The 113,775-nt window shown below is 72.8% G+C and carries 103 protein-coding genes and 2 pseudogenes (1 of these 105 cut by a window edge); 44 read left to right on the top strand and 61 right to left on the bottom strand.

Annotation, left to right across the window (positions count from 1 at the left end; translation table 11 throughout):
* The first annotated feature begins 104 nt into the window (after positions 1–104).
* The 3 genes from AB0F58_RS09410 to AB0F58_RS09400 are packed head-to-tail and all read left to right on the top strand — an operon-like array spanning position 105 to position 3,914.
* Positions 105–911 carry a hypothetical protein gene (locus tag AB0F58_RS09410; protein WP_357140244.1) on the top strand — a complete coding sequence of 269 codons (807 nt, stop codon included), beginning with the start codon at positions 105–107 and terminating at the stop codon, positions 909–911.
* Between the two features lie 15 nt (positions 912–926).
* Complete coding sequence (locus tag AB0F58_RS09405) at positions 927–2,849, top strand: fumarate reductase/succinate dehydrogenase flavoprotein subunit (RefSeq protein WP_357140242.1); 1,923 nt, start codon at positions 927–929, stop codon at positions 2,847–2,849.
* On the top strand, positions 2,850–3,914 hold the full coding sequence (locus AB0F58_RS09400) for a succinate dehydrogenase/fumarate reductase iron-sulfur subunit (protein ID WP_357140239.1): 1,065 nt from the start codon (positions 2,850–2,852) through the stop codon (positions 3,912–3,914). It abuts the gene before it with no gap.
* 99 nt (positions 3,915–4,013) lie between these two features.
* Here AB0F58_RS09400 and AB0F58_RS09395 read toward each other — a convergent pair whose 3' ends face one another.
* Positions 4,014–4,487: a (deoxy)nucleoside triphosphate pyrophosphohydrolase gene (locus AB0F58_RS09395; RefSeq protein ID WP_357140236.1), complete on the bottom strand. Its 474-nt coding sequence runs from the start codon at positions 4,485–4,487 to the stop codon at positions 4,014–4,016.
* A 182-nt stretch (positions 4,488–4,669) separates the two neighbouring features.
* Between AB0F58_RS09395 and AB0F58_RS09390 the strand changes: the two genes are divergently transcribed.
* The gene (locus tag AB0F58_RS09390) at positions 4,670–4,978 is read left to right on the top strand and encodes a 4a-hydroxytetrahydrobiopterin dehydratase (protein ID WP_357140233.1); all 309 of its coding nucleotides are present in this window, start codon (positions 4,670–4,672) and stop codon (positions 4,976–4,978) included.
* Here the strand turns inward: AB0F58_RS09390 and AB0F58_RS09385 are convergent.
* A complete protein-coding gene (locus tag AB0F58_RS09385; RefSeq protein ID WP_357140231.1) occupies positions 4,965–5,300 on the bottom strand; it encodes a hypothetical protein in 336 nt (111 codons plus the stop codon). The genes AB0F58_RS09390 and AB0F58_RS09385 overlap by 14 nt on opposite strands.
* Before the next feature lie 377 nt (positions 5,301–5,677).
* Here AB0F58_RS09385 and AB0F58_RS09380 point away from each other — a divergent pair, with 377 nt between their 5' ends.
* Together AB0F58_RS09380 and AB0F58_RS09375 are read left to right on the top strand one after the other, a co-directional pair.
* Positions 5,678–6,040 (top strand): PH domain-containing protein, encoded by a 363-nt coding sequence (locus AB0F58_RS09380; RefSeq protein ID WP_357140229.1) that lies wholly within the window; start codon positions 5,678–5,680, stop codon positions 6,038–6,040.
* Positions 6,041–6,103: 63 nt separating this feature from the next.
* Positions 6,104–6,823: an ElyC/SanA/YdcF family protein gene (locus AB0F58_RS09375; RefSeq protein ID WP_357140226.1), complete on the top strand. Its 720-nt coding sequence runs from the start codon at positions 6,104–6,106 to the stop codon at positions 6,821–6,823.
* A gap of 120 nt (positions 6,824–6,943) precedes the next feature.
* Here AB0F58_RS09375 and AB0F58_RS09370 read toward each other — a convergent pair whose 3' ends face one another.
* Positions 6,944–7,204: a hypothetical protein gene (locus AB0F58_RS09370; protein WP_357140224.1), complete on the bottom strand. Its 261-nt coding sequence runs from the start codon at positions 7,202–7,204 to the stop codon at positions 6,944–6,946.
* Complete coding sequence (locus AB0F58_RS09365; protein ID WP_357140221.1) at positions 7,201–7,584, bottom strand: DivIVA domain-containing protein; 384 nt, start codon at positions 7,582–7,584, stop codon at positions 7,201–7,203. Before AB0F58_RS09365 ends, AB0F58_RS09370 begins: the two co-directional genes overlap by 4 nt.
* A 313-nt stretch (positions 7,585–7,897) precedes the next feature.
* Between AB0F58_RS09365 and AB0F58_RS09360 the strand changes: the two genes are divergently transcribed.
* Together AB0F58_RS09360 and AB0F58_RS09355 are read left to right on the top strand one after the other, a co-directional pair.
* Positions 7,898–8,305, top strand: coding sequence for a GntR family transcriptional regulator (locus AB0F58_RS09360; protein WP_357140219.1), 408 nt, complete (start codon positions 7,898–7,900; stop codon positions 8,303–8,305).
* A 127-nt stretch (positions 8,306–8,432) separates the two neighbouring features.
* Complete coding sequence (locus AB0F58_RS09355; protein ID WP_357140217.1) at positions 8,433–8,939, top strand: hypothetical protein; 507 nt, start codon at positions 8,433–8,435, stop codon at positions 8,937–8,939.
* A gap of 49 nt (positions 8,940–8,988) precedes the next feature.
* Here the strand turns inward: AB0F58_RS09355 and AB0F58_RS09350 are convergent, their stop codons facing one another.
* From AB0F58_RS09350 to ychF, 7 genes are all read right to left on the bottom strand, one after another.
* Positions 8,989–9,642 carry a D-Ala-D-Ala carboxypeptidase family metallohydrolase gene (locus AB0F58_RS09350; protein WP_357140215.1) on the bottom strand — a complete coding sequence of 218 codons (654 nt, stop codon included), beginning with the start codon at positions 9,640–9,642 and terminating at the stop codon, positions 8,989–8,991.
* 298 nt (positions 9,643–9,940) lie between these two features.
* Complete coding sequence (locus AB0F58_RS09345; RefSeq protein ID WP_357140212.1) at positions 9,941–10,714, bottom strand: DUF4253 domain-containing protein; 774 nt, start codon at positions 10,712–10,714, stop codon at positions 9,941–9,943.
* A gap of 86 nt (positions 10,715–10,800) precedes the next feature.
* On the bottom strand, positions 10,801–11,463 hold the full coding sequence (locus AB0F58_RS09340; RefSeq protein WP_357140209.1) for a response regulator transcription factor: 663 nt from the start codon (positions 11,461–11,463) through the stop codon (positions 10,801–10,803).
* Positions 11,451–12,764 (bottom strand): sensor domain-containing protein, encoded by a 1,314-nt coding sequence (locus AB0F58_RS09335; RefSeq protein WP_357140206.1) that lies wholly within the window; start codon positions 12,762–12,764, stop codon positions 11,451–11,453. The genes AB0F58_RS09340 and AB0F58_RS09335 overlap by 13 nt, the downstream gene beginning before the upstream one ends.
* Before the next feature lie 132 nt (positions 12,765–12,896).
* On the bottom strand, positions 12,897–13,286 hold the full coding sequence (locus tag AB0F58_RS09330) for a VOC family protein (RefSeq protein WP_357140465.1): 390 nt from the start codon (positions 13,284–13,286) through the stop codon (positions 12,897–12,899).
* Positions 13,286–13,582 carry a metalloregulator ArsR/SmtB family transcription factor gene (locus tag AB0F58_RS09325; protein ID WP_357140204.1) on the bottom strand — a complete coding sequence of 99 codons (297 nt, stop codon included), beginning with the start codon at positions 13,580–13,582 and terminating at the stop codon, positions 13,286–13,288. The genes AB0F58_RS09330 and AB0F58_RS09325 overlap by 1 nt, the downstream gene beginning before the upstream one ends.
* 370 nt (positions 13,583–13,952) lie before the next feature.
* Positions 13,953–15,038 carry a redox-regulated ATPase YchF gene (gene ychF / locus AB0F58_RS09320; protein WP_357140201.1) on the bottom strand — a complete coding sequence of 362 codons (1,086 nt, stop codon included), beginning with the start codon at positions 15,036–15,038 and terminating at the stop codon, positions 13,953–13,955.
* A gap of 129 nt (positions 15,039–15,167) precedes the next feature.
* On the opposite strand from ychF, the gene AB0F58_RS09315 reads away from it, so the two are divergent.
* The gene (locus AB0F58_RS09315) at positions 15,168–15,764 is read left to right on the top strand and encodes an exonuclease (RefSeq protein ID WP_357140199.1); all 597 of its coding nucleotides are present in this window, start codon (positions 15,168–15,170) and stop codon (positions 15,762–15,764) included.
* Here the strand turns inward: AB0F58_RS09315 and AB0F58_RS09310 are convergent.
* Positions 15,742–16,476, bottom strand: a complete 735-nt coding sequence (locus AB0F58_RS09310) for a peptidase E (RefSeq protein WP_357140197.1) — start codon at positions 16,474–16,476, stop codon at positions 15,742–15,744. The genes AB0F58_RS09315 and AB0F58_RS09310 overlap by 23 nt on opposite strands.
* Positions 16,477–16,511: 35 nt before the next feature.
* A complete protein-coding gene (locus tag AB0F58_RS09305) occupies positions 16,512–17,039 on the bottom strand; it encodes a hypothetical protein (protein ID WP_357140194.1) in 528 nt (175 codons plus the stop codon).
* A 194-nt stretch (positions 17,040–17,233) separates the two neighbouring features.
* Here AB0F58_RS09305 and AB0F58_RS09300 point away from each other — a divergent pair, with 194 nt between their 5' ends.
* The 4 genes from AB0F58_RS09300 (at position 17,234) to AB0F58_RS09285 (ending at position 23,091) form a co-directional block, all read left to right on the top strand.
* Positions 17,234–18,739, top strand: coding sequence for an AlkA N-terminal domain-containing protein (locus AB0F58_RS09300; RefSeq protein ID WP_357140191.1), 1,506 nt, complete (start codon positions 17,234–17,236; stop codon positions 18,737–18,739).
* Complete coding sequence (locus AB0F58_RS09295) at positions 18,736–19,257, top strand: methylated-DNA--[protein]-cysteine S-methyltransferase (RefSeq protein ID WP_357140188.1); 522 nt, start codon at positions 18,736–18,738, stop codon at positions 19,255–19,257. Before AB0F58_RS09300 ends, AB0F58_RS09295 begins: the two co-directional genes overlap by 4 nt.
* 79 nt (positions 19,258–19,336) lie before the next feature.
* Positions 19,337–21,151, top strand: a complete 1,815-nt coding sequence (locus tag AB0F58_RS09290; RefSeq protein WP_357140463.1) for an ABC transporter ATP-binding protein — start codon at positions 19,337–19,339, stop codon at positions 21,149–21,151.
* Positions 21,152–21,252: 101 nt separating this feature from the next.
* Complete coding sequence (locus tag AB0F58_RS09285; protein ID WP_357140461.1) at positions 21,253–23,091, top strand: ABC transporter ATP-binding protein; 1,839 nt, start codon at positions 21,253–21,255, stop codon at positions 23,089–23,091.
* A 5-nt stretch (positions 23,092–23,096) separates the two neighbouring features.
* Here the strand turns inward: AB0F58_RS09285 and AB0F58_RS09280 are convergent, their stop codons facing one another.
* Positions 23,097–24,476 carry a hypothetical protein gene (locus AB0F58_RS09280; RefSeq protein WP_357140185.1) on the bottom strand — a complete coding sequence of 460 codons (1,380 nt, stop codon included), beginning with the start codon at positions 24,474–24,476 and terminating at the stop codon, positions 23,097–23,099.
* A 252-nt stretch (positions 24,477–24,728) separates the two neighbouring features.
* Between AB0F58_RS09280 and valS the strand changes: the two genes are divergently transcribed.
* Positions 24,729–27,293 carry a valine--tRNA ligase gene (gene valS, locus AB0F58_RS09275; protein WP_357140182.1) on the top strand — a complete coding sequence of 855 codons (2,565 nt, stop codon included), beginning with the start codon at positions 24,729–24,731 and terminating at the stop codon, positions 27,291–27,293.
* A 112-nt stretch (positions 27,294–27,405) separates the two neighbouring features.
* On the opposite strand, the gene AB0F58_RS09270 is transcribed toward valS, so the two are convergent.
* From AB0F58_RS09270 to AB0F58_RS09255, 4 genes are all read right to left on the bottom strand, one after another.
* Positions 27,406–28,116: an ABC transporter permease subunit gene (locus AB0F58_RS09270; protein WP_357140179.1), complete on the bottom strand. Its 711-nt coding sequence runs from the start codon at positions 28,114–28,116 to the stop codon at positions 27,406–27,408.
* A gap of 108 nt (positions 28,117–28,224) precedes the next feature.
* Positions 28,225–29,136 (bottom strand): ABC transporter ATP-binding protein, encoded by a 912-nt coding sequence (locus AB0F58_RS09265; protein ID WP_357140178.1) that lies wholly within the window; start codon positions 29,134–29,136, stop codon positions 28,225–28,227.
* The gene (locus AB0F58_RS09260; RefSeq protein WP_357140176.1) at positions 29,133–30,017 is read right to left on the bottom strand and encodes an ABC transporter permease; all 885 of its coding nucleotides are present in this window, start codon (positions 30,015–30,017) and stop codon (positions 29,133–29,135) included. The genes AB0F58_RS09265 and AB0F58_RS09260 overlap by 4 nt, the downstream gene beginning before the upstream one ends.
* The gene (locus AB0F58_RS09255) at positions 30,010–30,924 is read right to left on the bottom strand and encodes an ABC transporter ATP-binding protein (protein WP_357140173.1); all 915 of its coding nucleotides are present in this window, start codon (positions 30,922–30,924) and stop codon (positions 30,010–30,012) included. Before AB0F58_RS09255 ends, AB0F58_RS09260 begins: the two co-directional genes overlap by 8 nt.
* Before the next feature lie 479 nt (positions 30,925–31,403).
* On the opposite strand from AB0F58_RS09255, the gene cysC reads away from it, so the two are divergent.
* From cysC to galT, 3 genes are all read left to right on the top strand, one after another.
* Positions 31,404–32,933, top strand: coding sequence for an adenylyl-sulfate kinase (cysC, locus tag AB0F58_RS09250; protein WP_357140170.1), 1,530 nt, complete (start codon positions 31,404–31,406; stop codon positions 32,931–32,933).
* A 202-nt stretch (positions 32,934–33,135) separates the two neighbouring features.
* Complete coding sequence (locus AB0F58_RS09245) at positions 33,136–33,951, top strand: DeoR/GlpR family DNA-binding transcription regulator (RefSeq protein ID WP_357140167.1); 816 nt, start codon at positions 33,136–33,138, stop codon at positions 33,949–33,951.
* The gene (galT, locus tag AB0F58_RS09240) at positions 33,948–35,021 is read left to right on the top strand and encodes a galactose-1-phosphate uridylyltransferase (RefSeq protein WP_357140165.1); all 1,074 of its coding nucleotides are present in this window, start codon (positions 33,948–33,950) and stop codon (positions 35,019–35,021) included. The genes AB0F58_RS09245 and galT overlap by 4 nt, the downstream gene beginning before the upstream one ends.
* 294 nt (positions 35,022–35,315) lie before the next feature.
* On the opposite strand, the gene AB0F58_RS09235 is transcribed toward galT, so the two are convergent.
* The 5 genes and pseudogenes from AB0F58_RS09235 to purN all read right to left on the bottom strand — a co-directional run.
* Positions 35,316–36,530 (bottom strand): NADP-dependent isocitrate dehydrogenase, encoded by a 1,215-nt coding sequence (locus AB0F58_RS09235; protein WP_357140162.1) that lies wholly within the window; start codon positions 36,528–36,530, stop codon positions 35,316–35,318.
* A gap of 186 nt (positions 36,531–36,716) precedes the next feature.
* Positions 36,717–37,667, bottom strand: a complete 951-nt coding sequence (gene mdh, locus AB0F58_RS09230; RefSeq protein ID WP_357140159.1) for a malate dehydrogenase — start codon at positions 37,665–37,667, stop codon at positions 36,717–36,719.
* A gap of 80 nt (positions 37,668–37,747) precedes the next feature.
* A complete protein-coding gene (locus tag AB0F58_RS09225) occupies positions 37,748–38,623 on the bottom strand; it encodes a bifunctional methylenetetrahydrofolate dehydrogenase/methenyltetrahydrofolate cyclohydrolase (protein WP_357140157.1) in 876 nt (291 codons plus the stop codon).
* Positions 38,624–38,834: 211 nt separating this feature from the next.
* The gene (gene purH, locus AB0F58_RS09220) at positions 38,835–40,406 is read right to left on the bottom strand and encodes a bifunctional phosphoribosylaminoimidazolecarboxamide formyltransferase/IMP cyclohydrolase (protein WP_357140458.1); all 1,572 of its coding nucleotides are present in this window, start codon (positions 40,404–40,406) and stop codon (positions 38,835–38,837) included.
* Between the two features lie 6 nt (positions 40,407–40,412).
* A pseudogene (gene purN, locus AB0F58_RS09215) lies at positions 40,413–41,024 on the bottom strand (phosphoribosylglycinamide formyltransferase); the annotation flags it as partial.
* 206 nt (positions 41,025–41,230) lie between these two features.
* On the opposite strand from purN, the gene AB0F58_RS09210 reads away from it, so the two are divergent.
* Both AB0F58_RS09210 and AB0F58_RS09205 read left to right on the top strand, forming a co-directional pair.
* A complete protein-coding gene (locus tag AB0F58_RS09210) occupies positions 41,231–41,524 on the top strand; it encodes a CD225/dispanin family protein (RefSeq protein ID WP_357140154.1) in 294 nt (97 codons plus the stop codon).
* Between the two features lie 35 nt (positions 41,525–41,559).
* A complete protein-coding gene (locus tag AB0F58_RS09205; protein WP_357140152.1) occupies positions 41,560–42,225 on the top strand; it encodes a hypothetical protein in 666 nt (221 codons plus the stop codon).
* Positions 42,226–42,334: 109 nt separating this feature from the next.
* On the opposite strand, the gene AB0F58_RS09200 is transcribed toward AB0F58_RS09205, so the two are convergent.
* Positions 42,335–43,645 carry a DUF6350 family protein gene (locus AB0F58_RS09200; protein WP_357140149.1) on the bottom strand — a complete coding sequence of 437 codons (1,311 nt, stop codon included), beginning with the start codon at positions 43,643–43,645 and terminating at the stop codon, positions 42,335–42,337.
* Positions 43,646–43,804: 159 nt separating this feature from the next.
* Here AB0F58_RS09200 and AB0F58_RS09195 point away from each other — a divergent pair, with 159 nt between their 5' ends.
* Entirely contained in the window at positions 43,805–44,065 is a 261-nt protein-coding gene (locus AB0F58_RS09195) for a hypothetical protein (RefSeq protein WP_357140146.1), read from the top strand.
* Between the two features lie 143 nt (positions 44,066–44,208).
* On the opposite strand, the gene sucD is transcribed toward AB0F58_RS09195, so the two are convergent.
* The 3 genes from sucD to AB0F58_RS09180 form a co-directional block, all read right to left on the bottom strand.
* The gene (gene sucD, locus AB0F58_RS09190; RefSeq protein WP_357140145.1) at positions 44,209–45,096 is read right to left on the bottom strand and encodes a succinate--CoA ligase subunit alpha; all 888 of its coding nucleotides are present in this window, start codon (positions 45,094–45,096) and stop codon (positions 44,209–44,211) included.
* Between the two features lie 2 nt (positions 45,097–45,098).
* Positions 45,099–46,277: an ADP-forming succinate--CoA ligase subunit beta gene (sucC, locus tag AB0F58_RS09185; RefSeq protein ID WP_357140142.1), complete on the bottom strand. Its 1,179-nt coding sequence runs from the start codon at positions 46,275–46,277 to the stop codon at positions 45,099–45,101.
* Between the two features lie 519 nt (positions 46,278–46,796).
* Positions 46,797–47,201, bottom strand: coding sequence for a cobalamin B12-binding domain-containing protein (locus tag AB0F58_RS09180; protein ID WP_357140139.1), 405 nt, complete (start codon positions 47,199–47,201; stop codon positions 46,797–46,799).
* A gap of 405 nt (positions 47,202–47,606) precedes the next feature.
* On the opposite strand from AB0F58_RS09180, the gene AB0F58_RS09175 reads away from it, so the two are divergent.
* Together AB0F58_RS09175 and AB0F58_RS09170 are read left to right on the top strand one after the other, a co-directional pair.
* On the top strand, positions 47,607–48,323 hold the full coding sequence (locus AB0F58_RS09175; protein WP_357140137.1) for a M23 family metallopeptidase: 717 nt from the start codon (positions 47,607–47,609) through the stop codon (positions 48,321–48,323).
* A 261-nt stretch (positions 48,324–48,584) separates the two neighbouring features.
* On the top strand, positions 48,585–49,400 hold the full coding sequence (locus tag AB0F58_RS09170) for a M23 family metallopeptidase (RefSeq protein ID WP_357140134.1): 816 nt from the start codon (positions 48,585–48,587) through the stop codon (positions 49,398–49,400).
* Positions 49,401–49,446: 46 nt separating this feature from the next.
* Here AB0F58_RS09170 and pcrA read toward each other — a convergent pair whose 3' ends face one another.
* Entirely contained in the window at positions 49,447–51,864 is a 2,418-nt protein-coding gene (gene pcrA, locus AB0F58_RS09165; RefSeq protein ID WP_357140132.1) for a DNA helicase PcrA, read from the bottom strand.
* Positions 51,865–52,255: 391 nt separating this feature from the next.
* On the opposite strand from pcrA, the gene AB0F58_RS09160 reads away from it, so the two are divergent.
* Complete coding sequence (locus AB0F58_RS09160; RefSeq protein ID WP_357140129.1) at positions 52,256–52,603, top strand: chorismate mutase; 348 nt, start codon at positions 52,256–52,258, stop codon at positions 52,601–52,603.
* Between the two features lie 245 nt (positions 52,604–52,848).
* Here the strand turns inward: AB0F58_RS09160 and AB0F58_RS09155 are convergent, their stop codons facing one another.
* The 7 genes from AB0F58_RS09155 to AB0F58_RS09125 form a co-directional block, all read right to left on the bottom strand.
* On the bottom strand, positions 52,849–53,859 hold the full coding sequence (locus AB0F58_RS09155) for a dipeptide ABC transporter ATP-binding protein (RefSeq protein WP_357140126.1): 1,011 nt from the start codon (positions 53,857–53,859) through the stop codon (positions 52,849–52,851).
* On the bottom strand, positions 53,852–54,889 hold the full coding sequence (locus AB0F58_RS09150; protein ID WP_357140123.1) for an ABC transporter ATP-binding protein: 1,038 nt from the start codon (positions 54,887–54,889) through the stop codon (positions 53,852–53,854). Before AB0F58_RS09150 ends, AB0F58_RS09155 begins: the two co-directional genes overlap by 8 nt.
* 5 nt (positions 54,890–54,894) lie before the next feature.
* Positions 54,895–55,839 carry an ABC transporter permease gene (locus tag AB0F58_RS09145; protein WP_357140121.1) on the bottom strand — a complete coding sequence of 315 codons (945 nt, stop codon included), beginning with the start codon at positions 55,837–55,839 and terminating at the stop codon, positions 54,895–54,897.
* Between the two features lie 72 nt (positions 55,840–55,911).
* A complete protein-coding gene (locus AB0F58_RS09140; RefSeq protein ID WP_357140118.1) occupies positions 55,912–56,922 on the bottom strand; it encodes an ABC transporter permease in 1,011 nt (336 codons plus the stop codon).
* A gap of 102 nt (positions 56,923–57,024) precedes the next feature.
* Positions 57,025–58,659, bottom strand: a complete 1,635-nt coding sequence (locus AB0F58_RS09135) for an ABC transporter substrate-binding protein (RefSeq protein WP_357140115.1) — start codon at positions 58,657–58,659, stop codon at positions 57,025–57,027.
* Positions 58,660–59,115: 456 nt separating this feature from the next.
* Complete coding sequence (locus AB0F58_RS09130) at positions 59,116–59,790, bottom strand: response regulator transcription factor (RefSeq protein ID WP_357140112.1); 675 nt, start codon at positions 59,788–59,790, stop codon at positions 59,116–59,118.
* Positions 59,791–59,792: 2 nt separating this feature from the next.
* Positions 59,793–61,028, bottom strand: coding sequence for a PspC domain-containing protein (locus AB0F58_RS09125; RefSeq protein ID WP_357140109.1), 1,236 nt, complete (start codon positions 61,026–61,028; stop codon positions 59,793–59,795).
* A gap of 195 nt (positions 61,029–61,223) precedes the next feature.
* Here AB0F58_RS09125 and AB0F58_RS09120 point away from each other — a divergent pair, with 195 nt between their 5' ends.
* The 3 genes and pseudogenes from AB0F58_RS09120 (at position 61,224) to AB0F58_RS09110 (ending at position 64,555) form a co-directional block, all read left to right on the top strand.
* Complete coding sequence (locus AB0F58_RS09120; RefSeq protein WP_357140106.1) at positions 61,224–62,750, top strand: PspC domain-containing protein; 1,527 nt, start codon at positions 61,224–61,226, stop codon at positions 62,748–62,750.
* A pseudogene (locus tag AB0F58_RS09115) lies at positions 62,747–62,932 on the top strand (hypothetical protein); the annotation flags it as partial. The gene AB0F58_RS09120 and the pseudogene AB0F58_RS09115, both read left to right, overlap by 4 nt.
* A 369-nt stretch (positions 62,933–63,301) precedes the next feature.
* Entirely contained in the window at positions 63,302–64,555 is a 1,254-nt protein-coding gene (locus tag AB0F58_RS09110) for a phosphatidylserine decarboxylase (protein ID WP_357140103.1), read from the top strand.
* 84 nt (positions 64,556–64,639) lie between these two features.
* Here the strand turns inward: AB0F58_RS09110 and pssA are convergent, their stop codons facing one another.
* The 3 genes from pssA to AB0F58_RS09095 form a co-directional block, all read right to left on the bottom strand.
* Positions 64,640–65,560 carry a CDP-diacylglycerol--serine O-phosphatidyltransferase gene (gene pssA / locus AB0F58_RS09105; protein WP_357140455.1) on the bottom strand — a complete coding sequence of 307 codons (921 nt, stop codon included), beginning with the start codon at positions 65,558–65,560 and terminating at the stop codon, positions 64,640–64,642.
* Between the two features lie 345 nt (positions 65,561–65,905).
* A complete protein-coding gene (locus AB0F58_RS09100) occupies positions 65,906–66,817 on the bottom strand; it encodes an NUDIX domain-containing protein (RefSeq protein WP_357140452.1) in 912 nt (303 codons plus the stop codon).
* Between the two features lie 151 nt (positions 66,818–66,968).
* Positions 66,969–67,913 carry an NUDIX hydrolase gene (locus AB0F58_RS09095; protein ID WP_357140101.1) on the bottom strand — a complete coding sequence of 315 codons (945 nt, stop codon included), beginning with the start codon at positions 67,911–67,913 and terminating at the stop codon, positions 66,969–66,971.
* A gap of 144 nt (positions 67,914–68,057) precedes the next feature.
* Here AB0F58_RS09095 and AB0F58_RS09090 point away from each other — a divergent pair, with 144 nt between their 5' ends.
* Entirely contained in the window at positions 68,058–68,324 is a 267-nt protein-coding gene (locus tag AB0F58_RS09090) for a PspC domain-containing protein (protein ID WP_357140099.1), read from the top strand.
* 48 nt (positions 68,325–68,372) lie between these two features.
* On the opposite strand, the gene guaA is transcribed toward AB0F58_RS09090, so the two are convergent.
* Complete coding sequence (gene guaA, locus AB0F58_RS09085) at positions 68,373–69,926, bottom strand: glutamine-hydrolyzing GMP synthase (RefSeq protein WP_357140096.1); 1,554 nt, start codon at positions 69,924–69,926, stop codon at positions 68,373–68,375.
* A gap of 284 nt (positions 69,927–70,210) precedes the next feature.
* Here guaA and AB0F58_RS09080 point away from each other — a divergent pair, with 284 nt between their 5' ends.
* Both AB0F58_RS09080 and AB0F58_RS09075 read left to right on the top strand, forming a co-directional pair.
* A complete protein-coding gene (locus AB0F58_RS09080) occupies positions 70,211–70,909 on the top strand; it encodes a bacteriorhodopsin (RefSeq protein ID WP_357140092.1) in 699 nt (232 codons plus the stop codon).
* Positions 70,887–71,966: a Brp/Blh family beta-carotene 15,15'-dioxygenase gene (locus tag AB0F58_RS09075; RefSeq protein WP_357140089.1), complete on the top strand. Its 1,080-nt coding sequence runs from the start codon at positions 70,887–70,889 to the stop codon at positions 71,964–71,966. Before AB0F58_RS09080 ends, AB0F58_RS09075 begins: the two co-directional genes overlap by 23 nt.
* A gap of 18 nt (positions 71,967–71,984) precedes the next feature.
* Here AB0F58_RS09075 and AB0F58_RS09070 read toward each other — a convergent pair whose 3' ends face one another.
* From AB0F58_RS09070 to guaB, 5 genes are all read right to left on the bottom strand, one after another.
* On the bottom strand, positions 71,985–73,682 hold the full coding sequence (locus tag AB0F58_RS09070; protein ID WP_357140086.1) for a GMC family oxidoreductase: 1,698 nt from the start codon (positions 73,680–73,682) through the stop codon (positions 71,985–71,987).
* Between the two features lie 106 nt (positions 73,683–73,788).
* The gene (locus tag AB0F58_RS09065; protein ID WP_357140083.1) at positions 73,789–75,246 is read right to left on the bottom strand and encodes a M1 family metallopeptidase; all 1,458 of its coding nucleotides are present in this window, start codon (positions 75,244–75,246) and stop codon (positions 73,789–73,791) included.
* A 121-nt stretch (positions 75,247–75,367) separates the two neighbouring features.
* Positions 75,368–76,774: a M1 family metallopeptidase gene (locus tag AB0F58_RS09060; RefSeq protein ID WP_357140450.1), complete on the bottom strand. Its 1,407-nt coding sequence runs from the start codon at positions 76,772–76,774 to the stop codon at positions 75,368–75,370.
* Positions 76,775–76,815: 41 nt separating this feature from the next.
* Positions 76,816–77,934 (bottom strand): GuaB3 family IMP dehydrogenase-related protein, encoded by a 1,119-nt coding sequence (locus AB0F58_RS09055; protein WP_357140080.1) that lies wholly within the window; start codon positions 77,932–77,934, stop codon positions 76,816–76,818.
* A gap of 28 nt (positions 77,935–77,962) precedes the next feature.
* Entirely contained in the window at positions 77,963–79,525 is a 1,563-nt protein-coding gene (gene guaB, locus AB0F58_RS09050; protein WP_357140078.1) for an IMP dehydrogenase, read from the bottom strand.
* A gap of 184 nt (positions 79,526–79,709) precedes the next feature.
* Between guaB and AB0F58_RS09045 the strand changes: the two genes are divergently transcribed.
* Positions 79,710–80,123, top strand: a complete 414-nt coding sequence (locus AB0F58_RS09045) for a DUF5319 domain-containing protein (protein WP_357140077.1) — start codon at positions 79,710–79,712, stop codon at positions 80,121–80,123.
* Positions 80,124–80,152: 29 nt separating this feature from the next.
* On the opposite strand, the gene AB0F58_RS09040 is transcribed toward AB0F58_RS09045, so the two are convergent.
* Positions 80,153–80,968, bottom strand: coding sequence for a response regulator transcription factor (locus AB0F58_RS09040; protein WP_357140075.1), 816 nt, complete (start codon positions 80,966–80,968; stop codon positions 80,153–80,155).
* Positions 80,969–81,223: 255 nt separating this feature from the next.
* Here AB0F58_RS09040 and AB0F58_RS09035 point away from each other — a divergent pair, with 255 nt between their 5' ends.
* The gene (locus tag AB0F58_RS09035; protein ID WP_357140073.1) at positions 81,224–81,607 is read left to right on the top strand and encodes a WhiB family transcriptional regulator; all 384 of its coding nucleotides are present in this window, start codon (positions 81,224–81,226) and stop codon (positions 81,605–81,607) included.
* 124 nt (positions 81,608–81,731) lie between these two features.
* Entirely contained in the window at positions 81,732–82,955 is a 1,224-nt protein-coding gene (locus tag AB0F58_RS09030; protein WP_357140070.1) for a hypothetical protein, read from the top strand.
* Between the two features lie 154 nt (positions 82,956–83,109).
* On the opposite strand, the gene groL is transcribed toward AB0F58_RS09030, so the two are convergent.
* Positions 83,110–84,759, bottom strand: a complete 1,650-nt coding sequence (gene groL, locus AB0F58_RS09025; RefSeq protein WP_357140067.1) for a chaperonin GroEL — start codon at positions 84,757–84,759, stop codon at positions 83,110–83,112.
* A gap of 70 nt (positions 84,760–84,829) precedes the next feature.
* Positions 84,830–85,144, bottom strand: coding sequence for a co-chaperone GroES (gene groES, locus AB0F58_RS09020; RefSeq protein WP_357140064.1), 315 nt, complete (start codon positions 85,142–85,144; stop codon positions 84,830–84,832).
* 393 nt (positions 85,145–85,537) lie between these two features.
* Here groES and AB0F58_RS09015 point away from each other — a divergent pair, with 393 nt between their 5' ends.
* The 7 genes from AB0F58_RS09015 to AB0F58_RS08985 all read left to right on the top strand — a co-directional run bounded on the left by AB0F58_RS09015 (position 85,538) and on the right by AB0F58_RS08985 (position 93,629).
* Entirely contained in the window at positions 85,538–87,085 is a 1,548-nt protein-coding gene (locus AB0F58_RS09015; protein ID WP_357140061.1) for a cellulose binding domain-containing protein, read from the top strand.
* Between the two features lie 122 nt (positions 87,086–87,207).
* Positions 87,208–88,392, top strand: a complete 1,185-nt coding sequence (locus tag AB0F58_RS09010) for a methyltransferase domain-containing protein (protein ID WP_357140058.1) — start codon at positions 87,208–87,210, stop codon at positions 88,390–88,392.
* Between the two features lie 9 nt (positions 88,393–88,401).
* A complete protein-coding gene (gene ybaK / locus AB0F58_RS09005; RefSeq protein WP_357140055.1) occupies positions 88,402–88,881 on the top strand; it encodes a Cys-tRNA(Pro) deacylase in 480 nt (159 codons plus the stop codon).
* A gap of 257 nt (positions 88,882–89,138) precedes the next feature.
* Positions 89,139–90,236, top strand: coding sequence for a substrate-binding domain-containing protein (locus AB0F58_RS09000; RefSeq protein WP_357140052.1), 1,098 nt, complete (start codon positions 89,139–89,141; stop codon positions 90,234–90,236).
* A gap of 107 nt (positions 90,237–90,343) precedes the next feature.
* A complete protein-coding gene (locus AB0F58_RS08995; protein WP_357140049.1) occupies positions 90,344–91,165 on the top strand; it encodes an ATP-binding cassette domain-containing protein in 822 nt (273 codons plus the stop codon).
* Positions 91,162–92,421 (top strand): ABC transporter permease, encoded by a 1,260-nt coding sequence (locus AB0F58_RS08990; RefSeq protein WP_357140046.1) that lies wholly within the window; start codon positions 91,162–91,164, stop codon positions 92,419–92,421. The genes AB0F58_RS08995 and AB0F58_RS08990 overlap by 4 nt, the downstream gene beginning before the upstream one ends.
* Positions 92,422–92,450: 29 nt before the next feature.
* The gene (locus AB0F58_RS08985) at positions 92,451–93,629 is read left to right on the top strand and encodes an ROK family transcriptional regulator (protein WP_357140043.1); all 1,179 of its coding nucleotides are present in this window, start codon (positions 92,451–92,453) and stop codon (positions 93,627–93,629) included.
* A 12-nt stretch (positions 93,630–93,641) separates the two neighbouring features.
* On the opposite strand, the gene AB0F58_RS08980 is transcribed toward AB0F58_RS08985, so the two are convergent.
* Positions 93,642–94,256, bottom strand: a complete 615-nt coding sequence (locus tag AB0F58_RS08980) for a CGNR zinc finger domain-containing protein (RefSeq protein WP_357140040.1) — start codon at positions 94,254–94,256, stop codon at positions 93,642–93,644.
* 88 nt (positions 94,257–94,344) lie between these two features.
* Between AB0F58_RS08980 and AB0F58_RS08975 the strand changes: the two genes are divergently transcribed.
* Positions 94,345–94,890, top strand: a complete 546-nt coding sequence (locus AB0F58_RS08975) for a hypothetical protein (RefSeq protein WP_357140037.1) — start codon at positions 94,345–94,347, stop codon at positions 94,888–94,890.
* Between the two features lie 98 nt (positions 94,891–94,988).
* Here AB0F58_RS08975 and AB0F58_RS08970 read toward each other — a convergent pair whose 3' ends face one another.
* From AB0F58_RS08970 to ung, 7 genes are all read right to left on the bottom strand, one after another.
* The gene (locus tag AB0F58_RS08970; RefSeq protein WP_357140034.1) at positions 94,989–96,914 is read right to left on the bottom strand and encodes an ABC transporter ATP-binding protein; all 1,926 of its coding nucleotides are present in this window, start codon (positions 96,912–96,914) and stop codon (positions 94,989–94,991) included.
* Positions 96,914–98,617: an ABC transporter ATP-binding protein gene (locus tag AB0F58_RS08965; protein ID WP_357140031.1), complete on the bottom strand. Its 1,704-nt coding sequence runs from the start codon at positions 98,615–98,617 to the stop codon at positions 96,914–96,916. The genes AB0F58_RS08970 and AB0F58_RS08965 overlap by 1 nt, the downstream gene beginning before the upstream one ends.
* A 67-nt stretch (positions 98,618–98,684) precedes the next feature.
* Entirely contained in the window at positions 98,685–98,939 is a 255-nt protein-coding gene (locus AB0F58_RS08960; RefSeq protein ID WP_357140029.1) for a hypothetical protein, read from the bottom strand.
* A 68-nt stretch (positions 98,940–99,007) separates the two neighbouring features.
* On the bottom strand, positions 99,008–100,054 hold the full coding sequence (tsaD, locus tag AB0F58_RS08955; protein ID WP_357140026.1) for a tRNA (adenosine(37)-N6)-threonylcarbamoyltransferase complex transferase subunit TsaD: 1,047 nt from the start codon (positions 100,052–100,054) through the stop codon (positions 99,008–99,010).
* 9 nt (positions 100,055–100,063) lie between these two features.
* Positions 100,064–100,543, bottom strand: a complete 480-nt coding sequence (gene rimI / locus AB0F58_RS08950; RefSeq protein ID WP_357140023.1) for a ribosomal protein S18-alanine N-acetyltransferase — start codon at positions 100,541–100,543, stop codon at positions 100,064–100,066.
* The gene (gene tsaB, locus AB0F58_RS08945; protein WP_357140020.1) at positions 100,540–101,217 is read right to left on the bottom strand and encodes a tRNA (adenosine(37)-N6)-threonylcarbamoyltransferase complex dimerization subunit type 1 TsaB; all 678 of its coding nucleotides are present in this window, start codon (positions 101,215–101,217) and stop codon (positions 100,540–100,542) included. The genes rimI and tsaB overlap by 4 nt, the downstream gene beginning before the upstream one ends.
* A gap of 121 nt (positions 101,218–101,338) precedes the next feature.
* Entirely contained in the window at positions 101,339–102,040 is a 702-nt protein-coding gene (gene ung / locus AB0F58_RS08940) for a uracil-DNA glycosylase (protein WP_357140017.1), read from the bottom strand.
* A 167-nt stretch (positions 102,041–102,207) separates the two neighbouring features.
* On the opposite strand from ung, the gene AB0F58_RS08935 reads away from it, so the two are divergent.
* Positions 102,208–102,855, top strand: a complete 648-nt coding sequence (locus tag AB0F58_RS08935) for a hypothetical protein (RefSeq protein ID WP_357140015.1) — start codon at positions 102,208–102,210, stop codon at positions 102,853–102,855.
* Between the two features lie 99 nt (positions 102,856–102,954).
* On the opposite strand, the gene tsaE is transcribed toward AB0F58_RS08935, so the two are convergent.
* From tsaE to AB0F58_RS08915, 4 genes are all read right to left on the bottom strand, one after another.
* Positions 102,955–103,443: a tRNA (adenosine(37)-N6)-threonylcarbamoyltransferase complex ATPase subunit type 1 TsaE gene (gene tsaE / locus AB0F58_RS08930; RefSeq protein ID WP_357140012.1), complete on the bottom strand. Its 489-nt coding sequence runs from the start codon at positions 103,441–103,443 to the stop codon at positions 102,955–102,957.
* A gap of 23 nt (positions 103,444–103,466) precedes the next feature.
* The gene (locus AB0F58_RS08925; protein ID WP_357140009.1) at positions 103,467–104,561 is read right to left on the bottom strand and encodes an alpha/beta hydrolase; all 1,095 of its coding nucleotides are present in this window, start codon (positions 104,559–104,561) and stop codon (positions 103,467–103,469) included.
* Positions 104,558–105,676 carry an alanine racemase gene (gene alr / locus AB0F58_RS08920; RefSeq protein ID WP_357140006.1) on the bottom strand — a complete coding sequence of 373 codons (1,119 nt, stop codon included), beginning with the start codon at positions 105,674–105,676 and terminating at the stop codon, positions 104,558–104,560. The genes AB0F58_RS08925 and alr overlap by 4 nt, the downstream gene beginning before the upstream one ends.
* A gap of 94 nt (positions 105,677–105,770) precedes the next feature.
* Positions 105,771–107,240 (bottom strand): NAD(P)H-hydrate dehydratase, encoded by a 1,470-nt coding sequence (locus AB0F58_RS08915; RefSeq protein ID WP_357140003.1) that lies wholly within the window; start codon positions 107,238–107,240, stop codon positions 105,771–105,773.
* Between the two features lie 234 nt (positions 107,241–107,474).
* On the opposite strand from AB0F58_RS08915, the gene AB0F58_RS08910 reads away from it, so the two are divergent.
* Positions 107,475–107,789 carry a hypothetical protein gene (locus AB0F58_RS08910; protein ID WP_357140000.1) on the top strand — a complete coding sequence of 105 codons (315 nt, stop codon included), beginning with the start codon at positions 107,475–107,477 and terminating at the stop codon, positions 107,787–107,789.
* A complete protein-coding gene (locus tag AB0F58_RS08905; protein ID WP_357139996.1) occupies positions 107,786–109,435 on the top strand; it encodes an alpha/beta hydrolase in 1,650 nt (549 codons plus the stop codon). Before AB0F58_RS08910 ends, AB0F58_RS08905 begins: the two co-directional genes overlap by 4 nt.
* Positions 109,436–109,483: 48 nt before the next feature.
* Here the strand turns inward: AB0F58_RS08905 and glmS are convergent, their stop codons facing one another.
* Positions 109,484–111,391, bottom strand: a complete 1,908-nt coding sequence (gene glmS, locus AB0F58_RS08900; RefSeq protein WP_357139994.1) for a glutamine--fructose-6-phosphate transaminase (isomerizing) — start codon at positions 111,389–111,391, stop codon at positions 109,484–109,486.
* 173 nt (positions 111,392–111,564) lie between these two features.
* Between glmS and AB0F58_RS08895 the strand changes: the two genes are divergently transcribed.
* Positions 111,565–112,761, top strand: a complete 1,197-nt coding sequence (locus tag AB0F58_RS08895; protein ID WP_357139992.1) for a pyridoxal phosphate-dependent aminotransferase — start codon at positions 111,565–111,567, stop codon at positions 112,759–112,761.
* Between the two features lie 104 nt (positions 112,762–112,865).
* Here AB0F58_RS08895 and glmM read toward each other — a convergent pair whose 3' ends face one another.
* Positions 112,866–113,775 carry the 3' portion of a phosphoglucosamine mutase gene (gene glmM, locus AB0F58_RS08890; RefSeq protein WP_357139989.1) on the bottom strand. Its footprint extends 446 nt past the window's final position, so the window shows 910 of its 1,356 coding nt (coding positions 447–1,356); the start codon falls outside the window, past its right edge; it ends in the stop codon at positions 112,866–112,868.

Genomic DNA, 113,775 nt, shown 5'->3' with positions numbered 1-113,775 from the left:
TGGGTGTGCGCAGGGGGACGTGGCTGCGAGGGCGGTGCGCCGGCTCGCGTGCCCGGCCGGAACCGATCCGTGCCCGCGAGGGCCCCGTCAGGGAGACGACTGGAATGACTTCAACGGCAACGAAGCCGCGGGGTGCGCGAGCGCGCGCCGCCATCGCGGCGAAGACGTTGCGTACCGACCGCTGGTGGTTGGCGCCGCTGATCACGGTCATCGGCCTCGGCGCGTGGGTCACGTACGCGACGGTCCGGGTCTTCATGCACAAGTGGTACTGGGTCGACGACTACCACTACCTGACCCCGTTCTACTCGCCGTGCGTGACCGATCGGTGCGTGACCGAGGCCTCCCACTTCGGGCAGTTCCTGCCCGGCTGGTGGATCATCCCGGACGCCGCGATGACCCTGCCGTTCCTGCTGTTGTTCCGGCTGACCTGCTACTACTACCGCAAGGCGTACTACCGGTCGTTCTGGCTGTCGCCGCCGGCCTGCGCCGTGCCGGACGGGCACAAGACCTACTCGGGTGAGACCCGCTTCCCGCTGCTCGGGCAGAACCTGCACCGGTACGCCTTCTACGCCGCCGCGATCATCTCCCTGATCAACACCTGGGACGCGGTTCTCGCCTTCCACTCGCCGAAGGGCTTCGGCTTCGGGCTGGGCAACGTCATCCTGCTGGTCAACGTGATCATGCTGTGGGCGTACACGATCTCCTGCCACTCCTGCCGGCACATCATCGGCGGGCGGCTGAAGCACTTCTCGAAGAACCCGCTTCGCTACCGCGCCTGGACGGGCGTGTCGTGGCTGAACGTCCGCCACATGCAGCTCGCCTGGATCACCCTCGGCACCCTGGCGCTCACCGACTTCTACGTGATGGCGCTGGCCGCCGGCTGGTTCAGCGACCTGCGGTTCATCAACTAAAGGGCCCGGACACTGATGACTACGCGAATCGAACGACACCACTACGACGTCGTCGTGATCGGGGCCGGTGGCGCCGGTCTCCGGGCGGCGATCGAGGCTCGCCTGGCCGGCAAGAAGACCGCGATCATCTCGAAGTCGCTCTTCGGCAAGGCGCACACGGTCATGGCCGAGGGCGGCGCCGCCGCCGCCATGGGGAACGTGAACAGCCGGGACAACTGGCAGGTGCACTTCCGCGACACCATGCGCGGTGGCAAGTTCCTCAACAACTTCCGGATGGCCGAGCTGCACGCGAAGGAGTCGCCGCAGCGGATCTGGGAGCTGGAGACCTACGGTGCGCTCTTCGACCGCACCAAGGACGGCAGGATCTCGCAGCGCAACTTCGGCGGGCACGAGTACCCCCGACTGGCGCACGTCGGGGACCGGACCGGCCTGGAGATGATCCGGACCCTCCAGCAGAAGATCGTCTCCCTCCAGCAGGAGGACAAGAAGGAGTTCGGCAGCTACGACGCGCGGATCAGGGTCTTCGCGGAGACCACGATCACCGAGCTGCTGCTCGACGGTGACCGGATCGCCGGTGCCTTCGGGTACTACCGGGAGTCCGGCGAGTTCGTCCTCTTCGAGGCCCCGGCCGTGGTGCTCGCCACCGGCGGCGTCGGCCGGTCCTACAAGGTCACCTCGAACTCCTGGGAGTACACCGGGGACGGGCACGCGCTGGCGCTGCGCTCCGGGGCGAGCCTGATCAACATGGAGTTCCTCCAGTTCCACCCGACCGGCATGGTCTGGCCGGTCTCGGTCAAGGGCATCCTGGTCACCGAGTCGGTCCGGGGTGACGGCGGCGTCCTCAAGAACTCCGAGGGCAAGCGCTTCATGTTCGACTACGTGCCGGACGTGTTCCGCAAGCAGTACGCGGACAACGAGGCCGAGGCGGACCGCTGGTACAAGGACCCGGACAACAACCGGCGGCCCCCGGAGCTGCTCCCCCGCGACGAGGTCGCCCGCGCGATCAACAGCGAGGTCAAGGCCGGTCGCGGTACGCCCGCCGGTGGCGTCTACCTGGACATCGCCTCCCGGCTGCCGGCCGAGGAGATCCGCCGTCGCCTCCCGTCGATGTACCACCAGTTCAAGGAGCTGGCCGACGTCGACATCACCAAGGAGCCGATGGAGGTCGGGCCGACCTGTCACTACGTGATGGGTGGCGTCGAGGTCGACCCGGACAGCGGGGCCGCCGCCGGCAACGTGCGGGGGCTGTTCGCCGCGGGTGAGGTCTCCGGCGGCATGCACGGCTCGAACCGGCTCGGCGGCAACTCCCTCTCCGACCTGCTGGTCTTCGGCAAGCGGGCCGGCGGGCACGCGGCCACCTACGCCGACCAGCTCTCCTCCCGCCCCAAGGTGTCGGTGGACGCGGTCGAGGCCGCGGTGGAGACCGCACTCGCCCCGCTCCAGCGGGACACCGGCGAGAACCCGTACACCCTCCAGCAGGACCTCCAGGCGGTGATGGGCGACCTGGTCGGCATCATCCGGCGTGAGGGTGAGCTGGCCGACGCGCTGGTCCGCCTCGCCGAGCTGCGCGAGCGGGTGGCGAAGGTCAGCGCGGCGGGGGGCCGGCGCTACAACCCGGGCTGGCACCTGGCCCTGGACCTGCGCAACATGCTGGTCGTCTCGGAGTGCACCGCGAAGGCCGCGCTGGAGCGGCAGGAGTCGCGCGGTGGCCACACCCGGGAGGACTTCCCGGGGATGGACCCGACGTGGCGCCGGGTGAACCTGGTCTGCTCGCTCGACGGCGACACCGTACGCCTGGAGCACAAGCCGCTGCCGAAGATGCGCGCCGAGCTGATCAGCCTCTTCGACCGGGCCGAGCTGGCGAAGTACCTGACCGACGAGGAGCTGGCCGATTTCGACGCCCTCGTCGCCGACGCGCACGCCGAGGAGGCGAAGTAAGTGGGCTCGAAGCGCCAATTCCGCATCTGGCGGGGTGACGAGGACGGTGGCGACCTCCAGGACTACACCATCGAGGTCAACGAGGGCGAGGTCGTCCTCGACGTGATCCACCGCCTCCAGGCCACCGACGCGCCGGACCTGGCCTGCCGGTGGAACTGCAAGGCCGGCAAGTGCGGGTCCTGCTCGATGGAGATCAACGGCAAGCCGCGGCTGGGCTGCATGACCCGGATGTCGACCTTCGAGGAGAACGAGACGGTCACGGTCACCCCGCTGCGCACCTTCCCGGTGATCCGGGACCTGGTCACCGACGTCTCGTTCAACTACGAGAAGGCGCGGGAGACCCCGGCCTTCGCGCCGCCGGAGGACGTGGCACCGGGCGACTACCGGATGCAGCAGGTCGACGTGGAGCGCTCGCAGGAGTTCCGCAAGTGCATCGAGTGCTTCCTGTGCCAGACGGTCTGCCACGTGATCCGCGACCACGAGGAGAACAAGCAGGCCTTCGCCGGTCCGCGCTACTTCATCCGGGCCGCCGAGCTGGACATGCACCCGCTCGACACCAAGACCGACCGCAAGGAGTACGCGCAGGCCGAGCAGGGTCTGGGCTTCTGCAACATCACCAAGTGCTGCACCGAGGTGTGCCCCGAGCACATCAAGATCACCGACAACGGGATCATTCCGATGAAGGAACGGGTCGTCGATCGGAAGTATGATCCCCTGGTGTGGCTTGGTAGCAAGATCTTCCGTCGGGGTCAGAACGAGTCTGTCGAGGCCAGCGCCAAGAACCAGCCGGGCGTGCACCACGGTCTCGGTGGCGTCCACTCGCACCGGGGCGGATCGCACGACCCGGCCGCCGAGACGCAGGCGCAGCGCGGGCTCAACTGGAACCGCGAGGTGCCGCACCCGACCGCCCCGGCCGTCGACCAGCGCGGCCGACTGCCGCTGAGCGAGCTCACCTTCGACCGGCCGGCCGCGCCGTCGCCCTTCGGTGACGACGTGACGTTCCCGCTCCCCGCCGAGCACCTGAACTACGCCCACCCGGAGCAGGACGACAAGAAACAGCACTGAGCGAACGGCAACGGGGGGTCTGCGGCTTGCGCCGCACGACCCCCCGCTTCCGTTTCGCCCCGCACCTGGTCGGACGGCGGTTCCGGCAAGAAGGGTGGATCAGTCGCCGGGTGACGCCGCCGGACCGGCGGAACGGAGTGGATCGAGGAGGGGACGGAGCGCGGCCACGATGGGGACGTCGGCGGGAAGCCAGTCGACCGTGTCGAGTTCGTCGACCGAGAGCCACCGCAGCTCGGCGTGCTCCAGCGCCCGCGGCTGGTCGTCGCCGAGCAGGCGGGCCGCGTACACCCGGAGCACGGAGCGGCCGTGCGCCATCCGGACGTCCCGCCCGACCCGGTCACCGACCTCGACGCGTACGGCGAGTTCCTCGGCGCACTCGCGGACCAGGGCGGCGATTTCGGTCTCCCCTGGCTCGACCTTGCCGCCGGGGAACTCCCACCGGCCGGCGACCTCCGGCGGGGCGGAGCGCGCACAGGCCAGCACCCGCCCGCCCGCGACGATGGCCGCGCCGACGACCACCTTCACGTCCCGGCCTTCGGCCTGCCCGCCACCACTAATCCGTTCGGTCCGCACGGCTGACCAGCGTGCCAGATCAATCGGCGGTTTGGGTAGCGTCGTCAGCCGCTAGGCCAGCAAGAGAGGGAAGTGTGGGCGTGGACACACCTCCCGCCTGCCGACAAACTAGGACCACCAACGGGACACAGGACGGCGACGATTTGGCCACGAGCCGGCAACGACGCCTGGGAGGTGCGGTGATGCGCGCGCTGTTCCGCAGTCGAACCAAGCGCGACTACCTCAGTGACGCCCTCGCCCTGCTCTCCGGGTGGACCCGGGAGGGTGAGCAGATCGAGCGGACCCTCGTGATCGACGACTCGCAACACGCGGCGCTGACCGAGCGGGTCAAGGTCGTGGCCGACGCCCTGCACCTGCGTCCCGAGATCAGCCGCTTCGCCGACCGCACCCAGATCCGCGTCGGGCACCGGGGCGACGAGCCGCTGACCGAGGGCGAGGTCCTGCTGGCCGCGCGGATCGAGGACGCCTACCGCGCGGTCACGAGCCCCTGACGGTACGCCCCGTCGCTGCCGCCTCGCCCTGGCGGCGCCGCTTGTCCACCCGCGAGAGCAGCCAGTTGCCGACAGCGGAGACCGCGAGACCGGGCAGGACGAACAGCACTATCTCGTCCGGCAGCCCGAGCGAAGCGAACGGCAGCCCGGTCAGAGCGAACGGCAGCAGGCCCACACCCGAGCCCAGGTAGAGCCACCCCCGCCGGCGGGCGGTCGGATCCCGCCGGAGCACTCCTTCGACCAGCAGACCAGCGCCGGCCAGGATCCACAGCGCGGCGAAGGCACCGACGACCACCACCGCGAGAGTCCAGATCGTATCCATCCGTGTTCCCTTCGCAGCCGGGGATCGCTGTCGTCAGAGTAGGCGGTGGCGAGCCGCCCGCGCCGGCCCGATTTCCGACAGCAGCGCCCTCCGCCTGCCTGTCCACCCGGAAGAAGATTGCCGAGCGACAAGTGTTTCGCCGGGACAGCCCTGGGTACCAGATCCTCGCACGAGCAGACAACCTTCTCACAACGGATGGAAAGCACCCATGTCAGCCGCCGACCCCCTGGCGGCGTAGGGCCTCGTCGGCCGACCACACCCCCCGTGGTCGACCGGCGGGGCCCTCCTCTGCTGCCCTCCGTCGGACGACGCTGCCCCGTCGGACGGCGACTGAGCAGCGGTGGGCAAGCTGGCACACCCCACCTACCGTGGGAATCATGGCGAACGCGACGTACGACCGCAAAGAGCAGTACAACCAGATCTCCAGTGGCCTGCTCCAGGGCGAGCAGATCATCGCCGTCTACGACGCCATCGGCACCGGCACCGGCTTCATCGGCCTCACCGACCGGCGGGTGATCATCCAGGACCAGTCCTTCGTCGGCAAGAAGTTCGCGATCACCAGCATCCCGTACTCGAAGATCACCAGCGTCAGCGTGGTCAGCAACAAGTCCTGGGGCGGGCAGTTCTTCTCCACCGGGGCGATCGCGATCCACGTCGGCACGCACACCTACGAGGTCGAGTTCCGGGGCTCGGACAAGGCCCACCACGTCCACAACGTGATCCTGCACTACATCTCCTGACCCCGTCCGGAGCCGTCCCCTCGGCACGACCGGGCGTCGTCGGGCGCTGGAATACTGGATCACATGCGGCGAGGGCTGACGACGATGATCGGGACGTGGCGCGCGGTGGTCCGGGCCGTACCGCGCTGGCTGCGGCTCGCGGTCGGTCTGGGGGTCGTCGGCGCGCTGCTGCTGACCGTCGGCACGCTGGCCAGCGTGAACTGGATCCGGCAGGGCGCACAGGGACGGCTCTTCACCACGGCCACCGTGCCGGCGGCACCGGTCGCCCTGGTGCTGGGGACCAAGGTCCAGCCGGACGGCACGCCGTCGCCGTTCCTCGCCGCCCGCCTGGAGATCGCCCGGCAGCTCTACGCCACCGGCAAGGTCGGCGCGATCCTGGTCTCCGGCGACAACGTCGATCCCGGGTACGACGAGCCGACCGCGATGCGGCACTGGCTGGTCGAGCGGGGCGTACCGGAGAACAAGGTGGTACGCGACCATGCCGGCCTGGACACCTACGACTCGTGCGCCCGCGCCAAGCGGATCTTCGGGGTGGACCGGGCGACCCTGGTGACCCAGTCCTTCCACCTGCCGCGTGCGGTGACGGTGTGCCGGCGGCTCGGCGTCGAGGCCAACGGGGTCGGTGACGACACCGCCCGCGCGTACGAGCGGACCTGGCGGATCAGCTCCAGCCGTGAGCACGGTGCCGCCGTCAAGGCCGTGCTGGACATCCTCTCCGGCCGCGACCCGGCCCACCTGGGCCGCCGTGAGACCGGCGTCGACGACGCCCTGCTCGCCGGCTGAGCCCGACGGCCGGTCGACGGCCGGGCCGTGACCGCTCCCCCGCCGGCCGGTTGCCGGAGCATCCATAGGTGCAGAGCGTGCTGTGGAGCTGCCCGCAGACGGGGCAACCGCGCGGCCGGGCTACCGGAGCAACCGGCGGGTGCACGGGCCGTCGTGGCCGGCCCGGAGCAGGCAGCGCTGTCCGCCGGGCAGCCGGGTGTCGCAGAAGACCCGATGGTGGACGCCCTGCTCGTCCTCGTACGACACGGTGGCCTCCCCCGGGTCGGCGCAGGGCAGGATGCTCGCCCACCGCGCCACCACCCGGGCCAGCCGTACCGCGCCGGTCAGGTCACCGGCGACCACCGGCAGGTGGATCACGAACCGCTCCCGGCCGCGCCTCACCGGTACGCCCGCTCGTTGACCCGGGGCGCGTACTCGGACTGCCAGCGCCGCAGCGCATCCTTGATGCGGCCGGTCTCCTCCCGGCTCTGGTTCAGCTCGTCGTAGAGGTCGGTCAGGTCGTCGGCGACCCGGTCCAGGAACTCCTGCACGTCCGCCGGGTCCAACCCACGCCGGAACAGGCCGACGCTGCGGAACCGTCGCCGCCGCACCTGCCAGGACCGCAGCGGGGCATACGCCCGGGACCGGTAGACGCCCGGCTCGGCCGGGCGCGTCGTCCCCGGGTCACCGCTGCCCGGCCGGTGGCTGCCGCCGGTCCGTTGCCGACCGCCACCGTCGACCGGCCTCCGGTTGTCACCGGCCCGCCGGGAGAAGAACCGCATGCCCGCTCCGCCTCTCTGCCACTCTCCGTCACCCGACCTGGAAGGGGCGGCCCGCCCGCCCGCCGCGCACGGGCGGACCACCCCGCCCTGCCGTCGCAGCTCAGAGCAGCAGCACCACGACAGCAGGGCCGACCAGTAACTCGACAGGCTGAACGACACACCTGCGATCAGCCGTTCACACCCGGACACGAGCCGTGACTGCGAGACTACAAACATTCGGACAAGCGCACAAGCCCCGTGGGGCAGGGGGATGTTTGTTGTCCGGACAGGGGCGCATTCCCACGTCCCCCCAGGGCGATGAGGCTTCAGGGGTATGAGGATCGATCCCCGCTCGCACACGCCGATCTACATCCAGCTCGCCGACCTGCTGCGCGCGAAGATCGAAAGCGGGGAGTTCACTCCCGGGGCGACGCTCCCGAGCGAGCTGCAACTCAGCCAGGAGCACGAGATCGGCAGGGAAAGCGTCCGCATGGCGGTGGCGCTTCTCCGGTCCGAGGGCCTGCTCAGAACCAGCCGAGGCCGTGGCACCTGGGTACGGGAAGCGCCACAGCGCGAACAATTCGAGCTGACGTCCGGCAGCTCGGCAATCGCCCGGATGCCGTCGAACCGGGAGCGACGCGAGATGGACCTGGATGAGGGCGTACCCGTGATCGAGATCCGGAGCCCGGACGGCGACGTCAGGGTCCTGCCCGGCGACCAGACCGAGCTGATCCGTCCCTGACCCACGCACCTCCCTCGGGCCGGCGCACCGGGCCTGGTCGCTACGTCGAGCCTGGCCACGCTGCCGACGAGCCGTTGCGACAGGCCCTGGATAGGGTGACGGGGTGTCGACCGAACGACGTGGGAAGTTGCGAGGCAGGTACCTGAAGCTCGGGACGGGAGAGCTTGCCGCCGCAGCCTCGTTCGCCGTGGTCGCCGTCGCCCTCGTGATGCCTCGCCTTGCCGGGCCTGACGATTCGGCAGCCCTGTGGTCGGCACTGGTTCCGCTGCTCGTGGTCCTGGTGCAGGCCGGGGTCTACTGGCTGGCGGCCCGCTCCTGGGTCGAGCGGGCACCGATGCCGGTCGCCGTCGCCGGTGTCTACCGGGTGTTCCGGATCGCCGACGCCGTTCTCCTGGGCGCCGGCCTGGTCGGGATCCTGGTGTGGTGGCCCGACCAGGCCGGCACCGCCCTGCTGGTGGTGGCGGTGTGGCTCTTCGCGGTGGTGGAATACCTGAACTACTTTGTCGTTCGCCTCGCCTACCCCCTGAGTCGGTGGTTCACCACCGTGGGCCAGTGGCGCGCCCCTCAACTGGTGCGGGACCTGCGCACCTCGGCCCCGGCTCCGAGATCGCGGAATCGCCCCGACCCGAGCTGACCGGCCCGAGGGCCGTCGCGCCTCCTGTCGTGCAGCAGGACCGAGGCGGTCAGCAGTCCGCGGCGCGCCAGAACTGGGTGGACTTGTTGCCGACGTGGACGTGGTCGTCATGGTCGGGGTAGCCCGGTCCGAGAATTTCCTTGAATCCGCAGTAGCGGGCCATCCGCCACATCTCGCAGAGGCTCGGCCGACTCGACGTGCCGAGGTCGGCGGCCGTGCCGTACGTGTGCAGGCTCCCGGACACCCCACCGACCCGGGTGTTACAGGAGATGCTGCGGAATCCGGAGGAGATGACGATCGGGCGGTCGCCGAGTTTGTGCCGCAACGCCTCCAGTTGCCACATCACCCGTAACAGGTTGTCCCGCACGGTGGCGGTACTGGCCGCACCACCGGAGAAGCCCGACTGACCGCAACCGCCGTCGAATTCCGGGTACCTGAAGTGCTGCGGTGTGCAGTCGTCGTTCTGGAGCGAGTAGATCAGGTTGAAGACCGGCGACCCGGCGGTTTCCGATGTCTCCGACATGCGGTAACCGGCCTTGAAACGCTTGACGGCGGCACCGGTGGCCGGGCCGAAGTCGCCGTCGATCGCGAGGGTCTCGCCGTAGCCGACCCAACCGGCGATACGGATCTGTAGCTGTTTCACGTCGTTTCCGGTCGCCCCTCGATTGAGGGTGCGGGTCCAGGTGAAACACTTCGTGGTCATGCCAACTCCCGTGACGAGGGGACAGTTCTCTGACCGCCGGCTCACGAATCACTAAGGTTGGTCGTACGTGCGTGCACCCCGTCCCGGAAGCTCGTCGTGCAGGGCGGAAATGCGACCGACCGCGCTGTTCGGATTATTGCGCCGACGCGATTCCACCGTGGCGCGGAAATCCGGGCGCGACCAATTCCGGTCGAACAATCCGCAGGGGGTGACATATTGACGGGCCGGTCACGAACGGCGTGTCATTCTCTCCGTCGGCCACCCGCGCGCCCGGCCGGAGAGCCGGCAGAACGCCGGGTCAGTCCCACCAGAACGACCAGCAGTTCAGGCCGACGATCTGCTCGGCGTAGGCGGCCAGCGTCCCACTGCCCTGCCAGACGTTGTCCGGGCAGAAGGCGAAGTGCTCGGCGGCGACCCGCAGGGCGTGCTCGGACGAGGTCGGCGGGGCGGCGACGCTGAGGTGGAGGATGTCGAAGCCGAGGCCGACCACCCGGGCCCCGAAGCGCTCCTCCCAGCTCCGGACGACCGCCGCCAACTCCCCCGAGTCGTTGGTGAAGTTCGCCGGGCCGGTCCAGCCCGTCACGGCCAGCGTGTCCGCGCCCCGGGCAGCCGGCACCAGTCCCAGTCGGGCCTGGCCGTCCTCCAGGAAGTCGACGTACTCGTCGGCGAACTCCCCGGGTGCGCCGGCCGGCTGGCCGGGGTCGGCGGGGCCGGGCCACCGCACACCGAGCGGAGCCAGGGCCTCGGTGCCGTCCGGGTTCTCCCCGTGTCCACCCCACCACCGGGCGAGCAGCTCCGCCGGGTCGTGACGGTCCGGCGACGACATCCGCGCCGGGCACACCTCCCCGTCGACCCACGGACGGTTCTCCTCGCTCCGCAACCCGCTCAGCACCAGCGGCCACAGTCCGGTCTCCTGATGCCGCGCCCGCAGCGACGCCCAGCGTCCCGGCTCGGCCGGGCCGTCGCTCAACCAGTACGGCGGCGGCCCGCCGTCCTCGGGGGTGACGAGGCGGCCGGGGGGCAGCGTTCCGGCGGGCAGGGCGTCGAGCAGCCGGGGCAGGTCCGTGATCATGGTGGGGAGCGTAGGCGAGCCGTACGACGTGCCGACCGGGAGCGGCTCAGGCAGGACGGGAGCAGATCGGGCGGGCCGGGAGCAGCTCAGGACGGGTTGGTGCGCAGGTAGGCCAGGACGGCCAGCACCCGACGGTTGGTGTCGTCGCTGGGCGGCAGGTCGAGCTTGGCCAGGATGTTCCCGACGTGCTTGCCGACCGCCGCCTCGGTGACGTGCAGCCGCGCCGCGATCGCCGCGTTGGAGTGGCCCTCGGCGATCGCCGCGAGGACCTCACGTTCCCGGCCGGTCAGGGCGGCGAGCGGGTCCCGGGGGCGGTGCAGAAGGTGGCGGACCACGTCGGGGTCGATGGCCGTGCCGCCGCCGACCACCCGACGCAGCGTGGCGGCGAACTCGGCCACGTCCGCGATCCGGTCCTTCAGCAGGTACCCGACGCGCCGGCCGTCGCCACTGTCGAGCAGCGCGGAGGCGTACTCGGTCTGCACGTACTGGCTCAACACCACGACCGCGAGCCGGGGCCGTCCCGCGCGCAGGGCGACCGCCGCGCGCAGCCCGTCGTCCCGGTGGTCCGGCGGCATGCGGATGTCCGTGACGAGCAGGTCCGGCTGGTACGCGCCGACCGCGTCCCGCAGCGCCGGGGCCGACCCGACGGCCGCGACCACCTCGAAGTCGAACCTGGTCAGCAGGGCGACGAGACCCTCCCGCAGGAGGACCTCGTCCTCGGCCAGCACGACGCGGGTCACGGGCGGCACGGCAGTTCCACCCGGACGAGGGTAGGCCCGCCGGTCGGGCTGGACAGCAGCAACCGCCCGTCGACGGCGGCCACCCGGTCGGCGAGGCCGGTCAGCCCCGTGCCCCGGGCCGGTTCGGCACCGCCGTGGCCGTCGTCGGTGACCTCGACGACGAGGTGGTGGTCGGTCTGGGCGAGCCGTACCTCGGCCCGGCTGGCCCGAGCGTGCCGGGCGACGTTGTTCAGCGCCTCGGAGACCACGAAGTAGGCGGTGGTCTCCACCAGTTCCGGCACCGGCCGGTCCAGGTCGGCGCGTACCGCGACCGCGATGGTCGCCTCGCCGGCCAGCTCCCGGACGGCACCGGCCAGGCCGAGTTCGGTGAGGTTCTGCGGGCGGATGCCCTGCACGATCTGCCGGAGGGTGCCCATCAGGTCCTTGGCCTGCTCGTGCGCGACGGCCAACGGGGCGGCGGCGGGAGAGTCGTCGGGCACGTCCAGCCGGGCCAGACCGAGCTGGACGGTGAGGCTGGTCAGGCGGGCCTGGGCACCGTCGTGCACGTCGCGCTCGATCCGGCGACGTTCCGCCTCGTACGCGTCGACCAGCCGGGCCCGGGATCGGGTCACCTCGCGCAGTGCCACCGGGTCGGCGGACGGCCCGCCGAGCAGCCACCGGGCCACGACGGCCTGGACCGCGACGAGCAGTCCGCACAGGTACCACAGCACGGGGAGGACGAGGAGCGCCCCGATCGCGTAGGGCACCGCCTGGCGGGGCGTGTCGACCGTGGTCCAGAGCATGATGACCTCGCCGGCGTCGCCGAGCAGCCAGGGGCTGACGATCAGCATCAGGTCGATCAGGCCCAGCACCGTGAGCGTCCCGTACGCGACCGGCACCACACCGCCCAGCCAGAAGGTGTACGCCACCTCCCGCCACGCCGCCGCACTGGTGTAGCGCTCCGCCAGGCTCCGGAGGAAAGGGTCGGGCAGCGGCAGCCGCCGACCGGGGAACGGACGCTGGTCGACGACGCCGAGCCGCCACCGCTCGAACGCGGCCACCGGGGCACTCACCAGCGGGGCCAGGGCCAGCATGACCAGCCCGGCCAGGGTGAGGAACACGACGATCGGCAGCTCGATCGGTCGGCCCTGCCGCGCCGCGTTGACCACGGCCACCGAGGGCGCCACGACGACGAGCAGCCCGAAGGCCAGCAGGCCCGCGACCGGCACGGTGGTGACGGCGTACGCCAGCGCCCGCCAGGGCCACCACGAGAGCAGATAGCCGCGCCGTCGTAGCGCCGCCGGTAGGTGGAGGGGTTCGTTCGAGGTCATGACGTCACGCTATGCACGGTGTTCCGACCGACCCAGCCGGCTGGATCCACTTCCGGGGTATGCCCAGCCCTACCTGACGAGCGCCGACGTCCCGGCGCGGCGACTCGGGCCGGCCGGCGGCGGGCTGACCGACTACTGCTTCATGGTGGCGATCTGGATGAGGTTGCCGCAGGTGTCGTCGAGGACGGCGGTGACCACCGGCCCCAGGTCGGTCGCCTCCTGGGTGAACTCGACGCCCAGCCCCTTGAGCCGCTCGACCTCGGCGTACACGTCGTCCACGGCGAACTGGGTGAACGGGATGCCGTCGGCGACCAGGGCGTTCTTGAACGGACCCGCCGCCGGGTGGCCGGTCGGCTCCAGCAGCAGCTCGACGCCGTCCGGGTCGGCCGGGGAGACCACGGTGAGCCAGCGGGCCCCGCCGGCGGGCACGTCGGTCTTCTTGATGAACCCGAGCTTCTCGGTGTAGAAGGCCAGCGCCTTGGCCTGGTCGTCGACGAAGACGCTGGTGAGGTTGATGCGGATCACGAGTTCGGTTCCTCTCGGTCGATGGGCCACCGCTCGACGATCGCGCGCAGCGGGCTCGTGTCGAGGTGGTGGAACTTGAACCGGCCCTGCCGCCGGGTGTGCACCAGGCCGGCCTGTTCGAGCACCGCGAGGTGCTGCGAGATGGCCTGACGCGACGAGGTCAGGCCGTGCTTCATGGTCAACCGACCGCAGATCTCGAACAGGGTCTGGCCGTCCCGGTCGACCAGCTCGTCCAGGATGATGCGTCGCGTCGCGTCACCGACCGCCTTGAACAGGTCGCCGTCCGCGTCCATGGAGACAGTTATAGGCAAGCGCCCACTTGCCTGTCAAGTCGCGTGGCCCGAACAGGTCGGGCCCCGGTAGGCGACGAGTCGGACAGCACGGAACCAGACATCGAACCGGAACTCGACCGCGTTCCGGCACGAACGACCAGCTGGGGGCGGCTGCCCCGGACGTCGATCATCGGGTGCCGCACCACCGGAGTCGCGGGCCCCCTGCCCACGGGCACTGACGGACAGCGTCGAAGCCACCGCTGAGGAACTCCGCTGCGATCGCGAACGCGTCGGCTCGATCCGCCGGTACCACGTCGCCGCGGTTGGCAAGCGTGCGAGTTCCCGCCCACGTACCGGGCGAGGTCTCGACGGGGAGTTGCGAAGAGCGCGGCTACACGTTGAAGCGGAACTCCACCACGTCGCCGTCCTGCATGACGTACTCCTTGCCCTCGATGCGGACCTTGCCCGCCGCCTTCGCCGCCGCCATCGATCCGGCCGCGACCAGGTCGCCGAAGGAGACCACCTCGGCCTTGATGAAACCGCGCTGGAAGTCGGAGTGGATCACCCCGGCGGCCTCCGGCGCGGTCGCGCCGACCGGGATCGTCCAGGCCCGCGCCTCCTTCGGCCCGGCCGTCAGGTACGTCTGGAGCCCGAGCGTGCGGAAGCCGACCCGGACCAGCTGGTCGAGGCCCGGCTCGGACTGGCCGATCGACTCCAGCAGCTCACGGGCCTCCTCCTCGGGCAGGTCCACCAGCTCCGACTCGATCTTGGCGTCCATGAAGACCGCCTCGGCGGGGGCGACCAGGGCCCGCAGCTCGTCCAGGAACCCCGCGTTGGCCAGCTCGTCCTCGTCGACGTTGAAGACGTAGATGAACGGCTTGATGGTGAGCAGGTGCAGCTCGCGCAGGTGCTCCAGCTCGATACCGGCGTCCTTCGCGCCCGCGTAGAGCGTCGTACCGCCGTCGAGGACCTCGACCGCCTGCTTGGCGGCGGTGACGGCGGCGGCCCGGTCCTTGCGGAGCTTGGCCTCCTTCTCCAGCCGGGGCAGCGCCTTGTCGAGGGTCTGGAGGTCGGCGAGGATCAGCTCGGTGTTGATCGTCTCGATGTCGTCGGCCGGCGAGACCTTGCCGTCGACGTGCACCACGTTCGGGTCGGAGAAGGCCCGCACCACCTGGCAGATCGCCGAGGCGTCCCGGATGTTCGCCAGGAACGCGTTGCCCCGGCCCTGTCCCTTGGAGGCGCCCCGGACCAGGCCGGCGATGTCGACGAACGACACCGGCGCGGGGAGCACCTTCTGCGAGTCGAAGATCTCGGCCAGCTTGCCCAGCCGCTCGTCGGGCAGGCCGACCACGCCGACGTTCGGCTCGATCGTGGCGAACGGGTAGTTCGCCGCCAGCACGTCGTTCTTGGTCAGCGCGTTGAACAGGGTGCTCTTGCCGACGTTGGGCAGGCCGACGATCCCGATGGTCAGACTCACGACGAGCCAGCTTACGCCGCTGTCCCCGCCCCGCTCGCGCCGGGCGGGCTCCGACGCGGGCGGAAAATCCGCGTCCGGGACGGCACCGCGTTGCTAGCCTGCCCTGCTGACGACCGACGGGGAGGCACCATGGCACCGCGGAACCAGACGGGACTGCCCGAGCTGTACGTGGCGGTGGACGTGGAGGCCGACGGGCCGATCCCCGGCCCCTACAGCATGATCTCGCTGGGCATGGCCGTCGCCGGCCATCCCGGCCTGACCTTCTACAGCGAGCTGAGGCCGATCTCCGACGAGTACGTCCCGGAGGCGCTCGCCGTGTCCGGCCTGGACCGGGAGCGACTGCTACGGGAGGCGCCCGCCCCGGCCGTCGCGATGGCCGCCGCCGCCCGCTGGCTGGACGGACTGCGCCGGATCGGCCGGCCGGTCTTCCTCGCCGCCCCGGCGGTCTGGGACGGCATGTTCGTGCACTGGTACTTCGTCCGGTTCCTCGGCCGCAGCCCGTTCGGGGCGACCGGCTCCGGCGTGGACCTGCGCAGCTACTACATGGGGCTGACCGGCCGGGAGTGGTCGCGCAGCCACAAGAGCACGGCCAAGCGGGAGCTGGGGCTGACCCACCTGCCGCACACCCACCACGCCGGGGAGGACGCCGCCGAACTGGCCCAGGTCTTCGACGCCCTGCGCCGGTCCCGCCAGGGACGGGGACTCAGCCGAGCAGACGAGGGGTGATCGGCGTCTCGGTGACCGTGCCGTCGGCGTTGCGGCTCACCTCGTACGCGGCGACCCCCTCGCGGTCGGCGACCGCCTCGACCAGCGTCGTCCCCCGGTAGACCAGCCCGACCCCGTCGTCGGTGCAGTGGGCGGTGGGCAACGTGCCGTCGGCGACCAGCCGGTGCATCAGCGGCCGGCGCTGCTCCTCGCTGTTGTAGTGCACCCCGTTGCCGTACGGGAGGAAGCCCAGCCCGGCGGTGAACGGGCGCAGCGTCGGCCCGTAGCTGTCGGTGGCCCCGCCGACGTGCCAGCAGATCGAACCGGCGGAGACCCCGCCCAGCACCACCCCGGCCGCCCAGCACTCGCGCAGGATCTCGTCGAGCCCGTGCACCCGCCAAACGGCGAGCAGGTTGGCGACACTGCCGCCACCGACCCAGATCACGTCCTGGGCGAGCAGGTGGGCGCGGACGTCCTCGACGGTGGGCATCGGGAAGAGGTTGAGGTGGGACAGGCGGAACCGGGTGCCGGCGAACGCCCCGTAGAGGGCGGTCAACGTGGTCGGTTGGTCCCCCTCGGCCTGCCCGAGGAAGCACATCCTCGGTTCCGGGCCGGCCTGGGCCAGCTCGGCGGCGAGGTCGAAGACCGGCCCCGGCCGCCAGTCCCAGGGGCCGCGGCGGCGGCTGAAGAAACCGATGCTGGTGGCGAGGATGGTGGGTTCGCTGGCGGGCACGGGCGCCCCTTCCGATCCGGGTTACCGGGACCCGTTCATCCTGCCGCACCGCCGCCGACCGTCGCCGACCACCGCGCCACCGGCCCCGGGCGATCGGTGTCGTCCGGCTCGACGGCGGCCCCGGACAGGGCGAACTCGTCCACCTCCGCGGCGGCGGCCCCGGGCAGGGTGAACCGGTCACCGGCGGCGGGCGGGGCGGCGTACGACTCGCCGAGCATCCAGCGCACCTCGTCGGCCGTCCAGCCGAGCCCGGCGCGACCGGCGATCACCCCGACCAACCGCCGACCGACCCGGATGTCGTCGTCGTAGAACCGCAGGCACCAGTGGTGCGCCCACATGCCCAGCGCCCGTAGCCCGGCGTCGTCGAGCGACCGGACGAGCCGCCCGCACGCCGTGTCGGCGAACGCCCGGCCCGGGTCGTCGGCGCGGTCCCGCTCGATCGCCCCGACGGCCGCCGGGGCGACCGCGCGCATCCGGTCGTAGAACCCCTGCACCACCGCCCGATCGAGCCCGGGACGCGCCGACCGCGCCTCCACCCGTCCCGGCCCGGCCACGCTCCCCATCGACGCACCCCTTCTTGAGTTGGCACCGGACGGTACCCGCCCCCTCCGACACTTTCGTCGCGAGCGGGCCGGAAGTGGTTGCCGGGGCTCCCCGCCGGACAAAAAGTGGTAACCGGGCACCCCTGCCACGCCTACCGCGGGCGAGGTCCGATTTCCGCGAGCCGTCGGGTCGGCCGGCAGGGCAGGATCGGTGCGTGGAGTTGGACTTCGAGCGGTGCTACCGCGCGGTCGACAGCCGGGACCAGCGGTTCGACGGCTGGTTCTACACCGGCGTGACCTCGACCGGGATCTACTGCCGGCCGTCCTGCCCGGCGATGACGCCGAAACGGGAGAACGTCCGGTTCTTCCCGTCCGCCGCCGCCGCGCAGGGTGCCGGGCTGCGCGCCTGTCGGCGGTGCCGGCCGGACGCCGCGCCCGGCTCGCCGGAGTGGAACGTCCGGGCCGACGTGGTGGGGCGGGCGATGCGGCTGATCGCCGACGGGGTGGTCGACCGGGACGGCGTGCCGGGGCTGGCCACCCGGCTCGGCTACACCGAACGGCACCTGCACCGGATGCTCCGCGCCGAACTGGGCGCCGGCCCGCTCGCCCTGGCCCGTGCGCAACGCGCGCAGACCGCCCGGGTGCTGATCGAGACGACCGGCCTGGGCATGGCCGAGGTCGCCTTCGCCGCCGGCTTCGGCAGCGTCCGGCAGTTCAACGACACGGTACGGGAGGTCTTCGCGCTCGCCCCGTCCGAACTGCGCGCCGCCCGGGGGCGGGGACCGGTGGCCGGTGGCGCGGGCACCATCACGGTGCGGCTGGCGTACCGGCCGCCGCTGCACGCCGGTTCCCTGCTGGAGTTCCTGGCGGTGCGGGCCGTCCCCGGCGTCGAGGAGGTACGCGACGGGACGTACCACCGGGGGTTGTCCCTGCCGCACGGGCCCGGCGAGGTGGCGCTGACCCCGGCGGCCGGGTACGTCTCGGCCACCCTCCGCCTGGCCGACCTGCGTGACCTGGCCCCTGCGGTGGCCCGGTGCCGCCGCCTGCTGGACCTGGACGCCGACCCGGTGGCGGTCGACGCCACCCTGGCAGCGGACCCGGCCCTGGCCGGACCGGTCGCGGCGGAGCCCGGCGTCCGACTCCCCCGCACCCCGGACCATCCCTTCGAGGCGGCCGTGCGCGCCGTCCTCACCCAGCAGGTCTCCCTCCGTAGCGCCCGTCCCCTGCTCGCCCTCCTGCTCGCCCACTGCCCGGCCCACCCGTCGGCGGACGCCGCCGATCACGACGGCGAGGTCGCTCCCGGGGCGCACCGGCACCTCCGCGACCGACCCGACGGCGAGCCGGGGCTGCGAGGTTTTCCGGAGGCCCGGGAGGTGGCGGGAGTGCCGGACGGGGGGTTCCGGGGGCCGGTGGGGCGACGGGAGGCGATCCGGGCGCTCGCGCGGGCGGTGGCCGACGGGGAACTGTCCCTGGACGGGGAGTGGGCCCAGACCCGCCGGCAGCTGCTGACGTTGCCGGGGATCGGCCCCTGGACCGCCGGTTACGTCGCCATGCGCGGACTCGGCGACCCGGACGTCTTCCTCCCCACCGACCTCGCCGTCCGCCGGGGCGCCCGCGCCCTCGGCCTGCCCGACGACCCGAAGACCCTCGACGCGTACGCCGAACGCTGGCGTCCCTGGCGCTCGTACGCGGTGATCCGACTCTGGAGAGCAGCAGCATGACCGGAACGAACACGATCGACAGCAGCACGGTGGACACGCCGGCCGGACCGTTCAGCGTCCTGGCCACGCCCGACGGGGTGGTCCGGGCGGCCGGGTTCACCACCGACGCGGACGGGCTGCTCGGCCTGGTCCACCCGACGCTGCGCGGCACCCTGCGCACCCGGCCCGAGCTGGGGTCGGTGACCACCGCCGTGACCGCCTACCTCGACGGTGACCTCGCCGCGATCGACGCGGTACCGGTCGAGCAGCACACCGACGGCGTCTTCCTGGCGCACGCCTGGCAGGTGCTGCGCGACGTCAAGCCGGGCGACCCGGTCACCTACACCGCCTATGCGGCGCTCGCCGGCCGTCCGGCGGCGGTCCGCGCGGCGGCGGCGGCCTGCGCGCGCAACGCGGCCGCCCTCTTCGTCCCCTGCCACCGGGTGCTGCGCACCGACGGGACCCTGGGCGGCTTCCGGTGGGGGCTCGACGTGAAGAAGTGGCTTCTCGGACACGAGCGGCGTCTGACGGCAAGTTGACCGTCACGGGAGTCACGTTTACCGATACCGTCAGGGGGTGGCTGCGGACGGTGACCGCGTTCCCGCCACCAGGGGGAGCATGCACAACCTGTGGCGGCTGCGCGGTTACCTGCGCCCGCACGCCATCGAGTTCTGCTGGCTGCTGGTCGCGGGGCTGACGGCCACCGCGGCCGGCCTCGCCGTGCCGCTGCTGGTCCAGCGGGTGGTGGACGGCCCGCTGGCCCGGCGCGATCCGGCCGGGCTCGTGCAGCTCGGCGGCCTGGTCCTGCTGCTCGGCCTGGTCGAGGCGGTGTTGATCTTCGTCCGACGGTGGACGCAGACCTCCTCGTCGGTGGGGATGGAGGCGGCGATCCGGGCCGACCTCTACGCCCACCTGCAACGCCTGCCGGCCAGCTTCCACGACCGGTGGCAGTCCGGTCAGCTCATCGCCCGCGCCACCGGCGACCTGTCGATGATCCGCCGTTTCCTCTCCTTCGGGCTGCTCTTCCTGGTCCTCAACCTGGTGACCTACCTGGCCGTGGTGGTGCTGCTGGTCCGGCTGCACCCGCCGCTCGGGCTGCTGGTCGCGGCGAGTGCCGTGCCGCTGTTCCTGATCAGCCGCCGGTTCGCGCGGGCGTACCATGCCGCTGCCCGCCGGATGCGCGAGCAGCAGGGGGACGTCGCGACGCTGGTCGAGGAGACCGCGCAGGGGATCCGGACGGCCCGCGCGTTCGGGCGGGGGCCGGAGCTGGCCGCCCGGTTCGGGGGCGGCGCGCGTGCCCTGCACGACACCGCCGTCGGCAAGAACCAGCTGCTGGCCCGCACCTCGGCCCTGTTCGACCTGGTGCCGAACCTGACCCTCGGCGTGGTGCTGGTGACCGGGGTGGCCGCCGCCGCGCGGGGCACGCTCACCGTCGGCGAGCTGGTCGCCTTCGTCAGCCTGCAACTGATGCTGATCTGGCCGGTGAACTCGCTGGGTTGGATCATCGCCAACGGCCAGGAGGCGGCGACCGCCGCCGACCGGATCCAGGAGGTGCTGGACACCGCACCGGCGATCACCGATCGTCCCCACGCGGTGGCGCCGGCCCACGGCGAGGTACGCGGGCGGCTGCGCTTCGAGCGGGTGGGTTTCGGTTACCCGGGCGGCGCCGTACCGGTGCTACGGGACGTCGACCTGACCGTCGAGCCGGGCGAGACGCTCGCCCTGGTCGGCGCGACCGGCTCGGGCAAGAGCACGTTGCTCTCCCTCGTCCCCCGGCTGCGCGAGGTGAGCGCGGGACGGATCACCCTGGACGGTCACGACCTGCGCGACCTGCGGCTCTCCGCGCTCCGCCGGTTGGTCGGGGTGGCCTTCGAGGAACCGGCCCTGTTCAGCATGTCGGTCTGGGAGAACCTCACCCTCGGCTGTCCCGACGCCGACGAGGAGGAGGTGCACGCGGCGCTCGCGCTGGCGCAGGCCGACTTCGCGTACGACCTGCCGTGGGGGCTCGCCACCCGGGTCGGTGAGCAGGGGCTGTCCCTCTCCGGCGGGCAGCGGCAACGGCTCGCCCTGGCGCGGGCGGTGCTCGGTCACCCGGCCGTGCTGGTGCTGGACGACCCGCTCTCCGCCCTGGACGTGCACACCGAGGCCCTGGTCGAGCAGGCGCTGCGGCGGGTGCTGCGGGACAGCACGGCCCTCCTGGTGGCGCACCGCCCCTCGACGGTCGCCCTGGCCGACCGGGTGGCCCTGCTCGACCGGGGCCGGATCGCCGCCGTCGGCACCCACGCCGAACTGCTCGCCACCGAGCCGGCGTACCGCGCGCTGCTCTGCCCGGAACCGGCGGCGCCAACGGGACCGCCCGTCGTGGTGGCCGGCGGCGGGCTGGTCGGCCTCGCGGCCGGGCCGGAGCCGTCGGACCGGGCGGTGCCCACGTGACGGCACCGGAACCCGCCGGGCCGGACCGACCGGCCGGCACGGCGCCGACCACCGCAACCGGGCGGACGGTCGGCACGCAGCGGACCGGCGGCGCGGGACCGGTGGACCTTCGCCGGTGGCGGGGACACGGCGCCGAGCCGGACGCCGACCCGGGCCGGGCCGAGGAGGACGGTCCAGCGGCGGTCGCCCGGTTGCGCGCCCGGAGCCGGGCCCTCCTGGCGGACCTGCTACGACCGCACCGGGGCCGGCTCGCGCTGACCGGCTCGCTGCTGCTGACCCAGAACGCCGCCGGGTTGGCGGGCCCCTTCCTGGTCATGTACGGCATCGACCACGCGATCGCGCCGCTGCGCGCCGGCGAGCCCGGTCCGCTGGTCGCCGTCGCGGCGGCCTTCGCCGGTGCCGCCACCGTCGAGTACCTGAGCAAGCGCGGCTTCCTCATCCTCTCCGCGCGGATCGGCCAGGCCGTCCTGCTCGACCTCCGCCAACGGGTGTACGGGCACTTCCTGCGCCTGCCGGTGGCCTTCCACGAGCGGTACACCTCGGGACGGATGGTCTCCCGGCTCACCAGCGACCTGGACTCGATCGCGGAGCTGCTCGACGGGGGCGTGGACAGCCTGGTGCTCGCCGTGCTCTCGGTCCTGTCGGTGGCCGTCGTGCTGCTCTGGCTGGACCCGCCGCTGGCCGTGGTGACCCTGTTCGCCTTCCCCCTGCTGTTCTGGTTGTCCCGGTGGTTCGCCCGGGCCTCGGCCACCGCCTACCGGCGCACCCGGGAGTCGGTGGCACTGGTGATCGTGCACCTGGTGGAGTCGCTGCGCGGGATCCGGGCCGTGCAGGCGTACCGGCGGGAGGCCCGCAACCAGCGCATCTTCGAGGCGGTGAACGACGACTACCGGCGCTCCAGCGTGCACGCGTTCCAGTTGATCGCCGTGTACTCGCCGGGCATCAAGCTGGTCGGCAACGTCACCGTGGCGGGGGTGCTGACCTACGGCGGCTGGCGGGTGCTCGACGACCGGCTCGACCTCGGCGTCCTCGCCGCGTTCCTGCTCTACCTGCGCCGGTTCTTCGATCCGATGCAGGAGCTGAGCCAGTTCTACAACACGTTGCAGTCCGCCTCGGCGGGACTGGAGAAGGTCGCCGAGGTGCTCGACGAGCTGCCCGAGGTGGCGGAGCCGACCCGTCCCCGACCGCTGCCGGCCGGCGGGGTCCGGGGCGCGGTGCGGTTCCGCTCGGTGACCTTCGGCTACCGGCCGGAAGCGCCGATCCTCACCGACTTCGACCTGGAGGTGCCACCCGGGCAGACCGTCGCCCTGGTCGGTGCGACCGGGGCGGGCAAGTCCACGGTGGCGAAGCTGCTGGCCCGGTTCCACGATCCGGACGCCGGCTCGGTCAGCCTGGACGGAGTGGACCTGCGGGAGGCGGCCGACGCCGAACTGCGCCGGTCGGTGGTCCTGGTCACCCAGGAGAACCACCTCTTCAGTGGCACGGTGGCGGAGAACATCCGGTTCGGCCGTCCGGACGCGGACGAGGCGGCGGTGCGGGCGGCGGCACGGGCGGTCGGGGCGCACGACTTCATCACCGCGCTCCCCCACGGGTACGCCACCGAGGTGCACCGGCGGGGCGGTCGGCTCTCCGCCGGGCAACGGCAGCTCGTCGCGTTCGCGCGGGCCCTCCTGGCCGATCCGGTGGTGCTGATCCTGGACGAGGCGACCTCGTGCCTGGACATGCCCACCGAACGGGTGGTGCAGCACGCGCTCGACACCGTCCTGCGCGACCGGACCGCGCTGGTGATCGCGCACCGGCTCTCCACGGTGCGGATCGCCGACCGGGTGCTGGTGCTGGAGCGGGGCCGGATCGTCGAGGACGGCCCGCCCGACCGGCTGGTCGCCGCCGACGGGCGGTACGCCCGACTGCACCGCCAGTGGCGTGACTCGCTGACCTGAACGGGTCAGGACGTACGCCGCACCCCGACCGGTTCGCCCGGGGCAGCCCGGCGGTCGACCAGCAGGCCGAACCCGAACAGCAGCGCGAGCAGCACGGCGGCGGCGACGGTGAGCAGTGCGAGGGTGAGCGGCGGAACCGGTCCGGACGGCGCGACCTGCGCCCGGACCGCCAGCGGGGTGGCCGCCTGCGCGGCGAGCGCCCAGGCGGCCACCCCGACCAGCAGCGTGGCGCTGCGCCACCCCCGGTCCGCGTCGGCACCGGACACCGCTCCGGGCGACGGGGCCGGACCGGGTTCGCGGGTGGCGACGAGGGTGAGGCCGGAGCCGAGCGCCAGGCCGAGGCCGAGGGCGGTGAGCAGCGCGCCGGCTCCCGCCGCCGCCGGCAGGTCCGGGCGGAGCGCCGGGGTGGCCAGCGGCAGCGCCATCGCGGCCAGCCCGATCCCGAGGGCGTCCCAGGGCATGATCCGTTCGGCGTACCGGGTCAGCGCCGCACCGCCCGCCACCGCGGCGAGCCCGGTCAGCGCGGCCGGGACCGCCACCCCCGGCGTGCCGACGCCGGTGAGGCCGGCGCCGCTCGCGGCCACCGGGCCGGCCGCGACCGCGAGCACCACCCAGCGCGCGCCGACCACACCGAGCGCGTGGAGCGCGTACCCGAGCAGGAGCAGGCCGGCGACCACCGTGAGGGGCACGACCAGCAGCCGGGCGGCGGCCAGGGCGGCCTCCTCCGGGCCCGGTGCCGGCCGGAGCCGGGCCCGGACCACCGCCCAACGCACCGCGAACCCCGCCACGACGAGCAGCCCGACGGCCGCCACCACCAGCACCGGGCTCCAGCGCGGCGATCCACCGACCGGCCGGGGAGCGTCGGGCCGCCCGGTGACCAGCAGCGCGGCGACGACCAGCGCCACGGCCGACCAGAGCAGGATCTGGTCGGGCCGCACCCGGCCCGGCACCGGCAGGACCGCCCGGAGCAGCACGCCGTACGCGGGCTGACCGACCAGGCCGGCGGCGAGCCCGACCGCCACCGGTACCCGCACCGCGCGGGCCGCACCGCCGGCCACCAGCAGCACACCGCCGAGAGCCAGGCCGACCCCCAGCGCCCCGACCAGGAAGGCCGGCACGTGCCCGGCGGCGACCGCGGTCGTGGGCGGCGGGCCACCGGCGGCGACCAGGTCGGCGACCGCGGCGAGCAGCAACCCGACGAGCGCGACCGGCCAACCGCCGATCCGGTACGGCAGACCGCCGGCCACCACGGCGAGGGCCAGCACCAGCGGGGCGAGCACCCCGGCGCGCACCGGCACGAACGGCGTCAGGTCGGTGTGACCGGTGAGCATGGTCAGCGCCGGCAACGCGGCCCCGGCGAGCGCCCCCACGGCGAACGCGGCCACCGCCCCGAGCACACCGGCCGGCCCGGGTCGCCCCCCGGCCGGCGACGACCCGCCTCCCGGTGCTCCGGTCACCCGGTCGGCCCGCACGCCCGCCCCCTCCCCTGCCGGCGGCCCCGCCGCCGTCGTCCGTCCGGCGACAGCGGCATACGTCGCCGGGCGTCGATGCTGCCACAGGCCGACCACCGGGAACCCCGTCCGTGGCGGCCGAATTACTCCCGGCGGGCGGGGCCGGGCCGGCTCTACGATCGACCGATGACTGATACGGCGAGGACCGCTCGCGCCGGGGTCCCCGACCGTCCGACCCTGGACGGCATCGAGGAGACCTGGGCGCGACGCTGGCAGGAGGAGGGCACGTACGCGTTCGACCGCAGCAGGGAGCGGGCGGACGTATACGCGATCGACACCCCGCCGCCGACCGTATCCGGCGAGCTGCACATGGGCCACGTCTTCTCGTACACGCACACCGACACGGTGGCCCGCTTCCAGCGGATGCGCGGCAAGGCGGTCTTCTACCCGATGGGCTGGGACGACAACGGCCTGCCGACCGAGCGTCGGGTGCAGAACGTGTACGGGGTGCGCTGCGACCCGTCGCTGCCGTACGACCCGGACTGGACGGCCCCGGACGCCCCGGTCGACGAGGCGGCCCGCCGGGACCCGAAGCCGATCTCCCGGCGTAACTTCGTCGAGCTGTGCGAGCGCCTGACCGCCGCCGACGAGCAGGTCTTCGAGGCGCTGTGGCGGCGACTCGGGCTGTCGGTGGACTGGTCGCTGACGTACACCACGATCGGGCGGGTGGCGCGGGCCGCCTCGCAGCGGGCGTTCCTGCGCAACCTGGCGCGCGGGGAGGCGTACCAGGCGGAGGCCCCGACGCTCTGGGACGTCGGCTTCGCCACCGCCGTGGCCCAGGCGGAGCTGGAGGACCGGGAACGCCCCGGCGCGTACCACCGGCTGCGGTTCCACGGACCGGACGGGCGGGAGGTGCTGATCGACACCACCCGGCCGGAGCTGCTGCCCGCCTGTGTGGCACTGGTCTGCCACCCGGACGACGAGCGCTACGCCGACCTGGTCGGCGGCGCGGTGCGTACCCCGGTCTTCGGGGTGACGGTGCCGGTGCGCGCGCACCCGCTGGCGGACCCGGCCAAGGGCACCGGCATCGCGATGGTCTGCACCTTCGGCGACCTGACCGACGTGACCTGGTGGCGGGACCTGGACCTGGACACCCGGGTGGTGGTCGGCCGGGACGGGCGGCTGCTGCCGGAACCGCCGGACGGGGTGCCGGCCGAGCGCTACGCGACGCTGGCCGGGCAGACCGTCGCCGCCGCCCGGCGCACCCTGGTCGGGCTGCTGGCCGACGCGGGCGACCTGGTCGGCGAGCCACGTCCGATCACCCACCCGGTGAAGTTCTACGAGCGCGGCGACCGGCCGTTGGAGATCGTCTCCACCCGGCAGTGGTACCTGCGCAACGGCGGCCGGGACGCGGAGCTGCGCGCGGCGCTGCTCGACCGGGGTGCGGAACTGACCTGGGTGCCGGGGCACATGCGCCACCGCTACGAGCACTGGGTGGGCGGCCTGACCGGCGACTGGCTGGTGAGCCGGCAGCGGTTCTTCGGCGTGCCGGTGCCGGTGTGGTACCGGCTCGACGACGCTGGCGAGCCGGTCTGGTCCCAGCCTCTCACACCGGACGAGTCCGCGCTGCCGGTCGACCCGTCCAGCGATCCGCCCCCCGGCTTCGACGAGCGGCAACGCGGAAAACCGGGCGGTTTCATCGGAGATCCGGACGTCCTGGACACCTGGGCCACCTCGTCGTTGACCCCGCAGATCGTCGGCGGCTGGGAGACCGACCCGGACCTGTTCGCCCGGGTCTTCCCGATGGACCTGCGCCCGCAGGGACAGGAGATCATCCGGACCTGGCTCTTCGCCACGGTGGTCCGCGCGCACCTGGAACACGGCGTGCTGCCCTGGCGGGACACCGTCCTCTCCGGCTGGATCCTGGACCCGGACCGGAAGAAGATGTCCAAGTCCAAGGGGAACGTGGTGACCCCGATGGCGCTGCTGACCGAGCACGGCTCGGACGCGGTGCGGTACTGGGCGGCCAGCGGCAGGCCCGGCACGGACCTGGCCTTCGACCCGGCCCAGATCCGGATCGGCCGACGGCTGGCCACCAAGCTGCTCAACGCGTCGAGGTTCGCCCTGGGGCTGGGCGCCGCCGACGCGTTGCGCGCCCCGGCCACGGCGCCGCTGGACACCGCCATGCTCGCCGAACTCTCCGAGGTGGTCGCCACGGCCACCGCCGCCTTCGACGGGTACGACCACACGGCCGCCCTCCAGGCGACCGAGGCGTTCTTCTGGCGGTTCTGCGACGACTACATCGAGCTGGTCAAGGAGCGCGCCTACGGCACCGGGCCGGGGGCGGACTCGGCCCGCGCGGCGCTCGCCACCGCGCTGTCGGCGCAGTTGCGCCTCTTCGCCCCGGTGCTGCCGTACGTGACCGAGGAGGTCTGGTCGTGGTGGCGGTACGGCTCGGTGCACCGTGCGCCCTGGCCCACCACGTACGAGGTCCAGCGGGCGGTCCGGGGCACCGGTGACCCGGCGCTGCTGCGGTTGGCCGGGGACGCGTTGAGCCAGGTACGGCGGGCCAAGTCGGAGCGGAAGCTCTCCATGCGGACCGAGGTGCCGCTGGCCGAGGCGCTCGCCCCGGCCGCCGTCCTGGACCAGCTCGCCCTGGTCGCCGACGACCTGCGCGCCGCCGGCCGGATCACCACCCTCGACCCGGTCCCCGACCGCACCACGGAACTCGTCATCGCCTGCGCCTTCTGAGGGCACCGGGGTGTGGTGGTAGCAGGGGTGACCGGCGGAAATTCCCTGTCACCCCTGCTCGATGAGCAGCGCCCCCTCCCACCGCCCGGTGGGAGGGGGCGCTGCCACCACCTCAGCTGGTTTCGCCGGCGACGCTGAAGGAGCGGAGCCGGTTCACCGCCAGCGCGGTGAAGCCGAGGACGGCCAGCGTGGTCATCACCGCCGACACCGGCACGGTGACCGTGGTCGAGAGCAGCTCGGTGGGGGCGATCCGGTCGGCGAGCGCGATCACGTACTGCTGGATGGAGAGCACCTTGGTGCCGCTGACGAAGTTGCCCAGCAGCCCCTCCCAGATCAGCACGTAGACCAGGCCGAGCAGCACCGGCCGCCGGGTGACCAGGCTGAGCGCCACGAACAGGGCCGAGTACGCCAGCGCGCCGATCGCCGACGCGAGCGCCAGGGCCAGTCCGAAGCGGACCGAGTGGGCGAGCACGCCCGCGACGTACAGCGGCACGGCACAGGAGACCGCGGTGACGCCGGCCGCCACCCCGAGCTTCGGCAGCACGATCTGCCAACGGGGCAGCGGCTTGGTCAGGATGTGCACCACGGTGCCGTCGTCGATCTCGGCGCCGAGCACACCGGTACCGATGATCAGGGCGACGACCGGCAGCACCACCGCCAGGCCGAGCCCGACCAGCACCGGCGGCGCCCACTGGCCGGGGTCGACGCCGAGCGCCCGGGAGAGCACCGCCAACGCGACCAGGATCAACGGCAGCGGGACGAGCATCAGGGACCGGCGACGGCCGAAGAGGCCGCGCGCGGTGATCCAGGTGACGGTCGACATGTCAGCCTCTTTCGGACGGGACGGGGGGACCAACTCGCTGCGCCCGGACGTTCGTCGACCGCACCGCTGTGCTTCTCTCGTACGGGACTGCGGGACCTGCGCGCACCGTCACGCCTCCACCAGGTAGGAGAAGACGCTCTCCAGGGACTCGTCCTCGGGCAGCAGCCGCCGTACCCGGATCCCCCGGTCGAGCGCGATCCGGGGCAGCGCCCGGGTGAACGCCCCGTAGTCGCCGGCCCGTACGGTCAGTCCGGCCCGGTCCAGCTCGACCCCGCTGACCGACGGCTCGGCCATCAGCGCCACGGCCAGCGCCCGGTCGTCGGTGGACTGGACGGCGAAGACGTGCGGCCGGTTGGTCATCAGCCGACGGATGGTGCGGAAGTCGCCGGAGGCGGCCAGGCGTCCGGCGACCATCACCTGCACGGTGCCGGAGACCTGCTCGACCTCCTCCAGGATGTGCGAGCTGAACAGGATGGTCCGACCGGCGTCACCGAGGCCGTGCAGCAGCTGCATCATGTGCAGCCGCTGGCGGGGGTCCATGCCGTTGAACGGCTCGTCGAGCAGGAGCACCTGCGGGTCGTGCACCAGCGCCGCGGCCACCCGGGCCCGCTGCCGCATGCCCTTGGAGTAGGTGCCGATCCGGCGGTCCTGCGCGCTCTCCAGCTCGACCAGGTTGATCGCGCGGCGGGCCGCCTCCGCCGGGTCGGGCAGCCGGTGCAGCTTCGCACTGGCCAGCACGAACTCGTACGCGGTGAGGAAGGTCTGCACCGCCTCGCGCTCGCTGACCAGGCCGAGCCGCCGGTAGACGTCGGGGTTGCGCCAGGTCGGCTCGCCGTCGAGGGCGACCGCGCCCCGGGAGGGGGCCAGGAAGCCGGCCATCATGTGCAGCAGGGTGGTCTTGCCGGCCCCGTTCGGACCGAGCAGACCGGTCACCCCCGGGCCCAGGGACATGGTGACGTCGTTGACCGCCACCACGTTGCCGTACCAGCGGGAGACGCCGGCCAGGGTCAGTTCACTCATGCGGAGGCGACCTTCCGGTATCGGGCGAGCAGCAGCGCGACGGCGCCGGCCACCAGGAGGACGGCGGCCACGGCGTAGAGCGGGCCGAACCCGCCGATCTGGTAACTGGCTCCACCGTTCTCGGTCACCAGCAGGTCACCGAGGGCCCAACCGCCGATCGCCTGCACCATGGTGGACGGGGAACCGAGCAGGGCCAGTTCGTTGACCGTCTGCGACGGCATCACCTGGAGCGTGCCGACGATCGGGGTGGTCATCAGGAACACCGCGACCACCCCACCGGCGGCGAACGCCCGCTTGCCGGTGAGCGAGGCGACCAGCAGCCCGATCGAGGCGAAGACGACCGCCCACAGTCCGGCGTAGAGCAGCCCCGGCAGCAGGTCGAGCAGTTCGTCCCAGGCACCCCGCCAGCCCTTGCCGGTGGTGAACGCCGCGCCGATGAACATCAGCAGCTGTGGCGCGCCGAGCAACAGCCAGAGGGCGGTGACCAGGGCGGCGAGCTTGGCCAACGGGTAGTCGGAGCGGGGCAGCGGCCGGGAGAAGTAGAGCGGGAGCACGCCGCTGCGCAGGTCACGGGAGACCAGTTCGGGCGCGACCACCGCGACGAAGAAGATCACCAGCCAGCTCATCGCGTCGGCGAACTGCGCGTAGGTCAGCACCACCTCGCCGATCTGGGTCCGCACCGCGGTTGCCCCGGCGGCGACCACGACGACGATCGCCACGATCAGCCACGGGAAGATCTTGGCCTTGGCGCTGCGGCCGAGGCCGAACGCCGTCCGCAGCCCGTGCCCGTAGAGCGCGCCGAAGACCTGCCGGCGGCCGAGACGGGGCCCGGTGTAGCGCTGGTAGCCGATGTCGTGGATGACCCCGGTCGGCTCAGGCATTGGTCGGCTCCCTCAGTGCGAAGAGTTCGGCCACCCGGTGCCGGCGCTGGTCGAGCCGGTGCAGCGGCAGGTCCAGCTCGGCGACCGCGCCGAGGATCAGGTCGTAGGTCCCCTCGTCGGCCAGCGGCACGAGCAGCATCCGGCCGTCCCGGCCCACCGGCAGGTCGAGCGCGGCGAGACGGGCGGCCAGTTCGTCCGTGCCCTCGCTGACCTCGACGGCGAGGATGTCGGTGGCGGAGGTCATCGCGGAGATCCGGTCGGCGCGCAGCAGCCGCCCGCCGTCGATGGCGACCAGGGTGTCGCAGATCCGCTCGACCTCGCCGAGCAGGTGCGAGCAGACCACCACGGAGATGCCGAACTCGGTGCCGATCCGCTGGACCAGGGTGAGCATGGCGTCCCGACCGGCCGGGTCGAGGCCGTTGGTCGGCTCGTCGAGCAGGAGCAGGTCCGGGTCGTGCACCAGCGCCTGGGCCAGTTTGACCCGCTGCTTCATGCCGGTGGAGTAACCGCCGACCGGCCGGTACCGCTCCTCGTAGAGGCCGACGTGGCGCAGCGCCTCGGAGGCGCGTTCCCGGGCGACGGTGCGGGGCAACCCGCTGATCCGGCCGAGGTGGGTGACGAACTCGGCGGCGGAGAGGTCCGGCGGGAGGCAGTCGTGCTCGGGCATGTAGCCGACCCGGGCGCGGACGGCGGCCGGATCGGCGGTCGGGTCGAGGCCGAGCACCCGGACGGTACCGCTGGTCGGGGCGAGCAGGCCCAGCAGGATCTTGATGAGGGTGGACTTGCCGGCGCCGTTGGCACCGACCAGCCCGACGATTCCCGGTTCGACCGCGACGGTCAGGTCGGCCAGCGCCGTGACCCGTCCACCGTAGGTCTTGGTCAGCGACTCGGTCGCGAGCAGTGTCACGCCGCTCAGCCTAGGGAGCCGGCGCACGCCGCAACATCAGGTCCGCCCCTGATCCTGCGTCGTCCGCTCCACTAGGGGGTGCCGACGCGCGTCCGACCAGGTCACGCAGGGTACGGAGGGTGGAACACGCCGTCGCGTTCGCGTTCGGGCTCGGGAGCGCGGACCGGCCCGGCGGACCGGGCGGACCGGACGCCGGGCGGCGCGCGCCCACCGGGGTGACGGGTTCCCGACGGTGGCGCCGGCCGGAGGTCGTCGGTCCGACGACGGGACGGGACGGGGGACGCGTCCGCGCCGCCCGCGAACCGGCGACACCGTGTTGACCAGCGTCGCTCTCCCGGGCGAGCGGTCGACACCACGGTACGTCGACGGCGGTGTGGCGCGCCGGACGACGGCCGGGCGGGCGTGATCGTGGGGTGGCGCTCTCGACCGATCGCCGGTCGGCTGCGAAACTGTGTGCCGGTCAGGGAGTGGGGGGTGTGATGAGCAACGGCTGGGTGCTGCCCGACGACGTGCTCCGGGACGCGCCGGTGTTCACACCGCGTCCGGGCGAGCTCGCCGACCTGGAACTGCTGCTCAGCGGGGCGTACGCGCCACTGACCGGGTTCATGACGCGGGCCGATCTGACCTCGCTCAGTCGCCGGGGCCGGCTCGCCGACGGGACGTCCTGGCCGGTGCCGGTCACCCTCCAGGTGCCCGCGGCGGTGGCCGAGGGGCTGCGGCTCGACGACCCGGCGGGCCGGGTGCTGGTGCTCACCGACGGCGAGGGTGCCCCGCTCGCCGCGCTCGACGTGCGGGACGTCTGGTCCGGCCGGGACGGCAGTGCCGGGCTGGGTGGCCCGGTGCAACGGATCGGCGACGGTGGTCACGCCCCGTTCCAGCGGTTGCGGCGCACCCCGGAGGAGGTCCGGGCGGTGCTGCCCCCGGGACGGGTGCTCGGGGTGATCGCCGACCGGCCGCTGCACCGGCCGCAACTCGCCCAGATCGCGCACGCCGCCCGGACGCTCGGCGCGCACCTGCTGCTGATGATCCCGGTGGGTGAGGGCGCCACCGGCGGCCTGCCGCCCGAGGCGCTGGTCCGCGCGGTCTTCGCCGCCCGGGACCGGATGCCCCCGGCGACCCTGATCACGGTGCCGTTGGCCCGGCGACGGGACGAGATCAGCGACGCGCTGCTGCGGGCCCGGGTCTCCGCCGCCTACGGCGTGACGCACCTGCTCTCCACCGAGGAGACGCTCTCCGGTGCCGGACTGCGGGTGCTGGTGCCCCGGGAGCTGGCCTACGACAACCGGGACGGGCAGTGGCGCTGGCGGGACGACATCCCGCCGCGCAACCGACGGCTCGCCTTCCGGCAGGACGAGATCGACGACCACCTCGACCGGGGCTTCCCGCTGCCGGAGTGGCACACCCCGCCGGCGGTGGCGAAGGAGCTGGCCCGCGCCCGGCCGCCGCTGCGGCACCGGGGCCTGGTGGTCTTCCTGACCGGGCTCTCCGGGTCCGGCAAGTCGACGATCGCCAGTGGGCTCGCCGACGCGCTGCGGGAGGCCGGGGACCGGACGATCACCCTGCTCGACGGGGACGTGGTGCGCCGGGAACTCTCCGCCGGGCTGACGTTCAGCCGCGCCGACCGGGATCTCAACGTGCGGCGGATCGGCTGGGTGGCCGCCGAGATCGCCCGGCACCGGGGGGTGGCGATCTGCTGCCCGATCGCCCCGTACGCCCAGGCCCGGTCGACCGCGCGGGAGATGGCGGAGGCGGCCGGGGCGGGTTTCGTGCTGGTCCACGTCGCCACCCCGCTGGAGGTCTGCGAGCAGCGGGACCGCAAGGGCCTCTACGCCCGCGCCCGCGCGGGGCTGCTCACCGGGATGACCGGCATCGACGACCCGTACGAGGAGCCGACCGACGCGGACCTGGTGGTGGACACCTCGGACATCTCGATCGAGGAGGCGGTGCAGCGGGTGCTGCACCTGCTGACCGAGGTCGGCTGGATCGAGCCCCGCCTCAACCCGGCCTGACCCGGCCCGCCGCCGCTCCGACCCGCCGTCCGTCCGCTCCGGGGCGGCCGGCGCGGGGCCGTCCGGCACACCCGTCGGCGAACGCCCGTCCCCGCAGGCCTGCGGGCTCACCGTCTCTTTCGCGTGTGCACTCGTCGCGCTAGTGTTCATCTTTGTTGGAACACGTTCGAGAACGTCGGACGGTACGGGACGGAGGCTGGAGATGCTGGCGCGGCAGCGGCAAGCGGCGATCCTGGAACGGGTCCGGGCGACCGGTGGCGTCCGGGTCAGCGAGCTGGCCGCCGAGTTCGGCGTCTCCGACATGACGATCCGCCGCGACCTCGACGCGCTCGCCGCAGCGGGCCTGCTCGCCAAGGTGCACGGCGGGGCGACGGTGGCCGATCCCTCGGCGGCCGACGAACCCGGCTTCGACGCCAAGTCGGTGCGCCAGCCGGCCGAGAAGGCGCTCATCGCCGCGCACGCCGCACGGCTGGTCCGCCCCGGCGCGGCGGTCGCCCTCTCCGCCGGCACGACCACCGCCGCGCTGGCCCGTCGCCTGGTCGACGTGCCGGGGCTGACCGTGGTGACCAACTCGTTGCCGGTGGCCGAGGTCTTCCACACCGGCGGACGGCCGGACCAGACGGTGATCCTCACCGGCGGCGTACGGACGCCCTCGGACGCGCTGGTCGGGCCGCTGGCCGTCGCGGCGATCCGTTCCCTGCACCTGGACGTGCTCTTCCTCGGGGTGCACGGGATCAGCGAGCGGGCCGGCTTCACCACACCGAACCTGATGGAGGCGGAGACCAACCAGGCGCTGATGGCCTCCGCCGACCGACTGGTGGTGCTCGCCGACCACACCAAGTGGGGGCTGGTCGGCCTCTGCTCGATCGGCGAGCTGGGCTGCGCGGACGTGGTGGTCGTCGACGACCGGCTGCCCGAGGAGGGTCGCCGGGTGCTCGGCGAGCACGTCACGGAGCTGAAGGTCGTCGACCGGTCCACGACGGGTGGACGCCCGACGACGGAAGGGGCACCGGCATGAAGCGTACGGTCACCACGCTGGCCGACGGCCGCGAGCTGATCTACTTCGACGAGCGGGACGACGTCGTCCGCGACGAACCGGACCGGCGGGAACTGCCTCCGCCGCCACCCGCCTCGCAGCTCCGCTACGACCCGCTGCTCGACGAGTGGGTGGCGGTCGCCGTGCACCGGCAGGCGCGCACCTTCCTCCCCCCGGCCGACCAGTGCCCGCTCTGCCCCTCCCGGGGCGACCGGCTCAGCGAGATCCCGGCCTCCGGGTACGACGTGGTGGTCTTCGAGAACCGCTTCCCCGCGCTCAGCCAGCGGATCGCCGACGAGCCGCCGGGCATCACCCCGTTCACCGAGATCCGGCCGGGGCTGGGCCGCTGCGAGGTGGTCTGCTTCACCGACGACCACCACGCCGCGTTCGTCGACCTGCCACCCGCCCGGGTACGGACCGTCCTCGACGCGCTCGCCGACCGGACCACCGCTCTCGCCGAGCTGCCCGGGGTCGAACAGGTCTTCTGTTTCGAGAACCGGGGCGTGGAGATCGGGGTGACCCTGCACCACCCGCACGGCCAGGTCTACGCCTTCCCGTTCGTCACGCCCCGGACCCGGACGATGCTGGCCGCCGCGCGCCGGCACGCCGAGCGCACCGGCGGCAACCTCTACGCCGACGTGCTCGCCGCCGAGCGGGCCGCCGGGGAGCGGGTGGTGGCGGAGAACGAGCACTGGACGGCGTACGTCCCGGCGGCGGCGCGCTGGCCCTTCGAGGTGCAGCTGGCCCCGAACCGACCGGTGCCGGACATCCCGGCGCTCGGCGACGCGGAGCGGGACGCCTTCGGTCCGCTCTACCTGGACGTGCTGCGCCGCTTCGACGGGCTGTTCGACATGCCGATGCCGTACATCGCGGCCTGGCACCAGGCCCCGGTCCGCGTCGACCGCGACCTGGCCCATCTGCACCTGCAACTGTTCAGCATCCGGCGGGCGGCGGACAAGCTGAAGTACCTCGCCGGCACGGAGTCGGGGATGGGCGTGTTCATCAGCGACGTCGCCCCGGAGCGCGCCGCCCAGTTGCTCCGCGAGGTCTGAGCCACCGGCCACGTCGACGACGGGGCGGGACAGGGCGCGGGGGGCCCGGGACAGGGCCCCCCGCTGGGAAGGGACGGCTGGCTGCGCACGACAGCCGGGAAGGCTGGCTGGTCGGCGCACACGTGTCGCATGCGACCGTGGTCAACCTTCCTGGACGCGACTGGCATCACGTCCACCCTGTCAACGACCGGACGCCTCGTCCGGTGACGCGCCCTCCCCGGCGGCCCCGGGGCGTGCGGGACGTGACGGAGCCCGCCGGCGGTGGCCGACGGGCTCCGGGACGGACGGGAACGGTCAGGCCAGCTTGCGCGCCAGGTTCTCGTCCAGGACGTTCATGAACTCGTCGGTGGTCAGCCACGGGGCGTCCCGACCGATGAGCAGCGCGAGGTCCTTGGTCATCTGGCCGCTCTCGACGGTGTCGATGATGACCTGCTCCAGGGTGTTGGCGAACTCGGTGACCGCCGGGGTGTTGTCCAGCTTGCCCCGGTGGGCCAGACCCCGGGTCCAGGCGTAGATGGAGGCGATCGGGTTGGTCGAGGTCTTCTCGCCCTTCTGCCACTGCCGGTAGTGCCGGGTGACGGTGCCGTGGGCGGCCTCCGCCTCGACGGTCCGGCCGTCCGGGGTCATCAGCACCGAGGTCATCAGGCCGAGCGAACCGAAGCCCTGGGCCACGGTGTCGGACTGCACGTCACCGTCGTAGTTCTTGCAGGCCCAGACGAAGCCACCCTCCCACTTGAGCGCGGCGGCGACCATGTCGTCGATGAGCCGGTGCTCGTAGCTGATGCCGGCGGCGTCGAACTCGGCCTTGAACTCGCTCTCGAAGACCTCGGCGAAGATGTCCTTGAACCGACCGTCGTACGCCTTGAGGATGGTGTTCTTGGTCGACAGGTAGACCGGGTAGCCCCGGTCGAGGCCGTAGCGCATCGAGGCGCGGGCGAAGTCCCGGATCGACTCGTCGTAGTTGTACATACCCATCGCGACGCCGCCGCCGGTGAAGTTGGCGACCTCCATCTCGACCGGGGCACCGCCGTCGGTCGGGGTGTAGGTGATGGTCACCGTGCCCGGCCCGGGGACGACGAAGTCGCTGGCCTTGTACTGGTCGCCGTGGGCGTGCCGGCCGATGATGATCGGCTTGGTCCAGCCCGGCACCAGTCGCGGCACGTTGGACATGATGATCGGCTCACGGAAGACGACGCCGCCGAGGATGTTCCGGATGGTGCCGTTCGGCGAGCGCCACATCTTCTTGAGGCCGAACTCCTCGACCCGGGCCTCGTCCGGGGTGATGGTGGCGCACTTGACACCGACGCCGTGCTCCTTGATGGCGTTGGCGGCGTCAACGGTGACCTGGTCGTCGGTCTCGTCGCGGTACTGGATCGAGAGGTCGTAGTAGTGCAGGTCGACGTCGAGGTAGGGCAGGATCAGCTGCTCCCGGATCTGCTTCCAGATGATCCGGGTCATCTCGTCGCCGTCGAGCTCTACGACCGGGTTGTTTACCTTGATCTTCGCCATCGGCCGGCGCTCCTCTCGGGGGACACGTGCTCAAGCAGTACGAGCGTACTGGAAGTTGCCCGGCTCCTCGCAGCTGGCCCTCCACCTCCCCCGGAAGAGCAACGATCCTCCGGTCCACCGTGGCGATCGGAGATCGGCTCACCACGGCGGACCGGAGGATCGACGCGTCGACCGGTGCGTCAGAGGTCACATGTTGGCGACGTCGGCCTGCTTGGCCCGGACCGCCTCGGCGGCCTCCTTCAGGCTGGCCAGCTCGTCGTCGTCCAGCTCGGTGGTGACGACCCGCTTCACGCCCTCGGCACCCAGCTCGGCCTCGACGCCCAGGTAGACGCCGGAGATGCCGTACTCGCCGTCGACCCAGGCGCAGACCGGCATGACCTCGCCGGAGTCCTCGGCGACCGCCTTGGCCATCCGGGCGGCGGCAGCGGACGGGGCGTAGTAGGCCGACCCGGTCTTGAGCAGGGCGACCACCTCGGCGCCGCCGTTGCGGGTCTTGACGACCAGTTCCTCGATCTGCTCGGCCGGCAGCACGTCGCGCAGCGGCTTGCCGTCGACGCTGCTGCGGGACGGCACCGGAACCATGGTGTCGCCGTGCGAGCCCAGGGTGAGGGTCTTCACCGACTTCACCGGTACGCCGAGCGCCTCGGCGACGAAGTTGCTGAACCGGGCGGTGTCGAGCATGCCGGCCTGGCCCAGTACCCGGTGCTTGGGGAACCCGGTGGCGATCTGGGCCAGCGCGGTCATCTCGTCGAGCGGGTTGGAGACGACGATGACCACGGCGTTCGGGGCGAAGCGGGCGACGTTCTCCGAGACCTGACGGACGATCTTGGCGTTGGTCTCCAGCAGGTCCATCCGGCTCATGCCCGGCTTACGGGGCAGACCGGCGGTGATCACGACGACGTCCGAGCCCTCGATCGCCTCGTAGCCCTCGCCGTTGGGGCCGGTGGTGGCACCGACGATCTTGGTTTCGAAGCCCTCCACCGCCCGCGACTGGTTGAGGTCGAGGGCGAGGCCGGCCGGCTTCCCCTCGACGATGTCGGTGATCACGACGGTGTCGAAGATGTCGTACTCGGCCAGGCGCTGTGCGGTGGTGGAGCCGTAGAAGCCGGCCCCGACGACAGTGACCTTCTTACCCATGGTCGTCCCACTCCCCTGCTACCAGTCGGTTTTCCGGACCGTATCAGCCATCGTGGCACCGGACCGGCCGGGTCGGACGGTTATGACGTAGTCGGCATCTCCCGCTCGGCCCGCTCGACCACGTTGGTCAGCAGCATCGCCCGGGTCATCGGCCCGACCCCACCGGGCATCGGGACCACGGCACCGGCCGTCTCGGCGACCTCGGGATCGACGTCACCGGTGTAGCGGCCCTTGCCGTCCGCGCCGATCACCCGGGTGATGCCGACGTCGACCACCACCGCCCCCGGCCGGACCATGTCGCCGGTGAGCAGACCGGGAACCCCGGCGGCCACGATCACGATGTCGGCGGCCCGGGTGTGCGCGGTCAGGTCCAGGGTGCCGGTGTGGCAGAGGGTCACGGTCGCGTTCTCGCTGCGCCGGGTGAGCAGCAGGCCGAGCGGGCGGCCGACCGTGTTGCCCCGGCCGACCACGGCGACGTTCGCCCCGCGCAGCGGCACCTCGTGCCGCCGCAGCAGCTCCACGATGCCGCGCGGCGTGCAGGGCAGCGGCCCGTCGTAGCCGAGCACCAGCCGGCCGAGGTTGACCGGGTGCAGGCCGTCGGCGTCCTTCTGGGGGTCGATCATCTCCAGCGCGCGCTGGGTGTCCAGGTGGGGCGGCAGCGGCAACTGGACGATGTAGCCGTGGCACGCCGGGTCCGCGTTCAACTCGGCCAGCACCGCGTCCACCTGCTCCTGGGTGGCGTCGGCCGGCAACTCGCGCCGGATCGAGGCGATGCCGACCTCCGCGCAGTCCCGGTGCTTGCCGTTGACGTACGCCTGGGAGCCCGGATCGGCGCCGACCAGGACCGTGCCCAGTCCCGGGATGATCCCGCGCTCCGCCAGTGCCTTGACCCGCACCCGCAGCTCGTCCTTGATCTCCGCCGCGGTCGCCTTGCCGTCCAGGATCGTCGCCGTCACTCCCCGATCGTCTCACGTCCGGCGCCCGCCGTTCCGCCGACCCGCGCCCTGTCCCCCGGCACCCCGCTGCGGGCCGGAACGCCCCCGCTGCCCGCTCCGACGGGCGGGGGTCGGTGGGCTGCCGGGGTCTGCTGCTCCGCAGAATCCGGTAGCAGCAGACCCCGGCAGGCACCCGGAGGGCGCGCCGCCGCGGGCGGAACGACCAGGGGAATCAGTGGAAGAAGTGCCGGGTGCCGGTGAGGTACATGGTGACGCCGGCCTCGGCGGCGGCGGCGATCACCTCGTCGTCCCGGATCGAACCGCCCGGCTGCACGACGGCGCGGACGCCCGCGTCGATCAGCACCCTGAGCCCGTCGGCGAACGGGAAGAACGCGTCCGAGGCGGCGACCGAGCCCCGCGCCCGGTCGGCCCCGGCCCGGTTCACCGCCAGGTGGGCCGAGTCGACCCGGTTGACCTGGCCCATGCCGACCCCGACGGTCGCACCGTCGGCGGCCAGCAGGATGGCGTTGCTCTTGACCGAGCGGACCGCCCGCCAGGCGAAGGCCAGGTCCCGCAGCAGATCGCCGTCGGCCGGTTCGCCGGCCACCAGCCGCCAGGCGGCCGGATCGTCGCCGGGGGCGTCCACCCGGTCGGCCAGCTGCACCAGCACCCCACCGCCGACCTGACGCCACTCGGCCGGCGGCGGGGCCCAGGCCGGGGCGCGCAGCAGGCGCAGGTTCTTCCTGGCCCGGAGCACCTCGACCGCGTCCGCCTCGAACTCCGGCGCCACCAGGACCTCGGTAAAGATCTCGGCGACCTGCTTGGCCAGCTCGACGGTGACCGTCCGGTTGACCGCGATCACCCCGCCGTACGCGGAGACCGGGTCGCAGGCGTGCGCCCGGCGGTGCGCGTCGGCCACGTCCGCGCCGACCGCGATGCCGCACGGGTTGGCGTGCTTGATGATCGCCACGGCCGGCTGGTCGGCGAAGTCGTTCGCCGCCCGCCAGGCGGCGTCCGCGTCGACGTAGTTGTTGTACGACATCTCCTTGCCGTGCAGCTGCTCGGCCTGGGCCAGCCCGACCGGGGCGTCCGGGTCGGTGTAGAGGGCGGCCTGCTGGTGCGGGTTCTCGCCGTAGCGCAGCGCCCGCCGGGCGCGCAGTCCCAGGCCGGCGAAGACGGGCCAGTCCGCCTGCTCCGGGTCGAGCTGGGCCGCGCACCAGTTCGCCACCGCGATGTCGTACTCGGCGATGTCGGCGAAGGCGCGGGCAGCGAGCGCGCGGCGCTGCGCCAGCGTGAAGCCGCCCCCGTCGAGGGCGGCCAGCACCCCCGGGTACGCCGTCGGGTCGGTCACCACGGCGACCGAGGCGTGGTTCTTGGCGGCGGCCCGGACCATCGCCGGCCCGCCGATGTCGATCTGCTCGACGCACTCGTCGACACCCGCGCCGGAGGCGACCGTGGCCTGGAACGGGTACAGGTTGGAAACCAGCAGGTCGATGCCGGCGATGCCGTGCGCGTCGAGCTGCGCGGTGTGCGAGTCCTTCCGCAGGTCGGCCAGGAGACCGCCGTGGATCTTCGGGTGCAGGGTCTTGACCCGGCCGTCGAGGATCTCCGGGAACCCGGTCACCGTCTCGACGGCGGTCACCGGTACCCCGGCGCCGGCGATCGTCGACGCGGTGCTGCCGGTCGAGACGATCTCGACACCGGCGGCGTGCAGGGCTCGGGCCAGCTCGACGAGCCCGCTCTTGTCGTAGACGCTGACCAGCGCCCGCCGGATCGGCCGGCGCCCGTCCTCGGGGGAACTCACTCGACCAGTGACCTTTCTTCCGGTGATCGTCCAACCTTCGCGGACCAGGCGGCCGACCTGCTCGACGAGCTGCCGCCGCTCGGCCACCTTGATGCGCTCGGTGAGCGTCTCCTCGTCGTCGTCGTCGCGCACCGGCACCGCCACCTGGGCGACGATCGGGCCGGTGTCCATGCCCGCGTCGACGAAGAAGAGCGTCGCGCCGGTGATCTTCACGCCGTAGGCGAGGGCGTCCCGGGGCCCGTGGATGCCGGGGAAGGCCGGCAACAGGGTGTTGTGGGTGTTGAGGTAGCGGTCGGGGAAGGCGGCCAGGAAGTGCGGGCCGACGAGCTTCAGGAAACCGGCGGAGACGACCAGGTCCGGCTGGTACCCGGCGACCCGGGCGGTGAGCGCCCGGTCCCACTCCTCGCGGGTGGGGTGGTCCTTCACCCGCTCCACGAAGGTCGGCACGCCGGCGGCGGCGGCCCGGTCCAGTCCGGCGATGCCGTCCCGGTCGGCGCCGACCGCGACCACCCGGGCCCCGTACGCCGGGTCCGCGCCGGCGTCCAGCAGTGCCTGGAGGTTGCTGCCGGAACCGGAGACGAGGACGACGATGCGGGCGACGGACGCGGGCTCGGTCACCGGGTCACCCTATCGGGCCGGTGACGGCCCTCTTCCGCTGGCCGGACCCTCCACCAGCCGGTCCTCACCGTGGGACCACGCCCCGCCGGTCACCCCGGACGTCGCCCCGAACAGGTACTCTGCCCCCGCTCGATACTCGACGCGCGAACGGCCTGCCCGAGCCACGGGCACCCGGTTCGCGGTCACCCGATCAAGGAGTTCACCCCATGCACCCCGGATACCCCCAGCAGCCGCCGCAGCAGATCGACAACAACATGACCATGTCGATCGTGGCCATCTTCCTCTTCTGGCCGCTCGCCATCCCTGCGCTGATCAACGCCTCCAAGGTGAACCCCTTGGTGCAGCAGGGCAACTACGCCGCGGCCCAGGCCGCCGCGGCGGAGAGCAAGAAGTGGTCGAAGTGGGCCCTCATCGTCGGCCTCGCCTGGTACGCCATCGCCCTGGTCTGCTGCCTGCTGGGTGGTCTCGGGTCGCTGATGAGCGCCGACACAACCGTCTGATCCTCGCCACGCCACACCAGCAAGGAGAGCAGCCCGTGCAGCCCGACAACCCCGGCCAGGACCCGTACGGCCAGCAGCCGCCGTCGGATCCGACCTCGCCGCAGTACTCCGACCCGTACGCCCAGCCGTCGCAGCCGTCGTACGGCCAGCCGTCGCACGACCCGTACGGTCAGCCGTCGCACGACCCGTACGGCCAGCCGCCGACCTCGGGTCAGCCGTACGGGCAGCCGCCGACCTCGGGTCAACCGTACGGGCAGCCGACCTACGGGCAGCCGACCTCCGGCCAGCCGGCCTACGGGCAACCGGCCTCGGGTCAGCCGTACGGGCAGCCGACCTCCGGCCAGCCGTACGGGGACCCGTACGCCCAGCAGCAGCCGTACGGGGCGGCACCGGGCTACCCGGGCGGGCAGTACGGCCAGTACGGTGTGGCGCCGCAGAACAACAACCTCGGCCTGATCGGGATGATCGTCGGTATCACCTCGATCGTCTTCGCGATCTGCTGCGCGTTCCTCGGCATCATCCTCGGCATCGCCGCCGTGGTGCTGGGTGTGCTGGGTCAGAAGAAGGCGGCTCAGGGGCTGGCCAGCAACAAGAGCCAGGCGACGACCGCCCTGATCACCGGCGCGGTGGGCATCGTCCTCGGCCTCGTCAACGCGATCCTCGGGGCCGCACTGAACCTGAACTCGCTGAACCTGTCCTGACCCGCGACCAGCGGCCTGCGGCGGGGCGTCCGGAACACTCCGGGCGCCCCGCCGCCGTCCGACCGGACACGCAGAACCCGTCGACCGGCCGGCGGCGGAGGTCGGGGAGTCAGGGGCGGAGCGTGGGCGGGCGGGTGAAGGCGCGGGTGGCGGCAGCGCCGAGCAGGGCGCCGACCGTCACGACCGCGGTGGCCACGGCGGCCACCTGCCAGGCGACCGGGCCCACCTCGGCGAGCCGTCCGCCGCCGAGCGAACCGCCGGAGAGCGCCGCCGCCGCGCCCACCAGCAGACCGGCCACCGGCCCGGCGAGCGCCGCCGTGCCGAGCAGCGAGCCCCAGGCCAGGGGGGTCCGGTCGTCGGCGGCCGACCGGAGCAGGCGACGGGCGAGCAGCCAGCCGGCCGCCATCCCGATCAGGAGCGGCACCGCGAGTAGCAGCGCGCCGACCCCGTCCACCGGCCCGCGCGGCAGCCCGGCGAGCAGCGGTACGGCCGGCAGCGCGCCGACGGAGACCTCGCTGGTGCGTACCGCCGTGTCGGTGCCCACCGCGAACCCGGGACCGAGCAGGTAGCTGGTCGCCCAGATCGCGGCGTTCGGCGTGTAGGCGAGGCTCACCACGGTGATCCCGGCCTGTCCGGCCACCCCCGTCCGGTAGGCGCCGATCATGTCGGCGGCGTCGCCGCCACCGGTGGCGACGGCCAGCCCGGCGGCCCCCGCGCCCGCCCCGGCCAACAGCAGCCCGGCGACCAGGCCGGTGCGGACGCCGTCGTGCAGCGCGGTGGGCACCCGCCGGAGCAGCACGGCGGGTGCGCCGGTGGTGCGCAGCGCGCCCACCAGGGCAGCGGCCATACCGACGAGAGCGAGGTTCACCCCGGCCCGCAGGGGGGAGAGCCGCATCCCGTCGGTGTCGGCGCCGACGGCGGCGAGCACACCGAGCAGCGCGTACCCGAGACCCACCGCGCCCGCCGCGACGAGTGCCGGACGGACCTCCCCGCTGCCCCGCGCGCCCAGCGCCCGGGTGGTGTGCACCCCGGCCCGGGTCAACCGCCAGACGACCAGGGCGGTCAGGGCCAGCGGGGTGAGCCCGAGCGGGCCGGCGTCGCTGTCGAGCGGCACCCCGTGGCCGAGCAGCCAGCCGGCCAGGCCGGTCCGGAGCGCACCGGTCACCGACGCGGCGTCCTCGCTGAGCTGGATCGACCCGAGCACCACGGCGACCGGCAGGTACGAGGTGAGCGCGGCCCAGCCGGCGGCCACCACGGCGGCGACGGCGAGCGGCGCACGCCGTCGGCGGCCGTCCGTCCGGTGGGGTGGTCCGGGACGCCGGGGACGCGGCCGGGAAACCGGGCCGGCACGACCGGTCGGCCGGTCGTCGGGATCGACGCCAGCGGGACGGCGGGGTTGATCAGGGGTGATGGAGGTCATCGGGTTCTACTCTGGCACGCCGGACGAGCGGGGGCAGTCCGATAACCCGGCGGATCCGGGTGAGTTCGGTGATCCTTCCGCCCGGGACGGTACACCCGGTCTAACCTCGGCGCAGGCGCGGCCTTGCGCGGTCGTGGCCCCGACCGTCCGGAGGAAGCCGTGTCCGCTCCCTACCCCCCGCCCCCGTCGTCAGCCGCCGGCAAGGACCGAACCATGCTCTGGGGGGTGCTCGGTATCGTCGTCGGCCTGCTGTGCTGCGGCATCCTGGGGATCGTCTTCGGGTACCTGTCGATCCGGGACGCCCGGCGGCACGGGCAGTCGCCGGTGCTGGGCTGGCTGGCCATCGCCTTCGGGGTGATCAACATCATCGGCAGCGCGGTCCTGCGGGCCACCGGGAACTACCCGATCGGCAACGCCTGAGAACCAACGCCTGAGAACCGGGGCATCACCGGCGGACGCCCCGGTGGGTCCGACCCGGGAGCACGGCGGCCGGACCCGGCATCGCCCGCGACGCAGGAGGGGGACGACCGTACGGCCGTCCCCCTCGCGTGCGTGTTCCCGGCTCAGCCGGCGGACATGATCTCCCGCATCAGCTTGGCGGTCTCGGTCGGCGTCTTGCCGACCTTGACACCGACCGCCTCCAGCGCCTCCTGCTTCGCCTCGGCGGTGCCCGCCGAGCCGGAGATGATCGCACCGGCGTGCCCCATGGTCTTGCCGGGCGGGGCGGTGAAGCCGGCGATGTAGCCGACCACCGGCTTGGTCACGTTCGCCTTGATGAACTCGGCGGCCCGCTCCTCGGCGTCGCCGCCGATCTCACCGATCATCACGATGGCGTCGGTGTCCGGGTCGGCCTCGAAGGCGGCCAGCGCGTCGATGTGGGTGGTGCCGATGATCGGGTCGCCACCGATGCCGACGCAGGTCGAGAAGCCGATGTCGCGCAGCTCGTACATCATCTGGTAGGTCAGCGTGCCGCTCTTGCTGACCAGGCCGATCCGGCCGGAGCCGGTGATGTCGGCCGGGATGATGCCGGCGTTGGACGCCCCCGGCGAGGCGATACCGGGGCAGTTCGGGCCGATGATCCGGGTCCGCTCCCCCTGGGCCACGTTGTACGCCCAGAAGGCGGCGGTGTCGTGCACCGGGACGCCCTCGGTGATCACCACGGCCAGCGGGATGCCGGCGTCGATCGCCTCGACCACCGCGCCCTTGGTGAACTGCGGCGGCACGAAGATCACCGTGACGTCGGCGCCGGTCTGCGCCATGGCGTCCGCCACGTTGGCGAAGACCGGCAGCTCGGTGCCATCGAAGTCGACGGTCTGCCCGGCCTTGCGCGGGTTGACGCCGCCGACGACGTTGGTGCCGGCGGCGAGCATCCGCCGGGTGTGCTTCGAGCCCTCGGACCCGGTCATCCCCTGGACGATGACCTTCGATTCCTTGGTCAGCCAGATAGCCATTGTCAGACCCCCGCAGCCGCCAGCTCGGCGGCCCGCTCGGCCGCGCCGTCCATGGTGTCGACCCGCTCGACGAGCGGGTTCTTCGCGCCGTCGAGGATCGCCCGACCGGCCTCCGCGTTGTTGCCGTCGAGGCGGACCACGAGCGGCTTGTCGACCTGCTCACCGCGCTGCTCGAGCAGGGCGAGGGCCTGGATGATGCCGTTGGCGACCTCGTCGCAGGCGGTGATGCCGCCGAAGACGTTCACGAAGACGCTCTTGACCGACGGGTCGGACAGGACGATCTCCAGCCCGTTCGCCATCACCGCGGCGCTGGCGCCGCCGCCGATGTCGAGGAAGTTCGCCGGCTTGACGTTGCCGTGCCGCTCACCGGCGTAGGCGACCACGTCGAGGGTCGACATGACCAGACCCGCGCCGTTGCCGATGATGCCGACCTCGCCGTCGAGCTTGACGTAGTTGAGGTCCTTCTCCTTGGCACGCTGCTCCAGCGGGTCCACCGCGGCCTGGTCGACCAGTGCCTCGTGGTCCGGGTGCCGGAAACCGGCGTTCTCGTCCAGGGTCACCTTGGCGTCGAGCAGCAGCACCTCGCCGTCGGCCGTGCGGGCCAGCGGGTTCACCTCGACCAGGGTGGCGTCCTCGGCGACGAACGTCTGCCAGAGCCGGACGGCGATCGCGACGATCTGGTCGGCGATCTCGGCCGGGAAACCGGCAGCGGCCACGATCTCCCGCGCCTTGGCCTCGTCGACCCCGGTGTTGGCGTCGATCGGGGCCTTGACGACCTTGTCCGGGGTTTCGGCGGCGACCTGCTCGATGTCCATGCCGCCGGCCACGCTGGCGATGCACAGGAAGGTGCGGTTCGCGCGGTCGAGCAGGTACGAGAAGTAGTACTCCTCGGCGATGTCCGCGGTCACCGTGATCATGACCTTGTGGACCGTGTGACCCTTGATGTCCATGCCGAGGATGTCGGTGGCGCGGGCCACCGTCTCGTCCGTACCCTCGGCCAGCTTGACGCCGCCGGCCTTGCCTCGGCCACCGACCTTCACCTGGGCCTTGACGACCACCCGGCCGCCAAGACGCTCGGCGATCGCGCGTGCCTCCTCCGGGGTCGTGGCGACGCCGCCGGCGAGCACGGGCAGACCGTGCCGCTCGAACAGGTCCCGCCCCTGGTACTCGTACAGGTCCACGATTGCGCGTCCCGTCCCGTCTCCGCGGCGCGCCGTCGCGCCGCCACCAGCGTTGGAAAAAGCTTGACGCCTGCCGTCAGAAATGACAGGCCGTTTGCGGCAGCCTAACGAGAAGGCCACCGCCGGCAACCGAGCGGGTGCGTGGTGTGCGGAAACGCACAGCGAGGTACGGAACGCCGGGCTTGGCCGGGCGGGGCGGGGCGCCGGCCCGCCGGGCTTGGCCGGGCAGGGCGGGGCGCCGGCCAAAAGTTGCCGCCACGGGGCGTAACCCCTGGTGTGAGGGGTCGTTGAGAGAAGTGTCGGAGCGCTGGTCAGCGCGAAGACGGGAGACGGCCGATGCCCTGTCGGTCGAGGGGTGGCGGCGGGGCATCGTGCATAGAGGGGCCGGACGTGTGAGGGGTGCGTCCGGTCCCTCCCCCCGTCTGTCCGCACCATTGCGTATCCGCACCGGCCGGACCGCCCCGCCGTCGGCCGGTGCTCCTGCCGGTGCGGCCCTCGGGGCCGCCGGTGCCGCCCGGGTCAGCCGACCGGCTGGGCGACGTTGTCCCGCACCCACTCGACGATCGCCTGGGTGGTGGCTCCCGGGGTGAAGATCTTGGCCACGCCGAGCTGCTCCAGCTCGGGGAGGTCGGCCTCGGGGATGATGCCCCCACCGAAGACGACGATGTCCCGGGCGTCCCGCTCGGTGAGCAGTTCCAGCACCCGGCGGAAGAGCGTCATGTGCGCGCCGGAGAGCACGGAGAGCCCGACGGCGTCGGCGTCCTCCTGGATCGCCGTCTCCACGATCTGTTCCGGCGTCTGGTGCAGCCCGGTGTAGATGACCTCCATACCGGCGTCGCGCAGGGCCCGCGCTACCACCTTGGCGCCCCGGTCGTGCCCGTCCAGGCCCGGCTTGGCGACGACGACCCGAATACGAGAGCTCATCAGCGCACACCTCTCACAGGCTCAGCGGTTTCCACAGGCTCGGCAGCAGATCACCTGAACGAACGGTAACCGACGGACCCCGGGCGGGAAATCCGGCCGTGATCCATCGACGGGTGGCATGCCTCACGTGAGTCGGACATGCGCAGCGTAGTGATGACGCAGAGCAACGAAAAGGCGGTAACGAGGGCGAATAGCAAAGGTAACGAATCCCTCCAACTCATCCCTCAACCGGACAAAATAAAACACTGACTTGGCGCTCCGGCTTGTGGGGCGTCCGGGGGTTGGCTACCGTGTCCACGGTTGTCATCAGGTCCACGGACGGGTGACGACGCGGCCAGCCGGAGTTCATCTGAGCGTCACGAACCCGACGAAGCCGCATCGGAAACCCGACAACGGAGGGTGTGCGTGCGCCAGCAGCTGTTGGATGAGCCCGATAGATATCGCGGCCGCCGCCGTGTACCCACACCGCCCCGCAGCCGCTACGCCGCCGTCGTCACCACCGCCTTCGTCGGCGCGGGATTCGTCGCTCTCGGCGCCGGCGCGATGCCCGACGCCAAGGGCGTCAACCCCTCGGTCCTCGACGAACTGCGCCAGGCGTCGGTCACCAGCCAGGAACTCGCCGACCGGGCCGACGACGCCGAGCGCGCCAGCCGGGACACCATCCGGATGGCCGGCGACGAGGCCGCCGAGCCCGAGGTCTGGCTGCTGCCCCTTCAGGGCTACGAGTTCACCACCCCGTACGGCATGCGCGGGGGCGAGCTGCACACCGGCGTCGACCTGGTCGCCCCGGAGGGCACCCCGTACGTCTCCATCCACGACGGCACGGTCACCAAGGCCGGCTGGTTCGGCGGGTACGGCTACACGGTGATCGTCCGGCACGCCGACGGCAGCGAGGCGATCTACGGCCACTCCTCCCAGCTCAGCGTGAAGGAGGGCCAGCAGGTCAAGGCGGGCCACCAGCTCGGACTGGTCGGCAACACCGGCCACTCCTACGGCTCCCACCTGCACGTCGAGGTCCACGTCAAGGGCCAGCCGCTCGACCCGGTGCCGTGGCTCCAGGACCGCGGAGTGGACATCAAGCTGCAAGTCGAGGCAATCTACAGCGACGTGACCGCGTCCTGACGGACCGCAACGACCGATCACCGCCCGGATCGAACGATCCGGGCGGTTTTCTGTGCCCCGACGGCCACCAAAGTGTGCTGCGTCACTCGGGCAGGTGTGACCGGCCCCACTACACGACATGATCAATTATCGGGACGGACCGCACCTGACGAGGACATAGCCGGGCACGGACGGTGTTCCCGCCCCGGGTCGCGGTCGAACCCCGGGCCACCGCCGCCGACGGGGAGGCCGAGGATTTCCGGGTCCCGTAGCCCTCACGACTTGAAGGTCACCGTGCAGGAAGACAGCTTCAGCCAGAACCAGAACACCCGTGCCCGGTCCGCCGAACCCGCCGCCGACCGCCCGTGGCGGCACCGGCTCCGGACCCGGTACCTCGTGGCGGGTGCGGCGGCCCTGGTCGGCCTCGGCCTCACCGGCGCCACCGTGATCGCCACCGGCTCCGACGACTCCCCCGCCCCCGCCCCGGTCGCCCTGGACGCGGAGGACCGCGCCGAGGCCGCCAGCCGGGCCGACCGCGCGGACCGGCCACCGGTCGTTCCCTCGGCGACCGCGACCAGCCCGGCCCCGAGCCCCTCCTCGGCCAGCCCGAGCCCCAGCACTCCCCCGAAGCCCAAGGCCACCCGGAAGGCCACCAGCGCCCCGAAGCCCACCCGCAAGGCCACCGCCAAGCCGAAGGCGGCCTGGGTCAACCCGATGCCCGGGGCGGCGGTCACGTCCTGCTACGGGCCCCGCTGGGGCACCCTGCACGCCGGCATCGACCTGGCCCTGCCGGCCGGTACGCCGGTCCGGGCCGTCGCCGCCGGGACGGTGACCAAGGCCGGCGACGTCGGTGACGGCTACGGCATCTCGGTCGTCGTCGACCACGGCAACGGCTACCTGACCCACTACGCCCACCTGAACTCGACGACGGTGTCCGTCGGCGGGAAGGTCGGCGCCGGCACCACCATCGGCCGGGAGGGCTCCACCGGCGACTCGACCGGGCCGCACCTGCACTTCGAGGTGCACCAGGGTGGCATGTGGAACCAGATCGACCCGGCCCCGTTCATGCGGGCCCGCGGCGTCGACCTGGGCTGCTGAGATGTCCGCCCCGGGTGCCGGTCGGATCACGGCACCCGGGGCGGGCTCAGATCTTCTCGATCGGAGCGTGCCGGAGCACCAGCCACAGTTTCTGGTCGCCGAAGTCGATCTGCGCCCGCGCGCCCGGCCCGTGCCCCTCGACCGCGGTCACCCGACCCAGCCCGTAGCGCTGGTGGTTGACCCGGTCACCGACCGCCACCTTCGGAGCCTGGGGTAGCTCGCTGGCGGTGGCGAGCCGACTGCCGTCCACCCCGAGCCGCTTGGCGAGCTGGGCCGCGCGCGGCGTACCGCCGGTGAACCCACCGCCCCGGCCGACACCGGACCGGTCACCGCCGCCCGCCCGGCCGCCGACACCGCCGCCCCCGCCGGCCCAGGAGGTGTACGAGCCCTCGGTCCGCTCCCAGCGGAGCAGTTCGGTCGGCAGTTCCTCCACGAAACGCGACGGCGGGTTGTAGGCCGGTTGCCCCCAGGCCGTGCGGGTCACCGCCCGGGAGAGGTAGAGACGCTGCCGGGCCCGGGTGATGCCGACGTACGCGAGCCGCCGCTCCTCCTCCAGCTCGCGGGTGTCGCCGAGCGAACGCAGGTGCGGGAAGACGCCGTCCTCCAGGCCGGTGAGGAAGACCACCGGGAACTCGAGGCCCTTGGCGGTGTGCAGGGTCATCAGGGTCACCACGCCCTGATGGTCCGGGTCGTCGCTGGGGATCTGGTCGGCGTCGGCGACCAGCGCGACCTGCTCCAGGAAGCCGGCCACGGTGGCCCGCTCCCCGTCCGCGCCGAGCGCCTCGACCCGCTCGGTGTACTCCCGGGCCACGCTGACCAGCTCCTGGAGGTTGTCCACCCGGCCGGCGTCCTGCGGGTCCAGGCTCTCCTCCAGCTCGGCCAGATAGCCCGAGCGGGTCAGCAGCGCCTCCAGCGCCTCCTCCGGGGTGCCGGTGGCGGCCAGCTCGCGCACCCCGTCGAGCAGGGCGGCGAACTCGGTGATCGCGTTCGCCGCCCGGGTGGAGATCCCCGGCGCGTCCTTCGCCTTCCGCAGCGCGGCCCCGAAGGAGATCCGGTCCCGCGCGGCGAGCGCCTCCAGGCAGGCCTCGGCCCGGTCGCCGATGCCCCGGCGGGGGGTGTTCAGGATCCGGCGGATGCTGACCGTGTCGTCGGGGTTGGCCACCGCGCGCAGGTAGGCCAACGCGTCGCGGACCTCCTTGCGCTCGTAGAAGCGCACCCCACCGACGACCTTGTACGGCAGGCCGACCCGGATGAAGACCTCCTCGAAGACCCGCGACTGCGCGTTGGTGCGGTAGAAGACCGCCACGTCACCGGGGCGGGTCTCGTCCGCGTCGACCAGCCGGTCGATCTCGCGGGCCACCCAGTCCGCCTCGGCGTGCTCGGTGTCGGCGACGTACCCGACGATCTGCTCACCGGCCCCGGCGTCGCTCCAGAGCCGCTTCGGCTTACGGGAGGTGTTCCGGTCGATGACCGCGTTGGCCGCGCTGAGGATGGTCTGGGTGGAACGGTAGTTCTGCTCCAGCAGGATCGTCCGGGCGTCGGTGAAGTCCCGCTCGAACTCCAGGATGTTGCGGATCGTCGCGCCCCGGAACGCGTAGATCGACTGGTCGGCGTCGCCGACCACGCACAGTTCGGCGGGCTCGATCCCCTCGGTGCCGGAGACCAGTTCCTTGATCAGCACGTACTGGGCGTGGTTGGTGTCCTGGTACTCGTCGACCAGCACGTGCCGGAACCGGCGGCGGTAGCTCTCCGCGACGTGCGGGTGCGACTGGAACAGGTGCACCGTCGTCATGATCAGGTCGTCGAAGTCCAGCGCGTGCGCCTCCCGCAGCCGCCGCTGGTAGAGCGTGTACGCCTCGGCGAGGGCCCGCTCGTTCGGGCCCTTGGCCCGGTCGGCGAACGCCTCCGGGTCGACCAGTTCGTTCTTCAGGTTGGAGACCTGGGCGGCCAGCCCCCGGGCCGGGTACCGCTTCGGGTCGAGATCCAGCTCGCGGGCGACGAGCTGCATCAGCCGGCGGGAGTCGTCGGCGTCGTAGATGGAGAAGGTCGACTTCAGCCCGGCGTGCTCGTGCTCGGCGCGGAGGATCCGCACGCAGGCGGAGTGGAACGTCGACACCCACATCAGCCGGGCGCGCCCGCCGACCAGGGCGGTCACCCGCTCCTTCATCTCCCCGGCGGCCTTGTTGGTGAAGGTGATCGCGATGATCTCGCCGGGGTGCACGTCCCGCGCGGCGAGCAGGTGGGCGATCCGGTTGGTCAGCACCCGGGTCTTGCCCGAGCCGGCGCCGGCCACGATCAGCAGCGGTGACCCGGCGTGGGTGACCGCCTCCCGCTGCGGGCCGTTGAGGCCGGCGAGCAGGCTCTCCGGATCGGAGCGGGCCGGTCCGGCGCTCGCGCGGGAGGGCACGGCGGACGGGGACTCCGGCGCGGACTGGGACGGCGGGATTTCGAAGAGAGCATGCATCGCAGGGCGAGTCTATGCCGACCGGCCGACACTTCCGTCCGCGGTGCGTCCGGTGGGCGGGTACTGCTGCTCGGCGCGTCGGGCCTCCTGGCTGGTCGCGTCCACCCCGGTCCCGGGCCCGCCGCGGGCCGGTCCCCCCGGCCGACCCGACGCGGAGGCCCCGGTCGGGCGGTACGGCCGAATTGCGGAACGCTTGCGCCCCGCGCCGCCGGGTGGGCATACTCGACGGCGTGTTCGGTCAGCGCTTCTCCTTTTACTACGGCTCCGGGAGTCCGGCAGCCGCAGGTCGCGCCTGATCGATCAGACCTACGAATGCCCCGGGCTCCTGGAGTCCCGGGGCATCGTCGTCCCGGGATCCGGGCACCGGGCACCATCGTGCGAGAGGTACCCGATGATGACAGACGTGGTGGAGCAGAACGGCGAGTCGGCCGGGACGACGGGTCCGGGTGACCAGGAGGGCCCGAGCGAGGCGCAGACCGGCACGCAGGAGCCGGACGCGGCGGCTCGGATCGTCGCCATCCGGGAGCGGATCGACGAGATCGACCAACGGCTGATCGACCTGTGGCAGGAGCGCGCCGGCCTGTCGCAGCAGGTCGGCCGGACCCGGATCGCCTCCGGCGGAACCCGTCTGGTGCTCTCCCGGGAGCAGGCGATCCTGGAACGGTTCCGGACGGCGCTGGGGGCCGACGGCGTCCAACTCGCCCTCCTGTTGCTCCGCGCCGGCCGCGGGCCGCTCTGACCGGCTGGGTACCTCGCGTCCCGTCGCCGGAACGCGCGCCCCGGAGCAGTCGACACGGGCAGCCGCCGGCGACCGGTCGGCCCCCGGCGACGACCGCCCCACCGCCGACCGGGGACGCTGCCGACCGGCTGCCGGTCGACACAGATCCGGGGCGCCGGTCGGATGACCGACGCCCCGGATACTGAGGAGGCACTTCCTTTCACCGCTGGCCCGGTACGGGTGGCCGGATCAGCGGCGCCTGTGTGCTACTCGACCGCGTGCACCACGTCGCGGGGCTCGGCGAAGTGGCAGGCGCTCGGGTGAGCGGAGTGTTCACGTGCCTCCAGGGCCGGCACCTGCTCGGCGCAGATGTCCTGCGCCTTCCAGCACCGGGTACGGAACCGGCAGCCCGACGGAGGGTTGGCCGGCGACGGCACGTCGCCGGTCAGGACGATCTGGTCCCGCAGCCCACGGAGCTTCGGGTCGGGGACCGGCACCGCCGAGAGCAGCGCCTGGGTGTACGGGTGGGTCGGGTTCTCGTAGATCTCGTCCTCGGTGCCGATCTCGACGATCTTGCCGAGGTACATCACCGCGACCCGGTCGGCGATGTGCCGGACCACCGACAGGTCGTGCGCGATGAAGATGTACGACAGCCCCAGTTCGTCCTGGAGCTTCTCCAACAGGTTGACCACCTGGGCCTGGATCGACACGTCCAGCGCCGAGACCGGCTCGTCGCAGAGGATGATCTCCGGGTTGAGCGCCAGCGCCCGAGCGATGCCGATGCGCTGCCGCTGGCCGCCGGAGAACTGGTGCGGGTACCGGTTGATGTGGTCGGGGTTGAGTCCGACCAGGTCGATCAGCTCCTGGACCCGCGCCCGCCGCTTCGCCTTCGGCAGCACGTCCGGGTGCACCTCGAACGGCTCGCCGACGATGTCGCCGACGGTCATCCGGGGGTTCAGCGAGGTGTACGGGTCCTGCATGACGAGCTGGATGTTGCGCCGGCCGCGTCGCCGCTCCGTCGCTCCCATCTTGGACATGTTCCGGCCCTGGACGAAGAGGTCACCCGAGGTGGGCGTCTCCAGTCCGACCAGGAGCCGGGCCAGCGTCGACTTGCCGCAGCCGGACTCGCCGACGATGCCCAGGGTCTCGCCCCGACGCAGTTCGATGTTGATCCCGTCGACCGCGCGGACCGCACCGGTCTGCTTCTTGAAGACGATGCCCTTGGTCAGCGGGAAGTGCTTGACCAGGTCGCGGGTTTCGAGCACGAGGTCACTCATCGCCCTTGACCTCCTTCCAGAAGTGGCAGGCGGCCGTCCGGTCCGACGACACCGTGTACAGCGGCGGCGCGGGGTCCTTCCGGCAGACCTCCTGCGCGTACCGGCACCGCGGGTTGAACGAGCACCCCGGCGGGATGTTCGTCAGCATCGGCGGCAGGCCCTTGATGGCGCTGAGTTCCTGGCCCTTGAGGTCGAGCCGGGGGATCGACTCCAGCAGGCCCTTGGTGTACGGGTGGGCCGGGCTGGCGTAGATCTCGTTGACCCCGGCCTCCTCGATCACCCGGCCGGCGTACATGACCGAGATCCGGTCCGCCACGTCGGCCACCACGCCCATGTCGTGAGTGATGAGCACCAGGCCCATGTTCCGCTCCTGCTGGAGTTCGGCCAGCAGCGCCATGATCTGAGCCTGCACGGTCACGTCGAGCGCCGTGGTCGGCTCGTCGGCGATCAGCACCTCGGGGTCGAGGGCCAGCGCCATGGCGATCATGACGCGCTGCCGCATTCCGCCGGAGAACTGGTGCGGGTAGTCGTTCACCCGCTGGTTCGCCGCCGGGATCTTGACCAGGTCGAGCAGTTCGACCGCGCGCGCCTTGGCGTCCTTGCGGGACATCCCCCGGTGCTTGCGGTACAGCTCGCCGAGCTGGAACCCGACGGTGAAGACCGGGTTCAGCGCGGAGAGCGCGTCCTGGAAGATCATGGCGATCTTGTTGGCCCGGACCTTGCGCCGCTGCTCCTCGGGGAGCTTGAGCAGGTCCACGCCGCGGTAGAGGATCTCGCCCCCGGTGATGAAGCCGGGCGGGGTGTCCAGGATGCCCATGATCGCCTGGGCGGTCACGCTCTTGCCGCAGCCGGACTCGCCGAGGATCGCCCGGGTCTCGCCGGGGGCCACGTCGAAGCTGACCCCGTTGACCGCCTTGGCGATGCCGTTGCGGGTCCGGAACTCGACCTGGAGGTTCTTGACCTGCAACGGCAGCGCGTTCGGGTCGAGGCCGGGCAGAGCGTCCATCTTGACGTTGACGTCAGAACTCATGCTGCTCACCGGAACTTCGGGTCGAGGGCGTCACGCAGGGCGTCACCCATGAGGATGAAGGACAGCACCGTGCCGACCAGCAGCCCACAGGGGAAGAGCAGCAGCCACGGATCCTCCAGGAAGTAGACCTGGTGGGCGTTGATCATGATGCCCCACGACTGCGCGGGCGGCTGGAGGCCGACACCGAGGAAGGTCAGGGTGGCCTCGGCGGCGACGAACGAGCCGAGCACGATCGTGGCGTAGACCATCATCGGCGCGACGGCGTTCGGCAGGATGTGCCGGAACATCAGTCGCCCGTTGGTGGCCCCCACCGCCTTCGCCGCGTGTACGTAGTCCAGGTCCTTCGACGAGATCACGCTGCCCCGGATGATCCGGGCGATGGTCGGCCACCCGAGCACCACCAGCACCAGCGTCAGCGTCCAGACGTTCTGCCGCTTGATCACCGTGAGGAACACGATCGCGCCGAGCAGGAACGGCAGCGAGAAGAAGATGTCCATCACCCGGGAGATGACCGCGTCGACCCAGCCGCCGTAGTAGCCGGCGAGCAGGCCGAAGGTGCCACCGATCAGCACGATGCCGAGGGTGGCGTAGACCGCGATCTGCATCGAGGGCCGGGCCCCGTAGATGGCGTGCGAGTAGTAGTCGCAGCCGAGGATGTCGAAGCCGAACGGGTGGTCGCCGCTCGGGGAGACCCGGGACCGGGCGGTGTCGCAGTCCCGCGGGTCCTGGCTGGTCCACAGCTTCGGGAAGAGCGCCATGGAACCGACCACGAGGACGTAGAGCGCCGCGATCATGAAGATCGGATCCCGGAACAGTTGCCGCCGGGCGTCGGCCCAGAGGCTCGCGCTGCGCTCCTTGCCGTCCTTGTCCGGCGTCGGCGCGCCGGCCACCGCCGTGACGGCCGAGGAGTCACCGCTCATGGCGGTGCCGGCGCTGCTCAGGTCGCTCATCTGCACACCTCGTTTCGCTTCGACCTGCCGTCCGACCGGACCGGATGGGTCCGCTGCGTGTCCTGCCGCCGGTCACTCATACCGGATCCTCGGGTCGAGGACGGCGTAGAGGACGTCGACCAGCAGGTTGGCGATCAGGAAGACCAGGGCGAGCATGGTGACCACGCCGACCACCACCGACGACTCGCCGGTCCGGGCGGCCTGGGTGACCAGCCGGCCGATGCCCGGGACGTTGAAGATCGTCTCGGTGACCACCGCGCCGCCGAGCAGGCCGCCGATGTCGACACCGAGGTAGGTGATCACGGGGATGAGCGAGTTGCGCAGCGTGTGTACGCCGATGACCCGCTTGTTGGTCAGGCCCTTGGCCTTGGCGGTCCGGACGTAGTCGGCCCGGACGTTCTCCATGATGCTGGTCCGGGTCAGCCGCGCCGTGGTGGCCAGCGAGATCGCGCCGAGCACCAGACCGGGGATGACCAGACTGGCCCAGGGGTAGTCGGGCTTGAAGCCGGGACTGAACACGCCGTTGGCGATCACCTCGGGTACCCAGCTCTGGTCCCGCAGTGTGTTGCCGAACTTGACGCCGACGTACTCGCGGACCAGGACGCCCAGCACGAAGATCGGCACCGAGATCAGGAAGACCGTGGAGATCTTGACCAGGTAGTCGGTGAAGCTTCCGCCGCGCAGACCGGCCAGCACACCGGCGATGATGCCGACGACGGCCTCGAAGACGATGGCGATGACGACGAGCTTCAGGGTGAACGGCACGGCGTCGGCGACCAGTTCGGTCACCTCGCGCTGACGGAGGTTAATCCCGAAGTCGAAGTGGAGGAAGATGTTCTCCATCCGCTCGCCGAACAGTTTGATGCACCAGTTGCCCCGCTGGTCCAGACACGGGTCGTCGTAGCCGAGCCGCTCGGTCAGTGCGTTCAGGACCGACTCCGGCGGCGTCCGGTCGCCGAAGAGCGCCCGGACCGGGTTCCCGCTGAACTGGACCGCCAGCGAGGTGAGGTAGTGCAGCAGGAACATGGTGCCCAGCACGGTGGGTATGAACTGGAGCAACCGTCGAACGACGTAGCGCCCCATGTCTGTTTCTCCTCTCGGCGCTGACGTGGCGGCAACGCCCTCCCTCGTAGGGAGACCGTTGCCGCCACGTCGTGTCTTACGGCTAGATCAGGGAAGCGAAGCTCAGTTCTGCTTCAGCGTGGTCTGGCCGTAGTCAGCGTCGGCGACGGCGTTCCAGACGAACTTGTCGACCTTGTCGCTGTAGACAGCGCCCACCTTGCCCCACCACATCGGGATGACCGGCAGGTCCTCGACGATCAGGTCCTCCGCCTTCTGGTAGAAGGGGATCGCCTCCTGGATGGAGTTGGCGGCGTCACCCTGCGCGAGCAGGGCGTCGAACTCGGGGTTCGCGTAGGCGGAGTTGTTGCTGTCCGCGCCGGTGCTGTAGAGCGGGGCGAGGTAGCTCTCCAGGAACGGGTAGTCAGCACTCCAGCCGAGGCGGAACGGGCCGGTGAACTTCTTGTTGTCCGCGGTCTCGAGGTACTCGGCGAACTGCAGGTTGACCTTCAGCTCGTAGTCGATGCCGAGGGCGGCCTTGACCTGGTCACCGACGGCCTGGAGCCAGGCGTCGTGGCCGGCGCCGGCGTTGGCCCACAGGGTGAGCTTGCCACCCTTCCAGCCACCCGCCTCGGCGAGGAGCTGCTTGGCCTTCTCGACGTCCTTCTTGCAGTACTGGCAGACGTTCTCGCGGGCGCCCTCGAAGGACGGCGCGACGTAGCCGCTCGCCGGGGTGAACCGGCCGTTGAAGACGGCGTCGATGATCGACTGGCGGTCGATGACCATCGAGATGGCCTGACGGATCCGCTTGTCCTTGAAGTTCGGGTTGTAGGTCGGCATGCCGACGTAGGTGAAGCTGTCGCTCGGCTGCTCGTAGAGGCGGTCGCCGTAGGTGGCCTTGGCCTCCTTGTAGCGCGCCGGCGGCAGGGTGTACATCACCTCGAGCTCACCGGCCTGGAAGGCGGCGTAGCCGGCGTCCACGTCGGCGAAGATCCGGTAGTTGATCTTGTCCGGCTTGCCCGGGTCGCCCTTCCAGCTGTCGCTGCGGACGACGGTGATGCCGACGTTGTGCTGCCAGCTGCCCTCGATCTTGTAAGGGCCGTTGCCGATCGGCGTCTCGTTGCACTTGTCCTTGTCCGCGATGCACGCCTCGGCCATCGGGAAGAAGCCCGGGTAGCCGATCGTGGTCGGGAAGCCGGAGAAGGGCTCGCTCAGCTCGACGGTGAAGGTCAGGTCGTCGACCTTCTTCAGACCGGAGAGCTCCTTGGCCTTCGGCTCCGGGGCCTTCTGCGGGCCCTCGCCGTCGGGGTCGGTGGACGAGACGTCCTTGATGCCGGCGATCCGCTTCATGAAGTACGCGTTGTTCTGGGCGTTCGGCCCGTACGCCGCGAAGTTCCACGAGCGGATGAAGGCGTCGGCGTTGACCTTCTCACCGTTGTCGAAGGTGTAGCCGTCCTTGATCTTGATCGTCCAGAGCTTCTGGTCCTGGGACTCGACCGACTCGGCCAGGTCGTTCTCCGGGGCACCGCTCTCGGCGTTGTACTTGACCAGACCACGGTAGAGCTGACGGATCACGTACAGCGACGGCTCGTCGTCCGCAGCGGACGGCAGCAGGAACGCGGGCTCCGACGCGTAGACGCGGAGCTCACCGCCGCTGCTGCCCGACTCCGACGAATCGTCGTCGCTGCCACCGCTGCATGCGGTGGCCAACATGGCGGTGGCGGTCGCCGCGACCGCCACCTTCAGGAATTTCCCGCGCATGGGAGTGCCTCCTCAGGGCGCTCGGCTCACGAGGGGGTGTGAGGTGGTTGCCACTGTGACACCACATGCGGCACAGCGGAAAGCGGTGTTATCAAGCCGATACCCGGCCGGGACGGTGCCGACATCGGCCCGGGGCGAGCCCTGATCCGCATCGGTCATCACCACTTGACCGGTTCCCCAGCGCTGCTCAGCAGGGGTCATCACAGACAACAGCGAGATCCACGGGCCCCTCCACGTGAGGATAGTCACTCTCCGCAGTGCCGCAGAAGCGCACTGTTTCCACCCGTCAGGATGAGGGCGGCTTCGGCTGTGCGGGCACCCTCCGCACCTGCTCGGACGAGGGTAGCCGGGTGCCGCGACGGACCGGGACGCGCCGCTGATCGTCCGACCTGCGGAACCGTTCGTCGCCCGATCGACGGCGTTCGCCCCTTCGCCCGTGCCGGACGGCCGGGTCGGTCACACCAGCCGGCGGTCGGCCGCCCAACGGGACAGCTCGTAACGGTTGGACATCTGGAGCTTGCGCAGCACGTTCGACACGTGCGTCTCCACCGTCTTGATGGAGATGTACAGCTCCTTGGCGATCTCCTTGTACGCGTACCCCCGGGCCAGCAGCCGCAGCACCTCGCGTTCGCGGTTGGTCAGCTGGTCCAGCTCCGGGTCGGCGACCGGGGTGTCCGGCCGGGCGGCGAAGGCGTCCAGCACGAACCCGGCCAGCCGGGGCGAGAACACCGCGTCGCCGTCGGCCACCCGGCGGATCGCCGCGGCCAGTTCGTCCGGGGAGATGGTCTTGGTCACGTAGCCCCGGGCACCGGCCCGGATCAGGCCGATCACGTCCTCGGCGGCGTCCGAGACGCTCAACGCGAGGAACCGCACCTGCGGGTGGGAACGGCGCACCGCCTCCAGTACGGCCCGACCGCCGCCGTCGGGCATGTGCACGTCCAGCAGCACCACGTCGGGACGGGCCGCCGCGATCCGGGCGACCGCCTCGGCGACCGTGCTCGCCTCCCCGACCACCTCGACGTGCGCGCCCAACTCGGCCCGGACGCCGGCGCGGAACATCGCGTGGTCGTCGACGAGGAAGACCCGCAGCCGCCCGTCCCGGACGCCCGTCTGTTCGACCTGCTCGGACATGGTCACCTGTCCCTCTCCGCCGTGGCACCGTTACCCGAGACCGGCAGGATCAACCGGACCTCGGTCCCCTCTCCGGGCCCGGAACGGATCTCCGCCCGCCCGCCGTGCCGTTTCATCCGCCCGATGATGGAACCCCGTACCCCGTGCCGGTGATCATCCACCGTCTCCCGGTCGAACCCGACACCCCGGTCCCGGACGAAGACGCTGACCTGGTCCGGCTCCACCTCGGCGTAGAGCGAGACGGTCTGCACCCGGGCGTGCTTGGCCGCGTTCACCATCGCCTCCCGGGCGGCGGCGACCAGCGCGCCCACCCGTTCGTCGGTCTCCCGGTCGCCCACCACCACCGCCTCCACCGTGATCGCGAAGGTGTCCTCCACCTCGGCCGCCGCCTGTTCCAGCGCCGCCGCGAAGCGCTCGGTGGGTGAGGCGGTCGGCTTGTAGAGCCAGCTGCGCAGCGTCCGCTCCTGCCCCCGGGCGAGTCGTTGCACCGTCTTGACGTCGGCGGCGTTGCGCTGGATCAGGGCGAGGGTGTGCAGGACCTGGTCGTGGATCATGGCGGCCAGCTCGGCGCGTTCCTGTTCCCGGATCCGCCCCTCCCGCTCCGAGCGGAGCTGGTTGAACGTCCGCCAGAGCAGGGGCGCGGCCACCACCCCGACCCCGGCCAGCCCGACCAGCGCGAAGATCACCCCGTTGATCACGGCATCGACGTTCTGCACCGGCGAGTAGACCGCCGCGACGCCGATGATGCCGACCGCGACCAGCACCCCGCCGCCGACGAAACGGAGCACGAACGCCCGCCGGTCGGTCTCCTCGACCACCGCGCTCAGCCAGGGCAGCGTCAGGGCACCGTTGGCCTGTTCACGGCGTTCCGGGGACTGGTGCCAGATCACGCCCGCGCCGACCGCGATGATGGCGACCAGCCAACCGGCCGTGCCGGCGACCCCGACCGAGTCGAAGAGCCGCATCTGCACCAGCAGCACGGCCAGCCCGATCACCACGAACGGCAGCAGTTGCGCGATGTCCCGTCGGGGCGGCCTGGCGGTGTCCCCCGGCCGCACCGGGACCACCGCCCAGAAGGCGGCGTAGAGGAGCAGGCCGAGCCCGCTGAGGCCGAGCAGCACCATGAAGGCGATCCGCACCCGGACCACCGAGACGCCGATGTGTTCGGCGATGCCGGCGGCCACGCCCACGGCCATCCGGTGCTCGCGGGCCCGGTAGAGACGAGGCGGCTGGGTCACGGTACTGATCGCGGGCTCCCTGATCGCGACGGCCGGCGCCGGTCGGTTCGCTGCGGCGCCGTCACTGATCGTCACACGGGCCACGGTCACGGGGCCACGGGGACGCCCCCGAGTTTCCGGAGCGCCGGATCTCAGGGTGCGCTCAGGGTGGGTCCCGACGACGACCCGTCCCGACACCTAGCAGGATCTACCGGTATGACCGAGGAATCCGCCCGGTCGCCCCGCCCGGAGGCGACCCACCCGGGCGTACCGCCGCCGCCGGACGGGAGCGGGAGCGCGACGTCCGCGCCGCCGGACGCCGGGCCACCCCCGGCGGGGTACGCGCCGGAGACCGTCCCCGGCGGGGTGGGCTTCACCTCACGGTACGGCCTGGTCCGCCCCCGCCAGGGGCGTTACCTGGCCGGGGTCTGTGCGGCCGTCGGGCGGGCCACCAACACCGACCCGGTGCTGTGGCGGGTGCTCCTCGCGGTGCTCGGCTTCTTCGGCGGCGTCGGAATCCTGATCTACGTCTCGGCGTGGCTGATCATCCCCGGCGAGGGGGACAGCGCCTCCCCCGTGGAGTCGATGCTGGGGCGGGGCCGGTCGAGCATGTCCCCGATCACGGTGATCGTGCTGAGCATCCTGGTCGCGGTGAGCTTCGGCTACATCGTGACCGACGCCTTCCGGGCCGTGCTGCTCGGCGCGGCGATCCTGATCGGCGGGGCGCTGCTGCTCAACCGGGACCACCCCGCCCGCGACCGTTCCGGCCGCACCCCGTCGCCCGTCGGGCCGACGACGGCACCGTCAGGGCCGTTACCCCCGGTGGCCCACCCCGCCCCGGACCGGATCCCGCCCCCGGCGACCCGCCCGGAGGCACCGGTGCCCACGCCGGCCCTCGACGCACCGTGGCCGCCCGCCTCCCGGCCGGTGTTCCCCGAGGCACCGCCGTGGCCGCTCCCGGAGCCGCTGGCCGGCCCGCTGCCGTTGCCCCCGGTCGGGCCGCTGCCCCCGGTCGCCATGGCGACCGCCCCGCCCGGGTACCGCCCGCCCTTCGCCCCGCACGGCCCCTACGCCAGGTCCAGCCCCCCACCCCCCGCGCAGCCCCCGCCACGCCGGGCGCCGAAGCCTCCCCGGGAGCGCTCACCGCTCGGCGCGGTGACCTTCTCGCTGGTCTTCCTCGCCTGCGGGATGGTCGCGGTCCTCGACCTGGTCGGGGTGGTCCGGGTCAGCGCGTCGGCGTACTTCGCGGCGACCCTGGCCACCATCGGGCTCGGGCTGGTGGTGGGTGCCTGGTTCGGCCGGGCCCGCTGGTTGATCGCACTGGGGCTGGTGACCTCGGCGGCGCTCGGCTTCGTCACCGCGGCCGAGTCGTTCGCCGAGTGGCGCACCATGAACGGGAACGTGAGCTGGACCCCGACCAGCTACGAGGACCTCGCCCCCCGGTACGAGAACACCTTCGGTGACGCGGTGCTGGACCTGCGCGGGGTGGACTTCGGCCAGCGGGACACCCGGACCACCGTCATCATCTCGTTCGGGGACGCGACGGTGCTGGTGCCGCCGAACGTCGACGTGATCACCCACGCCGAGGTGCACGCCGGTGACGCGGTCATCTTCGGAGTCCGCTCCGGCGGCCTGGACCGACAGGTACGCGAGTCCACCGACCTGGGCGCCGACGGTGCGGGCGGCGGCACGCTGCGGTTGTTCATCCAAGTCAACGCCGGCGCGTTGGAGGTGACCCGGTGAGAGCGCATCGGACCGACCTGCTGTCCCTGACCTTCGGGCTGCTCTTCCTGGCCGCCTCGGCCTGGTGGCTGCTGGCGCAACTGCTCGGCCTGGTGGTGCCGATCGGCTGGTTCCTGGCCGGCGCGCTCGTCCTGGTCGGCGTGCTGGGTCTGCTGGGCGCACTCCGCGCGGCCCGGTCGTCGGCGGACGCCGGGCCGGCCGCTGCTCCCCCGGGCACTCCGCCGGGCGGGCCGGTCCCGGCCCTCCCGGTGGCGGCGATCGGGGGCCCGCCCACGGGGGTACCCGGCGAGCCCGGCCCGCCCGGCGGGCTCGTCGCCCCGGACCGGCCGCCGGACGGCCGGACAGCCGACGCTGACCGGACCCGCCGGCCGGACGGCATCGGCTGACCGCGCCGGGATGGCCGGAGCGTCGCCCGCGCCGGTGCGAGGGCCGGCGCGGGCGGCCTATGCTGGCTGTGGAGACCTCGCTCCCGCCGCCGGCACGCCTCGTCCGCGCCGCCACGGCCCCTCCGTTGCGATTTCCGTCCCGATGCTGCTAGGAGCCCGTCCGACATGACTGAGTCCCCCGCCGTGCGCAGCCTTGCCCGGTTCGGTGAGGTTCGCATCGGCGAGCGCGCCGCGCGTACCCTCGCCGCCGAACTCGCCCGGTGCGACGACCGCAAGGCCGCCCTGCTGGTCGGCGCGGCCCCGGACGCCCCGGTGCTCGCCGTGGCGATCGAGGCGCTGCTGCCCGGGGACCACCTCACCGTGGTGCCGGCCGGGTCGACCAGCGGCGCCGAGCTGCGCCGGCACGTGGCGACGCTGGGCAGCTGGGTCGCCGACCGGGTCCGGGTCGTCGACACCCTGGCCGAGGCGGACGCCGCCGACATCATGATCGTCGGCGAGGCGCTCGCCGGCACCGCCGAGGAGGCCCGCGCGACGCTGGACGGCCTCACCAAGTACCTCACCGAGGGCGGTGTGCTGAGCGTGGCGACGCCGGCCGGGCCGGGCCGCAGCGCGGGTGCGACGGCCGAACTCGACCGGCAGGGCGCGCTGCACGGCGTCGGGGTGGACCTGGTACTGCGCAACCAGCCGCCGGTCCGGGTGCACCGCCTCCGGTTCACCCCGGTCAGCGCGGCGGCGGCGGCCCGGCTCGCCCCGGCGTACCGGCCGTCGAGCGTGCCGTTGACCCGCGACATGCACATCGACTCCAACGGGGTGGCCGCCGCGGGCATCGCCCTGGGGCTGGCCGCGCTGACCCGGGTGGCCCGCCCGACGTCGAAGCTGTGGCTGGTGCCGGCGCTCGCCGCCGCCCCGGTGGCGGCGTTCTTCCGGGACCCCGAACGGGACGTCCCGGAGGACCCGTCGGCGGTGGTCGCCGCCGCCGACGGCCGGGTGCTCTCCGTCCAGCGGCTGCACGACGAGCGGTTCGGGGCGGGCGAGTGGCTGCGGGTCGCGGTCTTCCTGTCCGTGCTCGACGTGCACGTCAACCGGTCCCCGGTGGCCGGCAAGGTGGTCGACTACTTCGTCGCCGACGGCGGCTTCGCCAACGCGATGAAGCCGGAGGCCGAGCACAACGTCGCGGCGTACACGGTGCTGGACACCGAGCACGGCACGGTGGTGGTCGCGCAGCGTACCGGCCTGATCGCCCGGCGCATCGTGCAGCGTGCCCCGGTCGGCTCGCTGCTGGCCCGGGGCGAGCGCTTCGGGCTGATCCGGTTCGGCTCGCGGACCGACGTCTACCTGCCGGCCGACGCGGCCGAGCCGCTGGTGGGACCGGGCGACAAGGTGATCGGCGGCTCCTCGGTGATCGCCCGCTGGCACTGAGCCCGCGGGCGGCGCAGGAACGGGAGGCTGAGCACGCGGAAAGGGGGTGCCGCGACGTCGCGGCACCCCCTTTCCGTCGGTTCGTCAGGCGGTCCGGCGCTGGTGCAGCCAGAGCAGCGGCCCGCTGGCCAGGTAGGCGAGCACGACCAGGGCGAAGGTGAGCCGCGGGTCGACCAGTGCGCCGATCACGGGGGCCAGCCACAGCCACGCCGGCAGTTTGATCAGCCGGGCCAGCTTGGCGTACGGGAAGCTGGAGACCATGGCGAAGGCGAGCAGGGCGACCCCGGCGACCTGGACCACCGGGGGCACCGGAAGGTCGATGGCCACGGCGAGCGCCAGCACCATGGCGGCCATGGTGGTCGGCACCCCGCAGAAGAACCGGCCGTCCTTCGGCGAGACGTTGAACCGGGCCAGCCGGATCGCGGCACAGGCCGCGACGAGGGCGCAGGCCAGCGCGGCGGCTGCGGTGGGCAGCGTGCCGGCCAGCGAGGCGTAGACCACCACCGGGGCGGCGAGGCCGAACGAGCACATGTCGGCCAGCGAGTCCATCTGCGCGCCGAACGGGCTGGCCACGTTGAGCTTGCGGGCCAGCGCACCGTCGAGCCCGTCGAAGGCGACGCAGGCGATCAGGAGCACCGCCGCGAGGCGTACCTCGCCCTGCATGGCCAGGAAGATCGCGGTCATGCCGAGCATGAGGCTGGCCAGTGTGCACCCGTTGACCAGAGCGAACTTCGCCCGTCGAGCGACCGTACGCTCACCGGGGAGCAGCGGGATCGACCGCGCCGTGGCGTCGTCCACCGGTGTCGTCGGAGCGATCGCCGGGCTCACCGGCATGACTGCCTCGATCTCGGCCCGGTTCAGCCGGTCCGAGGCGTACCGCCGGCGCAGCCGGTCGGCGTAGCGGTGCTCGGGCAGGGCCACGTCGGTCGTGTGGCGGGGATCGCCGGCGCGGCGTCCCACCCGGACCAGCAGCACCTGGCGGGCGAACGTACTGCTGCGTCGCAGCGGCCCCGCCCAGCGGCGGCCAGCGGGGCGCGGACTGTCAGACGTACGACGCCGGCGCCATGGGGCTCTCGGCACGTTTCCTCCATCACCGGATCGGTTTCACCGCCTCGGGGGCGGGCGTCCGGCTCTCTCGTGCCGGGCCGCTTCTGGCCCGGCAGCCGTCAAAGCGGAGTACACCATTGCACAGTGGTACGGGACTTGGCGATAGCTGCCGGCGGTACTTATCTCCCGTAAACCGCGTTAATCGCCCGGTTATTCCCGATCGCGGGCTAGCGTCCTTTTCTCCGCCGATCTCCACTGCTGACTCTACCGGAGCGGGTCGATGCCGGCTCGGTGAGCGATCGGCTATCCAATCAGCCGGAGAGCCCGTACGGCGATGTCGGTCAATGGCAGGTCGGCGGCGTCACGTCGGTCGAACCAGGCGGCCCGCGCGGTGGAGCCGCCGGCCAGTTCGGTCACCTCGGGCACGGTCGGCGCCTCCACCACGACCCGGTAGAGCACCCGGACGCCGTGCCAGTCCAACGGCCGCCCCTCCGGCCCCAGCGCTGCGGGATTGTGCAGACTGCTCGCGTCGAGCAGGGCGGTCACCCGACCGAGCTGACCGGACTCCTCGACGATCTCCCGAAGCAGCGCGGGGACCGGCTGCTCACCGTGGTCGGTCCCGCCGCCCGGCAGGTGCCACCGGCCGGCTCCCGGGTACCCGGCGGAGATCTGGGTGAGCAGTACCCGCTCCGCCGGGTCGGTGACCAGTCCGTACGCGCCGAAACGCTGCCGCCGGTCGGGCGACGGCGGCTCGTACGGAACCCGGGCAACGGCGGGCGGCGCGTCCTCGGGGAGCGGGGTGACCGGCAGCCCGAGCAGGTCGGCGGTGAACGGCATCAGCGGTAGGGCCGCGGCGTCCGCCGGTGCGATCCACGCCACAAGGTCGGTAGTTCCGTCTGATTCGTGACGAAGTGTGCCGGACACTCCGTTGACGCGGTAGATGATGCGATCGGTGTGCAACGCCAGCGCGATGTCCGGAAGCCGGATCACGTCGGCCACCACCGCCTCCAGCCCGGCGACCTCGACCACGAGCCCCGTCTCCTCGGCGAACTCGCGGACCACCGCGTCCGCCGGGTGCTCGGCGTGCTCCAGCCCGCCCCCGGGCAGCTGCCAGACGCCCGGGAAGTCGTCCAGCGCGGAACCCCGGGCCAGCAGCACCTGGCCGTCCGCCCCGGTCAGCAGCCCGTACGCCCCGATCCGCCGCCGTTGCTCCAGCTTCCCCACGACCCCTCCCCCGCACGCCTACCCCGCAGATCATGAGGTTAGCCGTGCCCGCGCCGGGGCACGCACCACGAACGCGGGAGGTGGTGACACCCCGGCGTCGATCCCGCCGCCCGGGTGGGCGCGACGGCGCCGCCGGGACAGGTCAGCTCAGCGCGACCTGGACGGCTTCGGCGGTCACCTCGGTCAGCCGGTCGGCGGGGATGGTCTCCAGTTCGTCCCGGGCGAACCAGCGGGCCTCGCAGGTGGAACCCCCGACATCGGCCACGGTGGGCGGGGCCGGCTGGTCGACCACCACCCGGTAGAAGGCACGCACGCCGTGCCAGTCGATCGGGTAGCCCTCGGGGCCGAGCGAGGCGGCGTCCCGGTGGCTCGCCACCCCGAGCAGCCCGACCAGGCGACCGGTCTGACCGGTCTCCTCGACCAGTTCCCGGATCAACGCCGCACCGGGCTGCTCGCCGTAGTCGGTGCCCCCGCCGGGCAGGTGCCAGCAGCCCGCGCCCGGATAGCCCTCCGCCACCCGGGTGAGCAGTACCCGCCCCTCCGGGTCGGTGGCCACCGCGTACGCGGCGAAGCGCTGCGCCCGGTGCAGCCCGTCCGGGCCGGGCACCGCGTAGAAGGAGGGGAACTCCGGTGCCTCGTCCGGCACCACGTCGGCGGCACCGGAGGGCAGGCCCAGGGCCCGCGCGGTGAACGCGCGCAGCGGCAGCCCGCACGCCTCGTCGAGGGAGAGCCAGCGGGCCAGGTCGGTCGGACGGTCGACCCGGTCGGTCAGCGTTCCGCCCCGGACCGAGACCCGGTAGATGAGGCGGTCGGTGTGGATGGTGATGCCGCGTTCGGGCAGCGCCCGCATGTCGGCGAGGACGTCCGCGAGGCCGGAGACGGCGACGGAGAGCCCGGTCTCGGCGGCGGTCTCCCGGACGACCGTGTGGTTCGGGTCCTCGCCGTGGTCGACCGCCCCGCCGGGCAGCGACCACGTGCCGGGGGTGCCGGAGCGCTCCGATGCGCGGACCAGCAACACCCGGCCGACCGAGTCGGCACAGACTGCGTATGCCGCGATCCTGCGGAGCGGCTCCAGCATGGTGGTCACGGGGCTGAATTCTCCCCCTGACCTGGTACGACATCGAAAAACAGTCAGATTCCTGACGGAGCACTTCCCTCTCAGGGATCGATCAGGGTATAGATCCGGGCCCTCACCGAGGGCAACCGGACTGCGACCGGGGAGGGTGGAGCCATGACGTGGACGAGCCCCTCATCCCAGGCCCCGTACCGACAACTCCGCAGGCCCACCACCGACCGGATGGTGGCCGGTGTCGCCAGCGGCCTCGGCCGCTACTTCGACGTCGACCCGACCCTGGTCCGGGTGGTCTTCGCGGTGGCCACCCTGTTCACCGCCGGCGCGGCGCTGCTGGCGTACCCGGTGATGTGGTTCCTCATGCCCGAGGAGCCGGCGGACGCGCCGGCCTGGCCGCAGCCGGCGCAGGGTCCGCCGCCCCGGTGAGGCGGGTGGCGGCGTCGACCCCCCGCCCGCCGGGCCGGCCCGCTCGCCTCACTCCCACTCGATGGTGCCCGGGGGCTTGCTGGTCACGTCCAGCACCACCCGGTTGACCTCCGCCACCTCGTTGGTGATCCGGGTGGAGATCCGGGCGATCACGTCGTACGGCAGCCGGGACCAGTCGGCGGTCATCGCGTCCTCGCTGGAGACCGGACGGAGCACCACCGGGTGTCCGTAACTGCGTCCGTCACCCTGCACCCCCACGCTGCGCACGTCGGCCAGGAGGACCACCGGGAACTGCCACACGTCCCGGTCCAGGCCGGCGGCGGTCAACTCCTCGCGGGCGATCAGGTCGGCCTGGCGGAGCAGGTCCAGCCGCTCCCGGTCCACCGCGCCGATGATCCGGATGGCCAGACCCGGGCCCGGGAAGGGGTGCCGCCAGACCATCGCCTCGGGCAGCCCCAGCTCCAGCCCGAGCGCCCGGACCTCGTCCTTGAAGAGCGTGCGCAGCGGCTCCACCAGGGCGAACCTCAGGTCCTCCGGCAACCCGCCGACGTTGTGGTGGCTCTTGATGTTGGCGGTGCCGGTGCCGCCGCCGGACTCCACCACGTCCGGGTAGAGGGTGCCCTGCACCAGGAACTCGACGTCGCCGTGGGCGGCGACCTCCCGGGCCGCGGCCTCGAAGACCCGGATGAACTCCCGGCCGATGATCTTGCGCTTCTGCTCCGGGTCGGTCACCCCGGCCAGCGCGTCGAGGAACCGTTCCTGCGCGTCGACCACCTTCAGCTTGATCCCGGTGGCGGCCACGTAGTCCTTCTCCACCTGCTCCGCCTCACCGGCGCGCAGCAGGCCGTGGTCGACGAAGACGCAGGTGAGCTGGTCACCGACCGCCCGGTGCACCAGGGCGGCGGCGACCGCCGAGTCGACCCCGCCGCTGAGGCCGCAGATGACCTCCTTGTCGCCGACCTGGGCGCGGATCCGCTCGACCTGCTCCTCGATGATGTTGGCCGGAGTCCAGGTCGGCTCGATGCCGGCGATGTCGTAGAGGAAGCGCTGGAGCATCTCCTGCCCGTGCGCGGTGTGCCCGACCTCCGGGTGGAACTGCACACCGGCCCGCCGGCCGGCCACGTCCTCGAAGGCGGCGACCGGCGCACCCGCCGACTCGGCGGTCACCGTGAAGCCGCCGGGGGCCTCGGTCACGCAGTCGCCGTGGCTCATCCAGACCGGCAACTCGGCCGGCAACTCGCGCAGCAGCACCCCGGCGTCGCCCCGGGGCCGCAACGGGGTCCCGCCGTACTCACGGTTACCGGTACGGGCGACGGTGCCGCCGAGGGCCTGCGCCATCGCCTGGAAGCCGTAGCAGATGCCGAAGACCGGGACCTCGGCGGTGAACAGCCCGGCGTCGATCTGCGGCGCACCCGGTGCGTAGACGCTCGACGGACCACCGGACAGGATGATCGCCGCCGGGTTCCTGGCCAGCATCTCGGCGACCGGCATCGAGTGCGGCACGACCTCGGAGTAGACCCGCGCCTCACGCACCCGTCGGGCGATGAGCTGGGCGTACTGGGCTCCGAAGTCCACCACGAGGACAGGGCGAGGCGTGCTCATGCGCAGAAAGCCTACCGACAGTCACCTCGGCCCCCACCGGCGGCCGGCTCTGCCCGGCGGGTGTGCGGGGTGAGGTGGTGGCAGGGACGCTCGCTCGGCAGGAATAGCGCTCCACTTCGTAGAACTGAGCGAACGGAGGAGCTTTTGACCATATACGGTATTCACACCATTTATCCCTGACTGTCGAGTGAGATCTACGGGCCGAACGCCACGGCACGCACCGGGTCGTCGGAAGCGGGCAGTCGGGCGGACGCGACGCACCCGAAGCCGGCCGAGGAGAGCGGATGACCGAGTGGTGGCTGTGGATGTACATCGCCGCCATGGCGGGTGGCGTGGTGCTCTTCGCCCGATGGCGGGCGAACCCGCGCGGAGTGCCACTGAGCGAGTACCGGGTGGCGATCGCGATCCCGCTCTGGTCCGGATCCTGGTACCTGGTCATGGCCCTGGGCGGTGGCCGGACGGAGGTGGCCGGCCACCTGCTCTACTGGGCGCGGTACGTCGACTGGGTGGTCACCGCGCCCCTGTTGCTGGTGGCGCTGACGCTGACCGCGACGCACTCCCTCCCCGGACGCTGCTGGGGGTTGATGAGCGCCCTGATCGGGACGACCGTGGTGGTGATCATCAGCGGTCTGGCCGCCGAACTCACGTCGGACGCCAACACCCGCTACACCCTCTACACGGTCGGGGTGCTGGCCTTCCTCGCGGTCTACGGCCTGATCTGGGGCCCCCTGCACGCGCACGTCCGTCGCCAGCCGAAGGAGATCGTCGAGGTGTACCGGGAGGCGGCCCTGCTGCTCAGCGCCCTCTGGGTGGGCTATCCCCTGCTCTGGTTGATCGGCCCGACCGGTGTCGGCCTGATCGGCTCCTCGACCACCAGCCTGCTCTTCGTCGTGCTGTCCATCTTGTCGAAAGTGGGCTGGAGCATCGTCGATCTCGGCCGGCTACGTTCCCTCTCCGACCGTGGTCGACTCATCGTCGCCTGAACCGACCGCCGGGCCTGGCGCGCCACTGCCGGCGGCCGGCGGCGGTGCGCCCACCCGAGCCCGACGGCCGCCGTCGGGGCCGACCGGCGCAGCGGGCGGCCCGGGGAATCCGGACCGGCTGCTGCTGCGCACCGGGACCGCCTCGCAACTCGCGCTCGGCGCCCTACTGGCGCTGGCACCGCTGATCCACGCCGGCCAACTGGGCCGCTCGTCGGCCCTCCTGATCGCCGGACTGCTCCTCGGGCTCCCCCACGGCGCAGTCGACCACCTGGTACCCGCCTGGCTGTCGACAGCCGCCCGACCGTGGTCGGCGCGGGTGGCGCTGCTGGTGGTCTACGCGGCCGTCGCCGGTGCCGGACTGGCGGCCTTCCGGGCCGCGCCGGACTGGGCGCTGGTCGGGTTCCTCGTCGTGTCGGTCGTTCACTTCGGCACCGCCGACGTGGCGTTCCACGCCGAACGGGACCGCCGACCGATCCGACCGGGGGTGCCGGTCGTGCTCGCGTACGGGGGACCGCCGGTGGTCGTCCCGCTGGCGCTGTGGCGGGACCAGGTCGACCCGTTGCTGGCGGCGGTGGCCCCAGGGGCACCGGCGCTGCTCACCGTCGAGGTACGGACGCTGGCGCTGACCGCCGTGCTGTGCGCGGTCGCGGTCACCGCGATCCGGGACATCCGCGCCGGGCGCGCCCGCGACGCCGGCCAGCCCGTCCTCCTCGTCGGGCTGTTCAGCGCCGTCCCGCCACCGGTGGCCATCGGGGCGTACTTCGCCGCGTGGCACTCCTGCCGCCATGTCGCCCGGTTGCTGCGCCACGATCCGCAGAACACGCTCGACCTGGCGAGCGGACGGCTCGGCCCGCCGCTGCGCCGTTTCGCCCGGCAGGCGGCGGCTCCCACGGTGGTCGCCGTGGCCGCCCTGACCGCCCTGGTCACCTGGTCCGGCCACCGAACGGACCCGCTGCCCGCGACGGTCGCCGTACTGGCCGCGCTGACCCTCCCGCACGCGGTGCTGGTCGCCTGGACGGACCGACGCGAACCCGGGCCGCCACGCCCGCCGCTCTGACCCCGGCCGCGGGCCTGGTCACCTCCGCAGGGCGCCGGGAGCGTCGGCCGGAACCGCCGGGAGTCGGGGCGGCACCGGTTCCAGCCGCCGGTAGGGCGCGCCGAGCGGCGGTCTCGGGTCCGCGTCGCCCCGGTTCGGCCAGAACGCCATCGCCCGTTCCGCCTGCGCGGCGATGGTCAACGACGGATTGACCCCCAGGTTCGCCGAAACTGCCGCACCGTCCACTACGTGCAGACCCGGGTGGCCGAAGACCCGGTGGTACGGGTCGATCACCCCGTCGGCGGGCTCGGCACCGATCACCGCGCCGCCGAGGAGGTGCGCGGTCATCGGGATGTCGAACGGCTCGGTCAGCGACCCGCCCGGCACCCCGCCGATCTCCTCGGCGAGCAGCCGAGCCGCCTGGTTGCCGGCCGGGATCCAGGTCGGGTTCGGCGTGCCGTGCCCCGGGCCGGAGACCAGCCGACGACCGAGCGGGCCGCGCCGCAGCCGGGTGGTCAGCGAGTTGTCCGCCGACTGCATGACCAGCGCGATCACCGTCCGCTCCGACCAGCCCCGGACGGACAGCATCCGGGCCGCCAGAGCCGGCTGCCGGAGCAGGATGCCCAGCCAGCGGCGGAGCCGGCGCGGGCCGCCGTCGACCAGCAGCGACTGGAAGAGCCCCATCGCGTTGGAGCCGCGCCCGTACCGGACCGGCTCGATGTGGGTCTGCGGGTCCGGGTGGAACGAGCTGGTGATCGCCACCCCCTCGGTGAAGTCCAGCCCCTCGGCGCGGGCCCGACGGCGGGGCACCGCCGCGCCGAGGATCGCCTCGGAATTGGTCCGGGTCAGCTCGCCGAGGCGGGACGAGATCCCGGGCAGCGCACCGGCCGCCCGCATCTCGTGCAGCAGTCGCTGGGTGCCGAGCGCACCGGCCGCCAGGACCACCTGGTCGGCCTCGAAGACCTGGCGTCGTCTCCGCAGCCAGGACCCGGTGCGGACGGTCTCCACCCGGTACCCGCCGCCGGGGGCGGGCCGGATCGCGGTCACCGTGGTCAGCGGGTGAACCCGCGCGCCGAGCCGCTCGGCGAGCCAGAGGTAGTTCTTGACCAGGGTGTTCTTCGCCCCGTGCCGGCAACCGGTCATGCAGGAGCCGCAGTGGGTGCAGCCGGTGCGTTCCGGGCCGGCCCCGCCGAAGTACGGGTCGGCCACCCGTTCGCCGGGGCGGCCGATGTGCACGCCGACCGGGGTCGGGTGCACGGTGTGTCCGACCCCCATCCGCGCGGCCACCGCCCGCATCACCCGGTCCGCGCCGGTCTCCACCGGGTACGTGGTGACGCCGAGCATCCGCTTCGCCTGGTCGTAGTGGCCGGCCAGTTCGGCGCGCCAGTCGGTGATGTCCCGCCACTGCGGGTCGTCGTAGAAGGCGTCCAGGGGTTCGTAGAGGGTGTTCGCGTAGACCAGGGAACCACCGCCCACCCCGGCTCCGGAGAGCACCAGCACTCCCCCGCCGGCCTTCCGGTCGGCCGCGCGGAGCAGGCTGATCCGTTGGATGCCGTAGCAGCCCAGCCGGGGGGCCCAGAGGAACCGCCGCAGCCGCCAGGAGGTTTCCGGGAACTCGTGGTCGGCGAACCGCCGCCCGGCCTCCAGCACGCCGACCGACCAGCCCTTCTCGGCGAGCCGCAGAGCCGTGACGCTGCCACCGAAGCCGGACCCGACGACCAGCACGTCGTACCGCATGGACGCATCATCTACCCATCGGTAACTTCACGCCAGGGGCAGATTTCGCACGCTGCGCACGGCTGCGGCGGCACCTCGGCCGCGCCGCGTACCGCTCGCTCCGGTGCTAGCGGGGGCGGTCCGGACGCTGCGTCCCGAACAGCCAGGCGTCGAAGAGGGTGTCGAGCTGCCGGCCGGAGACCTGTTCGGCCAGGGCGACGAAGTCGTCGGTGGTGGCGTTGCCGTCGCGCTTGTCGGCGACCCAGGTGCGCAGGAGACGGAAGAACGCGTCGTCGCCGACGGTCACCCGCAGCGCGTGCACCGTCATCGCACCACGCTGGTAGACCGATGCGCTGAACAGCTCGTCCGCGCCCGGGTTCCCCGGCGGGATGCGCCACAGCGCGGCCGAGGAGCCGGTGTACGCGGCGTCGAACGCCTGCTGTGCGGTCCCGTCGCCCTGGTGTTCCGCCCAGAGCCACTCGGCGTAGGTGGCGAGGCCCTCGTTGAGCCAGATGTCCCGCCAGCGCTGGAGCGACACGCTGTTGCCGAACCACTGGTGCGCGATCTCGTGCACGACGATCCCGGTGTTCTCGCCGGTGCTGAAGAACCCGGCGGAGTAGACCGGCCGGCTCTGCGTCTCCAGCGCGTAGCGGATCCGGCTGTCCGAGATCACCACCCCGCCGTACGCCCCGAACGGGTACGGCCCGAAGAGGCTCTCCAGGTAGTCGGCGACCTGGAGGGTCCGGGCCATCGACGCGTCCGCCGCGCCCCGGGGAACCTTGGTGGTCACCGCCGTCACCACCGGCCGTCCCCTGTGCTCGCCGGTCTCCATCCGGTACTCCCCGATCACCAGCGTGCTCAAGTAGCTCGCCATCGGGGTCCGTTCGGCCCACTTCCAGGTGGTCCAGCCGCCCGCGCTGGTGCGGCCGGCCGGCACGCCGTTGCTCACCGCGACCAGCCCGTCCGGCACGGTGACCTCGATGTCGTACGTGGCCTTGTCGGAGGGGTGGTCGTTGACCGGGAACCAGGTGCTCGCCGACTCCGGCTGGCCGAGGGCGATCGCCCCGTCCGAGGTGTGCATGAAGCCGCCCTCGCCGAGCGCCGCGTTCGCCAGTGGCTCGGGCTTGCCGTCGTAGCGGACCTCGACCTCGAAGCCGTTGCCGGCGGGAAGACCGGCGGCGGGGGCGATGACCAGTTCGGCACCCCGGTGGTCGTGCGAGGCCGGTGCGCCGTCCACGCTCACCGCCCGGACGGTCAGCCCGGCCAGGTCCAGGTTGAGGCGGGACAGGTCCACGGTGGCGGTCGCCCGGACGGTGACGACGCCGGTGAGCCGGTCCTGCGCCGGGTCGTAGCGGACCTTCACCGCGTACTCGCGGACGTCGTAGCCGCCGTTGCCGTAGGTCGGGAAATAGGTGTCCCCCACCCCCGGCGTGCCGGGGACGAACCTGCGGACACTCGGCGACGAGGCGGACGGCTGGGGGACCTCGTCCGGCTCGGTCGGGGACGACTCGCAGCCGCCCGCCGCCAGCAGTCCCGCCACCAGCAGCAGTGCGGCGCGGCGCTTCGTACGGCGTACCTGTGTCATCGCTACCTCCGCACAGAAGTCGCCGTCGGCCGCCTGTCCCGCGCACAGCCCGTCGGTGTCACCGTCGGTCCGGAGCATCGTAGGGCCGGAACCCGCCCGCCCTACGATGATCACACACGGATCACGGGACCTTCGGCGCGGTCTTGCCGGTCAGCCAGGCGTCGAAGAGCGCGTCGAGCTGCCGCCCGGAGACCCGTTCGGCGAGCGCGACGAAGTCCTCGGTGGTGGCGTTGCCGTTCCGGTGCTCGGTCAGGAAGGTCCGCAGGGTGGTGAAGAACGCGTCGTCACCGACCGTACGGCGCAACGCGTGCACGGCGAGTGCCCCCCGCTGGTAGACGGCGTCGGAGAAGAGGTTGTCCGGCCCCGGGTCCAGGGCCGGCTTCGACCAGTCGGTGACGGCGTACCGGCGCGCGAAGGCCTGCTGGACGGTGGGGCCGCCGTCGTGCTCCGCCCAGAGCCACTCGGCGTAGGTGGCGAAGCCCTCGTTCAGCCACATGTCACTCCACCGGGTCAGCGAGACGCTGTTACCGAACCACTGGTGGGCCACCTCGTGCGCGACGACGGCGAGGTTCTCGCCGGACCGGAACGAGCTGGCGTCGTACACCGGACGGGACTGGGTCTCCAGGGCGTACTTGATCCGGTCGTCCGACACCACGATGCCGCCGTAGGAGTCGAAGGGGTAGGGGCCGAAGAGGGTGGCGAAGTAGTCCGCCACCTCGCCGGTACGGGCCACGGACCGCTGCGCCGGACCGCCCTTCGGGACGTCCGCGTGGTACGCCGTCACCATCGGTTTGCCCCGGTGGGTGGACTTCTGGATCCGCAGGTTCCCGGTGGCCAGGACGGCGAGGTAGCTGGCCATGGGGAACCGCTCCGACCAGACCCGCACGGTCCAGCCGTCCTCCGTCCACTCGTCGACGAGCGCGCCGTTGCTGACGGCGGCGAGTCCCTCGGGGACGGCGACGCGGATCTCGAAGGTGGCCTTGTCGGAGGGGTGGTCGTTGACCGGGAACCAGGTGCTGGCCGAGAAGGGCTGGCCCATGGCCACCGCGTCGGGGCCCTCGGCGTCGAAGAAGCCCCCGAGCCCGAGGGTGGGATGGCTGGCGGTCGTCGGAACGCCGCCGTAGTGCACCTCGACCACGAAGTCCTTTCCCTCGTCGAGGCCGCTCTCGGCGTCGACGAAGAGTTTGGCCCTGTTCTGTCGGAACGTGGTAGGCCGACCGTTCAGGATGACGGTGCCGACCGACAGGCCGGCGAGGTCCAGGCTGAACCGGGAGAGCCCCTGGGTGGCCGTGGCGATGATGCTCGCCTGACCGACCAACTCGTCCTCGTCGTAGTCGATGAAGAGCCGGTAGCTGGTGACGTCGTAGCCGCCGTTGCCCAGGTCCGGGAAGTAGGTGTCCCCGCTGGTGGCCGCGCCGGGCCGGTAGCGCTCGTCGCCCTCGCCGGTGCAGCCGACGACGGCCAGCGTCAGCGCCAGCCCGAGCACGCCGAGTCTCTTCAGGCGGCCGGCACCCGCCCCGTGCTTCATGATCACGGCGGGGATCGTACGGGGCGGGGCCGGCCTGAGCGTCAGCGGTCGAGGACCAGGCCGACCTTCTGGAACTCCTTCAGGTCGCGGTAGCCGCACTTGGCCATCGCCCGGCGCAGGCCGCCGAAGAGGTTGAGCTGGCCGTCCGGCTCGTCGGCCGGACCGAAGAGCAGCCGCTCCATCGAGCCGAGCGACTCGCCCGCGGCCTCGAACGCACCCCGGGGCAGCGACGGGTGGCTGGCCGCCGAGTGCCACCAGGCACCACCGGCCGGAGCCTCCGCGCAGAGCGAGAGCGGCTCACCGAGCATCACCGCGTCCGCGCCGCAGCCGAGCGCCTTGGCGATCTCGCCGGAGGTCTGCACGTCGCCGTCGGCGATCAGGTGCACGTACCGGCCGCCGGTCTCGTCGAGGTAGTCCCGACGGGCCGCCGCCGCGTCGGCGATCGCGGTGGCCATCGGCACCCGGATGCCGAGCACGGACTCGGTGGTGGACCAGCCGTCACCGCCGATGCCGACGATCACGCCCGCCGCGCCGGTCCGCATGAGGTGCAGCGCCGTCTTGTAGTCGGTGCAGCCGCCGACGATCACCGGCAGGTCGAGGTCGGCGATGAACTCCTTGAGGTTGAGCGGCTCGTCGGTGGTGGAGACGTGCTCGGCGGAGACGATGGTGCCCTGGATGACCAGGATGTCGACCCCGGCGTCCAGGATCACCGGGGCCAGGGCCAGGGTGTGCTGCGGCGAGACCCGGACGGCCACCGTGCCGCCCCCGGCCCGCAGCTCCCGGACCCGCTCGGCGATCAGGTCCGGCCGGATCGGCTCGGCGTAGACCTCCTGGAGCCGCTTGGTGGCGCGGGCGTCCTCGCCGAGCCCGGCCAGCTCCTCCAGCACCTTGGTCGGGTTCTCGTACCGGGTCCAGAGTCCCTCGACGTTGAGCACGCCCAGGCCGCCGAGCTGACCGAGCCGGACAGCCGAGGCCGGACTCATCGTCGCGTCGGACGGGTGCGCGACACAGGGGATGCCGAACTGGTACGCGTCGAGCTGCCAGGCGGTCGAGACGTCTTCGACGTCCCGGGTCCGCCGGCTCGGCACGATGGCGATGTCGTCCAGGTGGTAACCGCGCTGCGCGGTCTTGCCCAGCCCGATCTCGACCACGTCACGCATGGGGGTCTCCAGTTGTCGCAGGGGATGGTCAGCGGGTGTGGTAGTTCGGCGCCTCGACGGTCATCTGGATGTCGTGCGGGTGGCTCTCCTTGAGACCGGCCGCGGTGATCCGGATGAGCTGTCCACGGCGGTGCAGCTCGGGGATGCTCTCCGCACCGACGTACCCCATCGCGGCCCGCAGCCCGCCGATGAGCTGGTGGGCCACCGCGGAGAGCGGGCCGCGGTACGGCACCTGCCCCTCGACGCCCTCGGGGACCAGCTTGTCCTCGGCGAGGACGTCCTGCTGGAAGTAGCGGTCCTTGGAGTAGGAACGGGCCTGGCCCCGCGACTGCATGGCGCCGAGCGAGCCCATTCCCCGGTACGACTTGAACTGCTTGCCGTTGATGAAGAGCAGTTCGCCGGGGCTCTCCTCACAGCCGGCCAGCAGGCTGCCGAGCATGACCGTGTCGGCCCCGGCGACCAGTGCCTTGGCGATGTCGCCGGAGTACTGGATGCCGCCGTCGCCGATCACCGGTACGCCGGCCGGACGGGCGGCGCGGGCCGCCTCCATGATCGCGGTGATCTGCGGTACGCCCACCCCGGCGACGATCCGGGTGGTACAGATCGCCCCCGGGCCGACCCCGACCTTGACGCCGTCGGCACCCGCGTCGACCAGCGCCTTCGCCCCGGCGTAGGTGGCCACGTTGCCGCCGACCACGTCCACGGCGGTGTCCTTCTTGAGCTGGCGGACCATGTCCAGCACGGCCCGCTGGTGCCCGTGCGCGGTGTCCACGATCAGCACGTCCACGCCCGCGTCGACCAGCGTCCGGGCCCGCTTGTACGCGTCCTCGCCCACGCCGACGGCGGCGGCGACCCGGAGCCGGCCGGCGTCGTCCTTGGTGGCGTTCGGGTACTGCTCGCTCTTGGTGAAGTCCTTGACGGTGATCAGCCCGCGCAGCCGACCCGCGTCGTCGACGATCGGCAGCTTCTCGACCTTGTGCTGGCGCAGCAGGGCCAGCGCCTCGTCCTTGCTGACCCCGACCGGGGCGGTGACCAGCGGGGTCCGGGTCATGATCTCGCGGACCGGGGTGCTCGGCTCGGTGACGAAGCGCATGTCCCGGTTGGTGACGATGCCGACGAGCTGGCCGCCGGCGTCCACCACCGGCACGCCGGAGATGCGGTACCGCCCGCAGAGCGAGTCCACGTCGCGGAGGGTGTCCTCCGGGCTGGCCGTCACCGGGTTGGTGATCATGCCGGACTCGGAGCGCTTGACCAGGTCGACCTGGAGCGCCTGGTCCTCCAGGGAGAGGTTGCGGTGCAACACGCCGATGCCGCCCTGGCGGGCCATGGCGATGGCCATCCGCGCCTCGGTCACCGTGTCCATCGCGCTGGAGAGCAGCGGCACGGAGAGCGAGACGTTCCGGGTCAGCCGGGTGACCGTGTTGACCCGGCTCGGCACCACGTCCGACTCGCCCGGCTGGAGCAGCACGTCGTCGAAGGTGAGACCGAGCGGCACCACCCGCGCCGAGCCGGCGGGCAGTTCCGGCAGGTGGCCACCCAGCTCGCCGGGCTCCGCACCCGTCGGACGATCGGTGCTGGGCGAAATATCCACGATTGCTCCCCTGAGCTGCTCGTACGGGCTTCAGTGAGGTGGTGCGCGGCACCGGAACGCGCCGCCGGACACGGGCGCGTCGCCCCATCGTACCCACTGAGCTGGGCGGCCCCGGGCGGCGGCGCGGCCGGTGACCGACGGGCTGGGGCAGGCGGCCGGAGGGCGTTGGGTCTACGGTGAGGGGGTGCACGACGAGCCCATCGACCCGTTCAACGGCGACCCGGCCGATCCGGCCGCCGGCCTGCACGACCCCGGTGACGACGCCGCGCTGGAACCGCTGACCGACGTCGAGCGGCAGGACGTCCTGGAGGATCTGGCGGACCTGGAGATCTACCAGGCGCTGCTGGCGCCGATCGGGGTCCGCGGGTTGGTGATCGAGTGCGAGGACTGCCACGAACCGCACTACTTCGACTGGGACCTGCTCCGGGGCAACCTGCGCCACCTGCTCAGCTCGGGGCGCCCCCGGGTGCACGAGCCGGCCTACGACCCGGATCCCGACCACTACGTCACCTGGGACTACGCCCGGGGCTACGCGGACGGGGTGCACGACACCCTGACCGAGTCCGGCGAGGACGACACCGACTCCCCCGCCGACTGACCCGCCCGCCGCCCGGGAGGCGGGTCGACTCAGGCGACCAGGCCGGCGCGGAATCCGGCGGCGACGGCGTGCGCCCGGTCCCGGGCCCCGAGCTTGCGGAAGAGCCGACGGGCGTGCGTCTTGACGGTGTCCTCCGAGACGAACAGCTCACGGCCGATCTCGGCGTTGCTCTTCCCCTCCGCCATGCCCAGCAGCACCTGGAGTTCCCGCTCGGTCAGCCCGATCCCGCCCCGGCCGCGTCCGGCCGGTTCGGGCCGGCGACGCTCCTGCGTCGTCCCGGCGGTCTCCGGCTGCGCGCCGTCGTCCGGCTCGTCGTCGCCGCGCTGCACCGGAACCATCGCCGGGCCGCCCGGGGTCTCCTGCCCCGGCCACTCGGCCGGCGTCACGCCCGGCCCACGGCCGCCCGGACGCCCGGTCGCGCCGACGACGGCAGCGGTGTCCAGGGCCGGGTCGGCGATCCGCCGGCGGGGCGACCGCCCCGGAGCGGTGAGCAGCAGGAGTGCCTTGGCGACCGCGCTGGTCAGATCCTGGTCGACGCCCTGGATCAGCCCACGGGCCCCGGCGCTGATGCTCGCCGCCGCCGCGCCGGACTCCTCCGCGCCGAGCAGCAGCACCGCCGCCTGGGGGGCCCGAGCCAGCACCCGCCGGACGAATCCGGCGCTGTCCGGCCGGGTCAGCGCGGTGTCGGCGAGCACCACGTCGGGAGGTTGCTCGGCCAGGCGCAACATCACCTCGGGATCGGAGACGGCGGTACGGACGACGGCGGCCAGGCCGAGCCGGGCCGCTGCGGAAGACAGGTGCTGCGCCGCCAAAGGGGTCCGGACGCAGACGAGAACCGTACGCACAGTGGGGTCTCCTCTCCGTCAGGAAGCAGACCACGGGCGGCGCTGATCATGAGGGCGTTCCGGGCAATTCTCCGAACTTTTCCGGCATATGGGGTGTTTGTCGCAAGCCGTCGGGACTTTTCGATCACACACGTGTGAGTGAGCGGACGGCAGGGTATCGGAGCTTCAGGCCGGACACGGCGTGCTCGCGCGACCGCCGCTCGGGGACGGCCTGTCGGACCATCGCGGCGGTGCCGCGCGGGAGGAGGGGTGCTGATGTCGAACGTACGTAGACTGCCCGGACCCATCGTCGACCTCTGGGACTGGCAGCGGCTCGGTGCCTGTCGGGGCCGCGACAGTGCCCAGTTCTTCCACCCGGACGGCGAGCGAGGTTCCTCCCGGCTCCGTCGCGAGTCGGAGGCCAAGGCCGTCTGCCGGGCCTGCCCGGTGCGCGCCGAGTGCGCGGCACACGCCCTCACCGTCCGCGAGCCGTACGGGGTGTGGGGCGGCTTCAGCGAGTCCGAGCGCCTTCGCCTGCTCGCCGTGGGCTGGGAGGACCTGGCCGACCGGCGGCGCAGCCGGGTGGACGTCGCCCGCCTGGAGGCCCGTCTCGGCCGCCCGCACAAGTCGACGATGCCCGCCCAGCGCCACGTCGCCTGACGCACGCCCAGCGCCACATCGCCTGACGCACGACCAGGACTGCGTCGCCTGACGCACGACCAGGACCTCCGTTGCCGCGCCCCCGCCGGGGGCGCGGCACCGTGCTGTCGGGCAGCATGGCGGGATGCCACCCGATCTTCCCCCACCCGACCTGCTCTGGAACCGCTGGGCCCTGTTCGCCAGCGCCCTCACCGCACTCGGCGTTGACGACGTCTACTGGTGCGCCGCCGACGGCGCCCACCACGACGACCACGGCGGCAACCGGTCCCGTCTGGTCCTGGTCGACGGCGGACGGGCGGTGCTCTTCGGTTACGACCACGAGTACAGCGACACGGTGACCGCCACGCCCCCGATCGACCTCCTCGCCGGGGCCCCGGCGTGGCTGCCCTGGCCGGAGTTGCTCCGCTGGCAGGCCGACGACGAACTCGGCTACGCCTACTGGTACGACGACGGGGCCTGGTCCCGGGTGCCGTATCCGGACGACCTGCCGGACGGCCTGGCCGCCACCGCCGGTTCGGTGCTCGGCTCCGAACAGGCCCGGCTCGAACTCGTCGACGTGGTCTTCGAGTGGGGGAGACACGACCGCGACGACCCGACCGAGCGGGACGACGTCGCCGGGTCCGCCGCGCAGCTGCTCGCCGCCGCCGAGGCCCGCGCCCTCGACGCGGAGGCCCTGGCCGGGCTGCTCGGCCGGCTCCCGGCCCACGCCGTCGACCTGACCGCCGCGCTCGCCGTCGCGGACGCCGCCGGGATCACCCCCGGCCGGACCCCGCCGGCCGTCCCGGCCGGCACCACCGTCCCGGACCGCCGGGTCCGCACGCTCAGCGTCGACGGGCACGAGGACCTGGTCCGGGCCGCCATGCGCGAGGAGCCGGAGCGACAGCGGCCCGAGCCGGCGCGCTGTCCGGAGCTGGACGCGCTGGTGGAGTGGGTCCGCGCGCAGGCACCGGCGGGGGACGGGCGCTGCACCCTGCTCGTGGCGGCCACGGACACCAGCCTCGGCACGCAGCGGGGGCCACAGCCGCCGCGCGCCCTCACCGGAGAGACCGACTGGCAGGGGTTCCGGGAGCTGTCCGGCCTGACCCGCGCGCTACGGACGGCGGAGACCCACCCCGAGGGCGGTCGCTGGTTCTTCCTCCGCCTGACGACCACGCCGCAGGGGTACGCCGTCGAGCGACGCTACGACTCCTGGCCGCAGTGGTACCCGTCCCCCCGCTACGACCTGCACCTCGGCGATCTCCGGGCGGAACTGGACCGCCGTACGCCGGGGTACCACCCCTCCTGGGCGCCCCTGCTCGCCCCCGGGACGGCCTGGCGGGAGGTGGCCGGCACCGCCGACGCCGGTTAGGTTCCGGTGCAGACGACGTCCACGTCGGACAGCCCGGATCCCGGGTACGAACGACGCAGGGCACGCCGTCACGGGGACGGCGTGCCCTGCGGATCGAGGTGCCGACGGGTGCCCCGGGGGAGCGGCGCACCCGTCGTACCGTGTCGCGGACGGCTCAGAAGCCCGGGCCGTGCTGGTGACCGTGGCCGTGACCGTGGGAGTGCCCGTGGCCACCGGCGGCCGGCTCGGCCTTCGCGGGCTTCTCCACCACCAGGCTCTCGGTGGTGAGCAGCAGGCCGGCGATGGACGCGGCGTTGGTGACCGCGTTACGGGTCACCTTCACCGGGTCGATGATGCCGTTGCCGACCAGGTCGACGTACTGGCCGACGGCGGCGTCGAGGCCGTGGCCCCACTCCAGGCCGCTGACCTTCTGCACGACGACGTAGCCGTCGTGGCCGGCGTTCTGCGCGATCCAGCGCAGCGGCTCGACCAGTGCCTTGCGCACGATCGAGACGCCGACCTTCTCGTCACCGGTGAAGCCGAGGTCGTCGTCGAGCGTCGGGATGATCTGCGCGAGAGCGGCACCGCCACCGGGCACCGTCCCCTCCTCGACCGCCGCCTTGGTCGCCGCGATGGCGTCCTCGATGCGGTGCTTGCGCTCCTTCATCTCGACCTCGGTCGCCGCGCCCACCTTGATGACCGCGACGCCACCGGAGAGCTTCGCCAGCCGCTCGGCCAGCTTCTCCCGGTCCCACTCGGAGTCCGAGGCCTCGATCTCCTTGCGGATCTGCGCGACCCGGTCGGCGACCTCGGTGTCCCGGCCACCACCGTCGACGATGGTGGTGTTCTCCTTGTCGACCACCACCCGGCGGGCGGTGCCGAGCACCTCCACCCCGATCTGGTCGAGCTTGTAGCCCAGCTCCGGCGCGACCAGCTCGGCGCCGGTCTGGATCGCCATGTCCTGAAGCATCGCCTTGCGGCGGTCACCGAAGCCCGGGGCCTTCACCGCGCAGACCTTCAGGGTCTTGCGCAGCGAGTTGACCACCAGCGTGGAGAGCGCCTGGCCCTCGACGTCCTCGGCGACGATCAGCAGCGGCCGGCTGTCGGCGAGGACCTTCTCCAGCAGCGGCAGCAGCTCCTCGATCGCGGAGATCTTCTGCGTGGTGATCAGGATGTACGGGTTCTCCAGAACCGATTCCTGCGACTCCAGGTCGGTCACGAAGTTCGGCGAGATGAAGCCCTTGTCGAACTGGAGACCCTCGGTCACCTCCAGCTCGGTGTGCAGGGCGGAGCCCTCCTCGACGGTGATCACACCGTCTCGGCCGACCTTCTCCATCGCCTCGGCGATCAACTCGCCGATGGTGGCGTCCTGCGCCGAGATCGTCGCCACGTGGGCGATCGACTTCTTGTCGGCCACCTCGACGGCCCGGTCGAGCAGGGCCTGCGAAACCTTGGCCGCCGCCGCGTCGATGCCGCGCTTGAGGCCGGCCGGGTTGGTACCGGCGGTCACGTTGCGCAGGCCCTCGCGGACCATGGCCTGGGCGAGCACGGTGGCGGTGGTGGTCCCGTCGCCGGCGACGTCGTTGGTCTTGGTCGCCACCTCCTTGACCAGCTGCGCGCCGAGGTTCTCGTACGGGTTGGTGAGCTCGATCTCCTTGGCGATGGTGACCCCATCGTTGGTGATCGTCGGCACACCGAATTTCTTGTCCAGGACGACGTTGCGCCCGCGCGGGCCGAGAGTGACCTTGACCGCGTCCGCGAGGGCGTTGACACCGTGCTCGAGCAGGTGCCGGGCGTCGTCCGAGAAGCTCAGGATCTTCGCCATGGATATCCCTTCGAAGCGTTGCTGCCCCGGCCCGGCGAGCCGGACCGGGGCAGCGACACTGATCGGTTGGTTACTTCTCGATGACCGCGAGGACGTCGCGGGCGGAGAGCACCAGGTACTCCTCGCCGGCGTACTTGACCTCGGTGCCGCCGTACTTCGAGTAGAGGACGGTGTCGCCGACCTGCACGTCAACCGGGATCCGGTTGCCCTTGTCGTCGACGCGGCCCGGGCCGACAGCGAGGACGGTGCCCTCCTGCGGCTTCTCCTTGGCGGTGTCGGGGATCACGATGCCCGACGCCGTGGTGGTCTCAGCCTCGTTCGCCTGGACCAGGATCCGGTCCTCGAGCGGCTTGATCGCAACCTTGGTCGCGGTAGTCACGGGCATACCCTCCTGGGGTACTTGGTTTCGTTACCGGTCGGCGGGGCCGACCAGCGTCAATCTGCCACATGCCACCGGGCGGGGCCGTCGTCGCGGGTGCCGGTCCGCCTGGCGTTCAACCTCCGAGTGAGACCCGGAGGCTGGCACCCTCGATGGGAGAGTGCTAATCGCAGATTAGGCCGCCGCTAGCACTCCGTCAAGGAGAGTGCCAACGACGGCGGGGCGAGTCGCGTCGATCGGGACCCGCCGTCACCCCCGAAAGGCGACCACCCGCGCCGCGACCACCCCGCTCCACGGCCCGAGACGGGATCGATCGCCACCACACCTGGACTTTTACAGTTAACAATCCTAATAATTAGGCATCCGTCGATCCGACGGCTCTCCTACCGGGAGGTCCGGATGCGTCGCCCTGTCCCGAGACCGCTGCTGGCCGCCGTCGCGGCCCTCGCCGCCATCACCGCCACCACCCTCGTCGTCGCCGCACCGGCACAGGCCGCCGGCCCGACCGCCACCCTCGTCAGGACCGCCGACTGGGGCACCGGTTGGGAGGGGCGCTACACCATCACCAACGGCGGCCCGACCACCATCACCAGCTGGCAGGTCGCCTTCACCCTGCCGACGGGCACCACCCTCGGCTCCTACTGGGACGCCACGCTGACCAGCACCGGCGGGCGGCACACCTTCGCCAACCGTTCGTGGAACGGCACCGTCGCACCCGGCGCGTCGGCGTCCTTCGGCTTCCTGGTCACCGGCTCCGGCTCCCCCACCAACTGCACGATCAACGGCGCGCCCTGCACCGGCGGTCCGCCCACCACACCGCCACCCACGACCGCACCGCCGACGACGCCACCACCCACCACCCCGCCGCCCACCACACCGCCGCCGACGACCCCGCCGCCCACCACTCCCCCGCCCGGCGGACTGCCCAAGCACGCGCTGATCGGTTACCTGCACGCCAGCTTCGCCAACGGCTCGGGCTACCTGCGGATGGCCGACGTGCCGGCCGACTGGGACATCATCAACCTGGCCTTCGGTGAGCCGACCACGGTGACCTCGGGCGACATCCGCTTCCAGCTCTGCCCGGCGGCCGAGTGCCCGGGGGTGGAGACCGAGGCCCAGTTCGTCACGGCCATCCGTGCCAAGCAGGCGCAGGGCAAGAAGGTGCTGCTCTCCATCGGTGGGCAGAACGGTCAGGTCCAGCTCACCACCACCGCCGCCCGGGACACCTTCGTCCGGTCGGTGTCGGCCATCATCGACCGGTACGGCCTGAACGGCCTCGACATCGACTTCGAGGGGCACTCGCTCTACCTGGACGCCGGGGACACCGACTTCCGCAACCCGACCACGCCGGTGATCGTCAACCTGATCTCCGCGATCCGCACCCTCAAGCAGCGGTACGGCGCCAACTTCGTGCTCACCATGGCGCCGGAGACGTTCTTCGTCCAGCTCGGCTACCAGTACTACGGCCAGGGCCAGTGGGGCGGGCAGGACCCGCGCGCCGGGTCGTACCTGCCGGTGATCCACGCGCTGCGCAACGACCTCACCGTGCTGCACGTCCAGGACTACAACTCCGGCCCGATCATGGGGCTGGACAACCAGTACCACACGATGGGCAGCGCGGACTTCCACATCGCGATGACGGACATGCTGCTGGCCGGCTTCCCGGTCGCCGGCAACCCGGACCGGGTCTTCCCGGCACTGCGCGAGGACCAGGTGGCCTTCGGCGCGCCCTCGTCCCCGAGCGCCGGCAACGGCTACCTGGCCCCCGCCGGGGTGCAGGCCGCGGTGAACTGCCTGGTGAAGGGGCAGAACTGCGGGTCGTACGCACCGCGCAGCGGGACCAACCCGGCCTTCCGTGGGCTGATGACCTGGTCGATCAACTGGGACCGGTTCTACGCCTGGGAGTTCCGCCTGCATCACGGCCCGTTCCTCAGGTCACTGCCCTGACCCCGCCGGTCGGGTCCGGGCCGGGTGGCCCGGACCCGACCGCGTGGCCCCGCCGGGCAGGCGGGACCCCGGTGGCCGAGGTGGTCGACGGGCGTCGGTGCCGGCGGTCCAGAATGGGCCGGGTGGATCTCGACCAGTTCGCCGCCCTGCGTACCCCCGAGGGGTCGGCCGCGCTCGCCGCGGCGACGCGGGTGGCCGGCGGCGACCCGCTGACCGCGGCCGCCGCGCTCCGCTCGGCCGGCGTGCCGGCCGGGCTGGCCGCCGCCGCACTCACCCAGGCCGAACTGCGGCGCCGGGCGACCGGCAAGTTCGGTCCGGAGGCGGCCGGGATGTTCCTCACCCGCGCCGGCCTGGAGCAGGCGACCCGGCGGGTGGTGGCCGACCGGCGGGCGGCGCGGTTGCGGGCCGCCGGGGTGCGCACCCTCGCCGACCTGGGCTGCGGTCTCGGCGCGGACGCGCTCGCCGCCGCCCGCGCCGGCCTCCGGGTGTACGGGGTGGAGGCCGACCCGTTGACCGCCGGGCTGGCCGCCGCGAACGCCGAGGCGGCCGGGCTGGCCGGATCGTTCACCGTCGAGTGCGCCGACGCGACCGCGTTCGACGTGTCCCGGGTGGACGGCGTCTTCTGCGACCCGGCGCGCCGCAGCACCGGCACCGGCCGGCGGATCTTCGACCCGAGGGCGTACTCACCCCCGTGGGACTTCGTGACCGCGCTCGCCGCCCGGGTGCCGCACACGGTGGTGAAGGTGGCTCCGGGGCTGGACCACGCGCTGATCCCGCCCGGCGCGGAGGCCGAGTGGGTCAGCGTCGACGGCGACCTCGTGGAGGCGGCGCTCTGGTGCGGCCGGCTGGCCGAGCTGCCCCGCCGGGCGACCGTGCTGCGGGCCGGACGGGTGCACCAGCTCACCGGCTCGGGCGCGCACGAGGCGCCGGTCGGCCCGGTCCGGCGGTACCTGCACGATCCGGATCCGGCGGTGGTCCGCGCGCACCTGGTCGCCGACCTCGCCACCACGCTGGACGCGACGCTCGCCGACCCGAGCATCGCCTACCTGTACGCGGACACCCCGGGCGTCACCCCCTTCGCCCGCTGCCTGGAGGTCACCGACGTGCTGCCGTTCTCGCTGAAGCGGCTGCGTACCCTGCTGCGCGACCGCCGGGTGGGGCGGGTGGAGATCCTCAAACGCGGCTCGGCGCTGGAACCGGAGCGGCTCCGTCGCGACCTGCGGCTCGCCGGCGACCAGGCGGCGAGCGTGGTGCTCACCCGGGTCGCCGGGGCACCGACCGTGCTGGTCTGCCGTCCGACCGGCTAGGTTGAGCCGGTGGCGGGACGGGGAACACCGGCGACGGCGCTGCTGGTCAAGCGCGGGGTCGGGCACAGCGTGCACCCGTACGACGTCTCGCCGGACACCCCGAACTACGGCGCCGAGGTCGCCACGGCGCTCGGCGTACCGGCCGACCGGGTGTTCAAGACCCTGGTCACCGAGGTCGACGGCACCCTGACCGTGGCGGTCGTCCCGGTCACCGGGGAGCTGGATCTCAAGGCGCTCGCGGGGGCGGCCGGCGGGAAGCGGGCCGTCCTGACCGACCGGGCGCTCGCCGAACGCGCCACCGGTTACGTACGGGGCGGCATCAGCCCGCTGGGCCAGCGTCGACGGCTGCCCACGGTGCTGGACGCCTCGGCCCTCGGCTTCCCGACGATCTACGTCTCGGCCGGGCGACGCGGGCTCCAACTCCAGCTCGCCCCGGCGGGCCTGGTCGCGCTGACCGGGGCGACCACCGCGCCGATCGCCACCCCCTGAGCGGCGCGCCCGACACCGGACGGCTGCGGGGGTACGCGGGCCGCCACCGGCGTACCGGCCACCCCGGACGTTGATCATCTTCGTTTGATCCTGCGCTCCCGACAGCCGCTCGACCTGCACGTTTCGTCGGCGTTGCTGAATTGTTACCGCAGCCAACAAATCCATGACCTCGACGGTCTTGCGCTCGACGTGTGACGCGGAATACGTTGCCGGACACAACAAAACTACACACCCCCACCCCGAAAGGAACCTCGCACATGCGCAGAGGGATCCTCACCATCGCGACCGTGGGCCTGCTCGTCACCGGCGGCGTGGCCGCCTGCGGCGACGACTCGGGCAGCGACAACGACGCCGGCTCCGACAAGAAGCCCAAGATCGGCGTGATCCTGCCGGACAGCAAGTCCTCCGGCCGCTGGGAGAACGCCGACCGCAAGTTCCTGGAGGCGGCCTTCAAGGCGGCCGGCGTCGACTACGACATCCAGAACGCGCAGGACGACAAGAACCAGTTCCAGACCCTCGCCGACCAGATGATCACCGGCGGGGTGACCGCTCTGATGATCGTCAACCTGGACTCCGGCACCGGCAAGGCCGTGCTGGAAAGGGCGAAGTCGCAGGGTGTGGCGACCATCGACTACGACCGACTCACGCTCGGCGGCAGCGCCGAGTACTACGTCAGCTTCGACAACGAGGTGGTCGGCAAGCTCCAGGGCGAGGGCCTGACGAAGTGCCTGACCGACAAGGGCGTGCAGAAGCCGGTGGTGGCGTACCTGAACGGCTCCCCCACCGACAACAACGCCACCCTGTTCAAGAACGGCTACGACTCGGTGCTCAAGCCGAAGTTCGACTCGGGTGAGTACGTCAAGGGGCCGGAGCAGTCCGTCCCGGCCTGGGACAACGCCCAGGGCGCCACGCTGTTCGAGCAGATGCTGACCCAGACCGGCGGCAAGATCGACGGTGTGCTCGCGGCGAACGACGGCCTCGGCAACGCGGCCATCTCGGTGCTCAAGAAGAACAAGCTCAACGGCAAGGTCCCGGTGACCGGGCAGGACGCCGACGTGCAGGGCCTGCAGAACATCCTCGCCGGTGACCAGTGCATGACCGTCTACAAGGCGATCAAGCAGGAGGCCGACGCCGCCGCCGAGCTGGCGATCGGGCTGGCCAAGGGCGAGCGCAAGGAGACCGGCCAGACGGTGAAGGACCCGGAGAGCGGTCGGGACGTGCCCTCCGTCCTGCTCACCCCGAAGCTGATCTTCAAGGAGAACGTCAAGGACGTGGTGGCGGACGGCTTCGTCACCAAGGAGGCGCTCTGCACCGCCGAGTACACCAAGCTCTGCGCCGAGGCCGGGATCAGCTGAGCCGTACCGGTCATCCGGTACCCCCACCGGTACGCGGGCGTCACCCGGGCACGGCAACCCGCGGTGACGCCCGCCGCCCGGCGGCTCGACAGACGTTAGGGAGACCCGTGTCCACCACCCCCCTGCTGGAACTACGTGGGATCGACAAGAGCTTCGGTCCGGTCCAGGTCCTGCGTGACGTGGCCTTCTCCGCCCACGCGGGGGAGGTGACCGCCCTGGTCGGCGACAACGGCGCCGGTAAGTCGACCCTGGTCAAGTGCATCAGCGGCATCTACCCGACGGACGCCGGCACGTTCCTCTTCGACGGCCGTCCGGTCAGCATCCACAGCCCCCGGGACGCCGCCGCCCTCGGCATCGAGGTCGTCTACCAGGATCTCGCGCTCTGCGACAACCTCGACATCGTGCAGAACATGTTCCTCGGCCGGGAGAAGCGCACCGGCATCGTGCTCGACGAACCGACCATGGAGCAGATGGCCGCCGAGACCCTGGCCGGGCTGAACGTCCGGACGGTCAAGTCGCTGCGCCAGCACGTCTCCAGCCTCTCCGGCGGCCAGCGGCAGACCGTGGCGATCGCCAAGGCGGTGCTCTGGAACAGCCGGCTGGTGATCCTGGACGAGCCGACCGCCGCACTCGGCGTCGCGCAGACTGCCCAGGTGCTCGAACTGGTCCGCCGGCTCGCCGACAACGGCCTGGCCGTCGTGCTCATCTCGCACAACATGAACGACGTCTTCGCGGTCTCCGACCGGATCGCCGCGCTCTACCTCGGGCAGATGGTCGCCCAGGTGAAGACCACCGACATCACCCACGCCCAGGTGGTCGAACTGATCACCGCCGGCCGGTCCGGCGCGCTCGGCCTCCCGGCCGGCAACGGTGCGCAGCCCCCCGACACCGGCGCATCCGCCGACAGCACCCCAGGAGCCCTGCGATGACCAGCACCGCCGTGCGCAAGGTCGGTCCGGTGGCGGTCACCGAGACGCCGACCGTGGGCGGCCACGTCCGCAACTACATCAGCCGGGTACGCGGCGGCGACATCGGCGCGCTGCCGGCCGTCCTGGGACTGGTCGTGCTCTGCACGGTCTTCTCGATCATGCGACCGTCGTTCCTGTCGGCGCAGAACTTCGCCAACCTCTTCACCCAGGGCGCGGCGGTCACGCTGATCGCGATGGGGCTGGTCTTCGTCCTGCTGCTCGGCGAGATCGACCTCTCCGCCGGCTTCGCCAGCGGGGTCTGCGCCGCCGTACTGGCCAACATCGTCACCAAGGCGGGCTGGCCGTGGTACGTCGCGGTGTTCGCGGCCATCGCCACCGGCCTGGTCATCGGGCTCGTCCTCGGCTCCCTGGTCGCGAAGATCGGCATTCCGTCCTTCGTGGTCACCCTCGCCGCCTTCCTCGCCTTCCAGGGCGTCGTGCTGCTGTTGATCAGCGGCGGCAGCAACATCTCCGTCCGCGACGAGGTGCTGGTGGCGATCGCCAACCGCAACCTGACGCCGACGCTCGGCTGGCTGTTCTTCGCCGTGGTGGTCGGCGGGTACGCGGCGGTGCAGCTCCTGCGCCACCGCAAGCGGACCGCCCGGGGCCTGCTCACCGACCCGTTCCCGGTGGTGCTGGCCCGGATCGGCGGGCTGGCGGTCATCCTCGGTCTGGCGGTCTACATCCTCAACCTGGAGCGCAGCCGCAACGTACTGATCAACTCGCTCAAGGGCGTGCCGATCGTGGTGCCCATCATCGCGGTCCTGCTGATCTTCTGGACCTTCGTGCTCCAGCGCACCAGCTACGGCCGGCACGTCTACGCGGTCGGCGGCAACCGGGAGGCGGCCCGCCGGGCCGGCATCAACGTCGACCGGATCCGGATCTCGGTCTTCGTGATCTGTTCGACGATGGCCGCCATCGGGGGGATCGTGGCCGCCAGCCGGGCCAACTCCGTCGACCCGAACACCGGGGGCAGTAACGTACTGCTCTACGCGGTCGGCGCGGCGGTGATCGGCGGGACCAGCCTCTTCGGTGGCAAGGGGCGGGTGCTCGACGCGGTGCTCGGCGGCGCGGTGGTCGCGGTGATCGACAACGGCATGGGTCTGATGGGCTACGAAGCCGGGGTCAAGTACGTGGTCACCGGGGTCGTGCTGCTGCTCGCCGCGAGCGTCGACGCGTTCTCCCGACGACGCGCCGCCGCCACCGGCAACCGCTGACCACGCCCCTCGACCGGAGTACCAGGAGCATGCGCACAGGACCCAGCCAGGACGAGATCCGCCGGCAGAACCTCGGCGCGCTGCTCCGCTTCGTGCACGTGCACGGGGCGACCTCGCGGGCGGAACTCACCACCGCCCTGGGGCTGAACCGCAGCACGATCGGCGCGCTCACCGCCGACCTGGCCGGCGCGGGCCTGGTCAGCGAGGGAGCGCCGAAGGAGACCGGCCGGGCCGGACGACCGTCGCTGGTCGTCCGGCCCGAGTCGGAACGGGTCTTCGCGTACGCCTTCAGTGTCGAGGTGGACCGGCTGCGGGCCGCCCGGGTCGGGCTCGGCGGTGAACTGCTCGACCGCCGGGAGATGCCCCGCCCGTACGGCCCGGCGGTGGCCGAGGCCGCGCCGCTGCTCACCGCCATGGCCAAGGAGATGGAGCAGGACACCCCGCCCGGTGTGGTCTGCGTCGGCGCGGGTGTGGCGGTGGTCGGCATGGTCCGCCGGGACGACGGTCTGGTCCGCTCCAACCTCACCACCGGCTGGGTCGACGAGCCCTTCGGCGAACTGCTCCGCGCCGGGCTGGGCACCGGACACCCGGTCGCCGTCGGCAACGTCGCCGACCTGGCGGTCCTCGCCGAGCACGTCCGTGGCGTGGCGGTCGGCTGCGACAACGTCGTCTACCTGCACGGCGACGCGGGAGTCGGGGCGGGCATCATCGCCGGCGGGCGGCGGGTCACCGGGCACGCCGGCTACGGCGGCGAGGTCGGCCACATGGTGGTCAACCCCGGCGGGCAGCCGTGCGGCTGCGGTTCCCGGGGCTGCTGGGAGACCGAGATCGGCGGACCCGCGCTGCTGCGGGCCGCCGGCCGCGACGGCGTGGAGGGCCAGGACGCCGTCCTGTCCGTGGTGGACCCGGCGGCGCGCGGAGACGCCAGCGCCCAGGCGGCGGTCCGCCAGGCCGGTGACTGGCTCGGCTTCGGCGTCGCCAACCTGGTCAACATCCTCAACCCCGAGATGGTCGTCTTCGGCGGCACCATGCGGGACCTCTACCTCGCCGCGGCGGCGCAGGTGCGCAGCCGGCTCAACTCGATGGCGCTGGCCGCCTGCCGGGAGCACGTCCGGCTGCGCACCCCGAAGCTGGGTGACGAGGCGCCCCTGATCGGCGCGGCCGAGCTGGCCTTCGAGCGGCTGCTCGCCGATCCTCTCGACGTCTGACGTCGTCGACGGTCAGCCGGCGGGCCGGCGCTGGCGGCTGGCGAAGGCACGCACCTTGGCGCGGTTGCCGCAGACCGCCATGCTGCACCAGCGCCGCCGGCCCCGCGGGTCGACGAAGAGCCACCCGCAGTCGTCGCCGGGGCAGGCCCGGATCCGGGGCCGGTCCGCCGTGGTGAGCAGGTCGGCGGCGGCCCGACCGCAGGCGAGCAGCGGCAGGGCCAGTCCCGCCGCCTCGTCGAGCGTCCACCGTGCACCTTCCGCGTCGGCGCGGAGCCGTTGAGCGGCGGCGGCCCGCTCGGCGACCGCCGCGACGACGTCGAACGCGGCGGTGTCGCCGGGCGTCAGGAGAACGGCGCGCAGGGCGGCCCGTAGGGTCCTCGTCTCCGCCAGCACCCGGTCGGCCGCGTCCGCCTGCTCCTCGGCCACCGCCCGGAGGCGGCGCACCGTGGCCGCGTCGAGCAGATGCGCGTGCCCGGCCCAGACGGCTAGCCGGTCGTAGTCGCGCAGCCATTCCCGGTGCGGCGCGGGCGACTCCGCCCAGCCGCCCCAGGTGTTGCAGAGTTCCAGTCCACGGTGGCCGGCGAGCAGCACCGGCATGGGATGACCGTCGACGTCGATCCAGTGCACCCGGCCAGTATGCCTTGACGGGACGGCAGCTAACCAGTCAATCTCTCCACACTGGTTACTTCACGTTTACCGGTTAGGCGGTGGTGTGATGACGCGGAGGCTCGTCCGGACGGTGCTGGTGGGCACGGTCACCCTCGGTTCCCTGCTGGCGGCGGCGCCCGTGTCCGCGGTCGACGGGGCACGTCCCGGCGGCCACCGGCCGGAGCCCTGGCGCACCTGGGTGCAGGAGGAGTGGGCGGCCCCCGCCGGCCGGTACTGCTCCTTCCCGCTCCAGGTGCGGGTGGTCAGCCAGGACGTCCGGGTCCGGGTGGTGGCCCGGTACCCCGACGGCGCGGTCCGCCGGGAGGAGTTCGCCGGTCCGCTGGTCGTCGACTTCGTCAACGGCGACACCGGACGGACCGCCCGGCGCGACGCGGGCGGCTCCGGCGCCGCCGAGCACCGTCGCGACGGCACCTGGTCCCGCTACACCATCGTCGGCCCTGCCGGCTTCGGCTTCCGCCCCGGGGACCACCACCCCCGGGGCTACTACCTCCTCGACGGGCTGCACGTCGTCACGTTCGACGCCGACGGCACCCGCCGGCTGGCCGTCGCCGTCGGTGAACAGGAGAACCTCTGCCTGGCGCTGGGGGACTGACCGACCCGGACGGCCGGCCCGGTGCCCGCCACCGGCCCCCGGTCATCGACGGTGGCCCGGGGCCGGGCCGCCACCGGTGCCGGGCGGTCGGCGGCGGGTCAGGGGCGGGGACCGTGCCAGGAGCGCCAGAGATCCGCGTACGAGCCACCCCGGGCGAGCAGCTCGGCGTGCGAGCCGAGTTCGGTGATCCGACCGTCCTCCACCACCGCGACCCGGTCGGCGTCGTGCGCGGAGAAGAGCCGGTGCGCGATCGCGATCACCGTACGGCCCGCCAACACGGCGGCGAGCGACCGTTCCAGGTGCCGGGCCGCGCGCGGGTCGATCAGCGAGGTCGCCTCGTCCAGCACCAGGGTGTGCGGGTCGGCCAGCACCAGCCGGGCCAGGGCGAGCTGCTGCGCCTGCGCGGCGGTGAGCGGGTGCCCGCCCGCGCCGACCCCGGTCGCCAGCCCGTCGGGCAGGGCCTCGGCCCACTCCAGCGCGTCCACCGCGGCCAGCGCCGAGCGGACGTCCGCGTCGGTGGCGGTCGGACGGACCATCGCCACGTTCTCCCGCAGCGTGCCGATGAAGACGTGGTGTTCCTGGGTGACCAGGGCGACGTGCCGGCGCAGCTCGGCCAGGGGCAACCGGGTCAGGGGCGTCCCGTCCACGGTGACCGACCCGGTGCCCGGGGTGTGCACCCCGGCCAGGAGCCGGCCGAGCGTGGACTTGCCCGCCCCGGACGGACCGACCATGGCCAGCTTCTCCCCCGGTTCCGGGAGCAGGGTCACGCCGTGCAGCACGTCCCGCCCCTCGCGGTAGGCGAACGTGACGTCCCGGACGGCGAGCCGGCCGCTCCCCGGACGGCCGACGGCCGGGAACGCGCCGACCACGCCGCCGACCGGGAACCCGCCGACGGGAAACGTGCCGCGCGAGGACACCCCGCGCGAGGACACCCCGCCCGGGGACACACCGCCCGGGGACACACCGCCCGGGGACCCGCCCGCCGGGGACAGGCCGGATCCGGCCGGCGTGGACCGGGGCACGGCCGGGTCGGCCCGGCCGGGCCCGTCGGGGGCGGCCACCCCGAGCAGCCGGGCCAGCGACGCCCCGCCGACCTGGAGCTCGTCCAGCCAGGCGAGCAGCCGGTCGACCGGCTCGATGAGCTGCTGCGCGTAGAGGGTGGCCGCGGTGACCTGGCCGAGGGTCACCCAGCCCTCGAGGTAGAACCAGCCACCGACGACCAGGGTCGCCACCACCGGTACCAGGTACCCGATCTCGGTGATCGGGAAGAAGATCGTCCGCAGCCACAGGGTGTACCGCTCGGCCGCGTACGACCGGCGGATGTCGGCGTCGGTGCGGGCCCGTCGGCGCGCCTGCTGCCGCAACGCCTCGGTGGTCCGCGAACCCTCGACGGCCTCGCTGATCCCGTCGGTGATGTCCGAGTAGGCGGCGTTCTCCCGCAGGTAGCCGGCGGTGGCCCGACGCAGGTACCAGCGGGTGCCGGCGACCAGCACCGGCACCGCGACCAGGCAGGGCAGCACCAGCAACGGGCCGACCAGCAGCAGCGCGCCGAGCACGAACCCGGCGGTGACCACCGCCATCAGGGTCTCGGGCACTGCCAGCCGGACCGTCCGGGAGAGCGCCGCGACGTCCCGCGAGGTCCGGGTGAGCAGGTCGCCGGTGCCGGCCCGCTCCACGGTGGCCAGCGGCAGGGACAGGATCCGGTCGACGAACTCCTCCCGCAGCGTGGCGAGCACCCGCTCGCCCAGCCGGGCCGAGGCGAGGTGGGCCAACCGCAGCAGCACCGACTGGGCCACCACGAACCCCACGATGACCAGCACGATCGTGTCCACCGGGGTGCTCCGGTCGCCCCGCGAGACCCCCTCGACCAGCTCGCCGAGCAGGCGCGGCCCGGCCAGCCCGGCCGCCGCGGCCAGCGCGTGCAGGGCGAGGGCGGTGGCCAGCGCGGCCGGATGGCGGCGGGCCAGGGTGCGGGCGTACCGGCGGACCTGCGCCGCATCCGCCACCGGCAGGGTGTTGGTCATCAGCTCTCCCCCCGGCTGACCGTCGCCGCGTACCGGGGCTCGGTGCCGAGCAGGTCCTCGTGCCGCCCCTCGGCGACCACCTTGCCGTCCTCCACGACGATCACGTGGTCGGCCCGCTGGAGCACCAGCGGGCTGGTGGTGCAGACCAGCGTGGTCCGGCCGGCCCGCGCCGCCCCGAGGCGGGCCGCGATCCGCGCCTCGGTGTGCGCGTCCACCGCGCTGGTCGGCTCGACCAGCAGCAGGATCTCCGGGTCGGCGACCAGCGCCCGGACCAGCCGCAGGCGCTGCTGTTGCCCGCCGGAGAACTCCCGGCCCCGCTCGGCCACCGGGGTGTCCAGCCCGTCCGGCAGGGCCTCGACGATGTCGGTCGCGCTCGCCGCCGCCAGGGCCGCCTCGATCGCGGCGTCGTCGACGGCGTCCTGCGGGTCCAGCTCGGCGCGGAGCACGCCGGTGAAGAGATGTGCGTCGTTGTCGGCCACCAGGATCCGTTCCCGCACCGTCGCGAGCGCCACCTCCCGCAGCGGTACGCCGTGCAGCGTCGCGTCGGAGTCCCCGTACCGGCCGAGCCGGTCGGTGATGGCGACGGCGTCGGCCGGCTCGGCGGCGACCAGCGCGGTGAGCAGGCCGGGACGGACCACCACCCCGGACTCGGGATCGACCAGTTCCCCTGCCCCGTCGGGCAGCGGCACCGGGCGGGCCGGTTCGGTCACCTCCGGGGTCAGCCGGAGCAGGTCGACCACCCGGCGGGCCGCCACGTGTCCCCGGGCCAACTGGTCGACCGTCTCGGTGATCGTGCGCAGCGGGGTGACCAGGAACGCGGTGTAGCCGTAGAAGGCGACGAGCTGGCCGGCGCTGATCTGCCCGCGCAGCGCGAACCGGGCCCCGAGCCAGACGACCAGGGCGAGGAAGAGACCGGGCAGCAGGATCTGCACCGCCGCCAGCAGCGAGTCGACCCGGGCGACCCGTACCCCCTCCGCGCGCAGCGCCTGGGACTCGGCCCGGTAGCGCGCCGCGACCACCTGCTCGCCGCCGACGCCCCGCAGCACGCGCAGCCCGCGCACGATGTCCCCGACCCGGGTGGTCAGCCTGCCCTCCTGGTCGCGGTAGGTGCGCTGCCGGCGGTGCAGCGGCCGGATGAGCAGCCCGACCGCCGCCATCAGCACCGGCACCCCGAGCACCACCACCAGTCCGAGCGGCAGCGAGGCGGTCAGCAGGATCACCGTGATGGTGACGACGGCGACCACCGCGCCGCTGCCCCGGGCCAGGATCTCCATCGCCGAGCCGATCTGCCCGATGTCCGACGTGCCGATGCTGATCACTTCACCGGCGGCGACCCGCCGGGGCAGGGTCGCGCCGAGCCGGTTCGCCGCCTCGACGGTGAGCTGCACGGTGCGGTACGCGGCGGCGAGCCAGTTGTACACCGCGCAGCGGTGCCGCAGGACCCCGGCGACGGCCTGGAGCACCCCGAGTCCGAGCAGCACCAGTCCCCAGGTGAGCAGGGCGTCGGCGTCACGGGCGGTCAGGCCGGCGTCGATCGCCCGGCCGATGGCCGCCGGGGCGAGCGCCTGGGCCACCATCCAGACGATGCCGAGCCCGATCCCGGCGACCAGGGTCGGGCGGCTCCGGTTCGCCAGCCAGATCAGGAAGCGGGCCGCCGAGCGGCAGTCGGGGATGCCGGGATCGCCGGCCGGTAGGGAACGCATGACAGGACGAACCTAGGCGACGAACACGGAACGCGCCCGGCACGTCACCCAGCGGAGGGTCGGCGTGTCAGCGATCGACCTGCGTGAAGTCCCAGGAGTGGGCGGGCCGGGCCAGCAGCGTCGGCGGCGGTTCGGGCATCGAGCGGGGCGTGTTGCGCCACTTCGAGATGACCACCACCCGGTGGTCGGTGGAGGTGAAGACCTCACTGGACAGGTAGAGCGGATCGTGCCCGAACTCCGGCAGCGCGATGTCGCAGACCCAGTTCAGCAGGTCGTCGAAGCCGTACGGCTCGGCGCGCGCCTCCCACATCCGTACGATCACGTCGTCCGCCTCCTGCCCTCGCCTCGCCGCTGCCTCCGGTGCCGCTGTCTCCGCCTCGTCCGCGAAGGTTACCCGCTGATCCGGGTCAGTGGCATGGCCGAGTCGGCGGGCAGGTCGAGCCGGCTCGGCGCGACCCCGGCGGCGACCAGGTGCGAGCCGAGCGCGGCGACCATCGCGCCGTTGTCCGTGCACAGCTGCGGCCGGGGCACCCGGACCCGGACACCGTGTCGGGCGGCGCGCTCCTCGGCCATCGCCCGCAGTCGCGAGTTGGCGGCCACTCCCCCACCGACGACCAGCGTCTCCACGCCGTGCGACCGGCAGGCGTCCAGCGCCTTGGTGACCAGCACGTCGCAGACCGCCTCCTGGAACGACGCCGCCACGTCGGCGACCGGCACCGGCTCGCCGGCCCGCTGCCGGGCCTCCACCCAGCGGGCCACCGCCGTCTTCAGCCCGGAGAAGGAGAAGTCGTACCGGTGCGCGGCGAGGTCCTTGGCGGCGGTGAGGCCACGCGGGAAGGTGATCGCCGCCGGGTCGCCGGCCCGCGCCTCCCGGTCGACGTACGGGCCGCCCGGGAAGGGCAGGCCGAGCAGGCGGGCCACCTTGTCGAACGCCTCACCGGCCGCGTCGTCGATGGTCGCGCCGAGCGGTGTCACCCCCCGGGCCAGGTCGTCCACGAGCAGCAGCGAGGAGTGCCCGCCGGAGACCAGCAGGGCCACCGCCGGTTCGGGGAGCGGACCGTGCTCCAGGGTGTCCACCGCGACGTGCGCGGCGAGGTGGTTCACCCCGTACACCGGCTTCTCGGCGGCGAGCGCGTACCCCTTGGCGGCGGCCACGCCGACCAGCAGCGCCCCGGCCAGCCCGGGGCCGGAGGTGACCGCGATCGCGTCGATGTCGGCGAGGGTCACCCCGGCCTCGGCGAGCGCCCGGTCCATGGTGGGCACGATCGCCTCCAGGTGGGCCCGGCTGGCCACCTCGGGCACCACGCCGCCGAAGCGGGCGTGCTGCTCCACGCTGGAGGCGAGCGCGTCGGCGAGCAGGGTGTGCCCCCGGACGATACCCACCCCGGTCTCGTCGCAGGAGGTCTCGATGCCGAGGATCAGCGGTTCGTCTGCCATCGCGTGTCGTCAGTCCCTGGTGCGCCGCATGACCAGCGCGTCGGTGTTGGTCGGTTGGTAGTAGCCACGCCGGATACCGACCGGCTCGAAGTCGTACCCGGCGTAGAGCTTCTGGGCCGGGGCGTTGTCCACCGCGACCTCCAGCAGCACGTCGCGGACGCCCCGGGCGTCGGCCTCGGCGAGCAGCGCCACCAGCAGGGCCCGGCCGACCCCGCGCCGCTGGGCGTCCCGCCGGACCCCGATGGTCTGCACCCACGCCTCGTCCGGGGCGGCCACCGTGAGCCCGGCGTAGCCGAGCAGGTCGGCGCCCTCCGGACCGGTGGCGACGAGGTAGTGGTGCCGGTTGGCCAGTTCGTTCCAGAACATCGCCGCCGACCACTGCAGGGCGCCGAAGAGGTCGGCCTCGAGCGGCAGCACCGCCTCGATGTGCCACCAGCGGAACCGGTCGACGCGAACCGGCCGGTCGCCGGCCGGGCCGGCTGCGGTCACGGCAGCACCGACTTGCGGCCGGTGGCCGCCACCGCGTCCGGCCGGCGCAGGTAGAGCGGGACGAGCCGCTCACCGGGGGCGGCGGCCCGGACCCGTTCGGCGGCCAAGCCGGCCAGCGCGGCGGCCGACGGGTAGCGTGGCTCGGCCCGCAGCGGCAGCCCGAGCACGTCGGCGTAGCGGTGCGCGCCGTCGCCGACCATGGCGGTGGCGCCGAGGTCGCGGGCCCGCTCGGCGACGACCGCCGGCACGTCGACGTCCGGGCCGGCGATCCGCTCGCCCGCCCCGTCGTACACCGCCCAGTAGACCTCCCGGCGGCGGGCGTCGCTGGCGGCCAGCACCGGTTCACCGGCGGCTGCCGGGTGACCGACCGCGTCCAGCGAGCAGACACCGTACGTGGGCACGCCGAGCGCCTGCCCCATGGTGGCGGCGGTGACCAGCCCGACCCGCAGCCCGGTGAACGGGCCGGGCCCCAGCCCGGCGACGATCGCCCCCAGGTCGGCGCTGCGGGCGTGCACCTCGGCGAGAACCGCCGCGACCTGCGGTGCGAGCAGCTCTCCGTGGGCGCGCGCATCGACGGTGCGGCGCTGGGCCCGGATCGTGACACCGTCCGTCGCGATCTCCGCCAGCGCTGCGGTCACCGCCGGAGTCGAGGAGTCCACCACCAGTACGAGCACGTGCCCACCCTAGCCGGACCCGTGGCCGGCCCTCCGCCGACTCGGCCGCACTCCGGCCCCGCTCCGGCCGCCACCGGTCGGGCGACGACGGACGCGCCCGACCCGTGGCGGGTACGGCGGTTCAGCCGGCCGACCGCTCCCAGTCGACGGTGGGCAGGCCGGCGTCGGCGAGGGCCTTGTTGGCCGCGCTGAACGGGCGGCTGCCCAGGAAGCCACGCGGGTTCATCGGGCTCGGGTGACCGGCCTCCAGCACCACGTGCTGAGGGTTGGTGACCAGCGCGGCCTTCTTGCGGGCGTAGCCGCCCCAGAGCAGGAAGACCACCCGGTGATCCAGCGCGTCGAGGGCCCGGATGGTGGCGTCGGTGAACTCCTCCCAGCCGGAGTTGCCGTGCGAGCCCGGCGTCGCCTGCCGGACGGTCAGCACCGCGTTGAGCAGCAGCACCCCCTGCGCCGCCCAGCCGTCGAGGTTGCCGCTGCGCGGCTTCGGCACACCGAGGTCCTCGCTCAGCTCCTTGAAGACGTTGCGCAGCGACGGCGGGACACTCACCCCGTCCCGGACGCTGAAGCTGAGCCCGTGCGCCTGCCCGGCCTTGTGGTACGGGTCCTGACCGAGGATCAGCACCCGGCAGTCCTGCGGCGCGCAGAGCCGGTACGCGGAGAAGAGGTCCTCGACCGGCGGGAAGACCGTCTGGGTGGCGTACTCCCGGGCGACGAACTCGCTCAACGCGGCGGTCCGCGCCGGGTCGAGGTGCGGGGTGAGTACCGCCTGCCATCCCTCCGGCAACAGATCCAGCAGGTCCAGGGTCGGCACGTCGTCGGGCATGGGCCACCTTTCCGTCGAGCGGTCGGCTGTCCGACCGAGCAGATCGGCTCCTTCCTACCAGTACGGACCGACAGTCCCCACCGGCGGACCGGGGCCAGCCCGTCCACCTCGGCACCAGCGGTGGCGACGGCGCACTACGCTGCGGCCACCTCACGAAAGGACCCTGGATGCGCAAGACCCTGCTGCCGTTCCTGGCCGTCGCCCTGGTCACCGGGCTGGCCTGCGGTTCCGGCGGTGAGCGGGCGGATCAGACGTCCGTCCGAGGCGCGGCCGACCGTACCGCCGACGCGGACCACGACCGCACCGTCACCGAGCCGGCACCCGCCACCACGCGCAGCACCACCCCGGCCACGGTCGAACCGCTGACCTGCGGACAACTGAAGACCGCCCGACTCGGCAGCGCCAGCCAGCCCTACCAGGACCACACCGAGCCGATCCGGCTGCGCGACGGTCTGTGGTCCGAGGACGGCGTGGTCGTCCAGTTGCAGTGGCCGTGCGCGGTCGGCGAACTCACCGGCGACAACGCCGCCGACGCGGTGGTGCCGGTGCTGATGGACGGCGGTGGGACGGGCAAGTTCTGGCAGATCGCCCTGTTCCGCAACGTCGACGCCGAGCCGGCGTACCTGACCATGGTCGACATCGGGGACCGGACCCCGATCGAGAAGGTGACGATCAGTGCGCAACGGGTGAGGGTGGAGTTCCTGATGCGCCCCGAGGACCCGTCGTCGTCGGTGGACGTGGTCCGCCGTACCGCCGTGTACCAGCTCGACGGAAACAACCTCGTGGAGATCGGCTACTTCGACGGCCCCGCCTGACCGTCCCCGCGCCCCTGCCCACCCCGCTCCGGCCGCCGACCGTGAGGCTTCGGCAGGCCGGCCTGACGCCGGCCGACCACCGTTCGAGCCGTGCGCGGATCAGACGGGTGACAGGGTGGTGATGCGGGTGGGCCAGTCGCCACCCACCGGCACGAGTTCGGCCGTACGGGTGTCGTCGTCGTGGCGGTCGAGGCGGATGTGCAGGTGCGACTCGGTCAGGTGCTCGGCCAGGCCCTCGCCCCACTCGACGACCGTCACCGAGTCGTCCAGCGAGGCGTCCAGGTCGAGATCGTCGATCTCCGCGCGCGGATCGGTGGCGTCGCCCAGGCGGTACGCGTCGGCGTGCACCAGGCCGACCGTGCCACCGCGCGCCGGGTCGGGCCGGTGCACCCGGGCGATCACGAAGGTCGGCGAGGTGATGTCGCCGAGCACGCCGAGGCCCGCGCCGATGCCCTGGGTCAGCGCGGTCTTGCCGGCGCCCAGCGGCCCGGTGAGCAGCACCAGGTCACCGGCGCGGAGCAGCCCGGCGAGCCGGCGGCCGAAGGCGTGCGTGTCGGCCCGGGTGGGCAGCTCCACGACGACCGACACCGTTCCTCCACCGCGCCCACCGCTCACAGTCTCTCCAGGAAGTCCATCAGGGCGGCGTTGACCTCGTCCGCGTGCTCCAGCATCACCACGTGCCCGCTGTCCGGGATCCGGACGAACTCGGCGTGCGGCAGCCGGCGCACGATCTCCTCGGAGTGGGTCACCGGAGTGATCATGTCCTTCTCCCCGGCGACCACGAGTACCGGGGTGCCGGCCAGCGCGACCAGCGCCGGGTAGCGGGCGTGGGTCGCCAGGGTACGCAGGTAGCGGGTGACCGTGTCGGCCGAGGTCAGGGAGTTCATCCGCTCCACGTACGACACCAGGGCCGGGCTCGGCTGCGGCGTGCCGAAGCCGTACCGGCGGGTGAGCAGCCAGGCGACGTTCGAGGTGGACCGGCGGGCCCGGTCGATGATCATGCCCCCGTACCGGGTGGTGGTGTTGGCCATGTAGAGCACCGGCGGGCCGACCCGACCGAGCAGCGCCGGGGCGACCAGCTTGGTCTCGGCGAGCAGTCCACCGGAGGTGGCCATCAGCACCGTGCCGACCACCCGGTCGCCGAACATCTCCGGGTACAGCTCGGCGAACGCCATGATGGTCATGCCGCCCATCGAGTGCCCCACCAGTACCAGCGGGCCCTCCGGGGTGGTCCGGTCGATGACCCGGCGCAGGGCGTGACCGAGCGCGGTGAGGTCGTACTCGCCGCTCTCCAGCGTGCCGGAGCGCCCGTGGCCGGGCTGGTCGTACGCGACGACGCGGTGCTCACCCCGCTCGGCGAGCGCCTTGCGCTGGAAGTGGAAGGTGCCCATGTCCAGGCAGAAACCGTGCACCAGGACGACGGTGGGCCGCCCGGCGACCGGACGGGTCGGCTCGACCACCTCCACGTGCAGGTCGGTGCCGTCGGGCAGTTCCATCCGGAACGACTCGTCGTGCCGGAGCTGGCCGAAGAACTCGTCGGCGTACCGGTCGGTGGGGTCGGCCTTGTACCGCCGGACCAGGGCCCGCTCGGTGGCCACCCCCGCGGCGAGCCCGGCGGCGGCCACCCCGACGGCCGCGCCGACCAGGCCGGCGACCTTCCCGGCGGCGGTACGTGGTCGGGGCACCCGGTTGAGCAGGGAGGTCATGTCCGCTCGCCGTCGTACACCCGGCTGACCCGGCAGCCGCCGAACCGGGTGACGATCTCGTAGTTGATGGTGCCGACCGCCTCGGCCCAGTCGTCGGCGGTGGGCTCGCCGTCGGCGCCGCTGCCGAAGAGGACCGCCACGTCGCCCGCCGCCACCGGATCGTCCCCACAGTCGATCATGATCTGGTCCATGCAGACCCGGCCGGCGATGGTCCGGTTCCGTCCGGCGAGCCGGACCGGGCCGACGTTCGAGGCGTGCCGGGGCACCCCGTCGGCGTAGCCGGCCGGTACCAGGGCCAGCGTGGTCTCCCGGTCGGTGGTGTAGGTGTGCCCGTACGACACGCCCGTCCCGGCCGGCACCCGCTTGGTGAGAGCCACCCGGGCCCGAGCGGTCATGGCGGGACGCAGGCCGTGCCGCTCGCCGACCACCGGGGAGAGACCGTAGACCGCCAGGCCGGGCCGGACCAGGTCGAAGTGGGTGTCGGGCCGGGTCAGGGTGGCCGCCGAGTTGGCCAGGTGCCGGTGCCGGGGGCGCAGCCCGGCCCGCTCGGCCATGGCCAGCCCCTCGTGGAAGACCGCGATCTGCCGGTCGATGGTCGGGTGTCCGGGCAGGTCGGCGTAGGCGAAGTGACTCCAGACGCCGACCACCTCGACCAGACCGTCGGCCTGGGCCTTCGCGGCGGCCTCCAGCAGTGCCGGCCAGTCGGCGACGGTCGCCCCGTTACGGGAGAGCCCGGTATCGATCTTGAGGTGCAGCTTGACCGGTCGTGCCGCCCGCCGGGCGGCGGCGGTCATCTCGTCGAGCTGGTCGGTGCTGGCGGCGGAGAGGTCGACGTCGGCCGCCACCCCCTCGTGCAGCGGCAGTCCGGGGCTGAGCAGCCAGGCCAGCACCGGCGCGGTGACCCCGGCCCGGCGCAGGGTGAGCGCCTCGTCCAGGGTGCAGACGCCCAGCCAGGTCGCCCCGGCGTCGAGCGCCGCGCGGGCCGCCGGGACCATGCCGTGCCCGTACCCGTCGGCCTTCACCACCGCCATCAGCTCGGCGCTGGTGCCGGAGCGCAGTAACGCCACGTTCTCCCGGATGGCGTCAAGATCAACCCGTACCTCGGCCTGCCACATGCTCCCAGCCTACTGACCACGGTGATCAGCGTGCTCGAGCGCCGCTGAGGGAATTCCGGACGATCCGCCCGCCGCGCCCCGGGTCGCCGCCGGGTCAGCCGAGCCCGGCCAGCACCGGGCGGAGCGCGGCGGCCACGTCGGTCGCGGTGACCGGGCCGTGCCGGGCCGCCTCCCGGCCGGCCAGCCCGTGCAGGTACGCGGCCAGCGAGGCGGCCCGCTCGGCCGGCAGTCCGGCGGCGAGCAGCGAACCGAGCAGACCGGCCAGCACGTCGCCGGTGCCACCGGTGGCCAGCGCCGGGGTGCCGGTCGGATTGACGTACGCCTGCCCGGCCGGCGTGCCGATCACCGTGCGGTTCCCCTTGAGCAGCACCACCGCGTTCATCCAGGCGGCCAGGCGCAGCGCCGCGCCGACCCGGTCGGCCCCCGGCTCCTCCCCGCAGAGCCGGGCGTACTCCCGGTCGTGCGGAGTCACCACGATCGGCGCGTCCCGTCCGCGCAGCCGGTCGGCCATCGAACCGTCGACCAGCATGGTCAGCGCGTCCGCGTCGAGCACCACCGGCACCGGCGCGGCGAGCACGGTACGCAGTTCGGCGAGGGCCTGCGCACCGGTGCCGAGGCCCGATCCGCAGACCCAGGCCTGCACCCGCCCGGCGTCGGCCACCCGCCCGGTGGCGATCACCGACGGATGGTGGTGCAGCACCTCGGCGGCGGCGGTGCCGGCGTACCGGACCAGGCCGGTCGGCCCGGCGAGCGCCCCGGCGACGGAGAGGACGGCCGCGCCCGGGTAGGTGGCCGATCCGGTGGCCACCCCCACCACGCCCCGGTTGTACTTCTCCGATCCCGGGCCGAGCCGGGGCCAGTCGTCGCGCACGTCGGTGACCTCGGTGACGTGCAGTGCCGGAGTGCCGCGCAGCCAGGGCTCCAGCCCGATGTCGACCAGCTCGACCTGACCGGCGTACGCCACCGCCTCCCCCACGACCAGGGCCGGCTTGAGCGCGCCGAAGGTCACCGTCACGTCGGCGCGCAGCGCGCCCGGCCGTCCGGCGGCGTCGTACGGTACGTGCCCGGTGTCGGCCGCGACCCCGCTGGGCACGTCCACCGCGAGCACGGTGGCCCGCCCGCCGTCCCGGCCCCGGACCGCCCCGAGCCGCTCCACCAGCCGCGCCGCCGGCTCCCGGAGCCCGCCGCTGCCGCCGATCCCGACGATGCCGTCGAGCACCAGGTCGGCCCGGACCGGCAGGTCGTCGACGGTCCGGCCGCCGGCGGCCCGCAACGCGGCGAGCCCGGCGGCGTGCGCCCGCCCGGGGACGAGCAGCAGCGCCTCGACCGCCGCGCCCCGGCGGGCCAGGTGCGCCCCGGCGAAGAGGGCGTCCCCGCCGTTGTCGCCGCTGCCGACCAGCAGCAGCACCCGACCGCCGTACACGCCGCCCCGGTCGGCCAGGAGCAGCGCGCAGCGCCGGGCCAGCCCGGCGGCGGCCCGCGCCATCAGGGTGCCCGCCGGCAGGGTGGCCATCAGCCCCGCCTCCGCCGCCCGTACGTCACCGACCCGCCACACCGGCCTCATGCCTACCCCATCCTGTCGGTTCAGGACGCCCCGCTGCGGTCCGGCGCGAGGCGCGAAGCACACCGTCGGGCACCAACCCTAGCGGCGCGGAGGGTAGCCGCCGGCCCAGCTGCGGGCAATCCCTGTGGACAGCGCCCGGGTCCGTCCAGCGCCGGTTGTCCACAGGCGGTTCCGCGACCGTCCCGCCGGACCTAGCGTCGGCGGCACGTCGGGTCGTCGAGCGGGAGGTGCCGGGTGGACGGAGCACGTGGATCGGGCGGGCCGCCGCTGACCGTCGACCTGCCGGCGCTGCGCACCGCCGCCGGCCGGCTCGCCGACGAGGCGTACCCGCTGGGGCACGGGCTGGCCGGGGTGTCCGGGCTGAGCCCGTCCGAGCCCCGGTGGCACAGCACCCGGGCGCTGTCCGACCTGGAGTCGGCGACGCACACCTGGTTCGGGCGGCTCGGCGCCCGGCTGGCCGACACCGCGACGGCGGTCCGCACCGCCGCCGACCGGTATGCCGCGAGCGACGAACGGGCCGCCCGCCGGCTGCCCGTTCCGGGCCGGTGAGCGGCTACGCGCGGCTCTGGACGACCGACCCGGCGAGCTGGGATCGGGCCGGCAACGCCTGGCGGGGTGTCGGCGCCCTGGTTGACCGCCGGGCCGCCGGGCTCTCGGCCGGGGCCGCCGGGCTCCGGGACGCCTGGGCCGGCCCCGCCGCCGGGGCGGCCGGTGACCGGATCACCGGTCTCCGTGCCGAGCTGCTCTCGGTCTCCCCGGTGCCGATCGAGGTCGACCAGATCCTCGCGGAGTTCGCCACCCGGCTCCGCCGCGCCCGGGCCCGACTGGCCGGCACGGTGGCCCGGATCGACGCGGCCGGGCTCGGGGTCGACCGGGACGGGCGGGTCACCGTGCCCGCCACCGCCCCCGTTCCGCCCGCCGCCGCCCCGGGTCGGGAGACCGGGCCGACCCCGGGCCGGCTCACCCGGCCGGTGGACCGGTCGGCCGAGGCGGCCCGCCTCGCGGCGGAGATCGGCGACGCGCTCGCCCTGGCCGACGCGGCCGACCGGGAGGCGACGGCCCGGCTCGGCGAGCTGGCCGCCGCCGCGCGCTCCGGTTGGGTGACGCCGCCGCCCGCGTACCGGCCGCCACCGGGAGCCGACCCGGCGCTGGTCCGGCGCTGGTGGGACGGGCTGACCCCGGCCCAACGCCGCTGGCTGGTGGGGCACGAGCCGGCCCGGGTCGGCCGGCTGGACGGGGTGCCCGCGACCGCCCGGGACCAGGCGAACCGGCTCCTCCTCGACGACCACCGGGAACGGCTCCTGGCCCGGCGGCGGGAGCTGCTGCGGCGGGTGCCTCCGGGGCCGGCGCAGCTGGCCGGGGTGGCCCGGCTCGACGCCACGCTGGCCGGGCTGGCCACGCTCACCGACCGGCTGGCCGCGCCGGGCACGGCCGACGCGCCACGGGCGTACCTGCTCGGCCTGGACCCGGCCGGCGACGGGCGGGCGGTGGTCGCGCTCGGCAACCCGGACCGCGCCGACCGGGTGCTCACCTATGTGCCCGGGATGACCGCCGACCTCGCCGACGCCGACGGCGAACTCGGCCGGGCGGCCCGGGTCGCGGCCCGCGCCACCGCGCTCGATCCGGGCGGGGAGACCTCGGCGGTGCTCTGGCTCGACTACGACGCCCCGGACTTCGTCCACGAGGCGTACCGGGCCCGGCAGGCCGAGGACGCCGCCGCCGGGCTGCACCGCTTCCAGGAGGGACTACGCCTCACGCACGAGGGACCGCCGGCCCGGCAGACCGTCCTCGGGCACAGCTACGGATCGCTGGTGGTCGGCGCCGCCGCCCGGGAGCACGGCCTGGCCGCCGACGCCCTGGTCTTCGTCGGCTCCCCGGGGGTCGGCGTGGAGCACGCCGCCGAGCTGCGCCTGCCGCCCGGCCGGGTCTGGGCGAGCACCGCCGACGACGACGTGATCGGCCTGGTCCGGCCGCCGGTCGAGGTGGCCGGCCGGGCGGCGGTCGGCGCGGTCCTGCCCTGGTTGGCCGGGGACGTGGTCGGGCGGCCCGACGACGACCTCTGGTTCGGCCGTGACCCGACCGACCCGGGCTTCGGCGGACGGGTCTTCCCCAGCGGCCGGTACGGCCACACCGGCTACTGGGAGCCGGCCAACCCCGCCCTGGACGGCATGGCCCGCATCGTGCTGGGACGCTGACGGCCCCCTCCCGCAGACGACGGAAGGGGGCCGGGGACGGCGGAGCGGCTACTCGACGGTGACCGACTTGGCCAGGTTGCGCGGCTGGTCGACGTCGTGCCCCCGGGCGGCGGCGATCTCGGCGGCGAGCACCTGCAACGGCACGGTGGTCATCAGCGGCGCCAGCAGCGTCGGGGTGCGCGGCACGTAGATCAGGTGGTCGGCGTACGGGACGACGCCCTGGTCGCCCTCCTCGGCGATCACGATGGTCCGGGCTCCCCGGGCGCGGACCTCCTGGATGTTCGAGACGACCTTGTCGTGCAGCATGCCCCGGCCGACCGGGGACGGGACGATGCAGATCACCGGGGTGCCCTTGTCGATCAGCGCGATCGGGCCGTGCTTCAGCTCACCGGCGGCGAACCCCTCGGCGTGCATGTACGCCAGTTCCTTGAGCTTGAGCGCGCCCTCCAGGGCGACCGGGTAGCCGACGTGCCGGCCGATGAAGAGGACGGTCGGCTCCGCCTTCAGGTCGCGGGCCAGTTCCCGGACCGGTTCGATCCGGCCGAGCAGCTCGCGCAGCTTGTCGGGCATCTGGTGGAGCTGCTCCACCACGGCGGCCACCTCGTCGGCGAACTTGACCCCGCGCACCTGGGCGAGGTGCAGACCGATCAGGTAGCAGGCGACGAGCTGGGTGAGGAACGCCTTGGTGGAGGCGACCGCGATCTCCGGCCCGCCGTGGGTGTAGAGCACAGCGTCGGACTCGCGCGGGATGGTGGAGCCGTTGGTGTTGCAGATGGCCAGGACCCGGGCCTTCTGCTCCTTGGCGTGCCGCAGCGCCATCAGGGTGTCCATCGTCTCGCCGGACTGCGAGATCACCACGATCAGCGTGGACCGGTCGAGGACCGGATCGCGGTAACGGAACTCGCTGGCCAGCTCCACCTCGCAGGGGATCCGGGTCCAGTGCTCGATGGCGTACTTGGCGACCAGACCGGAGTGGTAGGCGGTGCCGCAGGCGACGATGAAGATCTTGTCGACGTCGCGGAGATCCTGGTCGCTGAGGCGTACCTCGTCGAGCATGATCTCGCCCGTCTCGGTGAGCCGACCGAGCAGCGTGTCGGCGACCGCCTGCGGCTGCTCCTCGATCTCCTTGAGCATGAACCAGTCGTAGCCGCCCTTCTCGGCGGCGGAGGCGTCCCAGTCGATGTGGAAGTCCTTGCCACTGGCCGGGCGACCGTCGAAGTCGGTGATCTCGATGCTGTCCGGGGTGATCAGGACGATCTGGTCCTGCCCCAGCTCGACCGCCTCCCGGGTGTGCTCGATGAACGCGGCGACGTCGCTGGCCAGGTAGTTCTCCCCGGCGCCCCGGCCGACCACCAGGGGCGAGTTGCGTCGGGCACCGACCACCGCGCCGGGCACCCGGGCGTCCACCGCGAGCAGCGTGAACGCCCCCTCCAGACGCTGGCACACCGCCCGCATCGCGGCGGTGAGGAGCGCCGGGCCGTCCGGCTCACCGGCGGACCGCAGCTCGGCCAGCGCGGCGGCAAGCAGGTGGGCGGCGCACTCGGTGTCGGTGTCACTGAGGAAGGTGACGCCCTCGTTCTCCAGCTCGGCGCGGAGCTTGGCGAAGTTCTCGATGATGCCGTTGTGGATCACCGCGACCCCGCTGTCCGGGGACTGGTGCGGATGGGCGTTGCGGTCGGTCGGACCGCCGTGGGTGGCCCAACGGGTGTGGCCGATGCCGGTGGTGCCGTTGTCGATGCCGACCTCCCGGCAGCCGGTCGGGTCCGCGCTGACCCGCTCGGCCAGCACCTTCTCCAGGTTGGCCAGCTTGCCGGCCTTCTTCTCGGTCAGCAGCTCGTCCGCGCAGACGACCGCGACGCCTGCCGAGTCGTAACCGCGGTACTCCAGCCGCCGGAGCCCGTCGAGCACGATGCCGAGCGCCGGGCGCGCGCCGGCGTAACCCACGATTCCACACATGAACCGCAGCCTAACCCAGCTTCACTCACCACGCTTGCGCAGAACGGGGGTTATCGCTCACCGAAGTTGAGCGATCAGCCCGCATCACCAGACATAAAGGGGCAAAACGCTTCCACCGTCACGGCCGGTAGCGGGGGCGTGCGGGGCCGCCGACAGCCCGTAGGCTGACCGGCGTGACGACGACCACGAATGCCGACGCGCCCACGGATCCACTGGTGGCCCGGATGCGTCCGTTCGGCACCACCATCTTCGCCGAGATGTCCGCCCTGGCCGTGCGGACCGGCGCGGTCAACCTCGGGCAGGGCTTCCCGGACAGCGACGGGCCCCCGGAGATGCTGGCCGCCGCCGTCGACGCGCTCCGTGGCGGCCAGAACCAGTACCCGCCCGGTCCGGGCATTCCGGCGCTCCGCACCGCGATCTCCGCCCACCAGCGCCGCTTCTGGGGCCTGGAGTACGACCCGGACGGCGAGATCGTGGTCACCGCCGGTGCCACCGAGGCGATCGCGGCGGCGATCCTCGCCCTCTGTGAGCCCGGGGACGAGGTGGTCTGCTTCGAGCCGTACTACGACTCGTACGCGGCGTCGATCGCGCTGGCCGGAGCGGTCCGCCGGCCGGTGACCCTGCGCCCGGACGCCGACGGCCGGTACGCCTTCGACCCGGACGCGCTGCGCGCCGCGTTCGGCCCCCGGACCCGGCTGGTCCTGCTCAACTCCCCGCACAACCCCACCGGCAAGGTCTTCACCCCCGACGAGCTGCGCCTGGTCGCCGACCTGTGCCAGGAACACGACGTGTACGCGGTGACCGACGAGGTCTACGAGCACCTCGTCTTCACCGGCACCGGGCACGTCCCGCTGGCCACCCTGCCCGGCATGCGCCAGCGCACGCTGCGGATCTCCTCGGCCGGCAAGACGTTCTCCTGCACCGGCTGGAAGATCGGCTGGGCGAGCGGCCCGGCGGCGCTCGTCTCCGCGCTGCTCCGGGTGAAGCAGTTCCTCACCTTCGTCAACGCCGCTCCGCTGCAACCGGCGGTCGCGGTGGCGCTGGCTCTGCCGGACAGCTACTTCACCGGATTCGCCGACGACCTGCGGCAGCGTCGGGACCAGCTGGTCGGCGGGCTCGCCGGAGCGGGCTTCGACGTACTGACCCCGGAGGGGACGTACTTCGTCACCGCCGACATCACCCCGCTCGGCGGGACCGACGGCGTCGACTTCTGCCGCGCACTGCCGGAGCGCTGCGGCGTGGTGGCCGTCCCCACCCAGGTCTTCTACGACGACGTCGCCGCCGGCCGCCCGCTGATCCGGTTCGCCTTCTGCAAGCGACCGGAGGTACTCACCGAGGCGGTCGCCCGCCTGCGCACCCTGGCCACCTAGACCCCACCGGGTCCCCGTCGTCGACCCGGCGCACGGCGTGTCGGGGGCTCCGATCGCTCGGACACCCCGACACGCCGCACCAAGGTCGGGTCGGCGGGGGACGGTCAGGAGGCGGGGCTGGCCGCCCGGACCTCGGCGGCGATGCGCTCGGCGACCTCCTGCGCGACCTGCTGGGTGGCGGCCTCGACCATCACCCGCACCAGCGGCTCCGTGCCGGAGGGGCGCAGCAGCACCCGGCCGGTCTCGCCCAGCTCCGCCTCGGCCCGCGCGACCTCGGCGAGCACCCCCGGCGCGCCCGCGCCGACCGTCCGGTCGCCCACCGGCACGTTGATCAGCACCTGCGGCAGCCTGGTCAGCACGGCGGCCAGCTCGGCCAGGCTACGGCCGGTCGCCGCCATCCGGGACATCAGGTGCAGCCCGGTCAGCACGCCGTCGCCGGTGGTCGCGAACGCCGGCATGACGATGTGCCCGCTCTGCTCCCCGCCCAGGGCGAGACCGGAGGCGCGCAGTTCCTCCAGGACGTACCGGTCGCCGACCTTGGTCTCGATCAGCCGGATGCCCTCGGCGGACATGGCCAGGCGCAGGCCCAGGTTGCTCATCACCGTGGCGACCAGGGTGTCCTCGGTGAGCGTGCCGGCGTCCCGCATGGCCAGCGCGAGGATCGCCATGATCTGGTCGCCGTCCACCTCGTCGCCGTCGGCGCTCACCGCGACGCAGCGGTCGGCGTCGCCGTCGTGGGCGATGCCGAGGTGCGCGCCGTGCTCGACCACGGCGGCGCACAGGGCGTCGATGTGGTTCGAGCCGCAGTCGTCGTTGATGTTGAGCCCGTCCGGCTCGGCGTTGATCGCGATGACCTCGGCGCCCGCCTCCCGGTAGGCGACCGGGGCCACCTCGGAGGCCGCCCCGTTGGCGCAGTCCACCACGACCTTGATCCCGTCGAGCCGGTGCGGCACCGTGCCGATCAGGTGCTGCACGTAGTGGTCGGCCCCGTCCAGCAGGTCGTGAACCCGGCCG

Origin of the sequence: Micromonospora sp. NPDC023956 (assembly GCF_040639195.1) — a bacterium.
GTDB lineage: Bacteria > Actinomycetota > Actinomycetes > Mycobacteriales > Micromonosporaceae > Micromonospora.
The sequence above is the reverse complement of the archived record's forward strand: the minus strand, read 5'-3'. Positions and strand labels throughout refer to the sequence as shown.

What these genes read in the sequence shown, in the direction of transcription:
- AB0F58_RS09410 (WP_357140244.1), top strand. Translation starts at nt 105, where the DNA reads ATGACTTCAACGGCAACGAAGCCGCGGGGTGCGCGAGCGCGCGCCGCC.
- AB0F58_RS09405 (WP_357140242.1), top strand. Translation starts at nt 927, where the DNA reads ATGACTACGCGAATCGAACGACACCACTACGACGTCGTCGTGATCGGG.
- AB0F58_RS09390 (WP_357140233.1), top strand. Translation starts at nt 4,670, where the DNA reads ATGCGCGCGCTGTTCCGCAGTCGAACCAAGCGCGACTACCTCAGTGAC.
- AB0F58_RS09385 (WP_357140231.1), bottom strand. Translation starts at nt 5,300, where the DNA reads ATGGATACGATCTGGACTCTCGCGGTGGTGGTCGTCGGTGCCTTCGCC.
- AB0F58_RS09380 (WP_357140229.1), top strand. Translation starts at nt 5,678, where the DNA reads ATGGCGAACGCGACGTACGACCGCAAAGAGCAGTACAACCAGATCTCC.
- AB0F58_RS09375 (WP_357140226.1), top strand. Translation starts at nt 6,104, where the DNA reads ATGCGGCGAGGGCTGACGACGATGATCGGGACGTGGCGCGCGGTGGTC.
- AB0F58_RS09365 (WP_357140221.1), bottom strand. Translation starts at nt 7,584, where the DNA reads ATGCGGTTCTTCTCCCGGCGGGCCGGTGACAACCGGAGGCCGGTCGAC.
- AB0F58_RS09360 (WP_357140219.1), top strand. Translation starts at nt 7,898, where the DNA reads ATGAGGATCGATCCCCGCTCGCACACGCCGATCTACATCCAGCTCGCC.
- AB0F58_RS09350 (WP_357140215.1), bottom strand. Translation starts at nt 9,642, where the DNA reads ATGACCACGAAGTGTTTCACCTGGACCCGCACCCTCAATCGAGGGGCG.
- AB0F58_RS09345 (WP_357140212.1), bottom strand. Translation starts at nt 10,714, where the DNA reads ATGATCACGGACCTGCCCCGGCTGCTCGACGCCCTGCCCGCCGGAACG.
- AB0F58_RS09335 (WP_357140206.1), bottom strand. Translation starts at nt 12,764, where the DNA reads ATGACCTCGAACGAACCCCTCCACCTACCGGCGGCGCTACGACGGCGC.
- AB0F58_RS09325 (WP_357140204.1), bottom strand. Translation starts at nt 13,582, where the DNA reads ATGGACGCGGACGGCGACCTGTTCAAGGCGGTCGGTGACGCGACGCGA.
- AB0F58_RS09315 (WP_357140199.1), top strand. Translation starts at nt 15,168, where the DNA reads ATGGCACCGCGGAACCAGACGGGACTGCCCGAGCTGTACGTGGCGGTG.
- AB0F58_RS09305 (WP_357140194.1), bottom strand. Translation starts at nt 17,039, where the DNA reads ATGGGGAGCGTGGCCGGGCCGGGACGGGTGGAGGCGCGGTCGGCGCGT.
- AB0F58_RS09295 (WP_357140188.1), top strand. Translation starts at nt 18,736, where the DNA reads ATGACCGGAACGAACACGATCGACAGCAGCACGGTGGACACGCCGGCC.
- AB0F58_RS09290 (WP_357140463.1), top strand. Translation starts at nt 19,337, where the DNA reads ATGCACAACCTGTGGCGGCTGCGCGGTTACCTGCGCCCGCACGCCATC.
- valS (WP_357140182.1), top strand. Translation starts at nt 24,729, where the DNA reads ATGACTGATACGGCGAGGACCGCTCGCGCCGGGGTCCCCGACCGTCCG.
- AB0F58_RS09270 (WP_357140179.1), bottom strand. Translation starts at nt 28,116, where the DNA reads ATGTCGACCGTCACCTGGATCACCGCGCGCGGCCTCTTCGGCCGTCGC.
- AB0F58_RS09265 (WP_357140178.1), bottom strand. Translation starts at nt 29,136, where the DNA reads ATGAGTGAACTGACCCTGGCCGGCGTCTCCCGCTGGTACGGCAACGTG.
- AB0F58_RS09260 (WP_357140176.1), bottom strand. Translation starts at nt 30,017, where the DNA reads ATGCCTGAGCCGACCGGGGTCATCCACGACATCGGCTACCAGCGCTAC.
- cysC (WP_357140170.1), top strand. Translation starts at nt 31,404, where the DNA reads ATGAGCAACGGCTGGGTGCTGCCCGACGACGTGCTCCGGGACGCGCCG.
- AB0F58_RS09245 (WP_357140167.1), top strand. Translation starts at nt 33,136, where the DNA reads ATGCTGGCGCGGCAGCGGCAAGCGGCGATCCTGGAACGGGTCCGGGCG.
- galT (WP_357140165.1), top strand. Translation starts at nt 33,948, where the DNA reads ATGAAGCGTACGGTCACCACGCTGGCCGACGGCCGCGAGCTGATCTAC.
- AB0F58_RS09235 (WP_357140162.1), bottom strand. Translation starts at nt 36,530, where the DNA reads ATGGCGAAGATCAAGGTAAACAACCCGGTCGTAGAGCTCGACGGCGAC.
- mdh (WP_357140159.1), bottom strand. Translation starts at nt 37,667, where the DNA reads ATGGGTAAGAAGGTCACTGTCGTCGGGGCCGGCTTCTACGGCTCCACC.
- AB0F58_RS09210 (WP_357140154.1), top strand. Translation starts at nt 41,231, where the DNA reads ATGCACCCCGGATACCCCCAGCAGCCGCCGCAGCAGATCGACAACAAC.
- AB0F58_RS09200 (WP_357140149.1), bottom strand. Translation starts at nt 43,645, where the DNA reads ATGACCTCCATCACCCCTGATCAACCCCGCCGTCCCGCTGGCGTCGAT.
- sucD (WP_357140145.1), bottom strand. Translation starts at nt 45,096, where the DNA reads ATGGCTATCTGGCTGACCAAGGAATCGAAGGTCATCGTCCAGGGGATG.
- AB0F58_RS09180 (WP_357140139.1), bottom strand. Translation starts at nt 47,201, where the DNA reads ATGAGCTCTCGTATTCGGGTCGTCGTCGCCAAGCCGGGCCTGGACGGG.
- pcrA (WP_357140132.1), bottom strand. Translation starts at nt 51,864, where the DNA reads ATGCATGCTCTCTTCGAAATCCCGCCGTCCCAGTCCGCGCCGGAGTCC.
- AB0F58_RS09160 (WP_357140129.1), top strand. Translation starts at nt 52,256, where the DNA reads ATGATGACAGACGTGGTGGAGCAGAACGGCGAGTCGGCCGGGACGACG.
- AB0F58_RS09155 (WP_357140126.1), bottom strand. Translation starts at nt 53,859, where the DNA reads ATGAGTGACCTCGTGCTCGAAACCCGCGACCTGGTCAAGCACTTCCCG.
- AB0F58_RS09150 (WP_357140123.1), bottom strand. Translation starts at nt 54,889, where the DNA reads ATGAGTTCTGACGTCAACGTCAAGATGGACGCTCTGCCCGGCCTCGAC.
- AB0F58_RS09145 (WP_357140121.1), bottom strand. Translation starts at nt 55,839, where the DNA reads ATGAGCGACCTGAGCAGCGCCGGCACCGCCATGAGCGGTGACTCCTCG.
- AB0F58_RS09140 (WP_357140118.1), bottom strand. Translation starts at nt 56,922, where the DNA reads ATGGGGCGCTACGTCGTTCGACGGTTGCTCCAGTTCATACCCACCGTG.
- AB0F58_RS09135 (WP_357140115.1), bottom strand. Translation starts at nt 58,659, where the DNA reads ATGCGCGGGAAATTCCTGAAGGTGGCGGTCGCGGCGACCGCCACCGCC.
- AB0F58_RS09130 (WP_357140112.1), bottom strand. Translation starts at nt 59,790, where the DNA reads ATGTCCGAGCAGGTCGAACAGACGGGCGTCCGGGACGGGCGGCTGCGG.
- AB0F58_RS09120 (WP_357140106.1), top strand. Translation starts at nt 61,224, where the DNA reads ATGACCGAGGAATCCGCCCGGTCGCCCCGCCCGGAGGCGACCCACCCG.
- AB0F58_RS09110 (WP_357140103.1), top strand. Translation starts at nt 63,302, where the DNA reads ATGACTGAGTCCCCCGCCGTGCGCAGCCTTGCCCGGTTCGGTGAGGTT.
- AB0F58_RS09090 (WP_357140099.1), top strand. Translation starts at nt 68,058, where the DNA reads ATGACGTGGACGAGCCCCTCATCCCAGGCCCCGTACCGACAACTCCGC.
- guaA (WP_357140096.1), bottom strand. Translation starts at nt 69,926, where the DNA reads ATGAGCACGCCTCGCCCTGTCCTCGTGGTGGACTTCGGAGCCCAGTAC.
- AB0F58_RS09080 (WP_357140092.1), top strand. Translation starts at nt 70,211, where the DNA reads ATGACCGAGTGGTGGCTGTGGATGTACATCGCCGCCATGGCGGGTGGC.
- AB0F58_RS09070 (WP_357140086.1), bottom strand. Translation starts at nt 73,682, where the DNA reads ATGCGGTACGACGTGCTGGTCGTCGGGTCCGGCTTCGGTGGCAGCGTC.
- AB0F58_RS09065 (WP_357140083.1), bottom strand. Translation starts at nt 75,246, where the DNA reads ATGACACAGGTACGCCGTACGAAGCGCCGCGCCGCACTGCTGCTGGTG.
- AB0F58_RS09060 (WP_357140450.1), bottom strand. Translation starts at nt 76,774, where the DNA reads ATGAAGCACGGGGCGGGTGCCGGCCGCCTGAAGAGACTCGGCGTGCTC.
- AB0F58_RS09055 (WP_357140080.1), bottom strand. Translation starts at nt 77,934, where the DNA reads ATGCGTGACGTGGTCGAGATCGGGCTGGGCAAGACCGCGCAGCGCGGT.
- AB0F58_RS09035 (WP_357140073.1), top strand. Translation starts at nt 81,224, where the DNA reads ATGTCGAACGTACGTAGACTGCCCGGACCCATCGTCGACCTCTGGGAC.
- AB0F58_RS09030 (WP_357140070.1), top strand. Translation starts at nt 81,732, where the DNA reads ATGCCACCCGATCTTCCCCCACCCGACCTGCTCTGGAACCGCTGGGCC.
- groL (WP_357140067.1), bottom strand. Translation starts at nt 84,759, where the DNA reads ATGGCGAAGATCCTGAGCTTCTCGGACGACGCCCGGCACCTGCTCGAG.
- groES (WP_357140064.1), bottom strand. Translation starts at nt 85,144, where the DNA reads ATGCCCGTGACTACCGCGACCAAGGTTGCGATCAAGCCGCTCGAGGAC.
- AB0F58_RS09015 (WP_357140061.1), top strand. Translation starts at nt 85,538, where the DNA reads ATGCGTCGCCCTGTCCCGAGACCGCTGCTGGCCGCCGTCGCGGCCCTC.
- AB0F58_RS09000 (WP_357140052.1), top strand. Translation starts at nt 89,139, where the DNA reads ATGCGCAGAGGGATCCTCACCATCGCGACCGTGGGCCTGCTCGTCACC.
- AB0F58_RS08990 (WP_357140046.1), top strand. Translation starts at nt 91,162, where the DNA reads ATGACCAGCACCGCCGTGCGCAAGGTCGGTCCGGTGGCGGTCACCGAG.
- AB0F58_RS08985 (WP_357140043.1), top strand. Translation starts at nt 92,451, where the DNA reads ATGCGCACAGGACCCAGCCAGGACGAGATCCGCCGGCAGAACCTCGGC.
- AB0F58_RS08975 (WP_357140037.1), top strand. Translation starts at nt 94,345, where the DNA reads ATGACGCGGAGGCTCGTCCGGACGGTGCTGGTGGGCACGGTCACCCTC.
- AB0F58_RS08970 (WP_357140034.1), bottom strand. Translation starts at nt 96,914, where the DNA reads ATGACCAACACCCTGCCGGTGGCGGATGCGGCGCAGGTCCGCCGGTAC.
- AB0F58_RS08965 (WP_357140031.1), bottom strand. Translation starts at nt 98,617, where the DNA reads ATGCGTTCCCTACCGGCCGGCGATCCCGGCATCCCCGACTGCCGCTCG.
- tsaD (WP_357140026.1), bottom strand. Translation starts at nt 100,054, where the DNA reads ATGGCAGACGAACCGCTGATCCTCGGCATCGAGACCTCCTGCGACGAG.
- ung (WP_357140017.1), bottom strand. Translation starts at nt 102,040, where the DNA reads ATGCCCGACGACGTGCCGACCCTGGACCTGCTGGATCTGTTGCCGGAG.
- AB0F58_RS08935 (WP_357140015.1), top strand. Translation starts at nt 102,208, where the DNA reads ATGCGCAAGACCCTGCTGCCGTTCCTGGCCGTCGCCCTGGTCACCGGG.
- AB0F58_RS08925 (WP_357140009.1), bottom strand. Translation starts at nt 104,561, where the DNA reads ATGACCTCCCTGCTCAACCGGGTGCCCCGACCACGTACCGCCGCCGGG.
- alr (WP_357140006.1), bottom strand. Translation starts at nt 105,676, where the DNA reads ATGTGGCAGGCCGAGGTACGGGTTGATCTTGACGCCATCCGGGAGAAC.
- AB0F58_RS08915 (WP_357140003.1), bottom strand. Translation starts at nt 107,240, where the DNA reads ATGAGGCCGGTGTGGCGGGTCGGTGACGTACGGGCGGCGGAGGCGGGG.
- glmS (WP_357139994.1), bottom strand. Translation starts at nt 111,391, where the DNA reads ATGTGTGGAATCGTGGGTTACGCCGGCGCGCGCCCGGCGCTCGGCATC.